Origin of the sequence: Natronococcus jeotgali DSM 18795, from assembly GCF_000337695.1 — an archaeon.
GTDB lineage: Archaea > Halobacteriota > Halobacteria > Halobacteriales > Natrialbaceae > Natronococcus > Natronococcus jeotgali.
The window spans coordinates 1-108967 of the sequence record NZ_AOIA01000024.1; the positions used below are offsets into that span (position 1 = coordinate 1).

Genomic DNA, 108967 nt, shown 5'->3' on the forward strand with positions numbered 1-108967 from the left:
GGCGACGGCGACGTCGGTCGGCCGAAGGTCGACAGCGCGGCCGACTACGTCGCGGCGCTGAACCCCGACGTCGACGTCGAGACCTACGAGACCCGCATCACCGCCGAGAACGTCGACGAGCTGGTCGACGGGTACGACGTCGTCCTCGACGCCAGCGACAACTTCGGCACCCGGTACCTGCTCAACGACCACTGCGTGCTCGCCGAGACGCCGCTCTCTCACGGCGCGATCTACCGCTTCGAGGGACAGGTGACGACGTTCACGAACGACCGCGGCGGCGACGAGGACCCGCCGTGTTACCGCTGTATCTTCCCCGAGGCGCCCGAACCCGGAACCGTCCCCGACTGCGCCACGACGGGCGTGCTGGGCGTGTTGCCGGGGACCGTGGGCTGCATCCAGGCGACGGAGGTCGTCAAGTACCTGCTCGGTGCGGGCGACCTGCTCGAGGGGCGCCTGCTGATGTACGACGCGATGGGGATGACCTTCGACTCCGTCGACGTTCGCGCGAACCCCGAGTGTCCGGTCTGCGGCGACGACCCGGAGATCGACTCCGTCGAGGACGTCGCCTACGAGGGGAGCTGCTCGGTCTCGGCGGACTGATCGGTCCCGAGCGCCTCGAGTCGGCGACCGCGCTCAGTCGGGGCCGTCCGAGCCGTTCAGCCGGCGGTAGGCGGCCCGTCCCGCGAGACCGACCGTAGCCAGCAGCCCCGTTCCGGCGGCGATCGAGGGACCGTTGCTCCGGATCGTCGAGGCGACGCCATCCTCGTCGGCGCTCGCCCGGCGATCCGTCCCCGAGTCGTCGCCGTTCGGGGCGGTCCCCGACGCGTTCTCCGCGTCCGACTCTCCCCCCGAGTCGTCGCCCGCCGCGGTCTCGCCGTCGCCTTCGGGCGTCTCCGCGGGGCCGACGCCGAAATCCGACAGCGCCTCGCGGAGGGTGACGATCTCGAGGTCGCGGGCTTTCGCCGCGCGGATCGCGAAGCGAACCCGTTCGGCGGTCGTCTCCTCGAACTGGCTGTGACCGACGACGATTCCGAGGGAGTCGCCGGCGGCGACCTCGTCGTAGAACGCCTCGATGTCGGACTCGCTCGAGGATCGGCCGTCGATGCTGGTCCGGCCGAGCTCGTACGGGTCGAGGTCCCCGATCTCGTTCGGTCCGTTCCCCTCGCGGTTCGCGAAGCTGGCGTAGTGCTCCTCGACGAGCTCCTCGACGAGCCCCTCGCTGCGGCCAAAGGGGGAAACGAAGGAGTCGACGTCGACGCCCATCTCCTCGAGTGCGTCCTTCGAGCCGACGACCTCCTCGCGGATTCGCTCGTCGGCGACGCGGACGAACGTCTCCCCGGCCGCGAACGCTTCGCCGACCGGATCCTCGAGCTCGAGGAAGAAGCCGTCGTCGTCCTCGCCGCCGCCGGCGACGACGTTCTCGACGGTCCCCTCGTCGGTTCCGACGGCGATCGGTTCGCCGTCGTGGTCGGCCAGAAAGCTCCCGTTCACCCGGAGGCGCTCGTCGTCCGGCGCCGCGGGGGCGGTCAGGTAGAGGTTGCCGACGACGATGTGGCTCGCGGTGTGGGACATGATCTCCCAGCCCGCCGACTCCATCTCCCGGAGGTGTTCCGGGAGCAGCCCCCAGCTCGTGCCGACGTACTCGGCGACCGCGGCACAGCAGGCGGGGACGTCCTCCTCCCGGTGGACCGGGAACGTCTGCTCCCAGTCCGCGCGCCGGCTGTCGTCGTAGACGAACACGACCCGTCCGTTCGTCCCGTCGTCGGTCTCGCCGCTCGCGGCGCCCGTCCCGGCGCCGACCAGCGCGAGCATCCCCCCGGCGCCGAGTCCCAGGAGTCCGCGCCGACTGGTTACTCCAATTCGTTGACGATTGCCCATACCGCACCGACGCTCCCGCCCGGGATAATTATCGTTTTTCTAACGGCTTCGCGAAGCGAGAAACGACTGCATAACCTAGGGGTTCGGTGCTATCGCGCCCGGTTCGCCGCCGTCCGCGGATCCGGAGCCCCCTCGAGGCCGTCCGAACGGGTCCGACCTCGGTCGGGGATTAGAAGAACTTGAACAGGTCGTCCCGGTTGTGCTCGTGGAGGTGCTCGCGGACGGCCTCGTTCAGGGGGCCGATCCGCCCCTTCTTGGCGGTGATCGGCGCGATCGTCTCCTGCCACTGCTTCCAGGGCGGGAGCAGCCCCAGCCGATCACAGAGTTCGTTCAGGCGCTCGTCGCGGTCGTCGACCTTGTCCATCTTGTTGACCGCGACGACCGTCGGGATCCCGAGGTCGCGCAGGAAGTGGAACATCTCGACGTCGTAGGGGATCTCGTCGGGCCCCGAGTGACGATCGATGATGTCGATGACGCTCTTTCCGTCGACGACGAGGATTCCGACGAGGACGTTGTCAGCGTACTCCTCGAGGTAGCGGACGATATCCGTCTTGATCCGCTCGCGGCGGTCCTCGTCGACGCCGCTCATGAAGCCGAAGCCGGGCAGGTCGGTGACGACGAAGTCCTCGGCGGCCCAGTCGAAGTGGTTCGGTTCGCGGGTAACCCCCGGTTTGCCCCCGGTGTCGAAGCTGTGGCCAGTGATCTCGCGCATGAGCGTGGACTTGCCCACGTTCGAGCGACCGACGAGGGCGACCTCCGCCTCGCGGTCGGGACGCGTGTCGAACATGTGTAGCCGTAGTCGCGCCCCGGGATATAAGCACCGCGAGCGCGACGCCGCGACCTACGCCCGCTCGAAGAGCCGTCCGGGAGCCTCGACTGTCGCGTCGGCCGCGCGGCAGACGTCCCACAGCGTCGCCCCGTTGCTCGTGACGACCGGCGCGCCGAGCTCGGCCTCGAGTTCCGGCACCGCCGCGAGCGACCGGTAGTTCGTACACGAGAGGAAGACGGCGTCGACGTCCTCGAGGACGCCCGCGGCGGCGAGTTCGAGCACCTGCCGGCGCGCGTCCGCGGGCTCGAGCGCGCCGATCTCGGTGTTGGCCGCGATCCCCCGGCCGTCGATCGTCGCGACCTCGAACCCTGCCGCCTCGAGGAACGACCGTTCTTTCTCGTCGAGGACGGCGGTGTAGGGGGTCGCGACGGCGATCCGATCGGCCGAGAGCGCCTCGAGCGCCCGGACCACCGAACGGGCCGTCGCGACGGCGGGGACGCCCGCCGCGGACTCCAGGTCGGCCTCGAGTTCGGCGTCGAACCCCGGGCCGTGAATCAGGCTGCCCGTCGTGCAGGCGTACGCGACCGCGTCGACGTCGGCGTGGGCGAGCAGTTCGGCCGCCCGAACCGCGTCGTCGCTCATCGCGTCGAGTTCGTCGACGGTGACCGACTCGAGGGGCATCCGCGACGCGTGGACGGTCGTCCCGTCGGGACCGAACCGACGGAACTCGGGTTCCGCGGCGGTGTTCGACGAGGGGACGATCAGCCCCAGCCGAACCGCTCGATCGCCCGCTCGATCACTCATCGGCGCCGTCCTCGGTGAGCTTTCCGTCGGCGCGGTCCGCCTCGAGCGCGTCGGCGTCGCGCTCGTCGGGATCGCCGTGACCGCCCCCGCCAGGGGTCCGGACCGTCACCGTGGTCCCGGGCTCGACGTCGACGGTCGTCTTCGCGGGCACCGACTCGCCGTCGATCAGGTTCTCGCCGCGGGCGCCGTCCTCGCCGCCCGCGACGCCGCCGGGGGCGTGACGACGGCGCTCGGTCAGCAGGGAGACGGTCGCCTCGGTCTCGACGGTGAGCGCCCGCTCGAGGCCGAGTCCGCCCCGCTGTCGGCCGCGGCCGCCGCTGTCGGGCCGCAGCGCGTAGCGCTCCACCCGGAGCGGGTACTCCGTCTCGATGGACTCGACGGGCGTGTTGAGCGTGTTGGTCATCCCGACCTGGACGCCGTCCATCCCGTCCCGCTCCGCTCGAGCGCCGAACCCGCCGCCGATCGTCTCGTAGTACGTAAAGGAGCCGTCGCGGGCGCCGACGGTGAGGTTGTTCATCGTCCCCTGGCTCCCCGCGGGGACCCGATCGGGCGCCGCCTCGGCCAGCGCCGCGAAGACGACGTCGGTCACCCGCTGGCTGGTCTCGACGTTCCCGCCGACGACGGCCGCGGGCGCCTCGGGGTTCAGCAGCGACCCCTCGGGAGCCCGAACCGAGACGGGCTCGTAACAGCCCTCGTTCGGCGGGATCTCGGGGTCGGTGACGCAGCGAACGACGAAGTAGACCGCGCTCGTCGCCACGGCGAGGGGAGCGTTGAGGTTGCCCTCGAGCTGGGCCGCCGTCCCCGCGAAGTCGACCGCGATCGCCTCGCCGTCGACGGTCACCGCCACGCTGATCTCGACGTCCTCGTCGGTGATTCCGTCGCCCTCGAGGACGTCGCTCGCCTCGTAGGTGCCGTCGGGCAGCGCCCGGACCTGCTCGCGCATCCGTTCGGCGGAGTAGTCGATGACGGCGTCGAACCCCTCGAGGACCGTCTCCCGGCCGTGCTCGTCGAACAGGTCGGCGAGTCGGTCGGCGGCGCGGTCGTTGGCCGCCAGCTGGGCCCGCAGGTCGGCCCGCCGTTCGCGGGGGTTGCGGACGTTCGCGAGCACCAGCGAGCGGACGTCCTCGCGGATCTCGCCGTCGGCGACGAGCCGCGTAGGTGGGATCCGGAGCCCCTCCTGGTAGATCTCGCGGGCGCCCGCGGGCATGCTGCCGGGGACCATCCCGCCGACGTCGGCGTGGTGGGCCCGGGAGACGGCGTAGCCGACGATACTGCGGTCCTCGAGTCCGTCTTCCTCCGGCGACTCCGCGGCGGGGGCGATCGGCGACACCATCGTCACGTCCGGCAGGTGGGTGCCGCCGGCGAAGGGGTCGTTGAGGACGAACACGTCGCCGGGCTCGGGATCGCGCTCGCGGACGGCGTCGACCGCCTGGGGCATCGCGCCCAGGTGAACGGGGATGTGCTCGGCCTGAGCGATCATCCGTCCGTCGGCGTCGAACAGCGCCGTCGAGCAGTCCCGTCGCTCCTTGATGTTCGGCGAGTACGCCCCGCGGATGAGGGTCTGGCCCATCTCCTCGGCGACGCCCTCGAGCTGGTTGCGCAACACCTCGAGCGTGACCGGGTCGATACCGTCGTCGGTCGCGTCGGTACTTTCGCTCATCGGTCCGCCTCCGTTCGCGTCATCGCGAGCGTTCCGTCCTCGTGGACGTCGCCCTCCCACGCGGGCGGGACGACGGTCGTACTTTCGGCCTGTTCGAGTACCGCGGGACCCCGAACGGTCGCGCCGGGCTCCAGACGGTCGCGGTCGTAGACGGCCGTCTCCGCCGCGCCGACGTCGGGGAAGTGGGCCTCTCGCGTGCCGATTCGGGGGTCGCCGCCCCCCTCGTGGCGGACGGTCGGCGACGCGCCCGCGACGGTCGCCGACGCCCGCAGCGTGACGACCTCGACGGCCTCGTCCATCCGGTAGCCGTAGGTCCGCTCGTGGGCGTCGTGGAACCGCTCCCCGACCGCGCTCGGGTCGAACGAGTCGGCGACGGGGACCGTCAGCTCGAAGCTCTGGCCCGCGTACCGGCAGTCGGCCGCGCGATCGACCGTCGCGGCGTCGGGATCGGTGGCGTCGGCGAGGACGTCCGCGACGAGTTCGTCGTAGACACCCTCGAGCCGGTCCGGCTCGGCCTCGTCGAGCGCAGTGCGGACCGTTCGAGCCGCGTCGTAGCCCTCGTCGGCCGCGAGCAGGCCAAAGGCCGAGAGGACGCCGCCGGGACGGGGGACGACGACGCGGTCGACCTCGAGCGAGTCGGCCAGCGCCGCGGCGTGCATCGGCCCCGCGCCGCCGAAGGCGACGAGCGCGAACTCGCGGGGGTCGTGACCGCGCTCGACGGTCACCGACCGGATCGTCCGGGTCATCGTCGCGTTCGCGACCCGGTAGACCCCGCGTGCGGCCTCGAGCGCGCTCTCGAGGCCGGCCTCGTCGGCGAGGGCCGCGAGCGCTTCGCGGGCAGCGTCGACGTCTACGGTCATCTCGCCGCCCAGCGCCGTGTCGGGGCCGATGTAGCCCAGCACGACGTTGGCGTCGGTAACGGTCGGCTCCGCGCCGCCGTTCCCGTAGCAGGCGGGGCCCGGCTCTGCACCCGCGGATCGCGGCCCCACTCGAAGGGCACCGCCCGCGTCGACCCAGGCGATCGACCCACCGCCCGCGCCGACGGTATCGACGTCGACCATCGGGGTTCGGATCGGGAGGCCGTCGATCTCGGCGTCGGTCGTTCGCTCTGCCTCGCCGTCGCGGACGAGGCTCACGTCGCTCGAGGTTCCGCCCATGTCGAAGGTCACGAGCCCCTCGACGTCGGCGTCGTCGACGGTCGCCGCGGCCCCGACGACGCCCGCGGCCGGCCCCGAGAGGGTCGTCGTCACCGCGCGCTCGCGAACCGTCTCGGGGTCGGCGATCCCGCCGTTGGCTTGCATGATCCGCGGCGCCGGGATCCCCGCGTCGGCGGCCTCGTCGACGAGCCGACCGACGTAGCGGTCGATCGCGGGCCGGACGTAGGCGTCGACCGCCGTCGTTGAGGTGCGCTCGAACTCGCGGAACTCCGCGAGCACCTCGTGGGACGCGGAGACGGGAACCTCGAGTTCCTCGCGGAGGATCTCGGCGACGCGGCGTTCGTTCTCGGGGTCGGCGTAGGCGTGGAGCAGACAGATCGCGACGCTCTCGACGTCTCGCTCCCGAAGCGTCGCCGCGAGCTCCCGTACTTCCTCGGGGTCGACCGGTCGCTCGACCCCCTCGGCGGTCGTTCGCTCGTCGATCTCGAACCGTCGCCGCCGCGGAACGAGTGGAACGGGCTTTTCGGCCTCCAGATCGTACAGATCGGGGCGGTCCTGGCGGCCGATCTCGAGGACGTCGCGAAAGCCCGCGGTCGTCACGAGCGCCGTCTTCGCGCCGCCACGCTCGAGCAAGGCGTTGACCGAGACGGTCATCGCGTGGGCGAAGGCGTCGATCTCGCTCGGATCGATCCCCGTCTCGTCGCAGGCCTTCGCGATCCCCTCGAGGACGCCGACGTGCTGGTCGGGGGTCGTCGGCACCTTCGCGGTGACGAGGTCGTCGTCGACCGACAGCGCGACGTCGGTGAAGGTGCCGCCGACGTCGACGCCGATCCGGGTCTCGCTCGAGGCGGCGGGCGCTCCGCCGTCCGTAACTGCTGCGGTGGTGTTCGCCGATACCGTCCGTCTCTCCGAGGTGTCGTGTGCGTCGTTCATAGTACGAGGACGTCGTACAGCGTCTGCAGGCCGATACCGATCACGACGAGCGTGACGAGTCCGCCGAGGACGTTCTGGAGCGTGCTGTTGGTGTACTCGCCGAGCAAGTCGTCGTTGTTCATCGCGTAGATGAGGAACACCGCCAGAATCGGGAGCAGCAGACCGTTGGCCACCTGCGCGAAGACGATCACCTCGACGGGATTGTAGTCCAGCGCCGAGAAGACGATCCCGACCGCGAGGATCGTTCCCCAGATCGCGCGAAAGCGGTTCGATTGCAGATCTCGCTCCCAGCCCAGCGCCCCGGCCGTCGCGTAGGCGCCCGCAAGCGGCGCGCTCATCGAGCTCGTGAAACCGGCGGCAAAGAGCCCGATCGCGAACAGCGTCAGCGCGTAGCCGCCGAAGACGGGCTCGAGCTGGTCGGCCATCTCGCCGACGTCGGCGATCCGCGTTCCCTCGGGAAACACCGCGGCGGCGGTGACGACGATCGAGGTCGTGATGATCCCGCCGACGGCGACCATCGCGATCGTGTCGGTGCGACACTCGCCGAGATCGCTCGCGCCGTCCCAGCGCTCCTGAACCGTACTCGCGTGCAGGAACAGGTTGTAGCCGACCACGGTGGTTCCCACGAGGCCGGCGATCAGGTACGCCGACCCCTCGGGAACCGTCGGGACGAGTCCGCTCCCGAGGGCCTCGAGGTCCGGCCGAACCACGACGGCGTTGAGAACGAACGCCAGCCCCATGACGACCACGAGGCCGACGAACACCCGCTCGATCAGCTCGTAGTTTCCCGTCCAGAGCAACGCGGCGGCGACCAGGCCCATCAGCGGTCCCCAGACGTTTTCACTTACTCCGGTAATGGTCGAGAGACCGGCGGCGCCGCCGACGATATTACCCGTCTGGAACGCCGCCGTGCCGATCCCGATCGCGCTCACGACGAGCGCGACCGTCGCCCCCTTCGCGAAGGGGTGCTCGAACTCGCTCCGGAACGCCTCGCCCAACCCCTCGCCGGTGATCAGGCCGAGCCGCGCGCTCATCTCCTGGAGCACCATCGTCGCCAGAATCGAGAACGCGATCGTCCACACGAGCAGGTACGCGTACTCCGCGCCGAGGACGCTCGCGGTCGTAACGGTTCCGGGGCCGACGAACGCCGCCGCGACGAGCGCGCCCGGTCCGATCGTCTTCAACCTGTCTCCGATACCCATGGTGAGTGCACACACCCTTCGCTCTCCGAGAGCCGCATAAGGGTTGTTGAGACGCACTCATACGGCTGCACCGTCGACACCGTTCGGTATGATCGAGTATGAAGACGGATGCGCCCGCCCCACCGCGGGGCGAGCTACTCGCCGTCCGATCGCTCGGCGATGATCGTCTTCGAGACGCCCCGTTCGATCTCGAGCGCCGTCGGCAGTTCGGTCGTGCTGCGCTCGATAAAGCGGGTCATGAACCACTGGATCGCCTCCGAGGGAAAGACGACGTGGTAGACGCCGTCGGCCTCGTCGCGCACCTCGAGGAAGCCACAGAACGCGAGCCACTCGAGGAGGTCGCCGACGTCCTCGAACCGAGTTTCGTACTCCCGGGCGTGGTAGTCCGAGACGCGGTCGGCCGCCTCGACGAACGCCGGATCCGGATCCCCGCCCGCGTAGCAGTGCTCGAGGAATGCGTGCAGGAAGTCGACGTCGAGCAGGACGTGCTCGCCGGAGGAAAGCATCCGGTAATACTGTTCTAGGTTGTCGCTGGGCCGTTCGTTCGCGGCCTCGAAGTTGGCGGCGTAAAACGACAGCGCGCGCCGAACGAGTTCGCTCCGTCCCTTCCCCGTCTCGCCGGCGAGCGTCTCGAGGGCCGCGTGCGCGTCGTCGTCGAGCGAGACCGTTACCCGGTGGCTCATACGGCGCCGGACGAACGCGGGACAGGTATAGTTCACGCACCCCCTCGGAAGCGACGACCGGGACGGTCCACCCGACGAACCCGGGTCGATCCGCAGTCGAAATGTTCGAAGTTATGGGGACGGGGGTTCTGAGCTACGGAACGTGCGGCTCGTACAGCTGACGGTTCCGACGGGCAAGCGACGGACGATCCTCGAGGCGCTCGAGGATCGCGGCGTCGACTACGTGGTGACCGACGAGGAGAGCGATCGAAAGTACGCGGCGGTCGTTTACTTCCCCCTGCCGGATCCGGCCGTCGAACCGGTGCTCGACGAGCTGCAAGACGCCGGCGTCGGAGAGGACGCGTACACGGTCGTTGTCGACGCCGAAACAGTCGTCTCGAGGCGGTTCGAGGCGCTTCGCGAGGAGTACGAGGAGGGGGACGTCGAGTCCGACCGGATCTCCCGGCAGGAACTCGAGACCGAGGCGGAGTCGCTGACGCCGACGTTTGCCGTCTTCGCGACGATGACGATCATCAGCTCCCTCGTCGCGACGTCGGGACTGTTGCTGGACTCGCCCGCGGTCGTCGTCGGCTCGATGGTGATCGCGCCGCTGATCGGGCCGGCGCTGGGCGCCAGCGTCGGCTCGGTGATCGACGAGGAGGAGCTGTTCGTCGAGAGCGTGACCTACCAGATCGTCGGGATCGTCTTCGCGATCGGCGCCGCGGCCGTCTTCGCCTGGATGGTCAAGGTCACGAACATCGTTCCACCGGGTCTCGACATCTCGGAGGTCGGCGAGATCTCCGAGCGCCTCGCTCCGGACCTGCTCTCGCTGGTGGTCGCGCTCGGCGCCGGCGTCGCGGGGATCGTCAGCATCGCGACCGGGATCTCGGTCGCGCTCGTCGGGGTCATGATCGCGGCGGCGCTGATCCCGCCCGCCGCGGCCGCGGGCGTCGCGATCGCCTGGGGACAACCCACCGCCGCGATCGGGTCGACCGCGCTCGTGTTGGTCAACGTGCTCTCGGTGAACCTCGCCGGGCTGTTGACCCTGTGGTATCTCGGCTATCGACCGGAGTCGCTGTTCGAACTCGGCCAGACCGAAAAGCGGGTTCGAAAGCGCATCGTCGGCCTCGTCGTGATCGTCCTCGTGTTCGCGGTGTTTCTCGGCGCGATCACGTACTCCTCGTATCAGGCCGGAAACTTCGAGGAGGACGTCAACGAGGAGGTGACGGCCGCGCTCGAGGCCGAGGCGTACTCCCAGTACCAGCTGCTCGACATCCAGGTCGTGATGGACGAGAACTACCCGATACAGAGCCCCCAGAGGGTGGTCATCACCATCGGGGGGCCACCCGGCGAAACCGCGCCGGGGTTAGGATCGGAGATTCGCGAGCGGGTCGAGCAACACGCCGCCGACGACGATGTCGAGATCGAAATCCGGTACGTCACCATCCTCGAGGAGTGATCAGCGGCCGCGGAACCGCTCGAGGCGGGACCGAACCCCGATCCCGTCGGTCGCGTCGCCGGACTCCGTCGCGTCCTCGTTCGCTCCGTCGCCGCGGCCGAGCCGTCGGCGGATCCAGGTCCGCGGTCCGCCGATGCGGTCGACGAGGTAGCTCGGGAAGTAAAGCACGAGCAGTCCGCAGAGCAGAAAGCCCGCGCCCCAGACGTACCGCCCCGAGAACAGGTGACTGCTCCCGAGGTAAAACAGCGGCCCGGCCATCGAGAAGCCGGCCGCCGTCTGGAGCATCCAGAGGATCCCGGGCCCCTTCATTCCTCGAAAGGAAGCTCGGGCTCGTAGTCGATCGCCTCGACGGCCGCCTCGAGCACCCGTTCGACGTTCTCGCCGGTTTCGACGCTCATCGCGCGATCGTACTCGCCCTCGAGGTCGTCGGGCCAGCCCTCGGCCCGGTCGACCTTGTTCGCGATCGTGAACACGGGGACGGCCTCGAACTGCGCGGCGATGGCGTCCCGCAACTCGAGTTGGGACTCGAGGGGGTAGCCACACTCCCCGCTGGGGTCGAGGACGACGAGCATACAGTCGGCGAGGTGTTCGATCGCGCTGACCGCCTGGGACTCGATCTCGTTGCGCTCGTCGGGCTTGCGGTCGAGCAGCCCGGGCGTGTCGACGATCTGGTAACGGATGTGATCGCGCATCGCGGACCGTTCGGTCCGCTCCGATTCGGCGGACAGGTCCGCCCCCTCGAAGTGACCGAGCCCGATTCCCTTGGTCGTGAACGGATAGGAGGCCGTCTCGCCGCGGGCGTTCGTGACGTCGTTGACGAACGAGGATTTGCCGACGTTGGGGTAGCCGGCGACGACGATCGTCGGCTCCTCGGGGTCGATCTCGGGCAGGTCCCGCAGGGCGTTGCGCGCCTCGTTGATCCACAGCAGGTCGTCCTCGACCTGTTCGACGATGTCGGCCAGGCGGGCGAACGCCTGCTTGCGATGTTTGCGCGCGGTGTCGATGTCGGTCTTGCGCAGCTTCGGCTGGTACTCCTCGTGGATCTCGCGGGCCTTGCGGCTGGCCCACATCACCTCCGAGAGGCTCTGCCGGAGCGCGTCGACGCCGGAGTCGGCGTCCGCGGCGTCGGGTTTCTCGAGGATCGCGTCCGCGAGTTCGTAGTAGAACGGGTGAGCGTCGTACTCGAAGTCGGGCCAGGCCGTGACGACGTTCTCCAGGTTGTCCGAGATGATGTTCGCCGCCGTCTGGAGCATCGACTGCTGGGCCTCGAGGCCGCCCTTGGCCTTCCCAGCCCGCGCCGCCCGCGAGAACGCCTTGTCGATCAGCTCTTCCGACGTGGGCGTGGTCGGAAGGTCTTCGAAAATCATGCGTTCAGGTAGAACCCGCGATCGTAAAAGGTCGTTCGTTATCCCGCGTCGGTGTCGACGGCGTCAGATCGCGGCCGGCAGTCGCCACGCCGAGGGTTATGGCCGCGCGAGCGTACGTTCGGGTATGACAGACTGGCGCTCCGTGATCGTCGGCTTTCTCGTCATCACCGTTCTCGGAATCGTCGGCCTGACCCTTCCGGGCGTCGGCCAGCTAGCGGCGGGGCTGATCGGGGGGTTCGTCGCCGGCTACCTCGCGGGTGGCGGCCTCGGGAGCGGCTTCTGGCACGGGTTGCTCGCCGGTGCTCTCGGCGGCATCGTCGGGGGCGCGCTCCTCGCGCTCGTCGTCGGCGTCGCCGGCTTCGCCGGGGGTCCGGTCGGCGGCGCCCTCGGCGGGCTCGCCGGCGCGGGGATCTTCCTGGGCGCGCTGGCGATCTCGCTCGTGATGGCCCTCGAGAGCGCGGTCGCCGGCGCCGTCGGCGGCCTCCTCAACTCCGGGCCCTCCGAGCCCGCCGGACGGCGGTACTAGCGCTGCCTCGCCGGGTCCCGGATCACAAAAAAGGGGATCTCGATCAGGCCGACGCCATCTCGCGACAGCTCTCGGCGCACTCGGGAAGGATCTCCGCGCAGGCCTGGCAGTGGTCGTGGTCGTGGCCTTCGCACTCCTCGGCGCACTCCTCGCAGAGGTCCGCACAGAGCTCGCCAAGCTCCTGGTGATACCCCGAGTTCCGGGCCATGAAACGCGCGTGCAGCGACGCGATATCGGCCACGTCCCGACAGAGGCGGATGCAGCGAGCCATCCCCTCGCCCTCGTCGGCGCAGGCGTCGGCGCACCACTCGCAGACCTGCGCGGCCTCGAGGCAGTTGTCGATGCACTCCTGCATGTGATCGTCGGCGTGTTCGATCTGTTGGACTGCCATGCGGACGGAACGACGGCCGTCGGAGCAATCAACCTGGGCCGGGCACTCGCAGGCCACGGGCGTTCCGGCGCCGTCGCGGTCTCGGACTGGCGTCCGTCAGCGACGGCGTGACCGCGAGCGTTCCGCGGTTGCGCCGTGAAACCGGTACAGTGGACCGTATCAGCGCCGGGATTCGAGTTCGGCCTCGAGATCCTCGAGGTCCATCCCCTTCATCGACAGCAACACGAGCAGGTGGTAGACGATGTCGGCGGACTCGGCGGCGATCTCCTCGCGGTCGTCGTCTTTGGCCGCGAGTACGAGCTCGGTGCTCTCCTCGCCGAGTTTCTCGAGCACCGCGTTCTCCCCCTTCTCGTGGGTGAACAGCGACGCGGTGTAGGAGTCCTCGGGCAGCGTTTCCTTGCGATCCTCGATGACGGCGAACAGTGATTCGAGCGTGTCGTCCATTCAGAACTCACCGGAGACGTCGCGAATCGATTCGAGGTGCTCGAACTTCTCCCTGTCGTCTCGGCCGTCCTCGAAGACGTCCTCGGTGATCTCGATCGGAGCGTTCGTCCGGGCCGCGAGCGCGAGCGAGTCGCTCGGACGCGCGTCGATCACCGTCTCGCCGCGGGGAGTTCGGAGGTGGAGATCGGCGATGTAGGTGCCCCCACGACCGTCGGCTCCCGTCTCGATCTCGCTGACGACGACGCGCTCGATCCGGCTACCCAGCTCCTCCATCACGTCGAGCAGCAGGTCGTGGGTCAGCGGCCGACCGATGTCTTCGGCCTCGAGCCCGCGGTCGATGCTTACCGCCTCGTTGAACCCGATGAAGATCGGCACGACGTCGTCCTCGTCCTCGACCTCGAGGACGACGACGGGCACCGGCCCCTGCGGCGTTCCCGCGACGCGGACGGCGTCGATAGCTGCGTCCATAGACGGACCGACGTGTGGCAGCGGAAAAACGTGTTCGGTCGCACATGCTTGCACGAACGGGGTCGATCCGCCGCCCCACCGCGGACGGACTACGCGGAGCGCTCGAGTTCGGGCCCGATCGACGCGCCGTTTTCGAAGAAGGCGAGCCCGTGGAGGCGGCTGTCGGGGGTCAACTCGGGGTGGAAGGCCGTGGCGACCACGGGGCCGTCGCGCACCGCGACCGGGCGTCCGTCCCAGCTCGCGAGGACGTCGACCCCGCCGACGTCGTCGACGGCGGGCGCGCGGATGAACACCGCGGGGAACGGCTCCTCGAGGCCGTCTACCTCCAGGGGCGCCTCGAAGCTGTCCCGCTGGCGGCCGAAGGCGTTGCGCTCGACGGTCGCGTCGACCAGCCCGAGCGCGTCGACCCGATCGTCGTTCGGGTCCCTCGAGGCGACGATCAGCCCGGCGCAGGTCGCAAGCAGGGGTTTCTCGGCCGCGACGTGGTCGCGGATCTCCGCGTCGATCCCCTCCTCGCGGATCAGCTGTGAAATCGTCGTCGACTCCCCGCCGGGCATCGCCAACAGGTCGCAGTCGGGGACGATTCCCGACTCGCGGACCTCGCGGACGGTGACCTCGCGGCCGCGGTTCCGGGCCGCGCGTTCGATCGCGGTCGCGTGTGCGTCGACGTTGCCCTGAACGGCGACGACGCCGGCTGTCAGTGACATGGCTGTCGGGTAGTGAGCGAACCGACAAAAGCGCCGCGTCGCGGAGCCGCGCCGAACCGACGGGAGCTCCCGCGGAACGGGGCAGATCTAGGAGACGAAGGTCAGCAGCTGGACGATCACGCCGAGCATGACCCCGATCGCGATGACCGTCTTCGGATCGATTCGGATCGCGTTCGAGTCCTCTGTGTCGAAGTACCGGACGAGTCCGGCGCTGGACATCAGCCCGCCGGAGTTCTGCCCTTTATCCATACGTACACCATCGTGACGGGCTGAACTAAAGCTTTCGACGGTGAACGACTCGCCGACGCCGCCGTCGGTGTCAGCCGGCCCTCGGTCGAACGGCCCCTCGAGGCGGGGCCGATCCGGTTCGATTCGTGCGATCTCCACTCTCCCCTCGCGTCCGGATCCGCGAAAGCGGGAAACACCCCCGGGTGGGAAACCCTTATGCGCGGCGCGCGGCAAGTACCCCTGATCACATGTCCGTCACGCTCAAGGACTTTTACGCAGACTGGTGTGGCCCTTGCAAGACCCAGGACCCGATCCTCGAGGAGCTCGAGGACGACTGGGAGGGCCGTTTCGAAGTCGAGAAGGTAAACGTCGACGAGCAGCAGGACGTCGCCAACGAGTACCAGGTGCGGTCCCTGCCGACCCTGATCATCGAGAACGACGACGGCGTCGTCGAACGGTTCGTCGGCGTCACTCAGCGCGAGGACCTCGAGGGCGCCCTCGAGGACGCCGGCGCGTAAGCGACGTCCCCGACCGCGAGCTGTTCTTTTCGTCGTCTACCCGTCGAGAGAGGTGTCTCCGCGACGCGCTCTCGTCGCGCCCCCGACCCTCGAGTCGGCGGACCACACCGGGGAGGCGGATCCGGCCGTCGCCCGGGGTTGCCGTGGACGGGCCGTTCGCCCGCGCGACCGCGGGTTCGAACGTCGACGGGGACTTCAATGCCTGAAATAACAGGCACCGGCTGCATGGGGGAGGCGTTCCCAGCTACGTGTATGTCGGATGGTGTCGGCGAATTTCCAGCGTCGCTCGAGATCCTCCTCGTCGAGGACAACCCCGGCGACGTGCGGTTGACGAAGGAGGCGTTACGGATGACGCCGATCGAACACGCGCTTCACGTCGTCACCGACGGGACCGAGGCGCTCGACTTTCTCTACCAGCGCGGGGAGTTCGCCGACGCCCCTCGCCCCGATCTCGTGTTGCTCGATTTCAAACTGCCGCGGATGAACGGCGACGAGGTCGCGACCGAGGTCGAGGGCACGCCCGCCCTCGAGCGGATCCCCCTGATCGTGCTCACCGGACACCCGGCCCGGGACCGCGACCGGGTGCTCGGCCTCGACGAGCTTCCCGTCGACGACGCGCTCACGAAACCCGTCGACGCCGACGGGTTCCTCCAGACGCTGCGCTCGCTCGAGGAGCTGTCGGGAGCCGAACTCGAGGCCGAGGTCGACCCCGGCACCGAGTCGGAGCCCGCTCGCTAGCGGAACCGGACGCCGACGTCGTGGAGGTCGTCGTTGTACCGGGCGAGGTTGATGACGAGCGGCGTGACGCTCTCGACTTCGGCCGCGTTCGCCAGCGGACCGACGTCGAGCGCCCGGAGGCCCTCGATCTCCTCGGCCAGCGAGCGGACCGTTCGCTTGGCGTCCTCGTCGTCGGCGACCACGAGCGTGTCCAGATCCAGCTCGAACTCGAGGTCCGTGAGCGCGCCGGCCGCGAGGTTGTGGAAGGCGCCGACCACGGGGACGCCGTCGGGCGCGCGCTTCGCGACGAGTTCGGTGACGCTGCCGGCGCTCGGGGGATGGTAGTGCAGGCCGTCGTCGTCGCCCTGCATCCCGACCGCGGGCGTGACCACCACGGTGTCCTTATCGAGGACGTCCGCGACGGCCTCGACGGTGTCGCCGACGTAGTACGGCGGGACCGAGAGCACGACGACGTCGGCCCGATCCGCGGCCATCTCGTTGACGAAGCCCTTCACGGTCGCCTCGGCGCCGATCGCCTCGAGGACGTCCTCGTACTCCGCGACCGCCTCGCGGGCCTTCTCGGGGTCTCGAGAGCCGATGAGGATCTCGTGATCGGTGTCCCGCGCGAACCGAAGCGCGAGTCCCTCGCCGATGTCGCCCGTGCCGCCCAGTAGTGCGATTCGCATACGCATCTCTCGGGACGGTAGCGGAATAAAACGGTGGGGGGTCGGCCGATCTCGCCGGGTTCTCCGGCGGCGTCAGGGCGCGTCGTGGTCCTCGGGGTTCATCGCCTCGCCGAGGTTGCCGTCGTAGGCGTCGCGCTCCTCGATCTCCCGTAGCCGCTGATCGAGACGGTCCTCGAGGGCCTGGCGGCGCTCCTCGTCGACGTCGCCGTCGGTGCTCATCGCCTCGAGGTCCCGCTTCGCCGTCTGGAGCACGGAGATCGCCTCCTCCTGCTCGAGGTCCTCGACGCGGCCCAGGTTCCGTTCGACGTCGTCCAGCGTCGTGTCTGTCATACGCCACCGGTTCGGCCGGTAGCGTATTGAAAGGCAACCCGGCAGGCGAACCCTGAGGGCGCTGCCGTACGGTAGAGCGGTACGCAAAGCGGTGGAGTCGCTAACTACGTCCGCGAGTGAACGTCCACTATTCGCGCGTAGTGGCCCGTTACGTTAGACTCCAGACGATACCGAGAGCCATACCGAGAATCGAACCCATGAGCAGACCGATCCCGATATCGTCTATTGCGAGCCCGAGAAGAACCCTGCTGGCGGTCCGAGCGCAATCCCCATGGCCAGCTTAGTCGAGTCCATCCGACCCTTCCCTTCGTTAGACACGGCGCTCTCCTTCGGCCTCCGGTAAGATAAGCACAGGGAGCCGATACCGCACTGCCAACTACTGATAGGGTTCGCCGCCGTGGGCGTCGATATGCGCAGTCCAACCCTCATCGCCCACCGCGGCTACGCCGGCGTCGCCCCCGAGAACACGATTGCCGCGGCGGTCGACGCCGCCGAGCGCGAGGGAACCGCGATGCTCGAGATCGACGTCCAGCCAGCCGCCTGCGGAACCCCGGTCGTCTTCCACGACGAGCGCCTCGACGGAACGAGGGAGGGCCGTCCCGTAACCGAGGGCTCGGGACTGGTCCGGGAGACACCCCTCGAGACGCTCGAGTCGCTGTCGGTGCTGGGGACCGACGAGTCGATCCCGACGCTGTCGGCGCTGCTCGAGGCCGTCCCGGAGACGGTTGGGATCAACGTCGAACTGAAGAACCCAGGGGCGGCCGACCTGCGCGTCGGCGAGTCACTGCCGGCGGACGCCCGAGAGAAGCGGCGGGAGCTGTGGCGGCCGTTCGTCGAGCGCGTCCTCGAGGATTGCGAGGCCTTCGACGGCGAACTCCTCTTTTCCTCGTTCTGCGAGGGCGCGCTCGCCGCCCTTCGGGAGGCCGCCGACTACGCGGCCGCACCGCTCGTCTGGGACGACCTCGAGGCGGGCCTCGAGATCGCCCGCCGGTACGACTGCGAGGCGATCCACCCGCCGCGGAACGCGATCGCGGGCACCGCGCTCGCGAGCGAATCCGTACGACGGGCTCCCGACGGACGAACCCGAACTGAGCGTCGTCGAGGTGGCCCACGAGGAGGGCCGTGCGGTCAACGTCTGGACCGTCGATAGCTGGCTCCAGTTCGACGACCTCGCCGCGGCGGGCGTCGACGGGATCGTCGCGGATTACCCGGGACTCGAGGCGGGAGCGGGAGCAGGGACGGAAACGGGATCTGCCCGGTAGCTCATCCCTCTCGAGCGGGCAGGTCCTCGTTCGCCGGCCCCTCGAGGACCTCCCCGTCGGGATCGAACCGCGAGCCGTGACAGGGGCAGTCCCAGCTCTCCTCGGCGTCGTTCCACTCGACGAGACAGTACATGTGGGTACAGACCGCCGAGACGGCGTGGAGCTCCCCGTCCTCGTCTCTGGCGCAGGCGATCGGCTTCCCGCCCTTGCGGACGGTCTTGGCCTCGCCGGGCTCGAGCGCCGTGAGATCCGGCGTCACGAGCGTTTGGAACCAGTCGGTGACGAACTCGCTCGCGGTGTCGGCGTTCTCGGTGAGCGTCTTGCCCAGCGAGGCCTTCGGCGTCAGCCGGAGCGGGTCGAACAGATCCAGCTCGGGAACCGGTTCGCCGTCGATATCGGCCGCGAGCAGTCGCCCCGCGGCGGTGCCGTTGGTCATCCCCCAGCCCCGAAAGCCCGTGGCGACGGAGAGGTTCTCAGTTCCGGCACCGGCGCGACCGATGAAGGGGACCTTGTCGACGGGCTTGTAATCCTGGGTCGACCACCGGTAGGCGACCTCGTCGACGGGAAACCGCTCGCGGGCCCACGACTCGAGCCGTCGGTAGCGGTCGGCGGTCGAGCCGCCCTGGCCGGTCTTGTGGTTCTCGCCGCCGACCAGCAACAGCTCCTCCCCGTCGTCGCGGTAGGTGCGCACGGAGCGGTAGGGATCGCCGCTGCGATAGTACATTCCCTCCGGGGGATCGCCGTCGAGGCGAATCCCGAGCACGTAGGATCGTTTCGGGTGCATCCGGGCGAAGTAGCCCGCGCGGTCGAGGATCGGGAACCCAGTCGCAAGGACGACGTGTTTGGCCCGGACGGTTCCTGATTCCGTGCGGACGAAACAGGGCGTCCCGTCCTCGAGATCGGTCACGCGAGTCTCCTCGTGGAGGTGGGCACCGTCGTCGGCCCGGAGCTCGTCGGCGACCGCGAGCAGGTACTTCCGGGGGTGGAACCAGGCCTGGTCGTCGAACCGGACCGCCGCCTGCGCGCGCTCGAACGGCGGGACGGAGGTGACGTAACTCGCCTCGAGCCCCGCCGCGCGGGCGGCGTCGACCTCCCGCTCGATCTCGTCGGGCTCGTTGCTGTAGAGGTAGGCGGGCTGGCGCTCGAACCCGCAGTCGACCCCGAGCTCGTCGATCCGCCCCTCGACGCGGTCGATCGCCTCCTCCTGGACGGCGGCGTACCGGCTCGATTGTGCCGGGCCGAACTCCCGGCGCAGGTGGTCGTAGATCGTCCCGTGCTGGCTGGTCAGTTTCGCCGTCGTCTTCCCCGTGATCCCCGTCGCGACCCGGTCCCGCTCGAGGACGGCGACGGTCAGGTCCCGCTCGCGCAGCTCGATCGCCGTCGAGAGGCCGGCGATCCCGGCGCCGACGACGGCGACGTCGACGCTGCGGGTCCCCTCGAGCGGGTCGGGATCGGGGTCGTCCTCGCGGGTGCTCGCGAGCCAGACGGAGGTCGCCTCGCCGGGGAGGTCGTCGCTTGCGAAGTCGGACATCGGAATCTGCCCGTGCTACACCGGACGCGGGGAAAAAACGGACGGGGGGAGCTGCAGGCCGCGCGGTATCGAACGCTCCGAACCCGCTCGCTCGAGCCTACTCGAGCAGGTCGGGCAGCTCGTTGACCGACTCGAGGACGGCCGCGGCGTCCTCGCGCTCGTAGGTCCGACGGCCGTCCTCGCCGGTGAGCCCGCCCGTCAGCACGCCGATCCCGCGGTAGGTTCGAGCGGGATCGGCCTCACTCGCGTTGTTCGCCGTCCGCACGTCGTCCAGAGTGTCGCCGACGAAGACGACCGAGTCGGCGTCGAACCGTTCCGCGAGGACGGTCAGCGCCCGCGGGTGGGGCTTCCCTTCCTCCCAGTCGTCCATCGTAAAGCGGCGCTCGAGGGGAATCGCTTCCTTGAGGCCGACCCGCTCGAGGGCGATCTCGGCCTCCGCGGCGGGACGCCCGGTCAGGACGCCGACGTCGTACTCGGCGAGGAGCCGATCTCGCGTTTCGGGCTCGAGGAGGACGGGCTCGTCGTGGATGAACCCCCGCGTCTCGAGGGCGGGCTCGGCGTCCTCGAGACCCCGATAGAGTTCGCTGCCCAGGTACAGTTGCTGGAAGACGTCCCGGAGTTCCTCGCGGTCCCATCGATCGGTCACGCGCTGGGTCGCCCGCGCGCCGATCGCCTCGCGGACGACGGCCTCGGCGGCCTCGAGCCCGCCGCCCCGGTCGGCGATCGCGTCGGTAAAGTCGTCGATCGACGCGCGGTACCCCTCCCCGGTCGCGAGCACGTAGAGGGCGGCCGCGTAGGTCAGCTCCCAGTCGTTGTTGAACCCGCCCGCGTTCTTGAACGCCTGAACGTCCTCCCTGCGGATCGTGCGGTCGTGGACGCGCTCGACGGACTCGACGATCGCCCGGCGGTAGGAGTCGGCGACGTCGACGAGCACGCCGTCGATGTCGAGAACGACTGCGTCTGCGTTCATACGGGAGGAAACGGGCCCGCGGAAATAAAGCCGGACGGTTCAGATCGCCAGCGCCCCCACGAGGTAGACGGCGCCGACGAACAGCCCGACGGCGTAGAGCACGTGGGCCCACAGCCAGGAGAGGACGTTGACGACGTAGATCAGCGCGACGATCGGAACTCCGAGAAGGACGATCGGGGATCGGCGCCACTCCCGTCTAGAGCGGGCCCACAGCGTCCGGGCGTCGGTCGTACTCGGGAAGGCGGCCATCCCGACCGAGAGGCCGATCCAGCCGAGGGCGCAAGCGGCGACCGCGTACTCGAGCGGGGCCGTCCGAACGTCGCCGACGGCCGAGACGAGGACGACCGACCCGACGAACGCGGCGACCGCGACGACCGTGTTCAGCAGGAACGGGGCGACGCTGATGACGACCGATTGGCGGTACTGATCGGGGGTAGCGTGACGGACGTACCCCGGGGGATTCCCGAACCGGAAGTAGACGGCCTCGATCACCCTGACGCCGACGAGCCGACAGGCGCTCGCGTGGGCGAACTCGTGGACGACGACGCCCGGGAAGACGAACAGGTGGATCGCGATCCGCAGGAGGAACCCCAGCCCCCGCAGGACGACCGCGAGCGCGACGAGGAGTCCGAGAACGGCGAGAACGGTCGAGACGGGCGGCAGGGACTCGACGGCCATCGTTCACCCTACTCTCGCGGACCCTGGTAACTCCTTCCGTCCTCCCGCGTCGGACCGTCGAACTCCCGGGCGACGTACACCGTCCCCTCGCGGACCGTTCGCCGCTCGACCGGGACCGCGGGCTGGTCGCCCCCCAGCGTCGTAAACAGGAAATCGGCGCCGACCCGCTCGGCGACCTCGAGGGTCGGTCGGTGGAGCTCGGGGGGCAGGTTCCGGGCGTAGATCGCCTCGGCGTCCTCGTAGACCGCGAGATCGGGCTCGACGACGTCGTCGACGACGAATCCGACACCGTCGGGTACCTCCCGGCGACCGATATCGGTCGCCGTCACCGCCGTGCCCGCCTCGACGAGCGTCGCCGCCAGCTCGGTTCGGCGTCCGATCCCGACCTCGACGAGGCGGTCGTAGGCGGCGAGTCGATCCGCGAGCGTTCCGAGATTCCGGCGAGCGGTGGTCATGGCGGGACGTTTATGCTACCCGCGATCATAGCGGTTGCCATGCTCGTCGATATCGTGCCGGTCGGCAGCGTCTCCGCGGAGGTCAAGCGGGCGGCCTCCTCCGCGTTGCGATCGGTTTACGACTGCGACGTCACGGTCAACGATTCGCAGTCGGTTCCGACTGGCGCGTACGACTCCGGCCGGAACCAGTACTGCGCCGAGACGTTCATCCAACTCGCCGAGCGCGTCGGCCGCGGCGAGAAGAACATCGCCATCACCCCCCACGACCTGTTCTACCGTCGTCGCAACTACGTCTTCGGCCTGGCCTACCTCGACGGCAGCGGCAGCGTCGTCTCCACGTACCGCCTGCAGACCTCCAGCGACGGCGGATTCTCGAACAAGAGCGCGAGCGAGATCTTCGAGCACCGCGTCCGCAAGGAGATCGTCCACGAGATCGGCCACACCTACGGCCTCGAGCACTGCGACAACAACCGCTGTGTCATGAACTTCTCGCCGACCGTTCGAGAGGTCGACATCAAGGAGGAGAACCTCTGCGGAAGCTGTCAGCGACACGTTCACTGAGTTCCCGTTGTGCCCTAAACGTCCGTTCAGGGGGCCGTACACGTTCGTGGTTGCGAATTTCCGGGAACACGTTTATTTCCCTCCCGTGTCGAGTCACCGGTATGGTAAAACAGCAACTCGAACTCGCGCTCAGTCGCGCACGGTACGCAGCCATCGGCGCCGCCGTCGGCGCCGGACTCGGCGGCCTGTTCAACAGAAACGCCGCAAGCTCCGGCGCCACCCTCGGCGCGCTCGTCGGCGCGACGGTCGGCGAGAGCCGGCTGAGCGCCCAGTCGCGACTCGACGAGTTGCGAATGCGCAAGGACGAACAGCTCGGAGACGTGCTCTCGCGGTCGAGCAACGAGTAACGCCGTCGAGCCGACCTACGGCGAGTAGTAGTACTCTCCTTCCCGTTTTTGCTCGCGGTCGAGCTGTGACTCCGGCTTGTTGATCCGCGGACGCGAGGTGCGCTCGTCCCGCCGGAACGTGATCTCGAGGTTCGAGAGGAAGTCGTTCATCCCCTCCCGCATGGGCTGGGGCTCGCTGGCGCGGCCGTGCATCGCGGGCTCGCCCTCGAAGACCATCAGGCGATCGGCCAGCAGGTCGATCGTGTAGATGTCGTGGTCGATGACCATCACCGTCGCGTCCTGCTGTTCGGCGTAGCGGCGAATCGCGCTGGTGGCCTGGACCCGCTGTTCGACGTCGAGGTGGGCGGAGGGCTCGTCGAGCAGGTACAGATCCGCCGAATCGGACAGACAGGCCGCGATGGCGACCCGCTGGCGCTCCCCGCCGGAGAGATCCGAGAGGTTCTGTTCCATGATCCGCTCGAGTTGCAGCGGCTGGGCGATCTCGGTGTTCCAGTACGAGGACCCGAACTGGTCCGTGATCGAGGAGAGGAAGGCGTCGACCCGCATGTGCTGGTCGATGGTGACGTACTGGGGCTTGTAGGAGATGTCGAGGTCGAGGTCGGCGTCCCCCGCCGTGGGCTCGAGGTTCCCCGTCAGCAGCTTCGCGAACGTCGACTTCCCGATCCCGTTGGGACCGACGATGCCGAGTACCTCGTTGCGGTGGATCTCCCCGCCCTCGATCTCGAGGGTGAACTCGCCGTCGCCGTAACTCTTGGTGAGGTCGGGGTAGTCGACCAGCACGTCGCCGTGGGTCGCGGTCCGGGGGGCGTGTTCCTCGAACTCGATGGGGTCCTGTCGGATCCGCATGTTCTCGTTGTCGAGGTAGCCCGAGAGGTACTCGTTGATCCCGTTGCGGACCGACTTCGGCGAGGTGATGACGCCGTAGGCGCCGGGCTCACCGTACGCGACGTGGAGCGTGTCGGCGAGCAGGTCCAGGATCGCGAGGTCGTGCTCGACGACCAGCATCGACCGGTCCTCCTCCTCGGCGAGTTCGCGGATCAGCCGCGCCGCGGTGACGCGTTGCCCGATGTCGAGATAGGGCGTCACCTCGTCGAGGAAGTAGAAGTCCGTATCGCGGGCCAGGGTCGCCGCGAGCGCGACCCGCTGGAGCTCACCGCCCGAGAGGTCGTCGATCGCCTGGTCCATCACGGGACCGATCTCGAGGCGCTCGACCAGCGAGTCCAGGGCGTCCCGTTCGTCGGTTCGCTCGAGCAGCTCGCGGGTGTTGCCGTCGAAGCTCTCGGGGATCTGGTCGACGTACTGGGGCTTGCGGGCGACGGTGACCTCGCCGTCGCGGACGTCGGCGATGTAGTCCTGTAGTTCCGTTCCGCGGTAGGCCTCGAGGACGTCGTCCCAGTCGACGGCCTCGTCGCGGCCGAGGTTCGGTTGGAGTTCGCCCTCGAGGATGCGGACGGCCGTGGTCTTCCCGATCCCGTTCGGCCCGAGGATACCCGTTACCTGTCCCTCCTGGGGGGCCGGCAGGCCGTACAGCGAGAAGGCGTTCTCGCCGTAGCGGTGGACGGGATCGTCCTGGAGCTCCTGGGGCAGGTTGATGATCTCGATGGCGTCGAACGGGCACTTCTCGACGCAGATGCCACAGGTCTCGCCCAGACAGATCTCCTCGGAGATGTGGATCTGGTCGGGCTGGCCCTGGTCGGCCTCCTCGCCCCGGAGCGTGATACACTCCTTGCCGGTGCGGTTCGGCGGACAGTAGTTCTTGCACTCGTAGCTACACCGGTCGGGCTGACACCGGTCTAAGTCTACGACGGCGATGCTGTCGTCGGCCATCTAGGACATCCCCCCCGTGGTGAGCAGGATTCCGAACGGGACGAACCAGAAGGCAAACGTCATGAAGGCGACGTACAGGTAGTGTTTCGTCCCGAACTCGTCGTCCCCGTAGATGCCCGTGAAGTCGTAGAGGACGATCTGGACGAGAATCGCGCCGGCGACGAGCAACAGCGCCCGCGTGTCGGTCGCGGCGGCGTTCGCCGCCTCGACGGACGAGATGTCTCCCGCCATCGCCACCGAGGCGAACGCGGCGCCGACGCCAAGCAGCGCCGAGAGCGCGGTTACGCTGACCGAGCGCACGTGCTCGCGCCGGTCGCTGATCGATTCGGTCGACATGGATCGAACTCAGTCGCCGGTAGTGAAAAGGGGTTCGCATTGCGAACCGAGCCGGACACCCGCTCGACTCGAGCGGCGCCGTCGCCGCCTCACCGATTCGGGTTCGTCCACCAGCCACGCGGAGAACTGCGACGGCGAGCCCGCTCACTCGAGCGCCGAACGGTTCCGTTCGGCGGGAAGCCACCGTCGCCGGTTTCCGCCGTCGACTCTCGTCGCCCCGCACTTCGGCTGACCAATCGGTCAAATACCGAGAATATCCCGTATAGCGTTCGTACCGCTATTTTACTCGTCAATATAGTAAATATATTTTGTGGATTTCCATCCCAGTAAGGCTCAACTTTTATACTACTGGGAGCTTTCGAATCGTAATATGACTGCGACTGACGGCGAGGACCTCGAGGATCTGCCACCGAGCGCGAAACTCGTTTTCAAGGTTCTCGAGTACGACGGTCCGCTGACCCAAAAGCAGATCGTCGAGGAGTCGATGCTCTCGGCTCGGACCGTCCGGTACGCGCTCGAGCGCCTCGAGGAGATCGGGATCGTCGACGAGGACATCTACTTCGCCGACGCCCGACAGAGTCTCTACCGCCTGGAGGAGCCCGTCGCCGCCGACGGCAGCGGCGTCGAGGAGTCGCCCAAGAACGACGCCTGCTGCGCGGAGTAAGCCGAAAAGCGGCAGGGTTATGTCTCGCTGGTGACCGTTTCGGCTATGGACAAGGAGCGATTGCCGCGGTGGGGGTGGTTGCTGGTCGGACTGTTCGCCATGTCCGTTCTCGCGCAGCTTCTGAACCAGCTCGTCCTGTTCCCGGCCGGCCTCCCCGAGGCGTATCAGTCGATCACCGTCATCACGCTCATGTCGCCGGTGTTGATCTACGTCGGCGTCTGGTACGACGACGATCGCCAGCACTACTGGGAACGGTCCCGGGAGCGGATCGTCGCCGACGTCGCGTTCGTCCTCGCCGGCGCGGCGCTTGGGTCGTCGGTGGCGCTGGTCGCGATCGTCGAGTTCGGTCTGCCCCAGCTGGCCCAGGACCTCGCCGCGATGGCCGTCGGGTTCATGCTCTCGTGGGGGTTGTTCTGGTGGCGCAATCCCGAGGTCTACCGCAGCCTCGAGTAGCCCTCAGGGATCGACCGCACCCACTCCCACGCGGCCGGCGATCCCGGGCGTGCGAGGCGTTCGCCGCTTGTGTGCCGTCCGGACGCACCGCGAGACGAGCTCGCGAGCGAGGTCGGGCTCGAGCTCGAGGGCGTCGATCGCCGCCTCGAGGGAGCCGTCCTCGTCGACGAACCGCCGTAGCAGGGGATCGATGACGTCGTACGACGCCCCGAGCTCGTCGGCGTCGGTCTGGGTCGCCCAGAAGCCGGCGGTCGGCGCCTTGCTGACGATCCGGCGAGGGACGCCGAGCCGTTTCGCGAGCGCCCGTACCTCGGTCTTGTAGAGATCGCCGATCGGGTAGACGTCGGCTGCACCGTCGCCGTACTTCGTGAAGTAGCCGAGCAGGAGTTCCGAGCGGTTCGCCGTCCCGACCACGAGTCGGGAGTCGCGATTGGCGGCGTAGTACGCACAGGCCATCCGCAGCCGTGCGACCACGTTTCCGAGCGCGTAATTGCGCTCGTTCGGTCGGTCGGGCGACTCGGGTTCGAACTCGGCCGCGACCGTCTCCTCGAACGCGTCGAGCAGCGGCTGGAGCTGGATCTCCCGAAACTCCATTCCGAGCCCGTCGGCGATCGTTCGGGCCTCGTTGACCTGCGTGCGGTCGCTCTTGTGACAGGGCAGTCCGAGCCCGAGCACTCGGTCGCTGCCGACCGCTTCGACGGCCAGCGCGGCGGTTACGGTCGAGTCGATCCCGCCGCTCATCGCCACGACGACGCCGTCGGCGTCGGCGCCGGAGACGGTCCGCCGGAGGTCGTCGACGATCCGGTTCCGGACCGTCTCGAGAGCGTCCCGGTCGGTGATGAACGGTCCGCGACCGTTCTCGAGCTCGGAGTAGACGAACGTTTTCCGTTTAGCACTCATAGTTGGATTACCCCGTATTGATACACGGTTATCCAGACATTTGTATCGTATAAGTGTTTTGTGACTATACAACTAGTAATCCCAGTATGGGTTGAGATACCACGGACAGGTTCGAAGATAACTGGACGGACGACCGATCGCTCACGTCGAATCCGAATATTCGATACGACGAGACGACCGGCGAACGGCGTCGCTCGAAGAGGTCGTCGAACGGCTTTCGACGACGGAACGATCGTGACCGAATCCGTTCGATCGCTCGCTCCGTTCGCGCCCGCTCCTCGAAAGTCTCCCCGAGAGCGAAGCTCTCGCTGGTCTTTCGCTCGTCTCACTCACGAAGACACTGAAAAGCCGCTCGTTCACTAACTCACGGGCGCTGCCCGTCGTCCTTTCGCGGCGCGTCTCGGCGCTCCCGTTCGCTCGCGGACGACTACGAGGGGACGACCGTGATCGGATCCTTTCGGTCGATCGCTCGCTCGAGATCGTCCGCGATCGCGCTGCCCCGCGAGACCTGGATCTCGCCGCCGCGGCTCACCGTCGCGGTAAAGAGGTAGTCGCCGCCGGCCTGGACCTCGACGGTCTCGCCGTGGCTGCCGTCGACGGGGATCACGATGTGGCGCGAGGTGATCTCCGGTTCGACCAGTTCGCCGGTCTGGCCGCCCGACGGCGCACCGCCGCCTCCGGAGCCGCCACCGCCGCTCCCGTAGTTCGGGTTCTCGTCGTGGGTCCGGACGTCGATATCGATCCCGAGGCGGTTCTCGATGTCGGTGATTCGGCCGCCGCCCTTGCCGATCACGCTCGAGATGTCGTCGTCCTCGACGTAGGCGACCGCCTTGTCCTGGCTCTTGAGGTCGACGTCGACGTAGCCTCGTGCGACCGAGCGGATCTCGCGTTCGATCTCCTGTTTGGCGATGCGGTCGACGCCCGACTCGCTTCCGGGTCCGTCCTCGTCGTCGGTGAGCGGGACGGTGACGACCTGGCGGTTGAACGTGTAGATCTCGTAGTCGGGTTCGCCCGTCTCGAAGTCGGTGACCTGGATGACGGGTCGAGCGAGGTCCTCCTCGGTGAGCCCCGCGGGGACCTTGACCTCTGTGCGGACGTCGTAGACGGTGTCGACCTCTCCGGCCTCGATGTAGACGACGGTGTCGACGACCTGGGGGATCATCCCGAGTTCCACTCGACCGACGAGTCGCTGGAGCGCGTCGATGGGGCGGGTCGCGTGGACGACGCCGATCATCCCGACGCCGGCCAGGCGCATGTCCGCGAAGACCTCGAAGTCGTCGGTCTTGCGGACCTCGTCGTAGATCGTGTAGTCCGGTCGGACCATCAGCAGAGCGTCGGCGGTCTTCTCCATCTCGCCCGCGAGTTCGGTGTACTGGGTGATCTCCGGGCCGACCTGCAGGTCCCGCGGTTTCTCCATCGTCTTGACCGCGTAGTCGTGATCGGAGATGAAGCGGGCGACCGCCTGCGCGAACGTCGACTTCCCGGCGCCCGGCGCCCCCGAGATGAGGACGCCCCGCTGGCGCTCGAGCAGGCGATCCTTCAGCTCGTCGGCCTTCTCGTAGTCCTCGATGTCGGTCTGGGCGATCGGGCGGACGGCGGTGATCTCGATGCCGTCCGAGAACGGGGGTCGGCCGATCGCGATCCGGTAGTCCCGGAACTGGACGATCTTCATCCCCGGCTCCGAGAGCTCGATGAAGCCGTCGTGGGACTCCTTGGCGCCGTCGACGATCTCGCGTGCGTACTCGTCGATCGTCTCCTCGTCCAGGGGTTCGTCGGCGATCTCCTCGTAGCGCATCTCGCCGAGTTCGCCCCGTTTTGCCTTCGGGACGGCCCCGGCGCGCAGGTGAACGCTCATCGTCTGGTCGTCGAAGAATTCCTCGACGGTCAGGGTCCCGACCTCCCGGACCTCCGGCGAAATGTGCTCGACCTCGAGGCCCTTGGCCTGGGCGACCTCGGCCTGGACGATGTCGCTGGTGAGGAAGGTCGCCCCCAGCTCCTCGGCGAGGTCGCGGATCAGCGCGTCGATCTCGCCCTCGGAGGCGTGGCCGCGCTCGATGGCGTTGGGTCGGTCGCCGACGTACTCGAGGTCGATCCGTCCCTCGTCGGCCAGCTCCGCGAGCCGCTGGAGCTCGGAGAGGCCGTCCCAGCCGCTGTCGAGGCCGTCGTTTGCCTGCGCCTCGAGCTCCGCGACGACGGCTTCCGGTACCGAGATCGTCGCTCCCTCGAACTGCCCGTCTTCGATCGTCGCCGAGACGCGGCCGTCGATGACCACGCTCGTATCCGGCACGACATTCATACGCTATACTGGTTCCCGAACGGCAATAAGGATGTTCAAGCACACGAAAGGGACGCCAGTCGATCCCACGACTGCGGTGCAGTCAACTTCCCGGAACCGAAAGGACGAGCCATGTCGGTCACCGATCTGACCCGAGAACTCGCCGCGATCCCCAGCCACGAGGACGAGACCGCCGCGGGGGACTTCCTCGAGGCGTGGCTGCGCCGCGAGACCCCGGCCGAAGTGACTCGAGACGAGGCCGGCAACGTCTTCGCCAGGAAGGGCGCGGGCGAGGAGACGCTCGCGCTCGTCGGTCACCACGACGTCGTCGAGCCCGCCGACTCGCAGGTCGGCCCCGGCGGCGAGTACGTTCTCGAGGAGCGCGACGGCCGCCTCTACGGGCGGGGGACGGCGGACATGAAGGGCGCCGTGGCCGCGGCGGCGATCGCGTTCAGAGAGGCCGACCCGGCGGGCGAACTCGTCTTCGCGAGCTTCGTCGGCGAGGAGGTCGGCGGCGTCGGCGCGCGCCACGCCATCGACGAGGGATTCGCGCCCGACTACGCCGTCGTCGGCGAGGGGTCGACGGGGTACTCCGCGCCCGGCGTCACCGACGTCGCCGTCGCCCACAAGGGGCGGCGCGGAAGCACGATCACCGCTCGAGGCGAGCGCGCTCACGCGAGCGAGCAGGAGGCCGGCGAGAACGCGATCTACCGTGCGAGCGACGCCGTCGACGTCGTCCGCGACCTCGAGCCGCCAGCGGTCGAGGTCGCCGGCGAGACGCTCGGGGGCAGCGTCGTCGTCACCGAGATCGAGGGCGGGACGGCGATGAACGTCGTTCCCGACCGCTGCGAGCTGACGGTCGACGAACGGACCGTTCCGGGGGAACGGGCCGCCCTCGAGCGGGTCGCCGACCTCGAGGGCGTCGCGTGGACGGTCGACCAGGACCTCCCGCCGATGGAGTGTGGCGACGAGGCCTTCGCCGAAGCGGTCCGCGAGGCTGCCGACGGCGCCCAACCCGGCGCGCCGGAGCTCGTGACGAAACCGCACGCGACCGACGCCGGCTGGCTCTCGCAGGCGGGGACCGACTGCGTGATCTGTGGCGCCGCCGAGCCCGGCGAGGCCCACACCGATGCCGAGAGCGTCTCGATCGACGTCCTCGAGCGCTGCGCCGATCTCTACCGACGGACCGCGGAGTCGTGGCCGCGGTGAGCGGTTACTCCCGCTCCGACTCGTCGCCGCTCCCGGTCGAGGGGGACGCACCGTCGACGGACTCGTCGACCGCCCGCTCGGCGGACGCGTCCTCGGTAGCGTCGTCCGTTCCGTCGTCCGAGTCGGCGACCCGTCGGGTCACGCGCTCGCTTCCACACTCCGGACACGCCTGGTCCGTGTAGAACTGGTTGCCACACGCCTCGCAGACGTAGCCCGCCTCGTCGGCGGCCGCCTCCTTCGCCTCGTGCGTGAACTCCCCGACCTTCCGGCCGAGGTTCTCGAAGAAACCCATTGTGCGACGTTGTCGACCGACGCGGATAACTCTTCGTCGTCGACGGTCACACCGGCGAGTGCGAGAAGAGTGCTCGAGCCGCGAGTCCGAGATCAGGTGCCCGGAACGCCCACGGCCTCGAAGCCGGTCGCTCCGAGGAACGCGAGGACGTACAGTACGACCAGTACCGACAGCCAGGCGACGATCGTGATCGTGATCGCCTCGAACCAGCCGCCGGGGTACCGGGAGTTGATCACCGCGAGGTACGCGATGAACACCAGGATCGGTCCCAGCAGCGGGATCCACCCCAGGAAGAACCCGACGACCGACCAGACAATCGCGCCGAGGAGGGCGGTGACGAACGCGTAGGTGTAGTTCTCGACGTCGACGACGAACTTCGCGCCCAGGAAGATCCCGAGGCCGCCGATTAGCAAACTCACGACGAATACGACGAGTGATGCGACTACCATTGCGCTAGGGTACTCGCCGCTGCCGGAAAACAGTTCGTGGCTTGCAATTTCCAGATGCGTATCGTTCGCGATGCGTTCCAGCCGAATCGCCGGCTCGAGATCCCGCGAGCCGACGGCGTGCCGGAACCACGACGTTGATGACGATTCCCCAAGTAGTGTCAGCCAATGGCAACCGACCAGGCCCGGAGCGAGCACCACGGCGAGACGTACGAGCAGTTCGAAGGGCGGATCGCTCGGATCGCAAACGTCGGCAACGCGGCCGGCGTCCTCCGCTGGGACCAGGAGGTCGTCATGCCCGAATCGGGCACTCCCGCCCGCGCACAGCAGCTCTCGGCGCTGTCCTCGATCAGCCACGAGCTGTTGACCGCCGACGAAACCGGCGACCTGCTCGAGGAGCTGGAATCCGCGGCGCTCGACGACGGGCAACGGGCCGTCGTCCGCGAGATCCGGCGGCAGTACGACCGCGAGACCAGCGTTCCCCGGGAGCTCGTCGAGGAGATCTCCGAGACGACCGCCAACGCCCACCCGACCTGGAAACGCGCCAGGGAGGACGACGACTTCGAGGCGTTCGCGCCCACCCTCGAGAAGCTGGTGGAGCTCAAACGCGAGTACGCCCACCACATCGATCCCGACGCCGACCCCTACGCCGTGCTCTTCGCCGACTACGAGCCCTACATCGACCTCGAGACCGCCGAGCGCGTCCTCGAGCGCCTGCGCGAGGAGCTCGTCCCGCTGATCGACGCGATCCAGGATGCCGACGCCGACCTCGCGACGGACACCTTCGCCGGCGAGTTCGACGACGACGATCAGGAGGCGCTGGCTCGGGACGTCCTCGACGAGCTCGGCTACGACTGGGAGCGGGGCCGTCTCGACACCGCACCCCACCCGTTCTCCTCGGGAACGCAGTTCGACGCCCGCGTCACCACCCGCTTCGAGGAGGACGACCTGCTGGGCTCGCTGACCTCGACGGTCCACGAGTTCGGCCACGCCAACTACACGCTCGGGCTTCCCGACGACGAGTACGGTACCCCCCTCGGCGAAGCTCGCGATCTGTCGGTCCACGAGTCCCAGTCCCGGCTCTGGGAGAACCACGTCGGTCGCTCGCGGCCGTTCTGGGAGCGGTTCCTGCCGACCGTCGCCGACCGCTTCCCCGGGCTCGAGGGCGCCACTCCGGAGGCGGCCTACGAGGCCGCCAACCAGGTGTACGACGACAACCTGATCCGGGTCGAGGCCGACGAGCTCACCTACCACCTCCACATCGTGATCCGCTTCGAGATCGAGCGCGCCCTGATCGCGGGCGACCTCGAGGTGAGCGAGGTGCCGGACGTCTGGAACGACAAGTACGAGGAGTACCTCGGGGTCCGGCCCGAGACCGACGCGGAGGGCTGTCTGCAGGACATCCACTGGTCCCACGGCTCCTTCGGCTACTTCCCGACGTACTCGCTGGGGTCGGTCCTCTCGGCTCAGCTCTACGCGGCCGCGGAAGACGAGTTGGGCGATCTCGACGAGGATATTCGAGCGGGGGAGTTCGACGAGCTCAACGGCTGGCTCCGCGAGAACGTCCACCGCCACGGCAAGCGCTACACGACGCCCGAGCTGATCGAGCGAGCGACCGGGGAGGAGTTGGCCGCCGACTCCTTCCTCGAGTACGCGACCTCGAAGTACGGCGAGCTGTACGACCTCGAGGCGTACTGAGTCCGCGGCGTCGAGCGCGCTTGCAGAAACGCTTAGGGGCGAGCGTCCGACCCTCACCACGATGACCGACCAACTCGAGCAGCAGACGGCGATCGTCACCGGGGCGAGCTCCGGGATCGGCGCGGCGACCTGTCGAGAGCTCGCGGACGCGGGCGCGAACGTCGTCCTCGCGGCCCGCAGCGAGGGCGACCTCGAGGAGCTGGCGGACGAACTCGAGACCGACCACGGCGTCGAGACCCTCGTCGTCCCGACGAACGTCCGCGAGGAAGGCGACGTCGACGCCCTGATCGAGGAGACCGTCGAGGAGTTCGGCGGCTTCGATATCCTGGTGAACAACGCGGGGCTCTCCCGGGGGAGCGAAGTCGCCGAGATGAGCACCGAGGAGTACGAGACGATGCAGGAGACCAACGTCGACGGGGTCTTCTACGCGACCCGCGCGGCGCTTCCCCACGTCCGCGAGCGGGAGGGGCACCTGATCTTCCTGGGGAGCTTCGCCGGGTACTATCCGCGCCCCTTCAACCCGATATACGCCGCCACGAAGTGGTGGGTGCGAGGCTTCGCCAAGAGCGTCGCGGCCCAGGTCGGCGACGACGACGTCGGCGTCAGCGTGATCAACCCGGCGGAGGTCCGCTCGGAGTTCGAGACCGCCAGCGGCGAGACGTTCGCCGAGGCCTACGACGAGGACGAGGCCAGCGCGCCCGAGGAGGTCGCCGAGGCGATCCGCTTCGTCGCGAGTCAGGACCACTCGAGCGTGAGCGAGCTCGATATCAACCGGCGGGACAAGTTCGCCGACACCTTCTGAGGGGGACGGCCCCCGAAGGGATAAAAGAGGCTGGGAGTGCCGGCTCTACCCTTACCCCGGACGGGACCAACGTTCGCGTATGCGAATTTCGATCCCCGGCTTCGACGGCGTCTACTTCGACACCGACGCCGAGTCGTCTGCGCTGGCCCTCGCCTTTACCGCGGCGGGTCGCCGCGCCCCGAAACCCCACGGGTACGCCGTTCAGCTGCTGCCCCATCTGTGGTCGTTCGACGTCGACCTGCGCGAAGTCCCCAACGGACACCCGATTCAGTACCTCCACCCGGAAGGCGCCCGGAGCCTCGGCGAGCTCTCCGGCGAGGGGGGCGTCCGGCGGGCGGGCACCGAACTCGAGCGAGTGTTGCGGTTCGTCTGGGCGGTCAACCAGCAGGTCGAGTCCGCAACCGGAACGCTGATCGGCCACGAGCGGGAGGCTCACGACGGCGTCACCATCGAGATCGCCGACGGGAGCGTCGGCGTCGACGGCGACGAGCTCGAGACCGACGAGTTCGACGTCGACGACGGCGGCGAGACGACGATCGACATCGAGGACGACCCGACCGAGCAGCCCGGCGACTCGGCGGAGCCCGACCACGAGTTCGGCGACGACTCCGATCGCGACCTCGACGAGTACTGACGGCCTCCGGCCTCGGGGCGGCCGCTTTTGTCCCTGCCGTTCCTACGGCCGGTATGCGAATCGTTACGACGCTTCCCTCGGCGACCGAGCTCGTCGCCGCGCTCGGGACCGAGCCCGTCGGCGTCTCCCACGAGTGCGACTATCCGCCGAGCGTCGCGTCGCTGCCATCGATCACGCGCTCCCGTATCGACGCCGACGCCTCGAGCGAGGAGATCGACCGCCAGGTCCTCGAGATCGGCGAGACCGACGACGGCGTCTACGAGGTCGACGTCGACCTGCTCGAAGAACTCGAGCCCGACCTGATCGTCACCCAGGGGATGTGCGACGTCTGCGCGGTCGACGAGGCGGTGATCGCCGACGCGGTCGCGCGGATCGACGCGGATCCCGACGTACTGACCGTCGATCCCCACACCGTCGCGGACGTGCTGGACGACCTCGAGCGGATCGGCCGCGCGACCGATCGCGAGGAGCGAGCCCGCGAGGTGCGGGCGGAACTCGAGGCGCGGATCGACGCGGTGCGGAACCGCACCGCGGATATCGACGACGGCGATCGACCCCGCGTCGCGGTCTTCGACTGGACGGACCCCGCAATGATCGCGGGCCACTGGACGGCCGAACTCGTCGAGTGGGCAGGCGGCGAGTACGGACTGGCCGACGTCGGCCAGCGCTCGACGCCCCGCGAGTGGGAAGCAATCCTCGAGTACGATCCCGAACTCGTGGTCGTCGCCCCCTGCGGGTTCGGCCTCGAGCAGACGGCGACGAACCGAACGGATCTCACCGACCGCGAGGGCTGGGACGAGCTCGCGGCGGTCCGCGAGGACCGGGTGTGGGCGATGGACGGCCACCACTACCTCAACCGCCCCGGCCCGCGGCTCGTCGACACCCTCGAGGCGCTTTCGCCGATCGTCCACCCGGAGCGATTCGACGGGCCGCCCGAGTCGGTCGCCGTTCCGTTCGACGGGCTCGAGGAGTTCGCGTCGAACGCGTCCGGAACGACCGAGACCCGGGCCGATCAGGTGCCCTGATCGTGCTCGCCCTTCCGAAAGCGGTTCGAGCGGAAATCGTCGAACGGGCTCGAGGCGGGCGTCCGCTCGAGATCTGTGGCGTTCTCGGGGGCGAGTACGACCCGACCGGTCGGAGCGAGGTTGGGTCGCAGTACCCCGCCGAGAACGTCGCCGAGCATCCCCGCACCCGATACCGGATCGATCCCGAGGAACAGCTCGCGATCTTCGATCGCCTCGAGGCCCGCGACGAGGAGATCGTCGGCTTCTACCACTCCCACCCGCGGGGCCCGCCCCGCCCGAGCGAGACCGACGCGGCCGACGCGACCTGGTCCGACCGCTCGTACGTCATCGTCTCGCTTGAGCCCTTCGAGGTCGGCTCCTGGCGCTGGCGCGAGGACGACGGGTTCGAGCGCGAGGACGTCGCCGTCGAGTGAGCGTCGTCGTTCAGCGACACCGAACGGTTTCCGACCTCGGGTCCAGTTCCAGACGACCCCCGATCGGCAGCGGCGCGATCGGGGTCGTGTGTCCCCAGTCGAGACCCAGCAGGACGGGCGCCTCGAGATTGTACCGTCGAACCTGCTCGAGGATCTCGTCGTAGAGTCGGTCGCGGTAGCGCTCCCGCTGCTCGCGGGGCGGTTCCGCCAGGAAGCTCCGGGTCGGCGGACGCCCGACCACGACGCCGTCGAACCGCTCGAGGAGGCCGCGCTCGCCGAGACACATCAGCGTCCCGCCCACGGTCTCGGGCTCGGGAATCGATTCGGCGGTCTCGAGACACAGGATCGTCCCGTCCAGATCGGTCGGCGACGGCACGAACCGATCGGTCGCCAGGAACCACTCGACGATCGCGCGACAGCCGCCCCACGTTCGGCCCTCGACGGCGTCGGTCCCGCCAGCCCACCGTCGGCCCGGGTTCGGCTCGTACGCCGGCGGGGCGTCCATCTCGGAGGGATCGGTCCACCACGTCGAGGGCTCGTCGGTCCACTCCGGGGACGGCTCGAGCCGACCGAGGGCGTCCTCGAAGAACGCGCGCCGACAGTACCGTTCGGTGTAGGCGGACAGCTCGCCCGGGACGGCGAGTTCGTTCATCAGCTGGGCGCCATTGTACGAGACGACGCCGGCGTTCCACAGCAACAGCTGCAGGGCGGTGTTGTCGCTCATTCCGTAGAACCGGGTCGCGTTGGCCCGGAGGACGTCGGGATCGAGGTGTTTCAGGATCCGCAGCTGGTCGCTGCCGCCGATGGTCGCGACGATCCCGTCGATCTCGGGGTCGCGGAAGGCGGCGTGGACGTCCGCGGCCCTGGCACGGGGGTTGTCGGCGAGGAACGCGTTCCCCTGTCGAGCCGTCGGGTAGACGACCGGCTCGAGGCCGAACCGTTCCCGCAGTCGCTCGAGACCCAGCTCGAAGACGTGGGGTGCCTCCCGCGCGCCGCCGCTCGAGGGCGCGACGACGGCGACGCGATCCCCCCGTTCCAGCGGCGGCGGCGTGACGAACTCGGACATACCTCGGTGTCAACCCGAAATGACGTATTTCTGTCGCGGTCGGTCGGCGGGTGTGGCCCGCGAGGACGTTACGCTCCGTCGCCGTTCGCCTCGAGGTCGTCGGCCGCCTGTCGTTTCTTCGCGGCCTCCTCGCGGAACTCCGTGATCCGGTCCTGGAGCTCGCTCCCGACGAGATACGCGAAGTCGTCGGGCATCAGCCCGCGCTGGACGTCGATCGTCACCATCGTATCGCAGCCCTCGACGATCTCGGGCGCCCACTTCCCCCGGGCGAGCTTCGACTCGTCGGTGACGACCGCCTCGCCGTCCTCGACGTCGATGAAGGCGGTGACGGTGTTCCAGATTCCCGGATCGCTGGTCGTCGCCTCGTCGAATAGCCCCTCGAGCCGGCTCTCTTTGATCGGCTCGTCCCGCAGTTCGACGACCAGGTCCTCGAGGGCGTCGGCGATCGCCTCGTCCTCGGCGGCTCGCTCGCGAAGCGCTTCGGGCCCGGAGTCGTCGCGTCCGGATCGGCTCATCGGTCCCCCTCCGTCGCGATCGGTCCGTCGGTCATGGACGTGCCTACCCGCCTCGGGACCGTAAACGTACGCTTCCGGGCCGGGAGATCGGCCCGCGGGTCTCAGCCCCGATCTCGCAGGACGTCCGGCACCCACTTCCGGTTCGGATCGTCGGTTCGCTCCATCCAGTCGACCAGTCGCTCCCGCATCGCCCCGCGGACGTCGGCGTAGTCGGGGTGGTCGATCAGGTTCTGTAGCTCCGCGGGGTCGGCTGCGAGGTCGTACAGCTCGTCGATATCCGGGCCGTTGTAGACGTACTTGTACCGCGCCGTGCGGACCATCCGCTGGGTGTAGAGCCCGAACTCCTCGCCGTGGTACTGCGCGAAGACGGAGTCGGGACGCTCCTCGGGATCCTCGCCCTCGAGCAGGGAGACGAGACTCCGGGCGTCGAAGGACTCGGGCACCTCGAGGTCACCCATCTCGAGGAAGGTCGCGGCCAGGTCGTGGAGGTGGACGGGCGCCTCGCAGACGGAGCCGGGCTCGACGACGCCCGGCCAGCGAACCTGCAGCGGGATCCGGTAGGTGTCGTCGTACATCAGCGGCCCCTTATTGAACTGGCGGTGGCCGCCGACGAAGTCGCCGTGGTCCGAGGCGTGGACGACCGCGGTCTCCTCCTCGAGGCCGCGCTCTTCGAGGACCTCGAGGATTCGCTCGAGCTGGTCGTCGATCATCGTCACGAACCCGCGGTACTTCGCGATCGCCTCGGCCCAGGTCTCCCAGTCGAAGTCGGCGACGCCCCGGTAGTGCAGGAAGTTCTCGTGGACCCGCGGCTTCCCGTCGTAGGTCTCGGCGTAGCTGTCGGGCCGTTCGATCTCCGCGGGGTCGTACATCGAGGCGTAGGGCTCGGGGACGACGTAGGGGTGGTGAGGACCGTAGAAGTCGGCACGGTGGAAGAACGGCCCCTCGCGGTCGCCTTCCGCGTGGGCCTCGATCGCATCGATCGTCCGCTCGGCGAGGAAGTACGCCCGCGTGTCCTCGACGTCGACGGGCGTTTTCGCGGCGACGAAGGTTCCGTCCTCGCTCCCGCCGCGGGTGTAGAGCTCGTCCTCGAGGTCGGTCTCCTCGATCGGCGTCCCGCGCTGGCGGCGGTACTCGCGGAACGCCTCGTCGATGTCGTCGTGGTGTTTGTCGCTCCCGCCCAGATAGGAGAAGCCGAAGTCCTCGGGCGTCTGGTCGTCGCCGACGTGCCACTTGCCCGTGTAGGTCAGCTCGTAGCCCGCCTCGGCGAGCAGCCCGGAAAACGTCGGCAGCTCGGTCGGGAGGTTCGCCCGGATCGCGTCGGCCTCGTGGCTGTTGTTCAGCATGCCGTGGCCGTGGGGGAAGCGTCCGGTCAGCAGGGAGGCCCTGGCGCTCGTACAGATGCTGATCGGCGTGAACGCCCGCTCGAACCGCATCCCCTCCCTCGAGAGCCGATCCATCGTCGCCGTCTCGACGGACGGGCCGTCGGGCGCGGAGTAGTCGTACCGTTCCTGATCGGTGAGGACCAACAACACGTTCGGACGACCGTCGGCGTTTGCCATCGGCCGTCGTACGGCGGGGCCGCAGTTAACTCTTGGAGGCGACACCCCGGAGACGGCGAGCGACGGGACGGTCGGTGACCGGTACCCGCTTCACTAAGATCGATCGGAACGACCCTACGGGTAGATGACCTCGAGCGAGCTGCGGTTTCGAGACCGTCCCCCCGACCGTACGCGCTCGCTTGCGCTTGTCCTCGGGGGAGGGGTTCCCGCCTTCCGCGGCACGCGTTCCGACGTCCGCTCACGACGTCAGGACGCGCTTGTCTCGGGGTCCCGGCGAGAATCCTGCCAGGTCGAGCGGAGGGAGTTCTACCGGTGGATATCCAACAGCTCTATCTGCTCCTGATACCGGTTGCGAATCGTCACCTCGGTCACTTGCGCCACCTCGGCGACGGCTTTCTGCGTCCGTTTCTCGTTACAGAGCAGTGCGGCGGCGTAGATCGCGGCCGCGGCGAATCCGGACGGGCCGCGGCCCGATAGTAACGGATCGGCGGTCTCGTCGATGATCTCGTTCGCCTTCACTTTCACCTCCTGGGGAAGATCGAGCTTCGAACTGAATCGCGGGACGTACTGTTTCGGATCGATCGGCAGTAGCTCGAGGCCGAGTTCGTTCGAGACGTATCGGTACGTGCGGCTGATCTCGAGACGCTCGACCCGTGAAACGTCGGCGATCTCCTCCAGCGAACGCGGGATCCCCTCCCGTCGACAGCCCGCGTAGAGTGCGGCCGTGGCCACTCCCTCGATCGACCGTCCGCGGATCAGATCCTCGTCCAACGCCCGCCGGTAGATCACGCTCGCCACCTCGCGAACGTCTCGCGGAACGCCCAGCGCGCTCGCCATCCGATCGATTTCGCTGAGCGCAAACTGGAGGTTCCGCTCCCCGGCATCCTTCGTCCGGATTCGCTTCTGCCACTTCCGCAGCCGGTGCATCTGCGATCGTTTGTCGGACGATATCGCGCGACCGTACGCGTCTTTGTTCTTCCAATCGATCTCGGTGGTCAGCCCTTTGTCGTGCAGCGTGGTGGTGGTCGGCGCACCGACTCTGGACTTCTCCTGTCGCTCCTGGTGATTGAACGCCCGCCACTCCGGACCGGAATCTACGAGCTCCTCCTCGATAACGAGGCCGCACTCTTCGCAGATCCGTTCCCCGCGGCTGGACCGGTGGACGATCTCGTCCGAGTCACACCCCGGACAGGTGTCGTTCCCAGTTTCGTCCTCGGAGCGCTCCGTTTCGTGCTCTCCGTCGTCGAGCCGGGCAGACCAAACCATGGTTTTCCACAGACGGACCGCTGGAGGATAAAGTTTGAATTATCCGTTTGACACCTACCGCAGAGGGCGAGCCGCTACGCGTCGGGACGGGCGCCCATCTCGCGTTCACTCGGGAGGCCGACGAGCGGGAGCTCCAGCCGGCGTTCGCGTGGGACGCCGAGGCGGCGATCAGCTCGAACCGGAAGATCCGGAACCTCGAGCGAACGGAAGATGCCGGGTCTGCCTCGCTCACGATCGCGAGCGCTTCGAGGCGCTTCCGGAGCCGCTCGAGAGCCTCACGTGGTCTCGAAAGGACTCCCGGTGACAGGCGTCGGCTCGAAGTTCGGTTCCCCGGTGCGGATCACATAATTCAAGAGATCGTACTCGAAACTCCGCCTGTGCCAATCGCGTACTGCGAGGAGTGCGACTGGAGCCGCCGCGTCGAGGACGACGCCGACGGCGAGCTCAACGAGGCGATGATCCGCCACTACGTCGAGACCGGTCACTCGGTCGAGCAACGCGAGCTCCGGGAGTCGGATCGCGAACTCGAGTCGTAGCGGCCGCGGTCGTTCCCTTCCACTCAGCCGTCGGCCCGGGGCTCGACGTTCCCCGGGAGCCGGAACAGGTTCTCCGGATCGTACTCGGTCTTGAGCTCGACCATCCGACCGTAGTTGTCGCCGTAGCGCAGCCTCGCGGGCTCGGCCTCCAGCCCGGGGAAGTTACCGTACCGCCCCGAGGCGACCGACAGCGCCTCCGCCTTCGCGATGACTGCGCGGGCCCACTCGAGGTTCGCGTCGTCGGCGTCGGGGTCCTCCCAGTTCGCCTCGACGGTGAGCATGTGGGGTTTGTCGCGGTGCCAGAACGCCGTCGCGTCGCGGGGAACGTCGGCGACCGTCCCGTCGAGGTGCCAGAGGTCGATCGTCGACAGCGCCGACGGCGCGGACTCGGTGTGCTCGAGCATGAGATCGACGACCTCGTCGGTGTACTCCTCGAGGTAGATCGCCTTCCAGTAGTACCGGAGGCCGTCCGGGTAGTCCTCGTCGAGCATCGACTGCAGGTCGACGTACGCCATCTCCCCGCTGAGATCGACCAGCGGTTCCGCACTCTCGAGTAGCGACCCGAAGACCTCGTCGGCGTCTGCGGGGTCGCCGCGCGAGGAGCCGAGCATCCCGATCGCGGGCTCACCCCACGACTCCTCGGGGAACTCCTCGAGGTCGGGAACGTGGGCGGTAAAGGCGAGCACGCCCGCGTTTCGCGGCGCGTCGGCGATCCACTCCCGGTAGCGGGCCATCACCGCGGGCGCGTCGTCGGCGCGGAACCAGGGGAAGAAGGCGGACACCTCGGGGCCGACCTCGTGGAGTTCGTACTCGAAGGAGGTGACGATCCCGAGGGCACCCCCGCCGCCCCGCAGTCCCCAGAACAGGTCCGGGTTCCGTTCGTCGCTCGCCGTCCGAACCCGTCCGTCGGCGGTGACGACGTCGACGCTCACCAGGTTGTCCAGCGCCAGTCCGTACTCGCGGCTGAGGTGGCCGTACCCCCCGTTGAGCGTCAGCCCCGCGATCCCGGTCTGGGAGACCGCGCCGAGTGCGGTCGCGAGGCCGAACAGCTGCGTCTCGCGGTCGACGTCGCCCAGCGTCGCCCCGCCCTCGGCCCGCACCGTCCCCGCCTCGCGGTCGACTCGTACGGCGGTCATCTCCGAGAGGTCGACGACGAGCCCGCCGTCGTTGACCGCCGTCCCGGCGACGTTGTGCCCGCCGCCCCGGACGGCGACCTCGAGGCCCTCCTCGCGGGCGAAGTTCACCGCCGCGACGACGTCCGCCACGCCGGAACAGCGGGCGACGACCGCCGGGTAGCGATCGATCATCCCGTTCCAGATCTCGCGCGCGTCGTCGTACGTCGGATCGGACGGGCGAACGACCTCGCCCGCGAAATCGGCCGCGAGCGACGCGACGGCCTCCTTCGAGAGGGTCGCGAACGACTCCTCGCCAGGTGTCTTGTCAACAGTGCCCATGTTCGAACGGACGCGTCCGGTGTAGATAACGTCGTAGTCACGGGGGCGGGACGATCAGCCGAACGGGGACGTCGACTGTCGTTCGTGGTCGGCCGGGCCGTCACCGCTCCGTCGGAGAGGCCGAGGACGGGACGGTCGTCCGCGTCTCGCTATCGGGACCGCGGTCCTCGGCGACGACGTACTGCACCTCGACGGTCGGACCGTCGGCGGTCGTTCCGATCGCTTCGGAGAGTCGATCGGCCAACCCCGGAACCGGTCCCGGGTCCGAAGCGACGATCGTGACGGTGATCCGATCGACCGACTGGATCGGGTAGTTCTCGTCGAGTTCGACCGCGACGTCCCCGGCCTCGAGCTCCTCGTACTGGGGTTGCTCGAGTACCACCGAGACCTCCTCCTCGGCCGACGACTCGAGCTGGGTCGTCTGGAAGTCCAACAGGGTGATGCCCGCCAGCGGCGCGGCCAGCACCAGCAGCGCGATCCCGAAGACGGCCGCGTACCTGTAGGTCGGCCCGCGGGTCGGCGAGACCTCGAACAGCCCTTGCGGCCGGTAGCCGGCGATCCACAGCGTGGCGATCGCCGCGAGGTTGATCGACAGCAGGTTGACGGCGACGAGCACGCCCGCACCCAGGGCCGCGCCGTACATCCCCCAGGCGACCGTGATGCCGACCGCGGCGGCGGGCGGGATGAGCGCGGCGGCGATCATCACGCCGACGATCGCCTCCGAGAATCCCCGCGTGAGACTCAGGATGCCCGCGACGCCGGCACCCAGCGCCACGGCGATCGAGAACAGGTTCGGCGAGACCCGCTCCTCGAGTTCGGTGGCGACGACGATGTCGACCCCCGCGGGCTCGAGGCCGGCCAGCCGCGCGAGGGTCGCGAGGCCGATCGACGCGGCGACGACCAGTCCGACACCGACGGCCTGGTACCGGAATCCGGTCGACTTGAGGGCGTCGTCGCCGGTGACGATCCCGATACTGGCGGCGAGTGCGGGGCCGAGCAGCGGCGCGATCACCATCGAGCCGACGACGACCGCCGGGGAGTCCGCGAGCAGTCCGGACGTGGCGACGACGGCGCTGATGAGCAGCATGACCGCGTAGATCGAAAACTGCGGCGTGAACTCCTCGGCTTTGGTCCGGAGCACCTGCCTCGAGGTGCGCGAACCTCGCCGTCCGCCCCGGCCGTACTGGTCCCGGAGCGTCGTGAACTCCTCGGAGATGACCGTCTCGGCGTCGATCACCACGACCCGTGCGTCGTCGCTCACGCCCGCCCGCCGCAGGCGATCGAGCACCGGTTCGACCGCCCGCGTCGGCAGCGGGAACCGAACGACGGCCGTGTACCCCCTGCCGCTGGTCTCGTCGCTGACGACGTACTCGATCTCCTCGTCCTCGAGGATGTTCAGGACGGCCTGTCGTCGCCCCTCCGGCACCGCGATCTCGAGATAGCGCATGGGGGGACGTCCACCGAGCGACGAATAATACGGTGGGACCGTCGGCCGGGGCGCTACCGGACCGCGAAGCGACTCGAGGCCGGTACTCGTCGTCGGCAGTCGGGCGCGGATCGTCAGGCCAGCCCTCGAGCTCGCTGCCCGTCAGTGGTCGCTGCCGACGATTCCGCAGGCGATCGACTCGGGCTCGAGCAGCTCCTCGCCGTCGACGGCCTCGGGATCCAGCAGCAGTACCGCGTCGTCGGGCATCCCCTGTTCGATTCGCACCTCGCGGCCGAGTTCGGCCTCGAGGTCGTCGACGTCCTCGAGGTCGCTTTCGCGCTCGCAGAGGAGTTCGGCGTTCGCCCCCGAGAGGACGAAAACGAGCGAGCCCGGTTCCGAAACGTCGCTCTCGGCGGCCTCGAGCAGCTCCGAGAGGGAATCGGAAGTGAGCTCCTGAAACGAACGGATCGTTACGCGATCGGTGTCGGAGCCGGCGGCGTCCTCGGATTGGGTTCGGACGCGGTCGGTCAGCTCCTCGAAGTCGGTGTCCTCGTCCATAGTCGAACGCCACCGTCGACGTCCTTCACGCTGGTCCCGGCCAGTTCCGGCTCGTAAATCCGCTCGAGTCCGTATCGAGCAGCTGTGTCGCGTGCGGAACGACGATGTCTACAGGAACAGACGACCGAAACGACGATACTACTGGTACTCCGGCAACCGGTCCGAGCGGTCCGAGCCGTCGACGAACGGGAGGTCGGTTCGCACGGCCGGGACCTCCTCGCCACCGACGCGGACCGTTAGTTCGTCGGCCTCGAGCCCGAACTCGACGACCGCGAGCGCGATCGGCTCCTCGAGCAGCGGGCTCGTCTCCGCTCGGGTCACCTCGCCGACCGACGAGTCGCCGTCGAAGACCGCGGCGCCGGCGTCGGGGACGGCCTCGCCCTCGAGTGCGAGTCCGACCAGGCGCTTGCTGGGCTGGCCGCGGTTCTCGACGCGGGAGACGACCTCCTGGCCGACGTAACAGCCCTTCTCGAAGTCTAAGGCGTTTCGCAGGCCGAGCACGTTCGGAATCCGTCCCTCGAGTTCGGTCTCGAACAGCGGCGATCCCGCCTCGAGCGTGAGCGTGTCCCACGTTCGGTAGCCGAAGGGGGCGGCGTTGAGTCCCTGGTTCAACAGGACGTCGTAGACGTCCTCGGCGGCGTCGGCCGCACAGATGACCTCGTAGCTCTCCTCGCCGGTGAGCGCGTCGGTCCGGACGACGGTGACGCCGTCGTCGCCCATCGAGCCGCGGACGAACGAGTACCGTTCGTCGGGGGAGGCGGCGCCGTTGAGGACGCTGGCGATCTTCTCGGTCGCGTGGGGGCCGTGGACGCCGAAGACGGCGTAGTCGTCGGTCGCGACCCGGATCTCGACGTCCTGGATAAAGACCTTCTCGGACCACTCCTCGGCGAGATCCTCGGCGTGGGCGGGCGGGGTAAAGAGGAGCAGCCGCTCGCCGGCGTTGTAAATGTAGAGTTCGATCTCGATGCGGCCCTGGGGGCCGAGGACGAGCGCGTAACAGCCCCGGCCGTCCTCGCTCGGAACGCGGTTCGAGACGACGTTGTCGACGTACTCGAGGCGGTCCTCGCCCTCGACGACGACGACGCCGTAGGCGGCCTCGAGCAGCCCGACGCTGTTTCTGACCGCGCGGTGGGTCCGTTCGGGCCGCCCGTAGTGTTCGACGACCGTTTGGCCGGCGCGATCGCCGAACGCGGCTCCGAGATCCGCGTGAATGGACTCGATGACGCTCATGAACGCCGAAAGGGGACCGACACCCTCAGGCGTTTCGATTCAAAAGGGCAGCCGATCGCGGAGCCAGTCGCCGATCGACTGCTCGTCCTCGTCGTCGGTCGGCACCTCCGGAACGACGCGGTCGGCGGGTTTGATAACCGTCTCGCTGGCGCCGGGTTCGACGACGATCAGGTCGTCCTCCTTGAGGGCCTCGAGCGCCCGCTCGAGTTCGTCGATGTCGACTTCGGCCGCCGCACGGAGCGCGAAGACCGTCATTCCGTCGTCGGCGCGGTCGACGAGCGCGTCGAGTACCGCTACCTCGGTTTCCGCCCGATTCCGGTACTCCCGCTTTGCTCTCATCCGTGCATCCATTCGTCGACCCGGGATTTGACGTTTGTCGTTCGCTCGGGACGCTCGCGACGGCGCCGTCGAGCGTGGCGGTGGGGACGGACGGAGCCTGCCGAGACGGGAAGGGGCGCGAGTACGCCGAGCGGCGCTCGAGGCGGTCGTCCGAACGACTTCCGAGCGACGCCGTCTGCGGCTCAACCGTCGCGATAGCGGCCAGGCAACACGTTTTTGATGCCGTGCTGGGAAGGGTGGGATCATGGGTCTGCGATGTTCGCTGCTCGGTCACGACTACGGAGACGTCGACGTCGAACGCGAGCGCGAGGAGCGGGGGAGCGAGGTCGTCCTCACCGTCCGGGAGTACGAGGAGTGTACGCACTGCGGCGACCGACACGTCGTCAGCGAGAACACCGAAGTCCGGAGCATCTCGGCGTCGGCCGGCGTCGGTCCGCGATCGGCAAAGCCGCCCGCGGCGAACCCCGGGTCGACCGACGCCGGCGTGTTCGCCGAGGAGACGGGCGAAACGGACGCGGCGTTCGTCGACGCCGCGGAGGCCGGATCCGACCCGTCGTCGGTCCGCTCGAGCGGTCCCGGTCCCGACGCGCGGTCGGAAGCCACCGGAACCGAGTCCGTCGACACCGACGCCGAAACCGAGCCGTACGATCCCGGGATAGCGCCGCGCGGGGCCGACGCCGAATCGCGTCGAACCGCCGATACTCCGGCGGAGACGTCGGCGGAGACGTCGAACGGACACACCGGCGTCGGCGCCGGCATCGAGCTCCCGACGGACGAGAACGGCGACCCCGTCACCGACGACGGCGAGATCCTCGAGGACGACGGGCCGACGACCGAGGACCGCGAGTACGGCGAGTGGCCCGACTCCGACGACGTCGGCCCGCCGATCGAGACCGAGACCGACTCCGAGACCGAGACCGACGACTGGCCCGACAGGGAGTCCGAACCGCTCGAGGACGACGCGATCCTGCTCGACACCGGGACGAGCGAGGCACCCTCGAGCGAGCTCGAGTCGGCGCCGTCGTCCGAAGCGACGGCCGGCGGCCCGCCGGCCGCGGGAGACGAGGAGACGGCGGTCGACGCGGAGTCCGACGCCGACCCGGGTAGCGGAATCGAACGCGTCGACGAGGCGCCGACGCCCGGGAACGAGGGGGGGATTCCGGGCGGCAACGGCCAGGCGAAACTGCACTGTCCCCGCTGCGGGTTCACCGCGGGGAGCGACCGTAGCTCGCTTCGAACCGGAGACATCTGTCCCGACTGCCGAATGGGGTACCTCGGCGTCCAGCCCGACCGCTGACCGACGAGACGACCTCGTACCGAGCCGACTCGCAGCCGCGCCCTCCGACGCCGCTTTCGCTCGAGCCGGTCGGGAGACCCGACAGCGGCTATGAAAAGAGGTAAACACTCCCCCGTGTATCTCCAATTCATGAAGGAGTACAAGATGCGCCGCGGTGAGTATCTCGAGGAGCGAATCCCCGATATGGAGGGAACCGTCGAGGAGTACTTCGGCCCGATCACGGACACCGAGGAGTTCAAGGGAAGCGACCTGTTCCTCATCGAGGAGCCCGAAAACCCCGTCTTCGAACGGATCGTCGTCGGCACCGTCGAATACTCCGGCAAGAAGGACAAACTCGCCGTGGAGTTCCACGAGCGCGACCCGACCGAACTCGGCCCCGACGAACTCGAGGCCGCCGGCGAGGCCGTCGACGCGAAAAACGACTTCCTGCTCGAGGCGACCGGTCGGGACGCCAAGTCCCGACGCGAGTCGATGAAACGGCAGGTCGAGGACGATCCGGATCACGACTTCGACTGAGCGACCCTCTCCTCTGCGGATTCCCGCGCGTTCGGCCCTTCGCTGCGACCGCACCGAAACCGCCCGTTAGACGACGTCTCCGAGAGCCGAGCGATCGGCGACCGAACGCGAGCGAACCGACCGTCCGGATCCGAAACGGCTATCGGATCGGCGTCGAACGATACGACGAATGGAGAGCGCATCGTTTCTGCTCGCGACGGCGCTGGCGAACGTCGGGTTCGCGGTCTTCGTCGTCGCACACGGCGCCCTGACCGACCGCGAGACGGGCAACTGGCCGTACGTGACGCTCGTACTCGGACTGGCCGGCGTCGCCGGCTACTTCTTCTACGACGGGGACGACGGCGCGGCCTGACTCAGTCGTTCGTCGCGACGTCCTCGTCGCCGCCAGCCGGGGTCGGCGCGTCGGACCAGGCGCCCTCGGTGAGATCGATCGCGTCGGTCCACTTGGCGACGACCGACGAGACCGCGAGGTCCCCGGTGACGTTGTTCGTCGTCGCGATCCGACCCAGGATCGGGTCCACGCCCGCGACGAAGCCGACGATCTCGAGGGGGAGACCGATCGCGCTCAGGATGACCGTCAGCATGATCAGCCCGGCGCCGGGGACGCCCGCGGTGCCGACGCTGATGAGGATCACGGTAGCGAGCACGAGCACCTGTTCGCCAAGTCCCAGCGAGACGCCGACCAGGTTGGCGGCGAACACCGCCGTCACCGCCTGTCGGATCGCCGCCCCGTCCATGTTGATCGTCGCCCCCAGCGGCAGCGAAAAGCCGTAGACCGATTCGTCGATCCGGAGGCTCTCGTCGGCGTCGGCGACCGTCACCGGGAGGGTCCCGCTCGAGGAGCGGATCGCGAAGGCCGTCAACATGGCGTCTTTCGCACCGTTGAGAAACGCCATCGGCGACTGCCCGAGGATCCCGATCGTCATCACGCCGAGGTAGGTGACGGTCATGTGAATCACGATCCCCAGCGCGATGACTCCGACGAGCGACCCCAGTTGGACGATCGCGCCCAGCCCCTCAGTGCCGATCGAGGCGGCCATCAGCGCGAAGACGCCGACGACGCCGTACTCCATGACGCCCCAGACGATCTTGAACAGCGCCTCGGTGCCGGCGTCGACGAAGGCGAAGAAGCCGTCGATCGCGTCCGCGATCGCCTCCTCGTCGGTCGCCTCGCGAACCATCGTCAGCGCCAGCCCGAACACGATCACGAAAAAGATCGTCGCGAGGATGTCGCCCTCGGCCATCGCGCCCAGCGGGTTCTCGGGAACGATCCCCAGCAGGACCTCCGTGACCGTCGGCGGTTCGGCCTCCTGGGCCTCGCCGCCGGTGAACTCCACGCCGCGCCCGGGATCGAACAGGTTCGCGACCGCGAGCCCGATCGCGGCCGCGATCGTCGTCGTCACGACGTACAGGCCGACCGTGAGGCCGCCGACTTTCCCCAGTCTCGAGGGCGTCAGCTTGCGCATCCCGCCGAGCAGGGTGAAGACGACGATCGGGATGATCAGCATCTCGAGCAGGCGCAGGAAGAGGTCCCCGAGCGGGCTGAGAGCGCCGGCCTGCTCGCCGACGGTCGCACCCAGTGCCGTTCCGAGCGCGAACGCGACCGCGATGCGATAGATGATCGGTACCGACCGGTAGCGGCGCCACGTCCGCCACAGCGTCGACTCGTGGGTCTCGCTCATCGAGCGAACGGAGGAGCGGGAGGTATCAACCGGTGTCGATATCGGCGAAGCTACCCGTCACCCGCGACGGGCGAGCGGCTCAGGCGAGGAAGACGTGCCGCGGCCGCTCCTCGAGGACGTCCCGGCCGAACTCGACGGCGTCGGCGAAGGCGTCGCTGCGGAAGAACTGCATGGCGTCCTCGCGGGCGTCCCAGCGGCTGGCGATGAACATGTCGTTCTCGTCCTCCCGATTTACGAGCAGGTCGGTCTTGCGGTGGCCCTCCATGTCCGCCAGCAGTGCGCCGGCGTCCTCGAAGGTGTCGACGAAGTCCCCGCGGTGCTCGGGCTTGACCGCGTAGAACATCCCCATCGTTCCCCAGGAGTCCTCGTTGTTATCGCCGGCCTGCCGCACGATATCGGGCAGATCCGCGAGGAACCCAGCGGCGGTATTCGCCGCGCGCTCGGTCTCCCAGAGGCTGACGACGGCGGTCTCGCTTCCCTCGTCGGCGAGTTCGCTGGGTTCGTAGACGGCCGTCTTGACGTGGGTGTCGTAGTGATCGAAGTTCGTCCGGAGCCCGTCGACCTCCTCGTGCAGTTCCGCGGGGTCGGCCGCCGAGTAGAGCACGACCGCGTGGACGTCCTCGCCGTGGGGCTGGCCCGCGTAGACGCCCATCTCCTCGAGTTCGCTGCGGACGGACTCGTCCTCGTCGTCTCCGCCGTGGTGGCGTCCGCCGTCCCCGCCGGACTCGCCGTGGTGGTGACCGCTCGAGTCGCCGTGGTGACCGCCGCGTGCGGACTCGCCGCCGTGATGGCCGTGTTCGGTCTCGTCTTGCGGGATCGACTCTCCCGCAAGGAAGGCCTCAAGCTGTTCGGGCGGGAACCGCCGTCCGGAGAGGAACCGACCGAACTCCGCGAACCGCGAGGTCGAGGGGTCGAACCGCATCTCGTAGAGCAGGTCCTTGACGTCGGTCGGGTCGTCGGCGAACAGCGTCACGCCCCACTCGAAGTCGTCCAGGCCGATGCTGCCGGAGATGATCTGGGTGACCCGACCCGCGTACTCCTTGCCGATCTCGCCGTGGCTCGAGAGGTGGTCGGCCCGCTCGTCGAACGGCAGGTCGTACCAGTTGTCCTCGTCGCCGCGGCGCTTGTCCATCGGGTAGAAGCTGACGAACTCGCTGTCGGGGATCGACGGCTCGAGCCGGGTCTCGATGTACCGGCGCATCCCGGTGTCCTCGACCTCCGCGTCGTCCTCGAAAAATTCCTCGGACATATACCCCGAGACCTCCGTCACCGAGAGATATGAGTCCGCCCGCTCGGTGTACTCCGCGAGCGCGGTTTGCTCGAACCCTCGCTCGAGCGCGTCGATGTCGGAAAGCGTCGGCCGCAGGTGGAGCACCAGCAGGTCGGCCTTGTGGCCGAGCACCGCGAACGTCGCCGACTCGCCGTCCTCGGCGTCGACGGCGTCCTCGGCGGCCGAGAGGTAGTCGACTCCCTCCGCGAGCGCCCTCGAGCGGTGCCGTTCGGGGGCGTCCCGCCAGGCGTCCCAGTCGATCGACCGGAAGTCGTGGAGCACGTACCAACCCTCTTCGGTCTGTGGCGGTCGTCGTCGTTCCATACGCGCGGGTTAGGGCGGCGGCGTCAAGAAGGACCGGGTTTCGCTCGAGAGCGATCGCGCACCCTTCGAGCCCTCGTGAACGGGGTGACCGAAACCCTTTACGTACGTCCGTTAAAACCTCGACTCACATGCGGAAGAGCGGACCGCCGAAGGGAGTGATCGCGTATCTCGTCCTCGAGTTGCTCGAGGAGAAACCCCGGTACGGGTACGAAATTCTCAAGGAGATCCGCGAGATCAGCGGCGGCCACTGGGAACCGTCCTACGGCTCGGTCTACCCCATCCTCTACAAGTTCGAGGAGAAGGGGTGGGCCGAGCGGATCGAACGCGAGGACGAACCCGACCGAAAGTACTTCGAGCTGACCGAGGACGGCCACGCGGAGCTTACCGACCGCCGGGAGTCGAGCGCCGAGAAGGCCCGGGACTTCGCCGACGTCATCCTCGGGTTCTTCCACGTCTACGCGGCGTTTGCGACCGACGAGCGGTTCGAAGTTCCGGAAACCGACGACGAGTGGCGATTCGACGAGACGTTCAGCGCCTGGATCGTCGAGCAGGTCGTTCGCCACCACGAGCACTACTTCGATACCGACTTCGAGCGTATCGAGGACACCCCCGAGGAGTTCTACGAGCGCCACGGAATCGACGAGGCGGAGTAGCTGGCGGCCCCCGAGCGCACGGTCCGTTCAGGTCAACAGCTGGGGCCCGAACAGCATCACCACGAAGCTGGCGAGCATCGTCAGCCCGACCGTGGTCGTCACCGTTCGGACCATCCCTCGCGTGGCCTCGAACGGCAGCCGCGAAACGACCGCCTCCGTACTGGTTCGGAGGATGTGCCCGCCGTCGAGCGGGAACGCCGGGATGCAGTTGAAAAAGCCCAGTTGCACGTTGATCCACCCGGTCCAGAACAGCAGGTTGGCGGCTGCGAAGACCGCCCGGTCGCCGAACACCGAGAGCGCGCCCTCGACCTGGTAGAAGTTCTCGATCCCGCCGGTAAAGCCCGCGAAGTTGAACGGGAGGATCTCGAGAAAGCCCGCGAGCGGCAAGAAGAGTGCGAAGCCGATCTTTCCGAGGAACGAGTCCGCGAGCGGGCTGATCCCGGTGTCCCCGCCGCCCCCGAGGACCGTGAGATACGCCTCGGCGGGGTAGTGTTGAACGCCGAGCGCTTCGCTGGAGACGCCGGAGATGCCGGATATCGGCTGGTATCCGGCCGTCCCGCCCCCGGTTACCTGGCTTCGCTCGCCGAGGGTGATCTCGTACTCGACGCGCTCGCCGTCGAGGTAGCCAGCGACCGCGACCTCGTCGCCGGGATCGGTGTCGCCGAGCCGATCCTGGAGCGCCGACGCCGAGTGGATCCGCTCGCCCTCGAGTTCGGTGACGACCAGCCGTCCCCCGGCCGGAGCGCCGGCGTCGGCCAGCGGCCCGTCCTCGGCGACTCCGACGGCCGCGCCGATCGGGACCTCCCGCTGGTCGGTCTCGCCGTCCTCGCCGACGGTCAGCGTGACGACCTCGTCGTCGCCGACGGCCTCGAGCAGTTCGCCCTCGGTCGCGACCGGGTCGCCGTCGACGGCGAAGATCGACTCGCCGGTATCGACGCCGGCGGGGTTCCCGTCGACGGCCGCGGTGACGACCAGCGACCGCTGGACGGTTACCGTCTCCCCGTCGTTGCGCTCGAGTTCGACGGTCTCGCCGTCGGTAGCCTCGAGCAACTCGAGAAGCTGCGCTCGATCCTCGACGGCCTCGCCGTCGAGCGCGGTGATTCGGTCGTTGGGCTCGAGGCCGGCCTCAGCGGCGGGCGATCCCGAGGCGACGCCGCCGACGGGGGCGCCGGGGGCGACGGCGATCGAGCCGACGACCGGTCCGAACAGCAGCCCGAACACGAGGATCGTAACCGCGAAGTTGTTCGTGACGCCGGCGGCGAACATCCGGGTCTGGGCGCCGCGGGAGGCCGACTTGCTGCTCTCCTGATCGGGTTCGACGAAGGCGCCGATCGGGAGGATCGCGAGCATCGCGACCCCCATCGATTCGATGTCGATGTCCTCGACGCGACAGAGCAGGCCGTGACCGCCCTCGTGGACCACGAGCCCGACGAGCAACCCGAAGACGATCCCGGGCGTCGCCGACAGCGGGAGGAAGTCGTTGACGCCAGGAATGATCAACACGTTCCGGGGTTGCTGGACCGACGACGTCGGCTGGGGCGACGACAGCGCCGCGACCGCCGCGAACAGCAGGAAGCCGAACATCGCGACCATGACGACGATCGCGACGCCGATGCCCGCGTTGGCCCACGCCCGCCAGAACCGCTTCGGGCCGGCGAGCCAGTCCAGAAACGCCCGGCCTCGTTTGGTGTGAAACGTCGTGATCGGACCCTGCGTCCCGACGTACTCGGGCAGCAATCCGGCGTTGCGAAGCGAGAGGATCACCAGCCAGTAGGCGAGGAGTCCGACGAGCACCCACGTCAGAACCGTCGAACCGAAAAGTTCCGGAACAGAGACGAAAGCGGGAGCGCCGTGTTGCATCTGTCGTAGTTCGGGGTGGCACTCTCAAATGGTTTGTGTTGGCCGGAGCTCGCCGGGCGACGGGAGAGAACCGGTCAGCGTTCCCGGCGGAGCCGCGCGACGACGAACTCCCGGTCGAGCTTCCCGAGGAACGAGCCGAGTTTCGGCCCCTGCTCCTCGTCGAAAAAGAGCCGGTAGCCGGCCGCGAAGAAGTCGCCGACCGCGACGTCGTGGCGTTTGGCGGTCTCGTAGATCTCTCCCTGAATTTCGTCGGGTTCGTGGCCCGCCGCGACGAACTCGGCGAGCTCCTCGAGGGCGTCTTCGGTCGCCGCGTCGAACTCGTGGTCGGGGATCGCGCTGCGTTTGAGCTCGTAGTCGAACTCGTTACCGGTTCGGCGGGCCCAGTTTCGCGCCCGCTCGACGCGCTCGAGGGCGTCCTCGACGGCCCACTCGGGTGCGTCCTCGGGAACGTGGCCCTCCTTGCGGGCGACCTCCTCGCGCAGCTCGGGATCGTCGAACATGCCAAGCACCGCGGCGAAGGTGTAGGGGAGTCGAATCCGTTCTTCCCTCGGCTCCTCGACGACGAGGGGGTAGACCCGTTCGGCGAACGCCCGCTCGTCCTCGCCGGCCTCGACCTCCCCGAAGTAGGTCGCCTCGAAGCGGTCGAACTCGTCGACCAGCTGGTCGAGGCGTTCGATGCTGAAATCGCGCGCCTTCGAGGGATCCTTCGCGAAGAAGTAACGAAGCACCTCGGGCTCGAGCAACTCGAGGACGTCCGAGACGAGGATGACGTTGCCCTCCGAGGAGGAGAACGGTTCGCCCTCGAGGGTGAACCACTCGTAGACCATCGGCACCGGGGGATCGATCTCGAGGACGTTGCGCGCGACGTCCTGGCCGCTGGGCCAGGAGCCCTCGGCGTGGTCCTTGCCGAAGGGTTCGAAGTCCACGCCCAGCGCCTGCCACTGGCCGGGCCACTCGAAGCGCCAGGGCATCTTCCCCTCGCGGATCGTCGCCGTTCCCTCGTGGCCGCAGCCCTCGATGGGTCGGTCGCCGGCGTCCATGTCGGTACAGCGGTACTCGACCGTCGCCGGGTCGCTCTCTAGATCGACGCCCGTCACCGTCTCGGTGATCTTCCCGCAGTTCTCGCAGATCGGGTTGAACGGGACGTAGTCGTCGTCGACCTTGTCCTGGTACTGCGAGAGCACCTCGCGGGCCCGGTCCCGGTTGGCCAGAACGTGGCGCGTCACGTCGTCGAACTCGCCGCCGGTGTAGAGCTCGGTCGTCGACACCATCTCGATCGGGACGTCGACGGCGTCGGCGCTGTCCCGAATGATCTGCGAGAAGTGCGCGCCGTAGGAGTCACAGCAGCCGAAGGGGTCCGGAATGTCGGTGTACGGCGAGCCGAGGTTCCGGCCGAGCGCGCCCGCGTCGACCTCGCCGAGGTCGACGAGGGTTCCCTCGAGATCGCAGAGGGTTCGGGGGAGCTTCCGGAGCGGGTCCCGGTCGTCGGCGGTGAAGACCTGGCGGACCTCGCGGCCGCGCTCGCGGAGTACCTCGGCGACGTAGTAGCCCCGCATCACCTCGTTGACGTTCCCGAGGTGAGGGACGCCCGACGGCGAGATGCCGCCCTTGATTACGATCGGGTCCTCGGGATCGCGCTGTTCGACCCGATCCGCGACCGCGTCGGCCCAGAAGACGTGGCGCGCGTCGCCGTCCTCGCGCTGGAGGGTGTAGGGGCTCTCGGCGCCGAGCCCGCCGCCGTCGGTCCCGTCGTCCCCGTCCGCGCTCATCGTTCCTCGCTCGCCCAGTAGGTCGGTTCCTCGCCGACGCCGTCGGGGACGACGTCGGTTCCCTCGTGGTCGCCGTGGCGGACCGCCCGCGCGATGCGGTCGGGATCGGTGCCGTCGAGGACGATCGTCCGCATCCCCGAGCGCTCGATGATCTTGGCCGCGAGCAGGTCGACCGGCGCCGAGGCGCCGGCGTTCATCTCGAGGCCGGCGATGACGTCAACCAGCTCCGCCGCCGAGAGGGCGTCGTACTTCGTCGCGTCGTCGACCTCGTTGGGGTCGTCGCTGTAGACGCCGGGGACGCTGGTCGCGTAGACGAGCAGGTCGGCGTCGACGTACTCCGCGAACGCGGCGCCGACGGCGTCGGTCGTCTGGGCCGGCGCGACCCCGCCCATCACCGAGACGTCGCCGCGGCGCAGCGCCTCGCCGGCCTCCTCGTAGTCCTCGGCGGGCGCGGTCACCGCGTCCTCGCCGAGCGCGGCGATGAGCAGGCGCGCGTTGAGTCGGGTGACGTCGATCCCCAGCTTGTCGAGTTCGATCTCGTTGGCCCCCAGCTCGCGGGCGGCGCCGATGTACTCGCGGGCGACGCCGCCGCCCCCGACGACGGTCCCGACCCGGCAGCCGTCCTCGATCAGGTCCTCGATAACCGCGGCGTGCTCGGCGACCCGATCGGCCCCGGGCTCGGGGACGAGTACACTCCCGCCGATAGAAACGACCACTTTCATCCTAACGCGGTGTAACGGGGTCGCTATCTTAAGGATTGCCAACTGCGAGGCGGCTGTGACGGGCTCCCGTGAGGTACACTCGAACGCGCTCGGCAGTCGATCACTCCTCGAGCGAGAGGACCAGCGCGGCCCCGTCGCGTTCGAAGGCGGTTCCGAACGGGGCCGACAGCTCCCGCATCCGTTCGCGGGACCGGTCGGCGGCATCGGGGTTCGCCTCGTGGACCGCACAGTCCTCGATCTCGGTCGGGTGGAGGCGAAGTTCGAGCAACGCTCCGTCGTCGGCTCTCTGCAACACGAACAGGAAGCTCCGGTCGTTGCGAAGCGCCGGATCGACCGCGTAGTCGTCGACGAAATCGCCCGCGTCGTAGAGGATCGGACGCCCCTCGTGGACCTCGATTCCCTGGAAGACGTGAGCGCTGTGACCGTGGACGACGTCGACGCCCACCTCGATCAGCCAGCGGCCGAACTCCCGGAACGAGTCGGGTGGCTCCGTGACCATGTTCGGCCCCCAGTGCAGGGAGGCGACCAGCAGGTCGGGATCGGTCCCGCGAGCGCGCTCGAGAGCCTCGCGGACGCGGCGTCTCGTCTCCGGGTTCTCGCGGTCGATCTCGATCCAGGCGGTCCCGGGCGAGGACTCGTCGGCCGCGTACTCGGGCGTGTTGTCGGTGAACGCGACGATCGCGACCTCGAGGCCGTCGACCGAAACGACCGCGGGCTCGAGGGCCTCCCCGATCGTCCCGCCCGCGCCGGCCCGGGCGAGTTCCGCCTCGTCCAGGCGCTCGAGGGTGTCCCGCAGCGCCGCCTCCTCGTAGTCGAGCACGTGGTTGTTCGCCAGCGCGCAGACGTCGACGCCCGCCCGCTCGAGAGCGGGGACGGCCCAGTCGGGATCCGCACGGAAGTGAAACGGGCGGTGCGTGCGCCGCCACTTCGTCCCGCCGTTCGAGAGGACGCACTCGAGGTTGCACACCAGGCCGTCGAGACCGCGAAGGCGCTCGAGGGCGGTCCCCCACACCGCCTCGACGGGGCGGCGCCGCTGGCGGTCGTCGACGACCCGACCGAGCATCACGTCGCCGGTGAAACCGATTCGGGTGGCCATACGCGCTCGTTCGCGCCGCAGACACAAAGACCGCCCCCGCGACGGCGACAGCTACAAACCGGAACCGGCCCAATCCTCCGACATGTACGTACTCGGCTGTCTGAACCGCGGGACGAGCGACGAGGCCCTCGAGCGGGTCGTCGACCGGGTCGTCGATCGGCTCTCCCGGGAGGGACGGGTCGGCGTCGTCCGGTACGACGCGACGATCGCCGACGGCACCCAGGAGTCGCTGACGATCGGCGGCGACGTCACCTACGGGCTCGGCGCCGACGGCGACTGGACCGCCTCGGGAACCGGGATGTCGGTCGCCGACGCGCTCGAGGCGCTTTCGACCGACTGCGAGTACGCCGTCGTCGTCGGCGTCCCTCGGTTACGGTACCCGACACTCGTCGTCGGCGACCCCTCGGAGACCGACGAGAACGTCCTCGCGACCGTCTCCGGGCCCGCCGACCTCGAGGAGGATTCGCTGGTCGAGGCTCTCGAGGCCGAAGAGCCCTACGAGACCCTCGAGTCGCTCGTCGCGCGGGTCAAGCGGTCTCCGCGAGCCGACCGCGCGGGCGCGATCGCGACCTTTACCGGGCGGGTGCGGGCGAGGGACGATCCCGACGACGCGCGCACCGAGTACCTCGAGTTCGAGAAGTACGAGGGGGTCGCCGAGGAGCGGATGGCCGCCCTCGAACGCGACCTCGAGGCCAGAGAGGGCGTGTTCGACGTCGAGCTCTACCACCGCACCGGCGTCGTCGGAGACGGGGAGGACATCGTCTTCGTCGTCGTCCTCGCGGGTCACCGCGAGGAGGCGTTCCGAACGGTCGAGGACGGGATCAACCGCCTGAAGGACGAGGTGCCGCTGTTCAAGAAGGAAGTGACCGTCGAGGACGAGTTCTGGGTACACGAGCGAACCTGATCGCGTCGATCGATCCGGACCGATCGATACGGGGGGCAGCTAATGGGCCTGCCATAGCAAGTAAATTCAAAATAGTCAACTAATACTATAATTAATTAATTCCTTATAGAGTAGTGCGGAATAATAAGTTAGAGAGGGTTATAAATTGTCTAAGCTATTATTAACCGCTTGTAAACGGTTTCAAAAAAGACTCCATCGGCCACATTATTTCACGCTACTTTGAACGCAATTGAAATCTCGCTAATCGTCCTTCCTTTATAACATATACCGGTTGAAACTGAGTGATGTCGATGAGCACGACAGCCCAACCCTCCACGGAAAGCAAAGAACGGCGGCTGAAAAACTACCTGCGCGAGCGAGCCGAAGACGGGGAACTGTACTTCAAGGGGAAGTTCATCGCGGACGATGTCGACATGTCCCCGAAGGAGATCGGCGCGTTGATGGTCAAACTCGCCGACTCCGCGACCGATCTCGAGGTCGAGAAGTGGTCGTACACGAGCGCGACGACCTGGCGCGTGGAAGCCGTCTGAGCTGTCGGCTCTCGACGGAACCGATCCCTCCCGCGCCGGCACGACTGGGGTCGTCCGGCGCGGCACCCCCCTGATCACACGATTGCGACTGCGTCCGCGTTCCGTCGACTGTCTCGGGACGCGGGGTCACTCACTTCTTTCGAGACGGATCGCGGGAGGGAAGCCGATTTATACGAGCAGCCGCTGACTTCGGACGATGGACGACGCCGATCCGTCCGGCGATGGGACGGCGAGCGGCCGAACCGCTACCCTCGACGACGGACCGCCGCTCGAGCGAATCGAGTCCGTGTTTGCGGTCTACGAAACCCGACGAGAGGACGATCAGCTCGTCTACTACGGCGATCCGCTGGTCGCCCCCGAGCCGCTGATGCGGGAGCTGTGGCCGGTCTTTCGAGAGGGCGGTTACGACCTCGAGCTGACCAGACGCCACGGCGAGTACGCCCTCGTCGCCGAGCCGCGGACCGTCGGGATCGACGGAATCCCCTGGACGAACGTCCTCCTATTGCTCGCGACGGTGGGTTCGACGCTGTTCGCCGGATCGATGTGGTATCACATCGACCCGTTCGCGGATCCGCTGGCGATGGTGGATGCCTGGCCGTTCATGGTCGCGATCCTGAGCGTTCTCGGGGTTCACGAGATGGGACACTACGTGTTGAGTCGTTACCACGGAGTCGACGCTTCCCTTCCCTACTTCATCCCGGTACCGACGCTCATCGGGACGATGGGCGCCGTGATCAAGATGAAAGGGCGAATGCCCGATCGGAAGGCGCTGTTCGACATCGGCGTCGCCGGACCGCTAGCGGGGCTGGTTGCGACGGTCGTCGTCACGGTCGTCGGGCTCCATTTGCCGCCGGTCACCGCACCCGAATCCGTCGTCGCGGATCCGAACGCGATCCGGATCGATCTCGGCTACCCGCCGTTGCTCGAGTGGCTCGCGGTCGCTTTCGACCAGCCGCTGTACAGGGACGATCCGGCGACGGCCGTCAACCCCGTCGTCATCGGGGGCTGGGTCGGGATGTTCGTCACCTTCCTCAACCTGATCCCGGTCGGGCAGCTCGACGGCGGGCACATCCTCCGGGCGATGGCGGGTCGCCTCCAGGAGACGATCGCGGCGCTGGTGCCGGGCGCGCTGTTCGGCCTCGCCGCCTACCTCTACTACGTGGGCGACCACAGCGGCAACACGGTGTTCATCTGGGTGTTCTGGGGGATCTTCACCGCGGTGCTTGCCTCGGTCGGGCCGGCGAGCCCGATCAGGGACGAGCGCCTCGACCCCGGCCGGTTCCTGCTCGGCGTCGTCACGTTCGGCCTCGGCGCGCTGTGTTTCATGCCGGTTCCCGTCGCCATCGTTCAGTGATTAGTCCTCGCCGTGAGTGTACCCTCGGTCCGCGAGCGCCTCGTCGTCGACGGTGATGCCGTCGTCGGACTCGACGACGGTCCCGACCCGCGAGAGGGGGACGTCGACGGCCTCCCGAACCGCCTCGAGCTCCGCTTCGGGAAGCGTGGCGACGAGTTCGAAGTCCTCGCCGAACGTCGTCGCGCGCTCGAGCGCTTCTGCCTCGCTCTCCGAGACCGATCGCACGGCGTCGTCGATCGGCACGTCCGCGGCGTCGACCGCGAATCCGCAGTCGCTCGCTTCCGCGAGCTGGTGGAGCGACCGCGCGAGCCCGTCGCTCGAGTCCATCATCGCGGTCGCGTGCGGGGCCAGCGCCCGCCCCGCCGCGATCCGAGGCTCGAACCGGAACAGCTCGTTGGCGCGCTCGCGGGCGTCCGGGTCGTCCTCGCGGGCACCTCGTCGAAACAGCTCGAGGGCGGCCGCGCTCCGTCCGAGCGTTCCGGTGACACAGACCGCGTCGCCCGGGCGGGCGCCGCTTCGCGGAACGGGGTCGTCGGTCCGGCCGATCGCGGTCGTCGCGACGGTGAACTCGTCGTGGCCGTCGAGGTCGCCGCCGACGTACTCGCCGTCGACCCCCTTGCAGACGTCCCGCGCGCCGCGAACGAACGCGAGCAGCTCTTCCTCGCGGAACTCGGGGGCTGCGTAGGCGGCGACCGCGGCCGTCGCCGAAGCCCCCATCGCGGCGACGTCCGACAGCGAGGCGCCGACCGACCGCCAGCCGGCCGTGTAGCGGGTCGTCCCCGACGGAAAGTCCGTTCGCTCGTGGAGCATATCCGTGGTCACGACCAGCCCGTCGACGACCGCCGCGTCGTCGCCGGCCGGGTGGAGTTCCCCCTCCAACAGCGCCAGTGCGGCGCGCTCGTCCATACCCGGCGTTTCGGGGCCAGAACGAAAAACGGTCCGGACCGCGTCCGGCGGCGAGGACGGCGCTCGGGGTCGAGCTCGGGGAAAGACGATGGTCTTAAATGCCGCGGCGGGGAACCCAACGCCAATGGCTACGATGTACGACGTTCCGGCGGACGACCTCATCGAGGCGCTCGCCGAGGACCTCGAGGACCGACTCGACGAACCCGACTGGGGCCAGTTCGCCAAAACCGGCGTCGACCGCGAACTGCCGCCCGAACAGGAGGACTTCTGGGCAACTCGCGCCGCGAGCCTCCTGCGAAAGGTCGCCGATCGCGGCCCGATCGGCGTCGAGCGCCTCTCGACGGAGTACGGCGGCACCAAAGGCGGCACGAACCGCTACCGCGTCGCGCCCGACCGTCGCACCGACGGCTCGAAGAACGTGATCCGAACGATCCTCCAGCAGCTCGAGGAGGAGGACCTCGTCGAGACCGCCGAGGGAGAGGGGCGCCGCATCACCGCCGACGGCCGGAGCCTGCTCGACGACACCGCCGGCCAGGTTCTCGAGGAGCTCGACCGCCCGGAGCTCGAGCGCTACGCGTAGAGCCGAGTTCGACGGACCGTTTTCGCGCCGTTGGCCGACCAGCGACGGCGCTCGCACGGAGCGTCCGTAATCATTTTCCGCGTTCCCGAGCAACGGTCTACCATAGCTATGAGCGGCTCACCAGACGACGAGAAACTCGAGGAGCTCCGACAGAAGAAGATGGAACAGCTTCAGGACCGCGCCGAGGGCGGCGAGGCCGACCAGGCCAACCGGGAGGCCGCCCAGCAGCAGGCCGAAGCCCAGAAGCAGGCGCTGCTCCGCCAGCACCTGACCGACGACGCTCGCAAGCGGCTCAACACGGTCAAGATGAGCAAGGAGCAGTTCGGCGAACAGGTCGAACAGCAGGTGATCGCGCTGGCCCGCAGCGGACGCATCCAGGGGAAGATCGACGACGAGAAGATGAAACAGCTCCTCCAGGAGCTCAAACCCGACTCGAAGAGCTTCGACATCAAGCGCCGGTGATGGAGCTCGGACTGCTCTACAGCGGGGGGAAGGATTCGACGCTCGCGGCACTGGTCCTCGATGAGTTTTACGACGTGACGCTCGTGACGGTCAGTTTCGGCGTCAGCGACGACTGGAAACACGCCCGCGAGACCGCCGCGAGCGCCGGCTTCGAGTTCGAACGGCTCGAGCTCGAGCGCGACGTCGCCCGCGAGGCTGTCGATCGGATCCGCGAGGACGGCTTTCCCCGCAACGGGATTCAACATGTCCACCAGCAGGCCCTCGAGTCCCTCGCCGAGGACCGGTTCGACGCGGTCGCCGACGGCACCCGTCGGGACGACCGCGTGCCGACCGTCTCGCGGGCCCAGGCCCAGAGCCTCGAGGACCGCCACGGCGTCGACTACGTGGCGCCGCTGTCGGGGTTCGGCCGCACCGCGGTCGACCGGCTCGTCGAGGACCGCCTCGAGGTGACCGCGGGTCCGAGCGAGTCGATCGACCGCGCGGACTACGAGGGGGAGCTGCGCGCGCTCATCGCCGCGGAGGACGGTCCCGGGGCGATCGAAGAGCTGTTTCCGGACCACGAACAGACGTACGTGACGGGCGTCAGATGAGCGAGTCCCCGCGTCACCGATCGCGGTTGCGTTTCCAGAGCCCGTAGTTCAGCGCCGTCGCGAACGCGACCCAGCACAGGTACGGTACCAGCAACAGCGCCGCCCGGCGATCGATGCGAGCGAACGCGACGATCGTCGCAGCGATCGCTGGCCCGAGCAACGCGACGACGACGAGCCCGCCGAGGATCGACCGTCGACCGAAGAAGACGAGCGACCAGAGGGCGTTCAACGCGAGCTGCAGGAGGAACGTCCGCTCGGCGCGTCGTTTTCGCCTCGGGCTCGCGGTTCGCTCCCGACGGATCAGGTGCCACGCGACCCCCATCGTCGCGAACAGTGCGGTCCAGACGGGCGGAAACACCCAGCCAGGCGGCGTTCGCGGCGGCTTCTCGAGGGTCGGATACCACTCGTTCACGTCCTCGGCGGTCAACAGCCCGGGGACGACGCCGACGAGTTCGCAGAAGCCGACGGCAAGACCAAGCTCCCGCCACTCGCCGTCGCCGAGCGTCTCGGAGGGAGTCCGATCGATCCGTGGAGGCATACGACGCCTTCACCGTCGCGGTATAAATGGCTCCGCCCGCTCGGCGGACGATCGCGCGCGTCTCGACGGCGGTTTCGAGCTCGAGCGGTCGGGCGCCCAAACGAAAGGTTAGAAGGTCGCCGTCGCCGAACGATGGGGTATGTACGACGGCATCAAGGGGTTTCGTGACTTCTATCCCGGCGAGATGGCCGCCAGGCGGGCGACCACCGACACGATCGAGGACGCCGCCCGCCGGTACGGCTTCCGCGAGATCGGCACGCCCGCGCTCGAGCGCGCGGCGATGTGGACCGACAAGAGCGGCGACGAGATCGTCGAGGAACTGTACGCATTCGAGGACCAGGGCGGGCGCCACGTCGCGTTGACCCCCGAGTTGACCCCGACGGTCGCGCGGATGGTCGTCGCCAAACAACAGGAACTGTCGAAGCCGATCAAGTGGTTCTCGACGCGCCCGTTCTGGCGCTACGAGCAGGTCCAGCAGGGTCGCCAGCGGGAGTTCTACCAGACCAACGTCGACATCTTCGGCTCCTCGGAGCCCGAGGCCGACGCCGAGATCCTCGCGTGGGCCGCCGACGCCCTGACCGACCTCGGACTCACCGAGGAGCACTTCGAGTTCCGGATCTCCCACCGCGACATCCTCGGCGGCGTCCTCGAGAGCTACGAGGCCGACGTCGAGACGACCGAGGCGATCCGGGCGGTCGACAAGTCCGGCAAGATCTCGACCGCCGAGTACCACGACCTGCTCGCGGAAGCGGGGCTGACCTACGACCAGGCCGCCGAGTTCGACGACCTGATCGCGGGGGGCGACCTCGAGGCCGTCGAATCGTTCGCCGACACCGAGCGCGTGACGGCGGCCGTCGAGAACCTCCGGAACGTCCTCTCGGCGGCCGAGGACTTCGGCGCCCGAGAGCACTGTACGATCTCGCTCGAGACGGCCCGTGGTCTAGACTACTATACGGGCGTCGTCTTCGAGTGCTTCGACTCGACGGGCGAGGTCTCCCGGTCGATCTTCGGCGGGGGCCGTTACGACGACCTCATCGAGAGTTTCGGGGGCCAGCCCACGCCCGCGGTCGGGGTCGCGCCCGGCCACGCGACGCTGTCGCTACTCTGTCAGCGTGCCGGCGTCTGGCCCGAGGAGGCGGTGACCACCGACTACTACGTGTTGCAGGTCGGCGACACCCGCGCCGAGGCCGCCCGCATCACCCGCGAACTGCGCGATCGAGGTCACGTCGTCGAGACCGACGTCGCCGGCCGTTCGTTCGGCGCGCAGCTCGACTACGCGGACTCGATCAACGCCGAGACGGTCGTTATCGTCGGCGAGCAGGATCTGGCGAACGACGAGGTGACGATCAAGGACATGGAGACCGGCGACCAGCTTCAGACCCCCGTCGAGGAGTTCCCGGGCGACCTCGAGCGCCCGACGCTCGAGGACTTCGCGTAGCGGTTCCAGTTTTCAGCTCGCTTCGGCGTCGGGACGGTACCGCCGGCTGACGGCCTTCCAGCGCCCGCGCCGGAACAGCCAGTAGTTGATCCCGCCCGGTACGTACGTCTCGAGCAGGAACGCGAGGTAGAGCCCCCCGACCCCGAACGGGGTGACGAGCCCGAGCGCTGCCGCGGGTAGCGCGAAGACGTACCGACCGATCAGCGAGGCGACCAGCGGGAGCCGGGTGTCGCCCGCGCCGAGCAACGCGCCCGCCGCGGCGCCGTCGACGCCGAGGCCGATCGCGCTGACGGCGCCGACGGCGACGAACGTCGCGGCCAGCGAGACTTCGGCGGGCTCGCTCACGAACAGCCCCGCGATCGGGTCGGCGAACGCGACGACGGCGCCGGCGATCCCGACGTAACAGACCACCGAGAGCCGGACGATCCCCTCGCCGTAGGCGCCGGCCTCCTCTTCGTCGTTTGCGCCGAGGTGTTGACCGACCAGCGAACTCGAGGCCAGTCCCATGCCCCAGTTGACGCTGTTGATCAGGCTGCGGACGCGGCGGCCGACCTCCAGGGCGGTGACGACGACCGGGCCGAACGAGGCCGCGATCCACAACAGCGGGAAGACGACGACCCCCTGGGCGAGTCGGCGTCCGATCTCGGGGATGGAGATCTCGACGAGGTCGCGGATCACGCCGACCTCGAGCCAGGGCCCCTCGAGGGCGATCGGGACGGGGCTGGGCTCCATCCCGAGAACGCCGTAGGAGCGCCCGATCATCCCCCACGCGAGGACGACCGTGACGAACCCCGTCGAGATCGTGGTGCCGAGCGCGGCCCCGGCGGCCTCCATCTCGAGTCCGAAGATGAAGACCGCGCTGAGGACGACGTTGAGGACCGCGCCGCCCGCTCGAGCTACCATCTCCGTGAAGGTGTCGCCGACGCCGGTGTAGGTTCGGCTGGCGATCAGGTTCAGCATCTCGAAGAGGGCGGCCGGCGCGACGTAGACGAGGTAGGTGCTGCCGTGGACGAGCGCCTCGGGGCCGGCGTCGAACAGCCCGATCAGCCGATCCGGGACGAGGAGGAACGCGACCGCCAGCGGCGCGGAGAGCGCGGCGGCGAGCACGACGCTCTGCGTGACGACCAGGGACGCCCGCTCGCTCTCCTCGCCGCCGTAGTTCTGGGAGACGAGGCTGACGGTGCCGCCCGCCAGCCCGAGTCCGAGCATGGCCACGATCTCCCAGTAGGCCAGCGCGAAGGCCAGACCGGCGGTTCCGGCGGTGCCGACGGCGATCCCGACCATCGCGAGGTCGGCCGTCTGCTTGGACATGATCGCGGCACCGGTGACGATTCGGGGCCAGGCCAGCGAGACGGTCGGGCGCAGTCGCTCGGCGTCGATGACCCCCAGTCGCTCGAGCGCGCTCGCGACGAGTGCGGCGATGGCTGCCAGCCGTCCGGTCATCGATCGAGTGTTTCGTGACGAGGGGCTTCGGTTCGTCGCCTGCGGTTCCGGGAGACCACGCTCGAGCGACGCCTCGCGGGAGTCACGGTCGCAGCCGCGAGAACATCGCCTTCAGGTGGGTCGGCGAGACCAGCGACGTCGGCCGATCCATGTGGACGCCGATCTCTCCCGACAGCGCGCTCAGTCCCAGGCGCTGGACGGGTTCGGGCAGGGAGTACGCTCGGCGGATCCAGTGGCCCAGGCGCTGGTCGCGTTCTAAGTCCTCGCGCCAGGCGCGCTCGTAGGCCGCGAGGCTGGTCGGCCGGTCGGGATCGATCTCGCGGGCCGCGTGGTCGGCTGCGGTCGTCCCGTAGAGGATCCCGCCGCCGGTGAACGGTTTGGTCTGGGCCGCGGCGTCGCCGATCAGGAAGGCCCGGCGGCTCGTCACCCGATCCGCGGGGCCGATCGGGATCGCGCCCGAACACCGGCGGGCGACGTCGATCTCGTAGCCGTCGATCAGCTCCTCGAAGTGTTTGGTCACCTCGACGCCCGGCGGGGCCGCGAGGCCGTACTCGACGCCGGCCTCGCCGCGGGGGATCCGCCAGGCGAAGAACGTCGGCGGCGTGAGGTGGACGTCGACGAAGTCCTGGTGGTCCGCCTCTTCCGAGAAGGCCAGCACCCCGTGGAGGAGTTCGTCGGGTTCGGGGAGGTTCAGCTCCTGGCGGACCCTCGAGCGCGGGCCGTCACAGCCCGCGACCATCTTCGCCTCGTGGGTGACGGGACCGTCGGGACCGCTCGCGACGACCTCGACGCGGTCGCGGTGTTCGGTGACGCTCGTGACCGAGCGCTGTTCCCGGACGTCGGCCCCGGCCTCGCGAGCGAGATCGGCGAGGTGGCGATCCAGCCCGACGCGGTCGATGACGTTCGAGGCGACCTCGCGCTTGTAGAACGGGTAGGCGTCGCTGCGGGGACCGCCGACGTGAAAGCGCGCGCCGTAGATCTCGTTCTGGAGCAACTCCTCGCGGGCGCCCTCGCCCGTCACGCTCCAGACATCCGTACTGACGTGGCCCGAGCAGGCAAGCGGCGTGCCGATCGTCCCCTGCTCGAGGGCGAGGACGTCGTGGCCCCGCTCGGCCGCCCGGCGAGCGAACCGCGCCCCGGCGGGACCGACGCCGACGACGACGAAATCGTACATGTTCCCTACGTCTCACTCGGACGGTAAGAAGGTCTCGAGTGTCGCTCGCCGGGCGGGGCGACGGCCGCGTCCGCGTCCTCGATCTCCGACGGCAAGAGTTATTTTATCCGATAGTACCGCGAGGTGCGCAAGCCGGACGCGCGGTCGACGAACGGATGCTCGAGCGCGAGCGCCGGCTGCTGGCCGTTCTCGCGGGCACGTCGGCGCTCCTGTTCTCCGAGACGACGTACGTCTTCGGGGCGCTGGGGTTCGGGGTGGCGACGCTGTACTACGCCTGGCAGGCTCGAGGCGATTCGGGCCGACGGGAGCCGTCCGAAACCGATACCGCCTGCGAGCGGACCCGGTTCTCCGCGTCGAAGCGCAACCGAGCGTCCTACGGCCTGTAGGCGATCTCCTCGACGGCGACGACTAGCCGGTAGAACAAAAACAGAACGAAGGCGGAAATCCCGACGGTACCCGCGACGAACAGCCCCAGGAAGACCTGGCCGGTCAACAGGGTGTACGCGAGGGTCACGAGGAGACCGACGACGAGAGCGGCGCTAACGGCGGTCGGGAATTCGGGGTGTACGGTCGCGGACGGCATACGCGGTGGCTGTCCCCACCGCTACAAGTGCTTTCTGTAGGACCTCGGCTCTCGAGGCCGCCCGTCGGTTCGGCCTACTCCTCGAGCAGCTCCCAGAACCGCTCCTGGTCGCCCTCGAATCGCTCGAGCAGGGCCCGGGCCTCCGCACGCAGTTCGTCGTCGACGACGACGTGGACCATCCCCTCGTCGGGCTGGCCGTAGACGACGCTGGCGCCGTCGGGCGCGACGACGATCGCCGGGAGCACGACCAGGTCCTCCTCGCCGTCGACCAGCACCGTCGTCGGCTCCTCGCGCTCGAGGCTCTCCCGGAGCGTCTCGACGACGTCGGCGGTGAGCTCGGCGGGCGGGTTCCGTGCCTCGACGCTGACCCGCTCGGTGACGGTCTCGCGGATCTCCGCCTCGACGAGTTCGCGTTTGGTCCGCTCGTCGACGAGCGCGACGTCGGGCTCCCGGCCGGCGCGGACGAGGTGGTAGGTGACGACGTCGCCGACGGCGATCAGCGGCCCCGATACCGCCTCGAGGAGGACGTCGGCGTCGGTCTCGATCGGCCCCATCGGCTCCTTGAGTTCGTGGCGCAACTCGTCGGGCAAAACCAGTAGCTGATCGTCCGCGCGGGCGTCGTCGCCGTCGTCGTCGCGAGCCACGTTACCGGACCTTCAGCGCGTACGCGCCGGGTTCGGTGACCTGCATCTCCGTGGCGATCTCGCTGTCCTCGGGGTGGGCGATGACGACGTAGCCCGCCCAGTCCTCGGTCAGCGAGGAGGAGTTACAGGAATCGCAGGTGTCGCTGTCGGGATCGTTGACCCGGTGGCACTCGCGACAGACGAGTCGATCGGATGCCATCGTTACTCACCCGTGGCCGCTTCGCGCTTCTCGTGGTCCTCCTCGAGCCAGCCGTGCTTGCCGAGTCCGGGCTGTTTCGCGGTGAGACCGATCTTCGAGTCCCGGGGGTTGCGCTCGTCGATGCTCTTGGTGACGATGCGCGCTCGAACGGCGTCGTCGACTCCCAGCGTGCGGTTGGACTCGTTCGAAGCGAGTTGCTGGTTCTCGCCGTCGAAGGCGAGGTACTCGTCGGAGATCTGCGAGACGTGCAACAGGCCGTCGACGGGGCCGATCCCGACGAAGGCGCCGAACTCGACGACCTCGACGATCGTGCCGTCGACGACCTCCTGCATGTCCGGATCGAAGGTGACGGCGTCGAACTCGGCCTCGTAGTAGACCCCCGGCTGGTTCGGGAGCACGGCCCCCTCGCCGATGTCGTGGACCTCCGTGATCGAGACGACGCTGCCGACCTCCTCGTCCATGCGCCCCTCGAGTTTGTCCTGCAGCAGTTGCTTGACCAGCTTCGGCGAGACGTCACCGAGCGCCTTCGGCGGTACTTCGACCGTATCCGTTAGTCTGACCCGTTTGTACATCTATGGTTGAGTGATTGCCAGCTTGTTTCTCCCGCGTAATGCAAGTACCGGTATGCTCGCCTCGAGCACCCGGTCGCGCAGCGGGCGATCGTTCGTGACGACGTAGTCGACGCTTCCCTCGCGGGCCAGCTCGACCAGGGCGTCGTCGGCGTACGATTCCTCCGTGTCGATGACGAGACAGCGTTCGGTCGCCAGGTCGTGACCGACCGAGGCGGCGGTCCCCTCGGTGCCGCCTTTCTCCGAGAGCCGCCGGAGCTCCTCGATGACGGGCTGGGGCGCCACCAGTTCGGCGGCCCCGATCACCCGCTCGAGTTCGTCGAACAGGCGGACGTCGAGTTCGACCGGCATCATCAACGCGCTCGTGTCGAGGGCGACCCGGGTGCTCATACTCGCTGTCGTGTTACTCCCGAAGCGTTCCCAGTCCGATCAGGCGCCAGCGGGCGCCGATCCGACGATTGATCGCGATCTTCGAGCCCGGCTCGGCCGAGACGGGGCGTTTGAGTTTGACCTCGCACTCCCCGCTGCGGGCGCTGGTGACCGCGCCGACGGTCGTCGCCGTTCCGACGGTCATCATCAGGGGCTCGCCGGTGCTGATCTCGTCGACGGCCGCGGCGTCGCCCTCCTGGCTCGCGTCCTCGACGTTGCCGACGACGCGGTCGAGCAGGTCGACGTCCATCGTGAACTGCTCCCAGATCGGCGGCAGCGATCCCGGCGGGCCCGCGATCTGTCCGGCGAGGGCGTCGCCTTTCGTCAGCGACGGGTCCAGCCCGGTTCCGACTCCGAGCAGTCCGCCGGGGGTGACCCGCTCGGCGTCGGCGCCGCCGGCCTGGAGCGAGCGGACCGTCGTCTGGATCGGCACGTACTCGGTCTGACCGCCCTCCTCGACCTCCCGTCCCGGACGGATCTCGAGGTCGTCGCCGACCTCGAGTTCGCCCCGGATGAGGCTCCCGCCGAGGACGCCGCCGGCGAGGTTCTCGGCGGTCGTTCCGGGCTTGTTGATGTCGAAACTCCGGGCGACGTGCATCCGAGGATCGGTCTCGGGATCCCGCTCGGGCGTGGGAATCTCCTCCTCGATCGCCTGGATCAGCAGGTCGAGGTTGACCTCCTGGCCCGCCGAGACGGGGACGACGGGAGCGTCCTCGGCGACGGTGCCGCTGACGAACTCCTGGATCTCCTCGTAGTTCCGTCGGGCCTGCTCGGCGTCGACGAGGTCGACCTTGTTCTGGGCGATGACGATGTTGTCGATCCCGATGATGTCCAGCGCCATCAGGTGCTCCTCGGTCTGGGGCTGGGGGACGGGTTCGTTTGCGCTGACGACCAGCACCGCGCCGTCCATCAGCGAAGCCCCCGAGAGCATCGTCGCCATCAGGGTCTCGTGGCCGGGCGCGTCGACGAACGAGACGGTACGCAGCGGCTCGCTCGGCGACCCGTCCGCACACTCCTGCTCGACGGTGTAGCGCTCGGGTTCGTCCAGATCGGGACAGTGCCGGAACGTCGCGTCGGCGTACCCCAGTCGGATCGAGATGCCGCGTTTCATCTCCTCGCTGTGCTGGTCGGTCCACGATCCGCTGAGTGCCTGCACCAGCGTCGTCTTGCCGTGATCGACGTGGCCGACGAGTCCGATGTTCACCTCCGGTTGTTGAGTTCCTGCCATAAGACGATGAGTAATCTTAGGTAGGAGTTCCCCCGTGCGACTGATAAACCTACTGTTCTCGGGGCGTATCACGCCGCCGAAGCGTCCCGAGCGGTCGGACCGTTTCCGTCTCGAGGACGGCGCCGTCGATCCCCGCCGTCTTCGATCGCGGCAAGCGGCGCCGACGCCGCGCTCGAACCGGGCTGCTCACCCCGCGTCGTCGGTCGACGCCGATCCCCCGTCGACGTGCGGTTCGTTCGACAGCCCCGAACCCTCGTCGCTCTCTACGAGTTCGAACTCCGTCGAGCCACACCGACAGCTCTCGCTGCCGATCGCCTTGATCGTTCCGTCCGGCCACTGCCTGGCCGCGTAAACGGCGCCACAGTCCGAACACTCCGCGAGTTCTCTGGAAACGTCGTCCCGGTTCGCCATTCCTCACCGGGAGGTTGTGGCGTTCGTAAATCAGCGTTTCGCTCGCGGTGGGCCGCGAACTGCGGGCGCTCGGAGTAACGAGACTGCGGAGCGACGATCAGAACTCGTAGTGTGCGATCTCCCCGGAGCCGCAGCCGGAACACGCCTCGGCGTCGGCGGTCAGCTCCCGTCCGCAGTTTCGGCACTCGTAGCGCGTCGTTTCGCCGCGGCCTCGAACACCCAGTGCATCGAGTACCCCCATACACCGCCCGGCTTCGATCCGGAGGGTGATTAATCCTGTTGTTTGGAGTGACACTGTGTCGCACCGAACCGACCCCTTTTCTTTCCGTCGGCCGTCGGTGTGTCCGTGAGCGAGTTCGCGTTCGAACTCGAGCTGTGTGCCGCCCTCGAGGCCCGGAGCGATCGGCTCTACGCCCGCCAGCTCGGCGCGGGCGTCGCCGATCCGGGCGGTCGCGTCCTCGACGTCGTCGGCGTCGAGCCCCGCCCCGCCTTCGCGGATCGAGCGGGGATCACGGCCGAGTCGATCCCGGTGGCGGCGATCGACTCCCGCGTCGGCTCCGGCCGCGCGCGGTACTGGAAGGACGCCTTCGACTGCCACCCGAAGCGGGCCCGGCGAGCGACCGACCGCGCGCTCGAGGTCGGCTTCTTCGAGCGCGAGCGCCGAAACGGTCGGGACTACGTCCGGCAAGTCGCCCGGTATCCCGACTGGTACGGTCGCCTCCTCGGGATCGAGAACAAGCCCGATCTCGGGCGGCCGGGGGATCTCGAGAGCCAGCTGCGAACCGACGTCAGCCTCGGCGTCGTCGACGAGGTCGTGCTGGCGACGGAGAGCTACGTGACCGGCGCCCACCGCAATCGGATCCCCGAGGAGGTCGGTATCTGGCGCGTTCACCGCGAGGCCGGAGCGGTCCGCGAGATCGACGTGCTCCGGGAACCGACGCCGCTGGCGGTCGCCGACCCCGGCGTGGAGCCCCTCGAGACCTACCCCGGCCGAACCGACGTCGCGGTCGCCTCGCCCGAGGCGAAGGCCCGCACCCGTCGCCGGATGGCCGAACGGGCCTACGGCAAGGGGTGGCGAACCTACGGGCTGCCCGGCTGTGCGCGCTGTCGAGCCGACGACTCGAGCGGCGCGACGCTGCCGTACTGCGAGTGGGCGGATCGGGTCGTCGACGCCGGGAGCGACTGCGGGGCCGGCTGTCCCGGCTACGACCCCGCGCCGGCATCCGACGTCGACCTCGAGGCCGAACGGGATCAGCGGACCGACTGGATCGCCGATCCGGACGGGAAACGTCGAGCGCAATCGGGGTTAGAGCGATTCAGCTAAGCGAAAACCCTGCGCTCACAAACCCCTCAGTTTCGGGTTTTCGGGCGCTGTTCCCATGGTGGACTGGAAGCTGAAACGCTGGCCCTTTTCCGTTCGGAGTCGCTATATTCGGTTGAATTCGCAGTACTATCTCTGTAGGTTGATCGAACCGCCCGCAGATAACGACGGGAGATCTAATTCATGGGTACAACTGAAAGCGTTACGAGGAGAATCGGACAGGAAATATCGGAGGCGGTGAGCGAATACGGGCTGGCGTTCGTCATGGTCGCCAGTTACTTCGGCTCGGGCTCGGTGTACATCGCGAGCCAGGCCGGCCTCATGCACGGGTACACGCTGCTGTGGGCCGTCGTCGGCGCGGTGTTGCTCGGCGTGATGGCCCAGGACATGAGCGCGCGACTCGGCATTCACGGCGAGCCGCTCATGATATTCGTCCGCGAGAAAGTCGGAACGAAACTCGCGACGCTGATCGCCGTCTTCCTCTCGATCGGCTGTGTCGCCTGGACGCTCGGGCTCGTCGCCGCCGTCGGCGCAGGGGTCTCCTTCGTCACGGGCGGAGCCATCGCCTGGCAGCCCGTCGCCGTCGTCGCGACCCTGGCCGCCATCGGCGTCGGCCTGCTGAACTACCAGAAGATCGAACAGCTGATGATCGCGATGATGCTTTCGGTGATGGTGCTGTACCTCGTCGTCGCCGGTCCGAGCAATCCCGACCTCGGCGCCGTCGCGCTCGGATTCGTTCCGACGGCGGATTCCCTGGGCGCGCTCGCGATCGCGGCCGGCCTGCTCGGCACGACCGCGCTGTGGCCCAACTTCTTCCTCGAGTCGATCCTCGTCGAGGAGAAGGGCTGGACCGAGGAGAGCGACGTCTCCGACGCGCGAAGAGACCTGATCGTCGGCTTTACCGTCGGCGGAATCACCACGATCGCGATCCTGGTCGTCTCGGCAGCGGTGTTACAGCCGCTGGGATTCACCGAACTCGAATCCTTTATTACGCCCGGTGAAGCTCTCGTCGAGGTACTCGGCACCTGGGCGATGGTGCTGTTCATCGCCGGCGTCACCGCCGCGGCGTTCAACAGCATCATCCCGATCATGTGGACGCCGGCGTACATCATCCCGCAGGCGATGGACATCGACGTCGATCAGGGCAGTCGCCTGTTCAAGCTCGTCTTCGTCGGACTGACCGCCACGGGATTCGCGTCGCCGATCGTCAGCAGCGTCCTCAATCTGTCGGTCGTCGACATGGTCATCCTCTTCCCGACGTACAACGGAATCTTCGGGCTCCCGCTGGCCGCGCTGTTGTTGTTTTGGGCCGTCAACGACCGCGAGACGATGGGCGAGTACCGCAACACGACCCTGCTGAACGTGGTCAACGCCACTCTCGTGTTACTGGCGCTCGGGCTGGCGCTCTCGTCGGTACGAGACTTCCTCGGCCTGTTCTTCGGCGGCGGGTTCTAGCCTCGCCCGCTCACCCGAGGTAGTCCGACGCGGCCGCGACCAGGATGCGAGCCACGTCGACGACCTCGTCGGCGTAGACGAACTCGCCGGCCCCGTGGACGTTCTCCCCGTCCGGGCCGAGGATCACCGTCGGCAGCCCCGCGCGGTGGCCGAGGTAGTTGAAATCGCCGACGCTCGAGAAGTAGCCGATCGCGGGGCTCGTTCCGGTAACCGACTCCGCGCCCGCCTCGAGCGATCCGACGAGCGGGTGGTCCGCGTCGGTGAGGTACGGCCCGTAGTAGACGTCCGACGCGGGCGCCTCGCGGAAGCCGATCTCCACCGCCGAATCGAGCCCGAGCCCGTCGGCGACGCGCTCGGCGTCCTCGAGGACGTCGTCGGGTCCCTCGCCCGGGACGACGTGGCGGTCGACGAGCAGGCGACACGCATCGGGAACCGACAGCGTCTCGCCCCCGCCTTCGATCGACAGCGGGCAGACCGATCCCGCGCCGAGCTTCGGGTGGGTGCCGACGTCCATCTCCGCCAGCGCGGCCGCCAGCCGCCCGGCGTCGACGACGGCGTTCGTTCCCTCGTGGGGCTTCGAGCCGTGGGCGGCCCGTCCGCGGACGCCGATGTCGTAGAGGAATCGTCCGCGAGCGCCGAGCAGGAGCGCCGGGTTCTCGAGGTCGGACTGGGCCAGGACGGGACCGGGCTCGGTGACGATCGCGGCGTCGCAGTCGCCGACCACCCCGTCCCGGAGCAACTGGTTCGTGCCGAGCCCGTAGGGGCCTTCCTCGTCGACGACCGCCGTAAACAGCACGTCGCCCCGCAGGTCGGCGTCGGCCAGCGCCCGGACGGCGACCATCGCGGCCGCGAGCCCGCCTTTCATGTCACAGGCGCCCTGTCCGTAGCACCTGCCGTCCTCGAGGCGCCCCGACAGCGGATCCTCGTCCCAGCCGTCGACGATCTCGACCGTGTCGACGTGGGCGTTCACCAGCAGCGTCGGCGCGTCCGGATCGGTCCCTTCGAGGCGCGCGAGGACGTTGTTCCCCTCGTAACCGGTGAGTTCCGGCTCCGAGACGGGGTGGTACTCGGGCTCGAGGCCCGCCTCGGCGAGCCAGTTGTAGACGAACGCGACGATCTCGTCCTCCTCGAAGTAGGGGCTCTCGATTCGGACCAGTTCCTGGAGCAGTTCGATCGTCGCGTCGGGGTCGATTGCGTCGGGTGTTCCGGTCATGGTTAGTCGTCCGCCGGCTCGCGGCCGTCGGGAACGGTCGACTCGTCGGCAGCGCCGTGCCCGCCGCGGATGTTCGGGTCGTACTCGTCGGTGGGGACCCCGGGCAGGGTGTCGAGGATCGATCCGACGTCGGTGTCGGCCCGTCGGCCGAGGAACCAGTAGAGGCCGAAGATCCCGAGGCCGACGGCGAGCCATGGAAGGAAGATCGGCAGCGACTCGACGTAGGCCTGGGAGAGCAAGACGAGACAGCCCCCGAGCCCGAGCAGCCCTGGGACGAACAGCAGCGCACCCGGATCGAACGCCGCCTTCGAGCGCAGCGTCGGCTTTCTGAGGTAGACGTACATCGCGGTCAGCGACGTCGCGCCGTAGGCGATCAGGTAGCTGAACGTCGAGATCGCGATCACCTGGTCGAGCCCGCTCGTCCAGAAGGTGAGCCCCGTCGAGACCACGAGCAGCGTCAGCAGCGACCAGTGGGGCGTCCGCCAGCGGTCGTTGACCGCCGAGAACCGCGCCGGAAACACCTCGTCCCATCCCCAGCAGTAGGGGAGCTTGATTCCCGCGGCCATCACGGCGTGGACGCTCGAGGCGGTCGCGAGCAACCCGCCGAAGCCGACGACGGCGGTCGCGTTCAGCGGCAGGAACGTCTCGGCGGCGGTCGACAGCGGGCGCTCGGAGTTCGCGAGGACGGTGTAGTCGCCGACGACGCCGTAGATGACCGCGGCGGTCCACATGTACAGCGCGATCAGGATCAGCGTCCCGCCGACCATCGCCAGCGGGAGGTTCCGGGAGGGATTTTTCACCTCCGCGCCGATCTCGCCGGCGACGGCGATTCCGATGTAGGCGTAGAACAGCGGCACCGTGGCGGCGAGCGCGCCGTCGAACCCGCCCGTGAAGAAGGGCGTGTAGTTTGTCGCTTCGACGGTGAACGAGCCCGGCACCACGAGCACCAGGATCGAGACGAGAAGCAGGACGAAGATCGCGTTCTGCGAGACGCTGTACCGGCGAATGCCGAGCATGTTGACCAGAAACAACACCGCGATCAGCCCGGCGCCCGCGACGCGCGGATCGACCCCGGCGTAGAACACCTGCAGGTAGTTTCCGAAGCCGATGGCCAACACGGCGACCGCGGCCATGTACCCCAGCCACAGCGACCACGTCGCGACGAACCCGCCCAGGCGGTTCCTGAAAGCCCGCGAGACGTACGAGTACGTCGATCCCGCCGCGGGGAAGATCGTCGCGAGCCAGCTGTAGTTGATCGCGATAGCCATCGCGACCAGCCCCGAGAGCGCGATCAGGAGGATCACGCTCGGCCCGGTCGTCGAACTGGCCGTGCCGATCGTCACGAACAGCCCGGCGCCGAGCGTCCCCGCGACGACGGTCGCGATCGCGGCGAACGGGCCGACGTCGCGCGAAAGGCTCCGTTCGGACTTCGAGTCGTCGCCTGTCATGCTACAGAATGGCACGGAGTTCGGCTTATGCCCCCTCCCTAGATACTGCGGGTCGCCGCGCCTACCGCGGCGGGGCGACGGCTCACTCGGGGGGATCGAGCAGCTTCGCCTCCGCCTTCCGGAGGTGTTCTAAGAACGTCGACTCCGCGACGCCCAGCTCCGCGGCGAGTTCCGCGGCCGTCACCTCTCGGGGCCAGCGGTAGTAGTGGCGCCGTCGCGCGAGTTCGAACACTTCCCGCTGGCGCTCCGAGAGCCGATCGGTCCGGAACATCCCGTCGGCGACGTCGTCGCGAAGCGTCGTCATCGACTCGACGACGACGTCCGCCGACTCCGCCTCGCGGACCTCGTCCAACCGCTCCGCGACCGTCGCCCGGTCCTCGTAGGTGACGACCGTCCAGTGCTCGCGTCCGTCGGCGATGCGGACGGGTTCGTCGGGGATGAACCCTCGCGAGACCAGCGCGTCGTTGATGCTGTTCGCGAGGTCGTACTGGACGATGAGCCCCGTCGTCGCGTTCGCTCGACCGGGCGTGGCCGCCTCGGTCGCGTGGTGTCGATCCACCGTCCAGACCGCGTCGACGAGCGGGGAGGCGTCGATCGCCGCGAGCAACTCCTCGAGTTCGGCGGTCGACCGGGCGTAGGCCGTGAACCGACCGGTCGCGGTCTCGTCGATTCGGTGGACGCCGTGACCGAGCAGCCCGCCGGATTCGGCCCCCGTGACCTCGAGCGTCCAGCACTCGGGGTGCCAGATGTCGAGCTGTAGCCGCGAGCCGACGTCGGCGTCGGAGCGCTCGGTGGTGTCCGGTGACGGCAATATACTCCCGTCGTTGGCGCGCGAGCGGGATAAACCTGCCCCGGCGTCTAGAGGACGTACGCCTCGCCGTCTACCGCCAGGGGTTCCTCGAACGCCTCGTCGGCGGGGTAGTAGTGCGCGAGGTGGACGAGCCGAGTTCGGTCGGCCTCGAGTTCGTCGGCCAGCGCCAGCGCCCCCTCGCGGGTCATGTGTTTCGAGCCGAAGGTGTAGGGGGTCCCGTCGGGCCCCTCGTGGCGTCCGCCGGCGGGGTGGGACGCACAGAGATGCGCGGGGACGATCGCATCGGCCAGCAGAAGGTCCGGATCGGCGAGGATCTCCCGGGAGCGCTCGGGAACGGCGTAGTTCGTATCGCCCGTGAGCGACAGTTTCGCCCCCGTCTCGGGATCCTCGATCGCGAGGCCGTAACAGACCAGCGGCGGGTGATCGACCGGGACGAGCGTCACGTCGAGCCCGCAGATCCGGATCGGCTCGAGCGGCGTCGTCGGCCGAACCGAGATCGTGTTCAGGTAGTGGTAGTCGTCGGCGACGGTCTCCGCGACGCTCTTTCCGGTCCGCGGGTCGGTCTCGTCGGCCGCGTACACATCGAGCGAGTCGAACACCCGGAAGGCGTTGCCCAGGCCGTCGAGGTGGTCGAAGTGGACGTGAGTGACGATTCCGGCGTCGGGCAGCGGCACCTCCTCGCGGAGGAACTGGGTGCGAAAGTCCGGGCTGAAGTCGACCAGCAGCGACTCGTCGGTGCGCTCGTTCTCGACGTGGACCGAAAAGCGAGTGCGCTCGAGGCCGCGCTCCCGGGCGAGCCGGCAGGTCTCGCAGTCACAGCCCACGGTCGGCGTCCCGGTCGTGTCGCCGGTGCCGAGCAGGGTGACGCGCATCCCTACCGCACCTCCCCGGTCGCGGTGCCGGTACGGTCGCGGCCCGCGCCCGGATCGGGTCTTCGCGGCCTACACATACACCTCCCCTTCGGCGAACGCCCGCTCGACGAACTCGTGGTCCCGGCGCTCCTCGTAGCGCTCGGCCGGCAGCACGTGCACCTCGAGGACGGTGCCGTGCTCGAGGCCGACCTCGCGGGCCAGCGCCTCGAGTTCGCGTTCGGGTTCGAGATCCTCGAGTACCAGTAGCAGTTCCGCCTCGCCGTGGACGCCCCGCTCGTCGCCGCGGACGGCGCTGCCGAACGCGACGAGGTGACGGATCGACTCGCCGTACTCGGCCTGCGCCCGCCGGGCGAACGCGTCGGCGGCGTCCGTCCGATTCGATCCATCGGTCATCTACCGGCCATTCGGAGCCGTCGTATAAAGGGCGTTCCCCGACCCGTCGCCAGTTCGGTCGGTTCCTCGAGCCGTTTCGCTCCCGTCGGAATCCGGCGTGCGTGTTCTCTCCGAGTGCGTATGGTCCGTCCGGCCTCGAGTCTGCACCTCTGACTGACCACCAATGGGCGGGACTGAAAGGGGCTGGCCCGCTCGGGGGAGCGAGGCGACGTAAGCACCGACCGAGCGGAGCGAGGGAGGCGCACAGCGAGCCGCAGCCCTCGAGCGGGCCAGGGGCTTTCGTGGTAATATCTCGGGGATTGGGTCCTGCTCGCACGAACACAGGGGATCGCCACGCCCTCCCCAACCGATTCGCTCGGTCGCATCGCTCCCTCGCTCATCCCTCGCACAGCGTCGTCGACCGTCTTCACTGATGTTCAGCCGGTCGACAGCGCGCGCCACTGCAGGGGAGGATGGTCAGAACAAAGCGATACGTCATTCGCCTGTACGCAACGGGTTCTCGAGCGAGTTTCGAGCGAATTTTCACTCGAAAACAAGGAGACAGTGGAGACCGTGTTGCCGATCAGTTCGCCGACCCGGGGACCGAGCCGGAACTCGAGCCCGACGGGTCGTCGTCCCGCGGGTCGTACTCGTGTTCGCGGAGCAGATCCGGCTCGACGTCCCGGAGGACGGCCTCGTGGGTCGCCTCGAGCACCACCGGGGGCGCACAGTTTTCCTCCTCGGCCTCGAGCCAGCGCCCCAGGCAGAGACACCAGCGGTCGCCGGGCTCGAGCCCGGGAAACTCGAGTTCGGGACGAGGCGTCGTGAGATCGTTGCCGCGGGCCTTGCTGAACTGTAAGAACTCCTCGGTGAGGACGGCACAGAGTTCGTGACGGCCCCGGTCGCCCTCGACGCGCCGACAGCAGCCGTCCCGCAGGAAGCCGGTGGTCGGGTCGGTGCTACAGGGCTCGAGCTCGGTGCCGAACACGTTCCGGTCGGTCATGTCGAACTCGTCGGACGGCGAGCGGAAAAGCGTGGTGTCGCCGACTCGAGCCCGGTTACTCCGCGTGGGGCTCCAGGCTCGGCGGGCTCACCGGCTCGAGGTCCCGCTCGGTCAGGAACTCCTCGAGGAACGCCGCTCGCTCACCGATCTCGTCCGGGGCGTGGGAATCGGTGCCAAGCGTCACGGCAACGTCGTACTCCCGCAGCGACTCGAGGAACTCCGGATCGGGGTGGACGAGCGGGTCCTCGCGGGTCGCCCGCCCGGCGTTGATCTCGGGGACCGTCCGGGAGTCGGCGAAGGCCCGCGCGACCCGCTCGTAGTGGTCGGTCGTCGTCCGTCCCCGTAGCGGGGGCGTGCGCTCGATCAGGTCGAGGTGGGCCGCGACGTCGAACAGCTCCGAGTCGATCAGCGCCACGAGTCGATCGATGTAGTCGTCGACGACGTCGTCCCGTCCGGATTCGGACAGCTCCTCGAAATTCGAGGCCACCTGGACGTTCTCGTCCTCGACGGCGTGGACGCTGCCGATCGTATACTGGAAGTTCGCTTCTTCGAGGAAGGCCGCGATCTCGGGCTCGTCGCGGGGGTCGTAGTCCATCTCGACGGCGTCGTAGACGTCGATGTCGGCGCGTGCGCGGACCTGCTCGATCGCGTCGCGTCGGCGCTCGTAGGTCAGATCGAGGTTGAACCCGTAGCGGTTGCGAGTGGCGCTTGCCGCCTCCCGTGAGCTGATCGAACAGTGGTCGGTCAGTCCGATCCCCTCGAGTCCCGCCTCCTCGGCGGCTCGGACCATCCCCGGCAGAAAGGAGCCGTCGGAGTAGTTCGTGTGGGCGTGGAAGTCGTACACACCGGCTCGAGGCCGCCCGAACAGTTGGCCGTTGCGCTCTCGGTCGGGTCAGTGGTCGTGGTCGTGATCGTGACCGTCGCCGCCGCCGACGTCGCCGCCCGCGACGAGGGCGTCGTGGTCGCCGTCGATCATGTCCATGTTCTTCAGGTTGTCCCGCTCCTCGAACTCCTCGACGGCGTTGAGCAGGTCGTCCTGGGTCAGTGCTGTCCGGTCTTCGGTCAACGCCTCGAGGACGGCCTCCCGGAGCACCATCCGGAGGTCGCTGCCGGTCATTCCCTCGGTAACCTCGGCGACGAGTTCGGGGTCGAACTCGTCGATTCGCATCTGTCGGGTGATCACCCGCAGGATGTCGGCCCGCATGTCGTAGTCGGGCTTGGGGAAGTTGACGATCTCGTCGAACCGACGCCAGGCCGCGGCGTCTAACTGGTCGGGGTGGTTCGTCGCCCCGATCAGGAGCACGTCGTCCTGGATCAGCGAGATGTTGTCGATGCTTTTGAGCAGGGTATTCACTGCGCGCTTCAGGGCGGCGTGTTCGTCGCTGCGGCGGGTCTTGGCGACGAAGTCGAACTCGTCGATGAAGAGGATACACGGCGAGAGTCGCTTCGCGACCTCGAAGGTCTTGTCGACGTTTTTGGCCGTCTCGCCGAGGTACTGGGAGGTGATCATCGAGAGTTTGACCTCGACGAAGGGGAGATCCATATCCTGGGCCAGCGCCTGTGCGGTCGAGGTCTTGCCCGTCCCCGGCGGGCCGACGAACAGCAGCTTCCCGATCTCGCGCAGGCCGATCTCCGCGAGGTAGTCGCGGTGTTCGATCGCCTTCGCGATCTTGTCGATCTCGGCCTCCTGGTCGGCGGTCAACACGAGGTCGTCGAGGGTGACGTCGACCTCCTCGGGCGCTCGGACGTCGACGAGATCGAGCATCTCCTCGTCTTCCTCCTCGTCGAAGTACTCCTCGAGCAGGCCGTCGATCCAGACCCGATCGGCCTGGATCGGCCGGTTTCGCTCGCGGGCCTCCTCGTGGGTGGCGTCGACGTCGTGCTCGTCGGCCTCGGCGAAGTGTTTCGCGAGCGTCGGGTTCTCGAGCAGGCGCTCGTCGTCGACCCGTTCGAGGTACCACTGCTCGGCCATCCCCTCCTCGGTGAGGCTGATCGTCCCGGAGAACTCGTCGCGGTCGGTAAACATCAGCTCGGAGACCGCCTCCCAGGGGCGGTCGACTCCCGTCGCCTCGCGTGCGGTGCTGTTCGTCGCCGAGAGGGGCCGAGTGATCCCCCCGCGGGTACGGTCGTCCTCGTCGTCGCCGTCGTCGCTCCCGCCCGTCCAGAACACCCGTCGGTACGACGGCGGGAGATCGTTCTCGTCCAGCGTCCTGTCGTCGGAGTAGACGCTCGTCGTGAGCACGAACTCGACGACATCGAGCGCTGCGTCACTCATTCGGTCAACGTATTCTCCACGCGCCCTTAACGTCGTCGTCACGCGGCCGGCGTCCGGGGCGCGAAGCGGGCGGCACAACGGTTTTCGTCCACTAGCTCACACACGTAGCCATGAACGTGTTGCTGGGTCTCGCCGGAAGCGACGAATCGATCACGGCGCTGCGCCGCACTATCGACAGAACGAGCGAGATCGGCGACGATCTCACCGTCGCCGTCCTCGAGAAGGCCGATACGGAGCGCTCCCAGGAGGAGATGTACCGCCAGGCCGAGAAGCTGCTCTCGGAAGCCGAGGTCGACGCCGAGCTCGAACGGCTCCAGGGCGATCCGGGCGCCTCGCTGGTCGACTACGCCGAACAGGGCGAGTTCGACCAGCTGGTCATCGGCGGGGGCACGATCAGCCCGATGGGGAAGATCCAGCTCGGATCGCTCACCGAGTTCGTCCTGCTGAACGCTCCGACGACGGTCAAGCTGGTGCGATAACGATGCCCGATCGAGTGTATCCCGACGGGACGTCGGGACCGTTCCCCGCCCCGCCGACGACCGACACCGACCAGTCGGGTCGGGAGATCGAGTACCGGGTCGTCGAGAAGTTCGCCGGCGAGGCCCTCGAGGACACCGTCGAGATGTACGTCGAGTTCGATCCGACCGATCGCGCCCAGGGGATCCCGCCGACGGGCGAGGAACGGATCCGCAACTGGCTCGAGGCGATCGCCGAGAGCAGCGTCAACGTCGTCGCTCGCCACGGCGAGGACGTCGTCGGCCACGCCGTGCTCGTCCCCGACGTCGACGATCCCGCCGCGGTCGGCGACGTCGGCGAGATCGAGTGGGAGCTGGCGATCTTCGTCCTGCAGGCCTACCAGGAGTCCGGCATCGGCACCCAGCTACTCAAACACCTGCTGGGCCACGCCGACGAGCTGGGCATCCGGCACGTCTGGCTGACCGTCGAGCGCTGGAACACGCCGGCGATCGCGCTGTACGAACGGGTCGGGTTCGAGCCCACCGGGACGGAGAGCTTCGAGCAGGAGATGGGAATCCTGCTCGAGTAGCCGGCTGCAACCGCGCGGAGCTACACCGAGAGAACGGGCTGGCTCGCGTAGGAAAGGACGTACTCCGCGGCCTTCTCGAGTACTTCCGCCGGCGCGCCGGTCACGGGTTCGCGGGGCAGCACGATGAAATCGGCGTTGACGGCGTCGGCGGTGTCGAGGACGACGTTTCCGGGATGACGGGTCTTTCGCGTCGTCGAGAACCCGTGGTCGACCGACGTCGACAGCGAAACGTCGGCGTCCGCGGCGATCCGACCGACGTCGTCGAGAAACTCCTGCGTGCTGTCGGCGACCTCGTCCTCCTCGACGGTGCCGGCGTCGAGCCCGCGGACGACGCCCCGCCCGAGCACGAACACCGCGTGCACGGATGCGTCGTACCGGTCGGCGACGGCGACGGCGTACTCGACGGCGGTCGCAGATTCCTCGCTCCCGTCGACCGGCGCGAGAACCGTGTCGACGGTAAACGACTCGCTGGCGTCCATACGCTCGAGTGTGTGTTCCGGCGTCAAAAAGACTCCCCCACCGATCCCGACGCCGACGGCGACCTCGCCGAGCTCACCCCGGGTCCGGTCGCCCCGTCGAGCGAACCCGAGCGTGCCGCGCCAACGGGAGCGTTTAAGCCGCGGCGACCGTACGTGGGGGTATGTTCGAGACGGTCGTCATCGCCACGGACGGCTCCGACAGCGTCAACCGCGCGGTCGACGTCGCGCTCGACCTCACCGAGAAGTTCGACGCCGAGATCCACGTCCTCTCGGTGATCGACGCCAGCGAGGTCGACGCCTCGCCCGAACAGCTCCGCGAGGAGCTGCGCACCGCCCTCGAGACGACCGCCGACGCCGCGATCGCGTCCGTCGAGGATCGTACCGACGACGACGTGACGACCGCCGTCAGGGAGGGCCGACCCGCCGCGGAGATCTGCGAGTACGCCCGGGCGGTCGACGCCGACGTCATCGCTACCGGAACCCGCGGTCGCCACGGCGAGAACCGCCTGCTGCTCGGCAGCGTCGCCGAACGCGTCGTCCGCCGCTCGCCGGCGCCCGTGATGACGGTCCGCCAGCTCGAGACGACCGACGACGCCGCGGCGAGCTGATCGGGGTCGACGATCGGCGGTTACTTCCCGCCAGCCCGTCCAGTGGTGGGTATGTACGACGAGCTCATCGACAGCGCCGACTTGCCGACCGCTCGCAAGTCGGTGCTTCCCGGAACCGGCTTCTTCCTCCCTGACGACCTCGAGGAGGATCTGGAGGACGAGCAGACCAAAGCGGCCCTCGAGGGCGCCGAGGTCGCGGTCGTCGCCGATCCGGACGCCGACGGGCTAGCCTGTGTCGCCCTGCTCCGGGAGGCCTACGGCGACGTTCGGAACGTTCCCGAGCGCGACGGGACGGCGGACGAGGAGGGCGCCGACGCCGCCGACGACGCCAACGAGGAGAACCTCGCGCTCGCCGCGGGGGAGGCCGAGGACCCGCTCGAGGAGCCCGAACCCACGCCCCACTCCGTCGCGCTCGTTCCCGCCAGCCCCCACGACGTCGAGGACGCGCTGGCGCGGGTCGCCGAGTACGGCGACGAGGGGATCGACCTGTTCGTCTGTGACCTCTGTCCCGACAAGTACGACTACGTCGAGGACGAGCTCGCGGCGGCGCTCGAGACGGCCGAACGGGTCTCGTGGTACGACCACCACCAGTGGGGCGACGAGGTCGCTGCGGCGGTTCGGGACGCGGGGGTCGACCTCGTCGTCGGGGACTCCGACGAGGAGTGTTCGGCCGACGTCGTCTTCCGCTCGCTCGAGTACGACTTCTCCCCGATGTACGAGGAGCTGGCGGCCGTCACGCGGGACCACGACCTCTGGCTGCGCGAGGATCCCCGCAGCGACGATCTGGCGGACTACGCCTACTGGACCGACCCCGCCGAGTACGTCGAGGTCGTCCGGGAGTACGGCGTCGACCTGCCCGAGTGGGTCGGGGACTTTCTGACCGAGCGTCGCGTCGAGAAGGGGGCGCTGATCGAGCAGGCCGTCGGGCGCGCGGAGTTCCGCGAAATCTGCGGCTACACGGTCGGGATCACCTACGGGCGCTGCTCGCAAAACGAGGTCGCCGAGGCGATGCGCGAACGGGGCGCCGACGCCTCGATCGTCGTCAAACCCGCGGGGTCGGCGTCGATCCGGGGGACCGACGAGTTCGAGCGCTGCCACGAGGTGGCGGGGCAAGTCAACGGCGGGGGCCACCCGAAGGCCGCGGGCTGTAAGCCGGACATCTACGACGACATGCTCGACTACGCGATGCACTGGACCTCGCGGGGCGCGGTCGCGAAGCAGGTGTTGCTTGACGCGTTCCGCGACGTCGCCGAATCGACGGAAGAAGCGCCAGAGACGACCGACGACGCGGACGAGGAGTCGGCGTAGGGAAGGGCAGATCGTCGTCGGCTCGAGCCGCCTCGATTCGCTTCTACTGCTGTGAGAGGACGTAGGCCCGAACGAGCTGCAGGACGTGGACGAACACCCCGGCGACGGCGACGTAGACGCCGATCGTCTGTAGGCCGACCGAGGCGTTGCGGTTGTCTCGAACCTGCCAGATCTCGTAGCCGAGTCGGAGGATAAAGCCGAGGAATATCAGGACGAAACCGACCAGCAACAGTTCCGAGAGGACGAAGCTGCCGACGAGGATCGCGACGATCCCGCCGAGGAACCCGTAGGTGGAGAACCGCCCCCAGTGTTCGAACGTGATCGAGCGGGCGTAGACGTACGTCGAGACCAGCGCCAGCAGGACCGCGGTGACGATCGCCGTCGCGCCGAGGATCGTGACCCGCGTCTCCGCGGGCAGGAACGCGATGACGCCGGCGCCGAAGGCCGCGAACGCGACCTGAAGGATCGCCATTCCGACGAACGCCGTGCCCGTACTCCCGTTCTCGACGCCGCGCTCGGCGATCAGATCGCCGATCGTGATCGCCGCGCCGTAGACGAGGACGCCGACGATCGGCACGGAAAACACGAGCTGGTTTACCTCCGCTATCGGCGTCGTCGCGAAGGCGTACATCAGCGCGACCGTGATCGCCATCAGGCCGCTCGCGCCGCCGACGACCGCCACCTCGCGGCGCGACAGTCCGAAGCCCCGGTCGGTCTCACGGCGGGTCTCGTAGGAACTCATCGGGCTCGAGTAGTCGGGCCGTCAGCAAAAGGCTGCTCCCCGCTCGGCGCCTACGAGTCCTCGACGTTCCAGCGGTCCGAGTAGGCCGTCCCGCAGGAACACTGCGCGTAGGCGTGGACGACCGCGCCCTCGGCGTAGATCCCGCCCACGTCCTCGTTCTGTTCCTCCGCGAAGGCGAACACGAACTGCGGCTCGTGATCGCCGTCCGCGTCGGCGTCGGGACACTCCCCGCTGGTGAGGTCGTCGCCGATCTCGCTTTCGCGTTGCATCGCGGTCTTGGCGAAGCTCATCGCGTCGGTGTCGGTCGCGGCCTTGAAGGCGTTGCGGCCGCTCTCGCCGTCGACGATCATCACGATGCCGTCCTCGACGGGATCGCCGAACTTCTCGAGGCGGTCGTCCGCGACGTAGGAATCCGCCAGGAACAGCGCGACGTCGTCGGGGCGCTCCCCGGCCAGGAACTCCTCGCGTGGATCACTCATACCGCGCCATCGTCGCTCGAGCGGGAAAAAGGACGCGTCATCCCCTCGAGTCGAGGTCGGCGTGCTCGAGCATCAGCCCCAGGGTCTCCTCGGGGGAGCGGTCGCCGTCCAGCCGAGTGGCGTACCAGGTCACCAGCTCCGCGAACACCTCGCGAACGTCGCTCGAGGCCGCGCGGTGGCGCGCGAGTTCGCCGTCGACCTTCAGGGCGACCTCGACCGCGTGGGGCTCGGGGGCGTCGGCGATGCCCTCGCCGACCGACGGCCTCGAGCGATCGGTTCCGCCGCGGCCGTCGGGTAGCGTCGTTCCCGACCGCTCGCCGTCGTCCTCCGAGCGCACCAGAAAGCGGTTCTCGCCCAGCTCGTCGACCGAGTCGTGCTCGAGCGAGAGTTCCTCGGGGGCGAGCACGCCCTCGTCGCGCGGGAGGTCCTCGGTCATACGGTTAGTTGCTCCGGTTCTCGAGGCCGTCGTCGGTCGTGTTGGCGGTCCCGTTCGCGGCGGTCTCGTTGCCGACCGCCTCGACGTCGTCCTCGTAGACCTTGGTGTTCATGATGTTGCTCCAGAGGGTCACCCGATTCATGTCGATCCCCTGCCCGCTCTCGTTGCCGACCGTTCCGTTATCCGCGCTGGCGTTCGCCGTTTCGTTCGCGACCGACCCGTCGCTCGCGGTCTCGTTGCCCTCGGCGTCGAACCGCGTGACCCACTCGGTGTCGATCCCCCAGCCCAGCGCCTGGCCGTCGAAGGGGTTCGCGACCTCGCTGTAGAGAAAGTCGATCTCCGAACCCCGCCGGATCAACGCCCGCTTGTACACCTCGTAGATCACCATGATCTCCTCGTCCGAGGCCTCGACGTCCTCGGCCTCGGACTCGTAGGTCAGGTACAGTTCGTTCTCCTCGCGGGCGAGTTCCTCGACCGCGATCCCGTTGTCCTCGAGAAAGTAGTAGAACTCTTCGGGAGAGCCCGCTCGAGGCTCGCTCGGCTCCTCCGGCTGAATCTGTCCGGACTGGCCGAGCAGCGACCCGAGACAGCCCGCGGTTCCGACGGTGGCGGTCGCTGCGGCTGTAGCTAGCAGGCGGCGTCTCGAGGTGGCGTCGTCGATCATACTCTCAGTGGTTAGTATACCTGTAAAAATCTCTGGGCGATATCGAGCGGTGAGTTCTGAGGGACAGATCGCACCGTTGTACCAATCTGTAGCTATAATCACCCTCTCGGGTTTCAGTGGTTCCGTCTTTTGAGTAGTTCCGTAGTATACTCGATCGCTTCCAAAATATGGAAGGGGCTGTTGAGCCGCGATTAGACGTTAGCGACGGTCTGATCGTCGCTAACAGTCTGAGGCATCGTCACGCCGTAGCTGAACTGCGCACCGGACTGATCGATAAGCTCAACCGTCGCGCTGTCGCCAGGTTGTAGGGCTCCGGCAGCAGTCGAACTGAGATCGATCGTCATCTCGACTCGGTCGCTAGTAGCTGTCAGCGATTCACCGTCAGGTTCAACCGCACCGTTACTAGTAGCGAGGGTGATCGAATTATCCGAATCGGTGTACTGGATCGTCATCGAATCCAGATCGATGACGTCAGATCCGGCAGACTTCTTCACTATCAGGTTGAGGTCTTCGAATCCAGTGGTCGTATCACCATCAGAATCCTCTGCATAGGCGTGGACGACTTCGATCTGGTTTGCCACTGCCTGCTGGGTTTCTGTGCCGGTGTCGGAAGCTTGACTCTGGAGCGAACCAGCCGTGTTAATCAGAACGCCGGCCGCGATCGCTGCAACCAGCACCATCGCGATGAACACGATGAGCGTCCCGATGCCGACCTGACCGCGATCGTTATCGTTTGCGATTGTTTCGAACATGGATTAGACCTCCACGACGCTACCTTCGAAGGTTGCCGGCACAGTTACGCCGTACGAGAACTGCGCTCCGGACTGATCGACGAGTTCGATCGTTGCGCTATCTCCAGCCTCGAGGGTTTCACCATCTAGATTTTCAGCAATACTTATGGATATTTCAATGCGGTCGCCGGTGTCGGTGAGCGCCGTAGCATCTGCCGTATCTGCTAGTGCGGTCGTTCCGAAATCGCCGACAGAATCGGCAGTCCCAGCATACTGAAGCGATTCCGACGTAGTTTCGCTCGTGTACTGGAGGGTCATCGATTCCATATCGATAACGTCCGAACCGGCAGATTTCTTCACGACGAAGTGGAGGTCGGTGACTCCATTCGTACCGTTGGTGTCACCGTACGCATGAACGACTTCGATCTGGTTCGCCACTGCCTGTTGGGTCTCTGTACCTGTGTCGGAAGCCTGGCTCTGGAGCGAGCCGGCCGTGTTGATCAGAACGCCGGCCGCGATCGCCGCGACTAGGACCATCGCGATGAACACGATGAGCGTTCCAATACCGACCTGACCGCGATCGTTTTCGGAGTTTGAGTTCTGTGTGTTAATCATTGTATCACGTTAGACGGATACGACTGGTTGTTCTGCTGGGTGGTCGACAGTCTGGGGCATCGTTACACCGTAAGTGTACTCAGCACCGGACTGATCGACAAGTTGAATCGAGACGCTGTCACCGGGTTCGAGAGCGGTGGGTTGGTTCTGCTGGTCAGTCCAGCCGGTACCGCCAATACCGCCGTCCGAAGTTTCGTCGCCGATCAGCGGAATAATGACGTCGACGCGATCTTCGGTTTCGGTAAGCGATGTTTCTACAGTGCTACGATCGGCAGCATCTGTCGTAACAAAGAACGGTTCTAGACCCTCATTAGTCCCCAGGCTAGACGTATTTCCAATATTATCTACCTGACTCTCGTGTGAGAGCGTGTGGGATTCCTCACCGCTCGTATACTGGACGGTCGTTGACGAGAGATCGATGACATCAGACCCGGCCGACTGTTTAACCGACAGCCGAAGCTCGTTGTAGGTCTTTTCGTTGTTGATCTGGTACTCTGCAGCGTCCTCTACGTTCTCACCGGGAATAGAGACGGGATTAACCTGTGTCTCGTTGGATAGATCTCCTGGAGGATCAGTTACAGAGGCGTCCCATTCGAACTGATTTTCAGCGACAGCGTGGCTGACTTCGATCTGGTTCGCAACTGCTTGCTGCGTCTCAGACCCAGTGTCGGAGGCCTGGCTCTGGAGCGAGCCGGCCGTGTTGATCAGGACACCAGCTGCAATCGCTGCGACCAAAACCATCGCGATGAACACGATCAGCGTACCGATACCGACCTGACCGCGCTCATCTTCGGAGTGTATTCGCTCGAACATGGTTAGACCTCCACCACGTCCTTATCGACGAAGCTCGGCGGCGTCGTGATGCCGTAAGTGTACTGCGCACCGGACTGATCGGTCAACGCAACCGTCGCACTGTCTCCGGATTCGAGAGTATAGTTGCCCTCAACCGCATCGACGTCGATTCGGACAAGAACGCGATCGTCGGTTTCGGTCAGTGCAGTTCCACTTTCGGCAACGTTGACAGCGTCTTCGTCCGTGTTCTGCCCAGCTTCGATCGTTGCGAACGTATCATCGTTTTCGGCACCGACGAATCCATCTAGCGAGTTATCGCCTCCTGCATCTGTGCCATCGATACCGTGCGTATCGTTGTACTCGAGCGTCGCATCTGCCGATGCGCTCGTGTACTGGACGGTCGTCGACGTGAGGTCGATAACTTCGGATCCAGCCGACTTCTTGACGATTAGGTCAACGTATCCGACTGCATCGTCACCTTCTTCGAGATTAGTTCGAGTATTGACCGTATCGTCATTAGCTGTATATCCAACCGCATGGGTTACCTCAATTTGGTTCGCCACCGCCTGCTGGGTTTCGGTACCCGTATCGGAAGCCTGGCTCTGGAGCGAGCCGGCCGTGTTGATGAGGACGCCGGCTGCGATCGCGGCAACCAGCACCATCGCGATGAACACGATCAGCGTGCCGATACCCACCTGACCGCGTTCGTTGTTGTCTGTAATTCGTTCGAACATTGGTTGTGTTAGTGTCTCCGCGTGCCACGCGATTCCGAGCACCCCCGTACGAACGCCCACCCACCGCTGGATGGACGTCCGCGCGGGCGTGCGAGCCACCGGAGGCGGCCGCCGTCTCGAGCGTCACCCCGTTCCCACACCGTGTGACAGCGGGCTGAGAGCTGCACCGTGGATCGAGGCCGGCTCGGGCGAGCGCGGCGGCGACGCGGTTGCAGGGGTTCGTCCCCGGTCCAATTTCAAACGAGTTGATTATCAAGGTAGTTGTCAACTCACGGTTCGACTCAGGGTTCGAAACGAGGGCTGAACTCGAGGGGAGAGTTTTGACGGTGGTGTCACAAGGGGCGAGTATGTCCGAACGCAACATTGCGCGAAAAATACCGTCCGGGAGGGGTGCTCCCGGATCGACGGAGAGGCGATAGCGGATGGTCTGGAACTGGCTGCGCGGGCTGTTCGGCCGCGGGCACAGCGAGCCGGAGGCCGACCCCGCCGACGAGTGGGACGAGGAGCCGGAGCTCGAGCGAATCGACGAGGGGCCGGCGAACGACCGCCCCGAGGACGGGGAGCTCGAGGAGCCGGACGCCGACGGGGAGGCGGTCGACGCCGAGGACCCGGAGGACGAGCCCGACGACGAGTTCGCGGCCCCCGAGCCCGCACCGCTGGAGGACCCAGACGACGGACCCGAAGAGCCCGACCTCAGTTGGGCGAGTTCGTTCGCGCAGTCGGACGGTCCCGAAGCGGAGGTCGACGGCGGTGAGGAGAGCCCGGACGCCGAGGCGATCGACGATCTCTACTACCGAACCGAGGAGGTCGAGGACTCGCTCGAGGACACCGAGATGCGCTTGGACGCGATCCAGGACTCCCAGGAGCGGGTCGTCTCGCAGGTCGACGAGCTCAACGACCGCGTGCGACGGCTGCTCGGGGTCTACGATCGGGTGACCGACGACGTCAATCCCTTCACCGGCGACGGCGAGGCCGAGGGCGGCTTCGAGGTCTTCGGCGGAGACGACGCCGAGGGAACGGTCTCGTTCGACGACCTGGAAGCGGACGGGGCGGTCGAACCCGCCGACGACGCCGACGAGCCGGAACCCGTGCCCGAGTCGGATCTCGAGCCCGCCCCGGAACCGACGCCCGACCCGCAGCCGATCGACGGCGAGGAGACGGACGTCCCGACGCTCCGGGAGCTGCCCGACACCTACGCGACCGACGTCGTCGTCTTCGAGTGGCTCGCGGACCTGCTCGAGTCCGGCGGCCCGCGGGCGACCCTCGAGGCGCTGTCGTACTACGTCGAGCTCGGCTGGATCGGCGAGGACGTGCGGGCCCACCTCGAGAGCGTCCTCGCGGGGCCCGGGCTCGAGCCCGACGTCGCCGACCCCGAGCGCGGGGCGGAGCTGACCGCCGAGGACCACGCCGACAGCTACGCCTACGTCGTCCAGCTCCGGGAGATCGGCGAGATCAGACGAACGGTCGAACCCTGACCGACGGGTGATCGAGCATGGGATTCAGCACGAGCGGTGCAACGGCGATCCTTCTCGTCGGCGTCCTCGTCGCGGTCAGCGTGGCCTATCCCGTCCTACAGTCGGCACAAGACTTACGCCGGGATGCGATCGAGAACCGGGATAACCGTGCCCTCGAGGTCCAGAACGCGGCGATCGAACTCGACGCCGTCGAGCACGCCAACGGCGAGCTGACGGTGACGGCGAGCAACGACGGCGCGTCCTCGCTGTCGGCCGCGGATACGACGGTGCTGGTCGACGGCGAGATCCCCGCGGATCGCGACGTCGAGGTCGACGGGGTGTCCGGCCGAGAGCTGTGGCTCCCCGAGGAGGCGCTGACCGTCACCGTCGCGGACGCGGACCTGCCGGACGGAGATCCCGAGCGCGTCAAGCTCGTCACCGAGTACGGCGTCGCGATCACGGAGACCATCTAACATGTCGAGCACCTCGATATCGAGCCTGATCCTGTTCATCGCCGCGATGGTCGTCGCCGCGGGCGTCGCCGGGACGCTCGTCACCGCGGTAACCGACGTCAGCAGCTCGGTGAGTACCCAGACGGGCGACACCGCGGAGACGATCGACACCGACATCGAGATCATCAGCGACGCGGGCAGCGACGCGGTCTACGACGCGGAGAACGACACCGTCACCCTGTACGTTAAAAACACCGGCGAGAACACCCTCCCCGGCGACGGGACCGGGCTCGACGTGGTCCTCGACGGCGAGTACGTCTCGAGCGAAGCGTACCTCCCCGGCGACGGGACCGGGCTCGACGTGGTCCTCGACGGCGAGTACGTCTCGAGCGAAGCGTACCTCCCCGGCGACGGCTCCGGTATCGAGATCCACGGTGACGACCACTGGCGACCCGGCGCCGTCGCCGAGCTCGAGATCGACCGCGCCCTCGAGGCCGGCGCGGAACACCGTGCGGTCGTCACGATCAACAGCAGTCGTGCAGTGTTCGAATTTCGTACGTAACTCCAACCATGACCGACCACTACTCTATCGGATTGACGGATCGAGACCGGGTGAACAACGCCGTCGGCGACGGCATCCCGACCGGAAGTATCGTCCTGATCGAGGGCGAGGACGGCGCCGGCAAGAGCGCGCTCTCCCAGCGGTTCGCCTACGGGATGGCGACCGAAGGGACGGACGTCACCTACGTCTCCAGCGAGCTCGAGGCCGGCGAGTTCGTCGACCAGATGCACTCGCTGTCCTACGACGTCGTCGATCTCCTGCTCTCCGAGCGGCTCCTGTTCCTGCACGCGAACGTCGACACTCGCGACGCGGGGCCGACTCGACAGCTGCTGGCCCGGCTGGTCGACGCCGAGCGGCTCTGGCGGGCCGACGTCGTCTACGTCGACACCCTCTCGGCGCTGTTGCGACACGACCCCGACTACGAGGCCGGCGGCGAGGCCGACGAGGAGGATCGGGTGATCCAGCGGCTGGTCACGTTCCTCCGGCGGATGACCAGGGGTGGAAAATCGATCGTGCTGACGGTCGATCCCGGAGGGATCGACGCGGATGCGTTGCACCCGCTGCGAAGCGTCGCCGACGTCTACCTCGACATCGAGACGACCGCCGTCGGCCAGGAGGTCAGACGCAGCATCCGCGTCCGGCGGTTCCAGAACATGAACGCTCCCGTCGACGACACGATCGGGTTCAGCGTCCAGCAGGGGCGGGGCGTCTCGATCATCAGCCGGACGGTCGCCTGACATGTCCGACTTCGGAACGCCGCGGCTCGAGGACGACCTCGCCGCCCTGGCCGACGACCACCCCCACCTGCGCGAGCACCTCGAGTCCTTTTCCGCCGAGTACGGCGAGTACCCGATCCTGATCGACGAGCCCGATCGGGAGTGGGAGTCGCCCCGACCGAACGTCGTCTACACCCCAGAGGAACCGATCTTCTGCCACGTCCACGGCGATATGGGTATCTCGACGACGTACTACTGCATCGAACCGGTCCTCGACGACGGCGACGGTGAGCTGTACGGCAGGATCCGTCGGCGGATCCTCGACAAGAGCGTCACGCGGCCGGCGCCAACCGACAGCGAGGAGTTCGAGGAACACATCGACGCGCTGCTGGACGAGGTCGTCGAGGTCGGCGCCGGGAAGACCGAGGAGTCGACCGGACTGTTCGGCGCCTTCGGGACCAGCACGATCGCGGTCACCGAGGAGCAGTTCTCCCGGCTTCGCTACCAGCTCCAGCGCGACATCGTCGGACTCGGTCCGCTGGAGCCGGTGATGACCGATCCGGCGAACGAGGACATCCACGTCATCGGGCCCGACCAGTGTTATCTGGACCACGGCACCTACGGGATGATCGAGGCGACCGTCGACTTCGGCGCGCCCGCGGAATTCGAGCAGTGGCTGCGCAATATGGGCGAGCGAATGGACCACCCGGTTAGCGACTCCGATCCGGTGATCGACGCGACCCTGCCCGACGGCTCCCGCATAAATATCATCTACTCCGACGACGTCTCGGTGCAGGGACCGTCGCTGACGATCCGCCAGGGCGAGGAGATCCCGCTGTCGATCCTCCAGATCACGAAGTGGGGGACGCTCAGTCCGGAGCTGGCGGCCTATCTCTGGCTCTGTCTCGAGAACGAACAGACGGTGTTCGTCGTCGACGAGACCGCCTCGGGGAAGACGACGACGCTGAACGCCTCGCTCTCGTTTATCCCGCGGGACGCGAAGATCTACACCGCCGAGGACACCGCGGAAGTCGTCCCGCCCCACGACACCTGGCAGCAGCTCCTGACCCGGGAGGGATCGGGCGACGAGAGCGCCGACGGCGACATGTTCGATCTGGTCGCGGCCGCGCTTCGCTCGCGGCCGGACTACATCGTCGTGGGCGAGGTCCGGGGCGCGGAGGGGCAGATGGCGTTCCAGGCCGCTCAGACCGGCCACCCCGTCATGCTGACCTTCCACGCCAGCGACATCGTCTCGATGATCCAGCGCTTTACCGGGAGTCCGATAAACGTCCCGGAGACGTTCATGGATAACTGCGACGTCGCCCTGTTCCAGAACCGGGTCAAGCAGGGCGACGACGTCCTCCGGCGGGTCACCTCGGTCCAGGAGATCGAGGGCTACTCCGACTACGAGGGCGGGGTCGTCACCCGGCAGGCCTTTCGCTGGGATCCCAGGGACGACGTCGTCTCGTTTACGGGCCGGAACAACTCCTACGTCCTCGAGGAACAGATCGCGACGCTGCTGGGCTACCAGGACACCCGCCGGATCTACGACGAACTCGACCGCCGCGCGGAGATCGTCCGCCAGCTGATCGACGCCGACGTGCTTGGCTACCACGAGGTCAACCGCGCGATCGCGGACTTCCAGCGCGACGGCCTTCAGGGACTGCCGATCCGGATCAGGGGGCTCGATCAGTTCGCGTAGCATGTCCTCGGAGACCCGCTCGTCGCCGGAGCTGACCGCCCGTTCCGCGCTTCGCGAGCTCGGAACCGCCTACGAGCGAATGGAGATGCCGACCGACCGGTATCTCCTGTTCGTCGTCGGCCCCGCGGTCGGGTTCCTCGCGACGCCCCTGCTCGCGCTACTGGCGGGTCTCCCGTCGCTGCTTGCCGCTCCGCTCGTCCTGATCGGACTGCTCGCGGTCGTCGTCGCGGTCAGCTACCCGAAGCTGCTCCAGGATCGCAAGCGAAAGCGAATCCGCCAGCGGTTCCACCTCTTTCTAACGCACATCACGGTGTTGTCGATGACGAACGTCAACCGCGTCGAGATCTTTCGCATCCTCGCCGCCGAGGAGGAGTACGACGCCCTGGCCGACGAGATGGGCCACCTCGTCGCGATGGTCGACACCTGGAACATGAGCCTCGACGACGCCTGCCGGATGCGGGCCAAACAGACCGCGAGCCCGCTGCTGTCGGACTTCCTCGAGCGCCTCGCGTACACGGTCGGGGGCGGCCAGCGAATTAGCGAGTTCCTGATCGACGAGCAGGACACGATCATCCAGCAGTTCGTCACCCGCTACGAGGCCGACCTGGCGAAACTCGACGTGATGAAGGAGCTGTACATGTCGATGATGCTGTCGGTCGCGTTCGTTCTCGTGTTCGCGATCGTGCTGCCGATCCTCGTCGGCGCGAACCCGACGCTGCTGATCGCCGGCACGATCGTTATGTTCCTGATCGTCCAGCTCGGGTTCGTCTACGCGATCCACCTCATCGCCCCCGCCGATCCGGTCTGGTACATCGAGGACACCGCGGGCGCGGGACCGACGAGCGGGATGCGAGCCGCGCTGGCGATCGGCTGCGGACTCAGCGTCGCGCTGGTGCTCGCCGTCGCCGTTTCCCTGCTCGGGTTCGTCCCGGTGCCGAACGCGGACGTTCCGCTGTCGATCCTGCTCGCGGTTCCGGTGACGCCCCTGCTGTACCCCGGCTGGAAGATGCGCCGCGAGGAACGGAAGGTGAAGACCCGGGACGGGGAGTTCCCGAGCTTCGTGCGGACGCTCGGCGCCGTCGAGAGCGTCAAACAGACCTCGACGAGCAGCGTCCTCTCGAGCCTGCGACACAAGGACTTCGGCGCGCTGACGGAGAACATTCACGCGCTGTACAAGCGTCTCAATATGCGAATCGACGGGATCCGTTCCTGGCGGCTGTTCGCCGCGGAGACCGGGTCGTACCTGATCCAGAAGTTCGGCGATATGTACGTCGTCGGCCGGCAGATGGGGGGCGACCCGAAGCTGCTCGGCCAGATCATCAGCACGAACTACAATCAGGTGCTGAAGGTCCGCGAGCAGCGACAGCAGGCGACGCTGACGCTTATCGGCGTGCTGTACGGGATCACCGCGGCCAGCGTCTTCGCCTTCTTCATCGGGCTCGAGGTCGTCGACATCATGATGGATATCACGGCGGAGATGGAGCTCGGAAACACCGCCGACGCCGGCAGCGACGTCGCCGGCGGCCCCGCACCCGGCGACTTCACCGACGGGCTGCTCCACACCGAACAGTACGATATCCGCGCCATCGAGTACCTGTTGACTGGGACGATCCTGCTGAACGCGGCGCTGTCGGCGGCGATCGTTCGGCTTACCGACCGAGGTCACCCCGTCAGCGGACTGGTGCACTTCGTCCTGCTGACCTGGCTCGGCGCGGTCGTCGCCGCCGCGACCCAGTACCTCGTCGAGTTCGTCGTCGCCGTCTGAGGATTCATCGTTCGTAACGGGACGAACATTCATGCGAACTTAGGTTCGAAAACCGATAGATACTGATGACAGACTCGACTCCTCACCTCGAGACGCTCGATCGTTCGACCGACCGAACGGACGCGACGATCCGGTGGGTCCGGTTTCTCACCGATCGGTTCGGGACCACGGGCGCGCTCAACTGTCTCCGTTACTACGAGGAACTGGGTTGGATCGGTCCGCAGGTCCGCGAACGACTCGTCTCCTATGTCCGGGGGATGTCACACGACGGCGGAGAACTCCGGGCGGCCGACGCGCCGTCGGCGCTCGAGTCCCTCGGCGGAACGGTCTTCGACGCTCACGCGCGAAGCCTCGCCTACGTCGCGCGGATCGACGGCGAGAGCCTGGCCGACGAGGCGCTGGTCGGGCGGATGGCGAACCAGCGGATCGAACGCCGATTCGACGGCGCCGAGCGGCCGAACGAGCTCGCCGGTCTCGCCGAAGAACCGTAGTGCCGATTCCGCCTGGCATCCGAACCGATCCCGTTCGGCGTACGTTCACGAAAACGTAGCTGTTCGCGCGCCCAGAACTCAGCCATTTCGTTAGACCGGAGTACTTCCCCGAATAACTGAGTTACACGCCATATCTCGGTTTCGTTCCTCCTACTAGTATTAATTCTTGATTGTAAAGTATCCTGGTATTTATTATGCTTCGATACTAGGGAATAGTAGTCGGATGGGTTACGCACCGGTCGACCGACGCGAACGGAAGCGTCGCCACGGCGACCGCTCCTCGCGGATGACGCCGTCGGCTGGCGCGCGCGCCGGCGCGGTCGACGCCGACCCAGCCGCGACACCACGGTGACTGCAAATGAGTAAACACGATCCCTCCATCGCAGCCGCGTTCGACGACCGCTCGAGAACCGACGCCGGAAGCGTTCGTCCTCTCGAAGCCGTCGACGCGGAGCCGACCGAACACGAACTCGAGGAACTGCTCGAACGGGTACCCGACGCGCTCGCGACCGAGGAGGTCGCGTTCGACGAGTCGCTGATCAAGGGGAACCTCGAGGAGCTGCTGTTGGTCCTCGTCTCCGCTCGCGGGTCGACACACGGGAAGGAGCTGCTCGCGGACCTGAGCGATCTGTTCGACGCGCAGCTCAGCCCGGGAACGGTGTATCCGTGCCTCCACGACCTCGAGGACCGGGACGTCCTCGAGATGCACGCGAAGGTCCGGACCAAGGAGTACGCCGTCGTCGACGAGGCGTACGTCCGCGCGACCCTCGAGCGGACGATGCGACAGCACCTGGCGTTCGGGCTGTTACTGGAGCAATTTCTCTCCGAACGACCGGAGTCCTAGCGGTCGGGCCGCCCGACCGTCACTCCGGGTCCAGCCCGCTCGCGATGTCGCTCAGGCTGTCGCTTGGCGGCTCGCGGGCGTCGTAGAAGTTCGTCTCGCCGGGTTCGCGGAGCCCGTAGAGAAAGTCGGATTCGACGACGTCGATCAGCACCGATCCCCCCGAGCGGATGCTGTGGTCGTCGATCCACTCCTCGAGGCGATCGGTACCCTCGCCCGGGTTCCGGGCGAGCTCCGGGGTATCGTAGACGCCGGGAACGGAGAGTTCCTCGCCCGTGAGCGCGCGCTCGACGCGGGCGAACCGTTCGGTGCCGCCGAGGACGATCCGGACGACCTCGTCGGGGAAGAACGCGTCGCGGTCCTCGGCCGGAACCTCGAGTTTGCTTCCCGTCGCGGTCTCCGTACGCGTCGAGCGGACGGTCCGAACCGACGGATGGTCGCTCGAGACTCTGTCTGCCATCGGTGAGTAGAGAAAACCGCGGGGTCGTTACTCGTCGTCGCTGCCCAGCAGCTCGTCGATATCGCTGCTACCGGACTCGACGACGGAGGCGTTGATCTGTGCGACGGCGTCGGAGACCTCGCTGCCGCGAACGGTGACGCGTCGACGCTCGCCGTCCCGGGTGGGCTTGTAGCCGACCTGGCGGCCCTTCATCAGGACCTCCTCGAGGTTCGGCCCGGCGATGTCGGGGTTGAGCGGTCGGCCGGCCTCGTCGGAACCGCCGGTGATCTCGAGGGTGTAGCCGTCGAGACCGACGGCGCCGCCGTCGACTTCCTCGCCGATCGACTTGCCGATGAACCGGTTCGCGTCCTGATCGTCCGCTTCGAGCTGGTAGGTCGACCCGGAGTCCGGATCGCCAACGACGACTGTGAAACTCGCCATGCCCGGTGAAAAACGGCGCGCGCTCAAAAACACATCGAAACACGGCCTCGGGCGAGCGCCCGACCGGAGCCGTCGCCGTTTAACGGCTCCGGCGCGTACGTCCCCCCGTGAGCGTCGATCCCGACCGACTCGAAGGTCGCCTGCGCGAGGCGTTCGGCGGTACGAGCGGCGGCGCTCGCGTCGTCGCCCGCCAGGCCGCCGACCTCGCTGACGACGGGCGCTACCGGGACGACACCGGCATCGCGCTAACCGACGACGTCGTCGTCGACGAACTCGCGGACGCGCCCGACGGTGGCCCGCCCGAGCGGTGGAACTGGTGGATGGGGGCGCTCGAAATCGCCTTCGGCGGCTACGAGCCCTTCGGGGTGCGACGGTACCGTCCGTAGCGGCGTCGAACCGAAACCCCCTTTGCCGGTGCTGACTAACTAGTCAGTTAGTGACCGATCCGGACGTTCGCGCATCGATCATGCGCGCGACCTACGAGGCGCTGTGCGAACACGGCTACACCGCGCTGACGGCCCAGGATATCGCCGACGGGACCGACAAAAGCAAGTCGCTGCTGTTCTACCACTACGACTCCAAGGAGGACCTGTTGGCGGATTTCCTCGAGTACCTCTCCGAGCAGTTCGACGAGCGGGTTGCCGAGACGCGAGCGCTCCCGCCGGTCGAACGGCTGGCGGCGTTCGTCGACTGGTTCCTCTACGGCCCCGGCGAAGACGATCGGCAGTCGTTTCACGTCGCGATGCTCGAGTTGCGCACGCAGGCGCCGTACAACGACCGGTTCCGCGAGAAGCTCCGCAAGAGCGACGACCAGCTCCGCGAGACCCTCGAGGAGATCCTCCGGGACGGCCTCGAGGCCGGCGAGTTCCGGGAGCACGATCCCGAGGAGACCGCGGCGCTGTTGATCGCGGCCTTCGACGGAGCGCGGATCCGCCAGCTAACGAGCGGGCGCGACGCGTACTTACGGCAGGTCCGCGCGGCGACCGCGACGTGGGTGTTTGACGACCTCCTCGCGGAGGGCGCGTCGTTCCCGGCCGATCGCGACCCGAGCACGCTGCCAGGGGTCGACCAGCAACACCGACTCGCCGGCGATCTCGGCGACGACGACCGACCCGACGGCGAAACCGACGCCGACGAGAGCGATCGCGGGTAAGCGATCCGCTCCCGTATACGGTGTGGTAACACGATCTTCCTCCACGCTGAACTATCACCGATGGACGATCGCACTCGACCGATCCGGCCGGTGTCCCTCCTCACGGGACTCGTCGCCGGCCACACCCGGGTAGCGCCCACGTCCTGGTTAGCGACGGCAAGACCCGACTGCTGTACACCGCGACTTCCACACCGAAGACCAGCAGTTAGTGTCCGCTACGACCGCCCGCCCCGATGCCGACGTGGTGATCTGCGAGAGTACGTACTCGGACGTCGAACGCGGGGACCGATCCGCCACCGCGGACCGTAACGACGAGCGGGATGCTCCACGGCGGCCCCGCGATGACCTACGTTCCCGCCGTCCGCTCCCATCCGACCAACAAGATCGTCCTGACGGGCTACCAGGTCGAGGGAACGCCCGGCCGCGAGCTCTACGAGACCGGGAGCGCGGTCATCGACGGGCGCTCGATGCGGGTCAGCGCGCAGGTCGAGCAGTACGACTTCTCCGCGCACGCGGATCGGGCGGGACTCCTCGAGTTCCTCGAGGAGTACGCCGACGCCCGGGTGCTCGTCGATCACGGCGATCGCTGCGAGGCCTTCGCCGCCGAACTCCGCGAGGACGGGTTCGACGCGACAGCCCCGACCCTCGGCGATCGGATCGCGCTCTGAGCGGAGACCGGGCTGGACCTTTGATAGGACTGGGCGTGGGAGGTCGCGTATGTTCGTTCGCACTGATCGGGGTGGCCGCTGATGGCGCGGGCGCTCGTCTGCTACGGGACCAGCGAGGGCCAGACCGCGGCCGTCGCCGAGCGCGTGGCCGACGTCCTCGAGAGGGCGGGTCACGACCCGACGCTGGTCCACCTCGCCCACCCGCCGGCCGACCTGGAACCCGACGCCTACGACGGGATCGTCGTCGGCGCCTCGATCCACCGCGGCAGCCATCAGGCGTACGTCGGGACGTTCGTCCGGGAGCACCGCGAGACCCTGAACCGTCGCCCCTCGGCCTTTTTCTCGGTCAGTCTGACGGCGGCCCACGACGACCCCGAGGACCGCGCGCCCGCGGCGGCCCTGCTCGAGGCGTTCCTCGAGGAGACGGGGTGGAACCCCGACGGGACCCTCGCCGTCGCGGGCGCGCTCAAGTACAGCGAGTACGGCCTGCTCGAGCGGTTCGTGATGCGCCGGATCGCCGGACGAGCGGGCGGAGATACCGACACCTCGCGGGACTACGAGTACACCGACTGGGAGGCCGTCGAGTCGTTCGCCCGGGAGTTCGCCGCGTTGCTTCGAAGCGACGTCTAAGGGGCTCTCGGCGATGTCCTCGAGGGGCGACGCGCCTCGAGGGTCGACGGTCGTCGACGCCGAGGGCGCGACGATCGGAACCGGCGCGGTAGCCCGGAGCGGGTTCCGAAACCGGCACCCGTTGCCGTTCCTGAAACGGCTTTTCCGCTCGTCGCCGTCGGGACGACGAATGAGTCCCGACTCCGATCCGGACGACCTCGAGTTGAGCGACCTCGAGGAGGACGCCCTGCACGACCTCCAGCTCGGTATCGAGTACGTCCATCGGGCGTACGGCGATCTCCTCCGGTTCCACCACGAGCTGGGCCACGCGATGGACCGCCTCGGCGACGCCGAGGACCGGTTGCGCGAGGCCGGCCACGGGGAGTGGGCAGACCGCCTGCGCGACGAGCACCTGCCGGCGGGGGCGGTCAGCGACCGCTGGACCTACGAGCTCGTCGAGGAGTTCTCGACGGACTTCCTCGAGGACGTCGACGCCTTCGAGGACGAGGTCCGCGACGGGCTGGCCGACGGCCTGGGCCACGTGGCGGAACGCCGCCAGCAGCGTCGGATCCGCGAGCGCGCCCGCCGGGAGTAGCGTTTTCGTACCCCTCTCCGTAGACGCCCCCATGAGCGATCGGTACGACGCCGTCGTCCTCGGGGTGGGCGGGGTCGGCAGCGCCGCGACCGCCCACCTCGCGGCCCGCGGAGCCGACGTGCTGGGTCTCGAGCGGTACGACATCCCGCACGGCTACGGCTCCTCGCACGGCCGCTCCAGGATGTTTCGGCTCGCCTACGCCGAGGACCCCGCTTACGTCCCCCTCGCGAAACGCGCCGCCGAACTGTGGACCGATCTCGAGGAAGGGAGCGGGCGCCAGCTGTTCTACCGGACGGGGTCAGTCGACGCCGGACCCGCGGACGGCGAGGTCGTGACGGGGTCGCGACGTTCCTGCGAGGACCACGGGCTCGCCTACGAGGAACTCACGAGCGCCGAGCTGACAGAGCGCTACCCCGGCTATCGGCTACCGGAGGGGTACGAGGCGGTCTACCAGCCCGACGGGGGCTTCCTCGAGCCTGAGGCCTGTACCGTCGCCCACGTCGAGCGCGCCCACCGCGAAGGGGCGACGATCCGCGCCCGCGAGCGAGTCGTCGACTGGCGGCCGACCGACGACGGCGTCCGCGTCGAGACCGACCACGACGGCTACGAGGCCGACCGCCTCGTCGTCACCGCGGGCGCGTGGACCGGGCGGTTCGTCGACGTCCTCGAGTCGGTGCTGGTCCCCGAACGACAGGTGCTGGCGTGGTTCCAGCCGACCGAACCCGACTACTTCGAGCGCGAGCGGTTCCCGGTCTGGAACATCGAGGTCCCGGAAGGGCGGTACTACGGGTTCCCGGTCCACGACGTCCCGGGGATCAAGCTCGGGCGGTACAACCACCGCGAGGAGGTCGTCGACCCCGACGCCTTCGAGCGCGAGCCGACCCAGACCGACGAGCGACTCCTCCGGGAGTTCGCCGAACGGTACGTTCCCGACGGCGCGGGGCCGACGGTGGGACTCCGGACCTGCCTCTTTACCAACACGCCCGACGACGACTTCGTCCTCGATACGCTCTCCGAGCGCCCGCGGGTCGTCGTCGGCGCCGGCTTCTCCGGCCACGGCTTCAAGTTCGCGAGCGTCCTCGGCGAGATCCTCGCCGACCTCGCGCTCGAGGGCGAGACCGATCACCCGATCGAACCGTTCGCGATCGACCGCTTCTGACGGCGTCGCCGGCCCTTTCGTCCCGAGCCGTCACGGTTCGCCCGCGGTTGCAGCCACCGGAAGCACGCTTATCAGTCCCGTCGTGTGACGGTTTCCATGGGCAGGGATAGCACGCAGTGTTCTGCGGCCGGGGTCGCGAGGCGCGTCAGGGACGGCGAACGCTCTCCCGTCGATGTCGTCGACGACCACCTCGAGCGGATCCGCGAGCGAAACGAACGGACGAACGCGTTCGTGACCGTCGCCGAGGAGTCCGCTCGCGAGGCGGCCCGCGAGGCCGAGCGCGCGATCGACGAGGGCGAACCGCTCGGCCCGCTTCACGGCGTTCCCGTCGCCGTCAAGGACATCGACGACGTCGCGGGGATCGAGACGACGTCCGGCTCGCTGCTGCTCGAGGATCGGGTCGCCGACGCCGATACGGCGTACGTCGCCCGCCTGAAGGCGGCGGGTGCGATCGTCGTCGGCAAGACCAACGCGCCCGAGTTCGGCGTGGGGACGACGACGGACAACCGCGTCGTCGGCCCGACGAGTACGCCCTTCGACCTCGAGCGCACCGCCGGCGGCTCCTCGGGCGGGGCGGGGGCGGCGCTTGCCGATCGCCTCGTCCCGCTGGCGCCCGGGTCGGACACCGGCGGTTCGATTCGCATCCCGGCCAGCGCCTGCGGCGTCTACGGGCTCAAGCCCACGTACGGGCTGGTGCCGAACGTCGATCGCCCCAACGCCTTCGCGAGCCACACGCCGTTTTACCACGTCGGGCCGATGACCCGCACCGTCGAGGACGCCGCGCTCGCGCTTTCGGCGATGGCCGGGACCCACCGCGACGACCCCCACTCCGTACCCGCGACCGACGACTACCTCGCGGCCGTCGGCCGCCCGATCGACGACCTGCGGATCGCCTACAGCCCCGACCTGGGGGTCTACCCGCTCGAGCCCGCGGTTCGAGAGACGATCGACGACGCCGTCGACAGCCTCGAGCGGGCCGGCGCGACCGTCGAGGAGGTCGACCCGGAGTTCGGTCACGACCGCGAGGAGATCCTCGAGGCGTTCTACGCGATGGCGACCGTCCGGTGGCAGGCGACCCTCGACGAACTCGAGGCGGCGGGATACGATCCGCGCGGCGAGGACCGCGACCGACTCCACGACGCCTTCGTCGAGACCGTCGTGGACGCGACGCCGCCGACCGTCCGGAAGCTCACGCGAGCCGACGTCGTCCGATCGCGGCTCTTCGACGGCCTGCAGGACCGCTTCGAGGAGTTCGATCTGATCGCGTCGGCGACGCTGGCCACGACGCCGTTTCCCCACGGCGAGGCACCGACGACGATCGACGGCGTCGACGTCAGTCCGCGTCGGGGCTGGGTGCTCACCCAGCCGTACAACCTCACCGGCCACCCCGCCGCGTCGGTCCCCGCGGGGTTCGTCGACGGCCTGCCCGTCGGACTCCAACTCGCCGGGGCACGGTTCGGCGACGCCGACGTCCTCGCAGCCAGCGCCGCCCTCGAGCGACGGCGGCCGTGGCGCGATCGGTATCCCGCGTGAGCGTCCGGAGCCGTCGACGACGGCTTACAGCTTGTGGATAATCTCGTCGGCGAACCGCTCGAACGCTCGCTCCCTGTCCTCGTTCTGCAGCCCGACGATCGCGTGATCGAGGCCGTAGGACTCGAGCCGACGGAAGTAGTCGCGGTACCACTCGACGCCGGCCCGGTAGCCCAGGTGCAGTGGCTCGGGTTCTGCCGTCGGATCGTCGGCGAGTTCGACCCGGACTGCGATCGCGAACGGTTTGTCCGTAGTCGCCTCGCGCCACTGTGCAATGTAGTTCTCGAGTGTCGACTCCGGCAGGTGATAGAACAGCCATCCGTCGCCGTGTGCGGCGATCCACTCGTCGGTCTGTCGGGCGTTCCCGGTCGGCAGCAGGGGGATCGTCCCCGCGGTCGGTTTCGGAACCACGTCGAGCTCGCCCTCGAGGCTGCCCCACCGGCCCTCGAGCTCGGGGTAGTCCGCCGTCCAGACCGTTCGCAGGGCCTCGACGCTCTCGCGGAACAGCTCGCCCCGTTCCTCGCGGTCGACGTCGAAGGCGGGGTACTCGGGATCCCGGTCGCCCGAAGCGATCCCCATCACGAGCCGGCCGTCGGAGAGGCGATCGACCGTCGCGGCCGACTTCGCGACGTGTAACGGGTGACGGAGCGGGAGGACGACGCTCGAGGTGCCGAGCGCGATCCCGTCGGTGTGGGCGGCGACGTGGGAGAGCCACGGCCAGGTGTCGAACGTCTGGCCCGCGTCGCCGAACTTCGGCCAGAACGTGGGGACGTCCCGCGCCCAGAGCCCGTCGAACCCCAGCTCCTCGGCGAGGGTCGCGAGTTCGATCTCCGCCTCGTGATCGGGCATCGAGCGGTTCGCCCCGGTCAGGGGAAAGCCCGCACCGAAAGTCAGCCCCTCGCGGTCGAACAGCCGTCGGTAGCCTGCGTTCGCGTGCTCGGCGGACATTCGCTCGAGCTATCGGCCGCGGCCACAAGACGCTGTTCGTTCTCGAGCGTCGCCCGGACGTCCGTCACTCGAGCGTGACGCGGGACTCTCGGCCGGTTCGTCGGCGAAAAAACTGAAGATCGAAGCGTCGATTGCGATCAGTCGTCGGCGGGCGCGGCGCCGCCGTCCTCGGCCTGGTCGCGGGTCCAGGAGAGCTTGCCGCCGGCCGCGAGGATCGAGCGCTCGCGCTCGGAGGCGTCGAGCGTCGCGGTGTACTCCTCGCCGTTGACGCGGACGGAGAACTCCTCCTGGCCGCTCGTGACGGCCTCGTAGACGTCGTCGACGATCTCGATCTCGTCGCCCTGATCGATCGACTCGTAGGTGTCCTCGTCGATCGTCAGCGGGACGATCCCGAAGTTGAAGAGGTTCGCGCGGTGGATCCGGGCGAAGCTCTGTGCAAGGACGCCCTCGATGCCCAGGTACATCGGACAGAGGGCGGCGTGCTCGCGCGAGGAGCCCTGACCGTAGTTCTCGCCGGCGACGAGGAAGCCGCCGTCGGCCTCGAGCGCGCGCTCGGCGAACGTGTCGTCGACGCGCGAGAGGGTGAACTCGGAGAGCTTGGGGACGTTCGACCGGTACATCAGGATGTCCTGGGTCGCGGGGATGATGTGGTCGGTCGTGATGTTGTCCTCCATCTTGAGCAGGGCCTCACCGGAGATGTCCGTGCCGAGCTCGTCGCGGATCGGGACGTCGCCGATGTTCGGACCCTTGATGAGCTCGTCGTCGACGGCCTCGTCGGGGCTGATGAGGTCCGTCTTGGAGCCGTCGTACTCGTCGGGGAGCTCGACGCCGGGAGCCTCGACGTCGTCGAGGTTGCGCGGGTCGGTGATCTCGCCTTCCAGCGCCGCGGCGGCGGCGACCTCCGGCGAGCAGAGGTAAACGTTGTCGTCCTCGATACCCGAGCGGCCCTCGAAGTTGCGGTTGAACGTGCGCAGCGAGACCGAATCGGAGGCGGGTACGTGACCGATGCCGATACAGGCACCGCAGGTCGCCTCGGAGAAGTTGACGCCGGCGGCCATCATCTCCGCGACCCAGCCCTCGCGGGCGAGCATCTCGGAGGCCTGCTTGGAGCCGGGCGCGACGATCGTCTCGGTCTCCATCGAGGTCTGCTGTCCCTCGAGCATCTTCGCGACGGGGAGGATGTCCTCGTAGCCGCCGTTCGTACAGGAGCCGACGATGACCTGCTCGACGGACTCGCCCTCGACCTCGCTGACGGGGACGACGTTGTCCGGCATCGACGGCGTGGCGATCAGCGGCTCGAGGTCGGAGAGGTCGACGACGATCTCGTCGTCGTACTCGGCGTCGTCGTCGGGCTGGAGCTCGGTGTACTCGTCGCCGCGGCCGACGCGCTCGAGGTAGTCCTCGGTCTGCTCGTCGGTCGGGAAGATCGACGTCGTCGCGCCGAGTTCGGTTCCCATGTTGGTGATCGTCATCCGCTCGGGCGCGGTGAGCGTCTCGACGCCCGGCCCGGTGTACTCGAGGATCTTGCCGACGCCGCCTTTCACGGAGAGGCGACGGAGCAACTCGAGGATGACGTCCTTCGCGGTGGCCCACTCGGGGAGCTCGCCCTCGAGGCGGACGTTGACGACCTCGGGCATCTCGATGTAGTAGGGCGCGCCCCCCATCGCGACGGTGACGTCGATCCCGCCGGCGCCGATCGCGAGCTCGCCGAGGCCGCCGGGCGTCGGCGTGTGGCTGTCGGAGCCAAGCAGCGTCTTGCCGGGGGCCGCGAAGTTCTCGCGGTGGACGTTGTGGCAGATACCGTTACCGGGTCGAGAGAAGTGAGCGCCATATTTACCGGCCGCAGAGCGCAGGAATCGGTGGTCGTCCGTGTTCTTAAAGTCGAACTGGTAGGTCTGGTGATCGCAGTACTGCGCGGCGATCTCGGTCTGGACCTCGTCCAGCCCCATCGCCTCGAACTGCAGCCACACCATCGTCCCGGTCGTGTCCTGGGTGAGCACCTGGTCGATCTCGATCCCGATCTCCTCGCCGGTCTCGAGCTCGCCCTCGACGAGGTGGTCGTCGAGAATCTTTTCGGTGAGAGTCTGTCCCATAGCATCCGGATTTCGGCTTTCCGGCTTGATAAATCCAGCGTGTTTCTATCGGGAACGACCGTGTCATTTCCGGGCATTCGACGGGGTTTCGCGTAAGTATTGCCTCACCACTGAACGTTCGTCAGTTCGCGAGCGTCGCCGGAGAGCTCGCCGTCGCGTTCGCCCCACAGCCCCGCGCGCGTGCCCCGTAACGCCCTGGCACGGCCGGTTCGAACGGATACCCTTTTTTCAGCTCCGGAGCGTACCGACGCTATGTTCCGCTCCGGCGCCTTCGTCGCGGAGTACGTCTCCCCGACGACCGACGACCAGATCCAGCCAAACGGCGTCGATCTCACCCTCGACGTCGTCTTCGAACAGCTCGAGCCCGGCCGAATCGGCCGGGACGGCAAACAGATCGGCGACCGCGTCGCCCGGCCGCTCGAGGAGCTCGAACAGAAGGCGCCCGACACCTACTACCTCCCCGAGGGCGCCTACGTCGCCCGCTACGGCGAGCGCATCGAGATCCCGGAGGGCCACGTCGGTTTCGTCTATCCGCGCTCGTCGCTGCTGCGCAACTCCTGTATGCTCAACACCGCCGTCTGGGACGCCGGCTACGAGGGACGCGGCGAGGGACTGTTACAGGTCCACCACGACGTCGAGATCGCACGCGACGCCCGCATCGCCCAGCTCGTCTTCGCCGAGGCCGACCACGAGGGCGCCTACGACGGCAGCTACCAGGGCGAGAACCTCGAGTAGTCGCGACGCGCCCGCGGCTTCCCCGAGGACGGATCCCGGTCGCGGGGTCGGACTCGCGGTCCCGCGCGGTTCCGTCCTCGAGCGCCGTCGTCGGGGTTCCGGAGCCGCTCGAACCATCCGCAAGTCGGAACGCTGATACCATCCCTCGCTAACCCATCGGTATGGTCGATGTGTTCCTCGCCCAGACGACGCATCTCGTCTTCGCCGCGCTCTGGGCCGGCAGCGTCTTCTACGTCGCGTTCGTCGTTTTGCCGCTGGCTCGGGACGGCGCGTTCAACTCGACGAAGCCGCTCGAGGCCGTCTCGAGCAGGCTGAAGCTCATCTCCCGCGTGAGCGCGCTGGCGCTTTTCGTCTCCGGCAGCCACCTCGCGGGTACCCAGTACACCGCCGAGGGACTGTTCAACACG

At 67.9% G+C, this 108967-nt stretch carries 125 protein-coding genes and 2 pseudogenes (1 of these 127 cut by a window edge); 53 read left to right on the plus strand and 74 right to left on the minus strand.

Annotation, left to right across the window (positions count from 1 at the left end; genetic code table 11):
* On the plus strand, window positions 1–600 hold a 600-nt coding region (locus C492_RS03120; protein WP_008420418.1), incomplete at its 5' end, for a HesA/MoeB/ThiF family protein.
* 33 nt (window positions 601–633) lie between these two features.
* Here the strand turns inward: C492_RS03120 and C492_RS03125 are convergent.
* The 7 genes from C492_RS03125 to C492_RS03155 all read right to left on the minus strand — a co-directional run bounded on the left by C492_RS03125 (window position 634) and on the right by C492_RS03155 (window position 9086).
* A complete protein-coding gene (locus tag C492_RS03125; protein ID WP_008420419.1) occupies window positions 634–1812 on the minus strand; it encodes a polysaccharide deacetylase family protein in 1179 nt (392 codons plus the stop codon).
* Window positions 1813–2047: 235 nt separating this feature from the next.
* Complete coding sequence (gene engB, locus C492_RS03130) at window positions 2048–2665, minus strand: GTP-binding protein EngB (protein ID WP_008420420.1); 618 nt, start codon at window positions 2663–2665, stop codon at window positions 2048–2050.
* Window positions 2666–2719: 54 nt separating this feature from the next.
* The gene (locus tag C492_RS03135; protein WP_008420421.1) at window positions 2720–3451 is read right to left on the minus strand and encodes a maleate cis-trans isomerase family protein; all 732 of its coding nucleotides are present in this window, start codon (window positions 3449–3451) and stop codon (window positions 2720–2722) included.
* Window positions 3444–5111 carry a hydantoinase B/oxoprolinase family protein gene (locus tag C492_RS03140; RefSeq protein WP_008420422.1) on the minus strand — a complete coding sequence of 556 codons (1668 nt, stop codon included), beginning with the start codon at window positions 5109–5111 and terminating at the stop codon, window positions 3444–3446. Before C492_RS03140 ends, C492_RS03135 begins: the two co-directional genes overlap by 8 nt.
* The gene (locus C492_RS03145) at window positions 5108–7201 is read right to left on the minus strand and encodes a hydantoinase/oxoprolinase family protein (RefSeq protein ID WP_008420423.1); all 2094 of its coding nucleotides are present in this window, start codon (window positions 7199–7201) and stop codon (window positions 5108–5110) included. Before C492_RS03145 ends, C492_RS03140 begins: the two co-directional genes overlap by 4 nt.
* Complete coding sequence (locus C492_RS03150; RefSeq protein ID WP_008420424.1) at window positions 7198–8403, minus strand: Nramp family divalent metal transporter; 1206 nt, start codon at window positions 8401–8403, stop codon at window positions 7198–7200. Before C492_RS03150 ends, C492_RS03145 begins: the two co-directional genes overlap by 4 nt.
* Window positions 8404–8537: 134 nt before the next feature.
* Entirely contained in the window at window positions 8538–9086 is a 549-nt protein-coding gene (locus C492_RS03155; protein WP_008420427.1) for a ribbon-helix-helix protein, CopG family, read from the minus strand.
* Window positions 9087–9228: 142 nt separating this feature from the next.
* On the opposite strand from C492_RS03155, the gene C492_RS03160 reads away from it, so the two are divergent.
* On the plus strand, window positions 9229–10524 hold the full coding sequence (locus C492_RS03160; protein WP_008420435.1) for a TIGR00341 family protein: 1296 nt from the start codon (window positions 9229–9231) through the stop codon (window positions 10522–10524).
* Here C492_RS03160 and C492_RS03165 read toward each other — a convergent pair whose 3' ends face one another.
* Entirely contained in the window at window positions 10525–10833 is a 309-nt protein-coding gene (locus tag C492_RS03165; RefSeq protein WP_008420436.1) for a hypothetical protein, read from the minus strand.
* Complete coding sequence (locus tag C492_RS03170) at window positions 10830–11891, minus strand: NOG1 family protein (protein ID WP_008420437.1); 1062 nt, start codon at window positions 11889–11891, stop codon at window positions 10830–10832. The genes C492_RS03165 and C492_RS03170 overlap by 4 nt, the downstream gene beginning before the upstream one ends.
* A gap of 124 nt (window positions 11892–12015) precedes the next feature.
* Here C492_RS03170 and C492_RS03175 point away from each other — a divergent pair, with 124 nt between their 5' ends.
* A complete protein-coding gene (locus C492_RS03175) occupies window positions 12016–12417 on the plus strand; it encodes a DUF5518 domain-containing protein (RefSeq protein WP_008420438.1) in 402 nt (133 codons plus the stop codon).
* A 43-nt stretch (window positions 12418–12460) separates the two neighbouring features.
* Here the strand turns inward: C492_RS03175 and C492_RS03180 are convergent, their stop codons facing one another.
* The 5 genes from C492_RS03180 to C492_RS03200 form a co-directional block, all read right to left on the minus strand.
* On the minus strand, window positions 12461–12808 hold the full coding sequence (locus tag C492_RS03180; RefSeq protein WP_008420439.1) for a four-helix bundle copper-binding protein: 348 nt from the start codon (window positions 12806–12808) through the stop codon (window positions 12461–12463).
* Between the two features lie 159 nt (window positions 12809–12967).
* The gene (gene hisE, locus C492_RS03185; protein WP_008420440.1) at window positions 12968–13252 is read right to left on the minus strand and encodes a phosphoribosyl-ATP diphosphatase; all 285 of its coding nucleotides are present in this window, start codon (window positions 13250–13252) and stop codon (window positions 12968–12970) included.
* Entirely contained in the window at window positions 13253–13720 is a 468-nt protein-coding gene (locus C492_RS03190; protein ID WP_008420441.1) for a bifunctional nuclease family protein, read from the minus strand. It lies immediately after the preceding gene.
* A gap of 89 nt (window positions 13721–13809) precedes the next feature.
* Entirely contained in the window at window positions 13810–14427 is a 618-nt protein-coding gene (gene pdxT / locus C492_RS03195; RefSeq protein ID WP_008420442.1) for a pyridoxal 5'-phosphate synthase glutaminase subunit PdxT, read from the minus strand.
* Between the two features lie 87 nt (window positions 14428–14514).
* Window positions 14515–14676 (minus strand): preprotein translocase subunit Sec61beta, encoded by a 162-nt coding sequence (locus tag C492_RS03200; RefSeq protein WP_008420443.1) that lies wholly within the window; start codon window positions 14674–14676, stop codon window positions 14515–14517.
* Window positions 14677–14903: 227 nt separating this feature from the next.
* Here C492_RS03200 and C492_RS03205 point away from each other — a divergent pair, with 227 nt between their 5' ends.
* Window positions 14904–15173: a thioredoxin family protein gene (locus tag C492_RS03205; RefSeq protein ID WP_008420444.1), complete on the plus strand. Its 270-nt coding sequence runs from the start codon at window positions 14904–14906 to the stop codon at window positions 15171–15173.
* 252 nt (window positions 15174–15425) lie between these two features.
* Window positions 15426–15911 carry a response regulator gene (locus C492_RS03210; protein WP_008420445.1) on the plus strand — a complete coding sequence of 162 codons (486 nt, stop codon included), beginning with the start codon at window positions 15426–15428 and terminating at the stop codon, window positions 15909–15911.
* Here C492_RS03210 and npdG read toward each other — a convergent pair.
* Both npdG and C492_RS03220 read right to left on the minus strand, forming a co-directional pair.
* Window positions 15908–16576 (minus strand): NADPH-dependent F420 reductase, encoded by a 669-nt coding sequence (gene npdG / locus C492_RS03215; RefSeq protein ID WP_008420446.1) that lies wholly within the window; start codon window positions 16574–16576, stop codon window positions 15908–15910. The two genes, C492_RS03210 and npdG, sit on opposite strands and share 4 nt — an antisense overlap.
* 72 nt (window positions 16577–16648) lie before the next feature.
* Complete coding sequence (locus C492_RS03220; protein ID WP_008420447.1) at window positions 16649–16906, minus strand: hypothetical protein; 258 nt, start codon at window positions 16904–16906, stop codon at window positions 16649–16651.
* A 409-nt stretch (window positions 16907–17315) separates the two neighbouring features.
* On the opposite strand from C492_RS03220, the pseudogene C492_RS03225 reads away from it, so the two are divergent.
* Window positions 17316–18168 (plus strand): annotated as a pseudogene (locus C492_RS03225) (glycerophosphodiester phosphodiesterase).
* A gap of 1 nt (window position 18169) precedes the next feature.
* On the opposite strand, the gene C492_RS03230 reads toward C492_RS03225, so the two are convergent.
* The 4 genes from C492_RS03230 to C492_RS03245 form a co-directional block, all read right to left on the minus strand.
* On the minus strand, window positions 18170–19699 hold the full coding sequence (locus C492_RS03230; protein WP_008420448.1) for an FAD-dependent oxidoreductase: 1530 nt from the start codon (window positions 19697–19699) through the stop codon (window positions 18170–18172).
* A 97-nt stretch (window positions 19700–19796) separates the two neighbouring features.
* Window positions 19797–20669: a TIGR01548 family HAD-type hydrolase gene (locus C492_RS03235; RefSeq protein ID WP_008420449.1), complete on the minus strand. Its 873-nt coding sequence runs from the start codon at window positions 20667–20669 to the stop codon at window positions 19797–19799.
* A gap of 39 nt (window positions 20670–20708) precedes the next feature.
* Window positions 20709–21347 (minus strand): DUF3267 domain-containing protein, encoded by a 639-nt coding sequence (locus C492_RS03240; RefSeq protein WP_008420450.1) that lies wholly within the window; start codon window positions 21345–21347, stop codon window positions 20709–20711.
* Window positions 21348–21355: 8 nt separating this feature from the next.
* On the minus strand, window positions 21356–21802 hold the full coding sequence (locus tag C492_RS03245) for a UPF0146 family protein (protein WP_008420451.1): 447 nt from the start codon (window positions 21800–21802) through the stop codon (window positions 21356–21358).
* Between the two features lie 39 nt (window positions 21803–21841).
* Here C492_RS03245 and C492_RS03250 point away from each other — a divergent pair, with 39 nt between their 5' ends.
* Complete coding sequence (locus C492_RS03250) at window positions 21842–22363, plus strand: archaemetzincin family Zn-dependent metalloprotease (protein ID WP_008420452.1); 522 nt, start codon at window positions 21842–21844, stop codon at window positions 22361–22363.
* A 101-nt stretch (window positions 22364–22464) separates the two neighbouring features.
* Entirely contained in the window at window positions 22465–22710 is a 246-nt protein-coding gene (locus C492_RS03255; protein ID WP_008420453.1) for a YMGG-like glycine zipper-containing protein, read from the plus strand.
* A gap of 15 nt (window positions 22711–22725) precedes the next feature.
* Here the strand turns inward: C492_RS03255 and C492_RS03260 are convergent, their stop codons facing one another.
* Together C492_RS03260 and C492_RS03265 are read right to left on the minus strand one after the other, a co-directional pair.
* On the minus strand, window positions 22726–24537 hold the full coding sequence (locus C492_RS03260) for a ribosome biogenesis/translation initiation ATPase RLI (RefSeq protein WP_008420454.1): 1812 nt from the start codon (window positions 24535–24537) through the stop codon (window positions 22726–22728).
* Window positions 24538–24873: an EMC6-like membrane protein gene (locus C492_RS03265; RefSeq protein ID WP_008420455.1), complete on the minus strand. Its 336-nt coding sequence runs from the start codon at window positions 24871–24873 to the stop codon at window positions 24538–24540.
* A 370-nt stretch (window positions 24874–25243) separates the two neighbouring features.
* Here C492_RS03265 and C492_RS03270 point away from each other — a divergent pair, with 370 nt between their 5' ends.
* Both C492_RS03270 and C492_RS03275 read left to right on the plus strand, forming a co-directional pair.
* The gene (locus C492_RS03270; RefSeq protein ID WP_008420456.1) at window positions 25244–25537 is read left to right on the plus strand and encodes a winged helix-turn-helix domain-containing protein; all 294 of its coding nucleotides are present in this window, start codon (window positions 25244–25246) and stop codon (window positions 25535–25537) included.
* Window positions 25538–25582: 45 nt separating this feature from the next.
* Entirely contained in the window at window positions 25583–25990 is a 408-nt protein-coding gene (locus tag C492_RS03275; protein WP_008420457.1) for a hypothetical protein, read from the plus strand.
* Between the two features lie 3 nt (window positions 25991–25993).
* Here the strand turns inward: C492_RS03275 and C492_RS03280 are convergent, their stop codons facing one another.
* On the minus strand, window positions 25994–26890 hold the full coding sequence (locus C492_RS03280) for an NAD+ synthase (RefSeq protein ID WP_008420458.1): 897 nt from the start codon (window positions 26888–26890) through the stop codon (window positions 25994–25996).
* Window positions 26891–27317: 427 nt separating this feature from the next.
* A complete protein-coding gene (locus tag C492_RS03285; RefSeq protein WP_008420459.1) occupies window positions 27318–29186 on the minus strand; it encodes a PINc/VapC family ATPase in 1869 nt (622 codons plus the stop codon).
* A gap of 111 nt (window positions 29187–29297) precedes the next feature.
* Here C492_RS03285 and C492_RS03290 point away from each other — a divergent pair, with 111 nt between their 5' ends.
* Window positions 29298–30374: a M20 family metallopeptidase gene (locus tag C492_RS03290; protein WP_008420460.1), complete on the plus strand. Its 1077-nt coding sequence runs from the start codon at window positions 29298–29300 to the stop codon at window positions 30372–30374.
* 4 nt (window positions 30375–30378) lie between these two features.
* Here the strand turns inward: C492_RS03290 and C492_RS03295 are convergent, their stop codons facing one another.
* Together C492_RS03295 and C492_RS03300 are read right to left on the minus strand one after the other, a co-directional pair.
* Entirely contained in the window at window positions 30379–30666 is a 288-nt protein-coding gene (locus tag C492_RS03295; RefSeq protein ID WP_008420461.1) for an FmdB family zinc ribbon protein, read from the minus strand.
* A gap of 92 nt (window positions 30667–30758) precedes the next feature.
* Window positions 30759–31115, minus strand: coding sequence for a hypothetical protein (locus tag C492_RS03300; RefSeq protein ID WP_049892659.1), 357 nt, complete (start codon window positions 31113–31115; stop codon window positions 30759–30761).
* Window positions 31116–31280: 165 nt separating this feature from the next.
* Between C492_RS03300 and C492_RS03305 the strand changes: the two genes are divergently transcribed.
* From C492_RS03305 to C492_RS03325, 5 genes are all read left to right on the plus strand, one after another.
* The gene (locus C492_RS03305; RefSeq protein ID WP_008420463.1) at window positions 31281–32810 is read left to right on the plus strand and encodes a carboxypeptidase M32; all 1530 of its coding nucleotides are present in this window, start codon (window positions 31281–31283) and stop codon (window positions 32808–32810) included.
* A 61-nt stretch (window positions 32811–32871) separates the two neighbouring features.
* The gene (locus C492_RS03310; RefSeq protein ID WP_008420464.1) at window positions 32872–33612 is read left to right on the plus strand and encodes an SDR family oxidoreductase; all 741 of its coding nucleotides are present in this window, start codon (window positions 32872–32874) and stop codon (window positions 33610–33612) included.
* Between the two features lie 79 nt (window positions 33613–33691).
* The gene (locus tag C492_RS03315; RefSeq protein ID WP_008420465.1) at window positions 33692–34246 is read left to right on the plus strand and encodes a hypothetical protein; all 555 of its coding nucleotides are present in this window, start codon (window positions 33692–33694) and stop codon (window positions 34244–34246) included.
* Between the two features lie 53 nt (window positions 34247–34299).
* On the plus strand, window positions 34300–35271 hold the full coding sequence (locus tag C492_RS03320) for a cobalamin-binding protein (protein WP_008420466.1): 972 nt from the start codon (window positions 34300–34302) through the stop codon (window positions 35269–35271).
* A gap of 2 nt (window positions 35272–35273) precedes the next feature.
* Window positions 35274–35684: a desampylase gene (locus C492_RS03325; RefSeq protein ID WP_008420467.1), complete on the plus strand. Its 411-nt coding sequence runs from the start codon at window positions 35274–35276 to the stop codon at window positions 35682–35684.
* A 10-nt stretch (window positions 35685–35694) separates the two neighbouring features.
* Here the strand turns inward: C492_RS03325 and C492_RS03330 are convergent, their stop codons facing one another.
* The 4 genes from C492_RS03330 to C492_RS03345 form a co-directional block, all read right to left on the minus strand.
* Window positions 35695–36750, minus strand: coding sequence for a S66 family peptidase (locus C492_RS03330; protein WP_008420468.1), 1056 nt, complete (start codon window positions 36748–36750; stop codon window positions 35695–35697).
* 68 nt (window positions 36751–36818) lie between these two features.
* Entirely contained in the window at window positions 36819–37265 is a 447-nt protein-coding gene (locus C492_RS03335) for a hypothetical protein (protein ID WP_008420469.1), read from the minus strand.
* 101 nt (window positions 37266–37366) lie between these two features.
* On the minus strand, window positions 37367–38824 hold the full coding sequence (locus C492_RS03340) for a sulfatase-like hydrolase/transferase (RefSeq protein ID WP_008420470.1): 1458 nt from the start codon (window positions 38822–38824) through the stop codon (window positions 37367–37369).
* A 306-nt stretch (window positions 38825–39130) separates the two neighbouring features.
* Complete coding sequence (locus tag C492_RS03345; RefSeq protein ID WP_008420471.1) at window positions 39131–40090, minus strand: transcription initiation factor IIB; 960 nt, start codon at window positions 40088–40090, stop codon at window positions 39131–39133.
* 377 nt (window positions 40091–40467) lie between these two features.
* Here C492_RS03345 and C492_RS24100 point away from each other — a divergent pair, with 377 nt between their 5' ends.
* Window positions 40468–40626 (plus strand): hypothetical protein, encoded by a 159-nt coding sequence (locus C492_RS24100; protein ID WP_160166961.1) that lies wholly within the window; start codon window positions 40468–40470, stop codon window positions 40624–40626.
* A 23-nt stretch (window positions 40627–40649) separates the two neighbouring features.
* Here the strand turns inward: C492_RS24100 and C492_RS03350 are convergent, their stop codons facing one another.
* The 5 genes from C492_RS03350 to C492_RS03370 form a co-directional block, all read right to left on the minus strand.
* Window positions 40650–42080 carry an FAD-binding oxidoreductase gene (locus C492_RS03350; RefSeq protein ID WP_008420472.1) on the minus strand — a complete coding sequence of 477 codons (1431 nt, stop codon included), beginning with the start codon at window positions 42078–42080 and terminating at the stop codon, window positions 40650–40652.
* A gap of 100 nt (window positions 42081–42180) precedes the next feature.
* Entirely contained in the window at window positions 42181–43527 is a 1347-nt protein-coding gene (locus C492_RS03355) for a TIGR00341 family protein (protein ID WP_008420473.1), read from the minus strand.
* Between the two features lie 141 nt (window positions 43528–43668).
* The gene (locus tag C492_RS03360; RefSeq protein ID WP_008420474.1) at window positions 43669–44064 is read right to left on the minus strand and encodes a hypothetical protein; all 396 of its coding nucleotides are present in this window, start codon (window positions 44062–44064) and stop codon (window positions 43669–43671) included.
* A 138-nt stretch (window positions 44065–44202) separates the two neighbouring features.
* Entirely contained in the window at window positions 44203–45294 is a 1092-nt protein-coding gene (gene ygfZ, locus C492_RS03365) for a CAF17-like 4Fe-4S cluster assembly/insertion protein YgfZ (protein ID WP_008420475.1), read from the minus strand.
* A gap of 39 nt (window positions 45295–45333) precedes the next feature.
* Complete coding sequence (locus C492_RS03370; protein WP_008420476.1) at window positions 45334–45633, minus strand: DUF6432 family protein; 300 nt, start codon at window positions 45631–45633, stop codon at window positions 45334–45336.
* A 244-nt stretch (window positions 45634–45877) separates the two neighbouring features.
* On the opposite strand from C492_RS03370, the gene C492_RS03375 reads away from it, so the two are divergent.
* The 3 genes from C492_RS03375 to C492_RS03385 all read left to right on the plus strand — a co-directional run bounded on the left by C492_RS03375 (window position 45878) and on the right by C492_RS03385 (window position 47798).
* A complete protein-coding gene (locus C492_RS03375) occupies window positions 45878–46930 on the plus strand; it encodes a DUF7093 family protein (protein ID WP_008420478.1) in 1053 nt (350 codons plus the stop codon).
* 129 nt (window positions 46931–47059) lie between these two features.
* Complete coding sequence (locus tag C492_RS03380) at window positions 47060–47446, plus strand: DUF5611 family protein (protein WP_008420480.1); 387 nt, start codon at window positions 47060–47062, stop codon at window positions 47444–47446.
* A 169-nt stretch (window positions 47447–47615) separates the two neighbouring features.
* Window positions 47616–47798 carry a hypothetical protein gene (locus C492_RS03385; protein ID WP_008420481.1) on the plus strand — a complete coding sequence of 61 codons (183 nt, stop codon included), beginning with the start codon at window positions 47616–47618 and terminating at the stop codon, window positions 47796–47798.
* Window position 47799: 1 nt separating this feature from the next.
* Here C492_RS03385 and C492_RS03390 read toward each other — a convergent pair whose 3' ends face one another.
* On the minus strand, window positions 47800–49128 hold the full coding sequence (locus tag C492_RS03390) for a dicarboxylate/amino acid:cation symporter (protein WP_008420484.1): 1329 nt from the start codon (window positions 49126–49128) through the stop codon (window positions 47800–47802).
* A 79-nt stretch (window positions 49129–49207) separates the two neighbouring features.
* The gene (locus tag C492_RS03395; RefSeq protein ID WP_008420486.1) at window positions 49208–50722 is read right to left on the minus strand and encodes a heme-binding protein; all 1515 of its coding nucleotides are present in this window, start codon (window positions 50720–50722) and stop codon (window positions 49208–49210) included.
* A 128-nt stretch (window positions 50723–50850) separates the two neighbouring features.
* Here C492_RS03395 and C492_RS03400 point away from each other — a divergent pair, with 128 nt between their 5' ends.
* Complete coding sequence (locus tag C492_RS03400; protein WP_008420487.1) at window positions 50851–51375, plus strand: PadR family transcriptional regulator; 525 nt, start codon at window positions 50851–50853, stop codon at window positions 51373–51375.
* Between the two features lie 27 nt (window positions 51376–51402).
* Here C492_RS03400 and C492_RS03405 read toward each other — a convergent pair whose 3' ends face one another.
* The 4 genes from C492_RS03405 to C492_RS03420 all read right to left on the minus strand — a co-directional run bounded on the left by C492_RS03405 (window position 51403) and on the right by C492_RS03420 (window position 56822).
* A complete protein-coding gene (locus tag C492_RS03405; protein WP_008420489.1) occupies window positions 51403–53235 on the minus strand; it encodes a site-2 protease family protein in 1833 nt (610 codons plus the stop codon).
* 74 nt (window positions 53236–53309) lie between these two features.
* The gene (gene lysS, locus C492_RS03410; protein WP_008420491.1) at window positions 53310–55004 is read right to left on the minus strand and encodes a lysine--tRNA ligase; all 1695 of its coding nucleotides are present in this window, start codon (window positions 55002–55004) and stop codon (window positions 53310–53312) included.
* Entirely contained in the window at window positions 55001–55726 is a 726-nt protein-coding gene (gene pyrH, locus C492_RS03415) for a UMP kinase (protein ID WP_008420492.1), read from the minus strand. The genes lysS and pyrH overlap by 4 nt, the downstream gene beginning before the upstream one ends.
* 100 nt (window positions 55727–55826) lie before the next feature.
* Complete coding sequence (locus tag C492_RS03420; RefSeq protein WP_008420494.1) at window positions 55827–56822, minus strand: CapA family protein; 996 nt, start codon at window positions 56820–56822, stop codon at window positions 55827–55829.
* Between the two features lie 82 nt (window positions 56823–56904).
* Here C492_RS03420 and C492_RS03425 point away from each other — a divergent pair, with 82 nt between their 5' ends.
* From C492_RS03425 to C492_RS03435, 3 genes are all read left to right on the plus strand, one after another.
* The gene (locus tag C492_RS03425; RefSeq protein WP_008420496.1) at window positions 56905–57726 is read left to right on the plus strand and encodes a molybdopterin synthase; all 822 of its coding nucleotides are present in this window, start codon (window positions 56905–56907) and stop codon (window positions 57724–57726) included.
* 284 nt (window positions 57727–58010) lie between these two features.
* Complete coding sequence (locus tag C492_RS03430) at window positions 58011–58256, plus strand: DUF7123 family protein (RefSeq protein WP_008420498.1); 246 nt, start codon at window positions 58011–58013, stop codon at window positions 58254–58256.
* Window positions 58257–58452: 196 nt separating this feature from the next.
* Window positions 58453–59610, plus strand: a complete 1158-nt coding sequence (locus C492_RS03435; RefSeq protein ID WP_008420499.1) for a site-2 protease family protein — start codon at window positions 58453–58455, stop codon at window positions 59608–59610.
* Here the strand turns inward: C492_RS03435 and thiL are convergent, their stop codons facing one another.
* Window positions 59611–60516: a thiamine-phosphate kinase gene (thiL, locus tag C492_RS03440; RefSeq protein WP_008420501.1), complete on the minus strand. Its 906-nt coding sequence runs from the start codon at window positions 60514–60516 to the stop codon at window positions 59611–59613.
* 124 nt (window positions 60517–60640) lie between these two features.
* Between thiL and C492_RS03445 the strand changes: the two genes are divergently transcribed.
* From C492_RS03445 to C492_RS03455, 3 genes are all read left to right on the plus strand, one after another.
* Window positions 60641–61096: a 30S ribosomal protein S19e gene (locus C492_RS03445; RefSeq protein ID WP_008420503.1), complete on the plus strand. Its 456-nt coding sequence runs from the start codon at window positions 60641–60643 to the stop codon at window positions 61094–61096.
* A gap of 108 nt (window positions 61097–61204) precedes the next feature.
* A complete protein-coding gene (locus C492_RS03450; RefSeq protein ID WP_008420505.1) occupies window positions 61205–61558 on the plus strand; it encodes a DNA-binding protein in 354 nt (117 codons plus the stop codon).
* Complete coding sequence (locus C492_RS03455; protein WP_008420506.1) at window positions 61558–62148, plus strand: DUF7411 family protein; 591 nt, start codon at window positions 61558–61560, stop codon at window positions 62146–62148. Before C492_RS03450 ends, C492_RS03455 begins: the two co-directional genes overlap by 1 nt.
* 13 nt (window positions 62149–62161) lie before the next feature.
* Here the strand turns inward: C492_RS03455 and C492_RS03460 are convergent, their stop codons facing one another.
* The gene (locus tag C492_RS03460; protein WP_008420509.1) at window positions 62162–62686 is read right to left on the minus strand and encodes a TspO/MBR family protein; all 525 of its coding nucleotides are present in this window, start codon (window positions 62684–62686) and stop codon (window positions 62162–62164) included.
* A gap of 139 nt (window positions 62687–62825) precedes the next feature.
* Here C492_RS03460 and hisS point away from each other — a divergent pair, with 139 nt between their 5' ends.
* A complete protein-coding gene (hisS, locus tag C492_RS03465) occupies window positions 62826–64124 on the plus strand; it encodes a histidine--tRNA ligase (protein ID WP_008420511.1) in 1299 nt (432 codons plus the stop codon).
* Window positions 64125–64136: 12 nt separating this feature from the next.
* On the opposite strand, the gene C492_RS03470 is transcribed toward hisS, so the two are convergent.
* A complete protein-coding gene (locus C492_RS03470; protein ID WP_008420512.1) occupies window positions 64137–65567 on the minus strand; it encodes an MATE family efflux transporter in 1431 nt (476 codons plus the stop codon).
* Window positions 65568–65649: 82 nt separating this feature from the next.
* Window positions 65650–66741: a geranylgeranyl reductase family protein gene (locus tag C492_RS03475; protein WP_008420514.1), complete on the minus strand. Its 1092-nt coding sequence runs from the start codon at window positions 66739–66741 to the stop codon at window positions 65650–65652.
* A 38-nt stretch (window positions 66742–66779) separates the two neighbouring features.
* Between C492_RS03475 and C492_RS03480 the strand changes: the two genes are divergently transcribed.
* Complete coding sequence (locus C492_RS03480) at window positions 66780–67127, plus strand: hypothetical protein (RefSeq protein ID WP_152424792.1); 348 nt, start codon at window positions 66780–66782, stop codon at window positions 67125–67127.
* Here the strand turns inward: C492_RS03480 and C492_RS03485 are convergent.
* The 8 genes from C492_RS03485 to C492_RS24435 form a co-directional block, all read right to left on the minus strand.
* Window positions 67115–67324 (minus strand): hypothetical protein, encoded by a 210-nt coding sequence (locus tag C492_RS03485; protein WP_008420518.1) that lies wholly within the window; start codon window positions 67322–67324, stop codon window positions 67115–67117. The genes C492_RS03480 and C492_RS03485 overlap by 13 nt on opposite strands.
* Window positions 67325–67398: 74 nt before the next feature.
* Window positions 67399–67968: a GTP-dependent dephospho-CoA kinase family protein gene (locus C492_RS03490; RefSeq protein ID WP_008420519.1), complete on the minus strand. Its 570-nt coding sequence runs from the start codon at window positions 67966–67968 to the stop codon at window positions 67399–67401.
* Between the two features lies 1 nt (window position 67969).
* Window positions 67970–68167, minus strand: coding sequence for a transcription elongation factor subunit Spt4 (gene spt4 / locus C492_RS03495; RefSeq protein ID WP_008420521.1), 198 nt, complete (start codon window positions 68165–68167; stop codon window positions 67970–67972).
* Window positions 68168–68169: 2 nt separating this feature from the next.
* Complete coding sequence (locus tag C492_RS03500; protein ID WP_008420522.1) at window positions 68170–68739, minus strand: DNA-directed RNA polymerase; 570 nt, start codon at window positions 68737–68739, stop codon at window positions 68170–68172.
* On the minus strand, window positions 68740–69126 hold the full coding sequence (locus tag C492_RS03505) for a PIN domain-containing protein (RefSeq protein WP_008420524.1): 387 nt from the start codon (window positions 69124–69126) through the stop codon (window positions 68740–68742).
* Window positions 69127–69139: 13 nt separating this feature from the next.
* Window positions 69140–70393 carry a translation initiation factor IF-2 subunit gamma gene (locus C492_RS03510; protein WP_008420525.1) on the minus strand — a complete coding sequence of 418 codons (1254 nt, stop codon included), beginning with the start codon at window positions 70391–70393 and terminating at the stop codon, window positions 69140–69142.
* Window positions 70394–70579: 186 nt separating this feature from the next.
* Window positions 70580–70804, minus strand: coding sequence for a hypothetical protein (locus C492_RS03515; protein ID WP_008420526.1), 225 nt, complete (start codon window positions 70802–70804; stop codon window positions 70580–70582).
* Window positions 70805–70901: 97 nt separating this feature from the next.
* Window positions 70902–71045 (minus strand): hypothetical protein, encoded by a 144-nt coding sequence (locus C492_RS24435; protein ID WP_008420527.1) that lies wholly within the window; start codon window positions 71043–71045, stop codon window positions 70902–70904.
* Window positions 71046–71144: 99 nt separating this feature from the next.
* Between C492_RS24435 and C492_RS03520 the strand changes: the two genes are divergently transcribed.
* Together C492_RS03520 and C492_RS03525 are read left to right on the plus strand one after the other, a co-directional pair.
* Complete coding sequence (locus C492_RS03520) at window positions 71145–72128, plus strand: DUF5787 family protein (protein ID WP_008420528.1); 984 nt, start codon at window positions 71145–71147, stop codon at window positions 72126–72128.
* Between the two features lie 180 nt (window positions 72129–72308).
* Window positions 72309–73580, plus strand: coding sequence for a divalent metal cation transporter (locus C492_RS03525; protein WP_049892661.1), 1272 nt, complete (start codon window positions 72309–72311; stop codon window positions 73578–73580).
* Window positions 73581–73590: 10 nt separating this feature from the next.
* Here the strand turns inward: C492_RS03525 and C492_RS03530 are convergent, their stop codons facing one another.
* From C492_RS03530 to C492_RS03565, 8 genes are all read right to left on the minus strand, one after another.
* On the minus strand, window positions 73591–74793 hold the full coding sequence (locus C492_RS03530; protein ID WP_008420530.1) for a M20 family metallopeptidase: 1203 nt from the start codon (window positions 74791–74793) through the stop codon (window positions 73591–73593).
* A 2-nt stretch (window positions 74794–74795) separates the two neighbouring features.
* On the minus strand, window positions 74796–76241 hold the full coding sequence (locus tag C492_RS03535) for an APC family permease (protein ID WP_008420531.1): 1446 nt from the start codon (window positions 76239–76241) through the stop codon (window positions 74796–74798).
* An 82-nt stretch (window positions 76242–76323) separates the two neighbouring features.
* On the minus strand, window positions 76324–77052 hold the full coding sequence (locus C492_RS03540) for a helix-turn-helix domain-containing protein (protein ID WP_008420532.1): 729 nt from the start codon (window positions 77050–77052) through the stop codon (window positions 76324–76326).
* Between the two features lie 47 nt (window positions 77053–77099).
* Window positions 77100–77924: an MBL fold metallo-hydrolase gene (locus C492_RS03545; RefSeq protein WP_008420533.1), complete on the minus strand. Its 825-nt coding sequence runs from the start codon at window positions 77922–77924 to the stop codon at window positions 77100–77102.
* 69 nt (window positions 77925–77993) lie between these two features.
* On the minus strand, window positions 77994–78317 hold the full coding sequence (locus C492_RS03550; protein WP_008420535.1) for a hypothetical protein: 324 nt from the start codon (window positions 78315–78317) through the stop codon (window positions 77994–77996).
* 562 nt (window positions 78318–78879) lie between these two features.
* A complete protein-coding gene (locus C492_RS03555; RefSeq protein ID WP_008420537.1) occupies window positions 78880–79299 on the minus strand; it encodes a DUF2237 family protein in 420 nt (139 codons plus the stop codon).
* Window positions 79300–79354: 55 nt separating this feature from the next.
* Window positions 79355–80143 carry a PHP domain-containing protein gene (locus C492_RS03560; protein ID WP_008420538.1) on the minus strand — a complete coding sequence of 263 codons (789 nt, stop codon included), beginning with the start codon at window positions 80141–80143 and terminating at the stop codon, window positions 79355–79357.
* Window positions 80144–80191: 48 nt separating this feature from the next.
* The gene (locus tag C492_RS03565) at window positions 80192–81574 is read right to left on the minus strand and encodes an ATP-binding protein (protein WP_008420539.1); all 1383 of its coding nucleotides are present in this window, start codon (window positions 81572–81574) and stop codon (window positions 80192–80194) included.
* 110 nt (window positions 81575–81684) lie between these two features.
* On the opposite strand from C492_RS03565, the gene C492_RS03570 reads away from it, so the two are divergent.
* Both C492_RS03570 and C492_RS03575 read left to right on the plus strand, forming a co-directional pair.
* Window positions 81685–82053 (plus strand): universal stress protein, encoded by a 369-nt coding sequence (locus C492_RS03570; protein ID WP_008420540.1) that lies wholly within the window; start codon window positions 81685–81687, stop codon window positions 82051–82053.
* A gap of 2 nt (window positions 82054–82055) precedes the next feature.
* Entirely contained in the window at window positions 82056–82619 is a 564-nt protein-coding gene (locus C492_RS03575) for a GNAT family N-acetyltransferase (RefSeq protein ID WP_049892663.1), read from the plus strand.
* Between the two features lie 20 nt (window positions 82620–82639).
* Here the strand turns inward: C492_RS03575 and C492_RS03580 are convergent, their stop codons facing one another.
* Window positions 82640–83098: a universal stress protein gene (locus tag C492_RS03580; RefSeq protein WP_008420543.1), complete on the minus strand. Its 459-nt coding sequence runs from the start codon at window positions 83096–83098 to the stop codon at window positions 82640–82642.
* Window positions 83099–83259: 161 nt separating this feature from the next.
* On the opposite strand from C492_RS03580, the gene C492_RS03585 reads away from it, so the two are divergent.
* A complete protein-coding gene (locus C492_RS03585; protein WP_008420545.1) occupies window positions 83260–83706 on the plus strand; it encodes a universal stress protein in 447 nt (148 codons plus the stop codon).
* Window positions 83707–83757: 51 nt separating this feature from the next.
* The gene (locus C492_RS03590; protein ID WP_008420546.1) at window positions 83758–85014 is read left to right on the plus strand and encodes a DHH family phosphoesterase; all 1257 of its coding nucleotides are present in this window, start codon (window positions 83758–83760) and stop codon (window positions 85012–85014) included.
* A gap of 43 nt (window positions 85015–85057) precedes the next feature.
* Here the strand turns inward: C492_RS03590 and C492_RS03595 are convergent, their stop codons facing one another.
* The 8 genes from C492_RS03595 to C492_RS03630 form a co-directional block, all read right to left on the minus strand.
* Window positions 85058–85756, minus strand: coding sequence for a Bax inhibitor 1 family protein (locus C492_RS03595; protein ID WP_008420547.1), 699 nt, complete (start codon window positions 85754–85756; stop codon window positions 85058–85060).
* Window positions 85757–85806: 50 nt separating this feature from the next.
* On the minus strand, window positions 85807–86235 hold the full coding sequence (locus tag C492_RS03600) for a DUF5807 family protein (RefSeq protein ID WP_008420549.1): 429 nt from the start codon (window positions 86233–86235) through the stop codon (window positions 85807–85809).
* A 37-nt stretch (window positions 86236–86272) separates the two neighbouring features.
* Window positions 86273–86671 carry a DUF7500 family protein gene (locus C492_RS03605; RefSeq protein WP_008420551.1) on the minus strand — a complete coding sequence of 133 codons (399 nt, stop codon included), beginning with the start codon at window positions 86669–86671 and terminating at the stop codon, window positions 86273–86275.
* 4 nt (window positions 86672–86675) lie between these two features.
* Window positions 86676–87335 carry a hypothetical protein gene (locus C492_RS03610; protein ID WP_008420552.1) on the minus strand — a complete coding sequence of 220 codons (660 nt, stop codon included), beginning with the start codon at window positions 87333–87335 and terminating at the stop codon, window positions 86676–86678.
* Between the two features lie 191 nt (window positions 87336–87526).
* Entirely contained in the window at window positions 87527–88087 is a 561-nt protein-coding gene (locus C492_RS03615) for an archaellin/type IV pilin N-terminal domain-containing protein (RefSeq protein WP_008420553.1), read from the minus strand.
* Between the two features lie 3 nt (window positions 88088–88090).
* Window positions 88091–88681, minus strand: a complete 591-nt coding sequence (locus C492_RS03620; RefSeq protein ID WP_008420554.1) for an archaellin/type IV pilin N-terminal domain-containing protein — start codon at window positions 88679–88681, stop codon at window positions 88091–88093.
* Between the two features lie 9 nt (window positions 88682–88690).
* Window positions 88691–89494 (minus strand): archaellin/type IV pilin N-terminal domain-containing protein, encoded by an 804-nt coding sequence (locus C492_RS03625; RefSeq protein ID WP_008420555.1) that lies wholly within the window; start codon window positions 89492–89494, stop codon window positions 88691–88693.
* A 2-nt stretch (window positions 89495–89496) separates the two neighbouring features.
* A complete protein-coding gene (locus C492_RS03630) occupies window positions 89497–90207 on the minus strand; it encodes an archaellin/type IV pilin N-terminal domain-containing protein (protein WP_049892666.1) in 711 nt (236 codons plus the stop codon).
* A 422-nt stretch (window positions 90208–90629) separates the two neighbouring features.
* Here C492_RS03630 and C492_RS03635 point away from each other — a divergent pair, with 422 nt between their 5' ends.
* The 9 genes from C492_RS03635 (at window position 90630) to C492_RS03670 (ending at window position 98193) form a co-directional block, all read left to right on the plus strand.
* Window positions 90630–91682 carry a FlaD/FlaE family flagellar protein gene (locus C492_RS03635; protein WP_008420557.1) on the plus strand — a complete coding sequence of 351 codons (1053 nt, stop codon included), beginning with the start codon at window positions 90630–90632 and terminating at the stop codon, window positions 91680–91682.
* Between the two features lie 17 nt (window positions 91683–91699).
* Window positions 91700–92134 carry a flagellin gene (locus tag C492_RS03640; RefSeq protein WP_008420558.1) on the plus strand — a complete coding sequence of 145 codons (435 nt, stop codon included), beginning with the start codon at window positions 91700–91702 and terminating at the stop codon, window positions 92132–92134.
* Between the two features lies 1 nt (window position 92135).
* The gene (locus C492_RS03645) at window positions 92136–92675 is read left to right on the plus strand and encodes a flagellin (RefSeq protein ID WP_008420559.1); all 540 of its coding nucleotides are present in this window, start codon (window positions 92136–92138) and stop codon (window positions 92673–92675) included.
* A gap of 8 nt (window positions 92676–92683) precedes the next feature.
* Window positions 92684–93412, plus strand: coding sequence for an ATPase domain-containing protein (locus C492_RS03650; RefSeq protein WP_008420561.1), 729 nt, complete (start codon window positions 92684–92686; stop codon window positions 93410–93412).
* Between the two features lies 1 nt (window position 93413).
* Entirely contained in the window at window positions 93414–95093 is a 1680-nt protein-coding gene (locus tag C492_RS03655; protein WP_008420562.1) for a type II/IV secretion system ATPase subunit, read from the plus strand.
* 1 nt (window position 95094) lies between these two features.
* Window positions 95095–96858, plus strand: a complete 1764-nt coding sequence (flaJ, locus tag C492_RS03660; RefSeq protein ID WP_008420563.1) for an archaellar assembly protein FlaJ — start codon at window positions 95095–95097, stop codon at window positions 96856–96858.
* Window positions 96859–96923: 65 nt separating this feature from the next.
* The gene (locus C492_RS03665; protein WP_008420564.1) at window positions 96924–97349 is read left to right on the plus strand and encodes a FlaD/FlaE family flagellar protein; all 426 of its coding nucleotides are present in this window, start codon (window positions 96924–96926) and stop codon (window positions 97347–97349) included.
* A 223-nt stretch (window positions 97350–97572) separates the two neighbouring features.
* On the plus strand, window positions 97573–97701 hold the full coding sequence (locus C492_RS25500; RefSeq protein WP_275040319.1) for a hypothetical protein: 129 nt from the start codon (window positions 97573–97575) through the stop codon (window positions 97699–97701).
* 6 nt (window positions 97702–97707) lie between these two features.
* Entirely contained in the window at window positions 97708–98193 is a 486-nt protein-coding gene (locus C492_RS03670; RefSeq protein ID WP_008420565.1) for a helix-turn-helix transcriptional regulator, read from the plus strand.
* Window positions 98194–98212: 19 nt separating this feature from the next.
* On the opposite strand, the gene C492_RS03675 is transcribed toward C492_RS03670, so the two are convergent.
* On the minus strand, window positions 98213–98650 hold the full coding sequence (locus C492_RS03675; RefSeq protein WP_008420566.1) for a DUF7112 family protein: 438 nt from the start codon (window positions 98648–98650) through the stop codon (window positions 98213–98215).
* A gap of 27 nt (window positions 98651–98677) precedes the next feature.
* Window positions 98678–99070, minus strand: a complete 393-nt coding sequence (locus tag C492_RS03680; RefSeq protein ID WP_008420568.1) for a 30S ribosomal protein S6e — start codon at window positions 99068–99070, stop codon at window positions 98678–98680.
* 107 nt (window positions 99071–99177) lie between these two features.
* On the opposite strand from C492_RS03680, the gene C492_RS03685 reads away from it, so the two are divergent.
* The 7 genes and pseudogenes from C492_RS03685 (at window position 99178) to C492_RS03715 (ending at window position 104787) form a co-directional block, all read left to right on the plus strand.
* Window positions 99178–99456 (plus strand): hypothetical protein, encoded by a 279-nt coding sequence (locus C492_RS03685; RefSeq protein ID WP_008420570.1) that lies wholly within the window; start codon window positions 99178–99180, stop codon window positions 99454–99456.
* A gap of 50 nt (window positions 99457–99506) precedes the next feature.
* On the plus strand, window positions 99507–100223 hold the full coding sequence (locus tag C492_RS03690) for a TetR/AcrR family transcriptional regulator (RefSeq protein WP_049892670.1): 717 nt from the start codon (window positions 99507–99509) through the stop codon (window positions 100221–100223).
* 125 nt (window positions 100224–100348) lie between these two features.
* A pseudogene (locus C492_RS22070) lies at window positions 100349–100891 on the plus strand (MBL fold metallo-hydrolase RNA specificity domain-containing protein); the annotation flags it as partial.
* 81 nt (window positions 100892–100972) lie between these two features.
* The gene (locus tag C492_RS03700; RefSeq protein ID WP_008420576.1) at window positions 100973–101521 is read left to right on the plus strand and encodes a flavodoxin domain-containing protein; all 549 of its coding nucleotides are present in this window, start codon (window positions 100973–100975) and stop codon (window positions 101519–101521) included.
* A gap of 169 nt (window positions 101522–101690) precedes the next feature.
* Window positions 101691–102095, plus strand: a complete 405-nt coding sequence (locus C492_RS03705; RefSeq protein WP_152424793.1) for a hypothetical protein — start codon at window positions 101691–101693, stop codon at window positions 102093–102095.
* A gap of 31 nt (window positions 102096–102126) precedes the next feature.
* Window positions 102127–103254 carry an N-methyl-L-tryptophan oxidase gene (gene solA, locus C492_RS03710; protein ID WP_008420579.1) on the plus strand — a complete coding sequence of 376 codons (1128 nt, stop codon included), beginning with the start codon at window positions 102127–102129 and terminating at the stop codon, window positions 103252–103254.
* A 96-nt stretch (window positions 103255–103350) separates the two neighbouring features.
* On the plus strand, window positions 103351–104787 hold the full coding sequence (locus C492_RS03715; RefSeq protein ID WP_008420580.1) for an amidase: 1437 nt from the start codon (window positions 103351–103353) through the stop codon (window positions 104785–104787).
* A gap of 24 nt (window positions 104788–104811) precedes the next feature.
* On the opposite strand, the gene C492_RS03720 is transcribed toward C492_RS03715, so the two are convergent.
* Both C492_RS03720 and C492_RS03725 read right to left on the minus strand, forming a co-directional pair.
* Window positions 104812–105732 carry an LLM class oxidoreductase gene (locus C492_RS03720; protein ID WP_008420581.1) on the minus strand — a complete coding sequence of 307 codons (921 nt, stop codon included), beginning with the start codon at window positions 105730–105732 and terminating at the stop codon, window positions 104812–104814.
* Between the two features lie 137 nt (window positions 105733–105869).
* On the minus strand, window positions 105870–107825 hold the full coding sequence (locus C492_RS03725; RefSeq protein ID WP_008420582.1) for an aconitate hydratase: 1956 nt from the start codon (window positions 107823–107825) through the stop codon (window positions 105870–105872).
* A gap of 195 nt (window positions 107826–108020) precedes the next feature.
* On the opposite strand from C492_RS03725, the gene C492_RS03730 reads away from it, so the two are divergent.
* Window positions 108021–108560, plus strand: a complete 540-nt coding sequence (locus C492_RS03730) for a deoxyuridine 5'-triphosphate nucleotidohydrolase (RefSeq protein ID WP_275040320.1) — start codon at window positions 108021–108023, stop codon at window positions 108558–108560.
* A 161-nt stretch (window positions 108561–108721) separates the two neighbouring features.
* Window positions 108722–108967, plus strand: partial view of a hypothetical protein gene (locus C492_RS03735; protein WP_008420584.1) — the 5' portion only. Its footprint extends 219 nt past the window's final position; the window shows 246 of its 465 coding nt (coding positions 1–246); the start codon lies at window positions 108722–108724; its stop codon lies beyond the right edge, outside the window.

Bases quoted from the DNA above. Each gene is read 5' to 3' on its own strand.
- C492_RS03125 (WP_008420419.1), bottom strand. From the start codon at position 1,812: ATGCTCGCGCTGGTCGGCGCCGGGACGGGCGCCGCGAGCGGCGAGACC.
- engB (WP_008420420.1), bottom strand. From the start codon at position 2,665: ATGTTCGACACGCGTCCCGACCGCGAGGCGGAGGTCGCCCTCGTCGGT.
- C492_RS03135 (WP_008420421.1), bottom strand. From the start codon at position 3,451: ATGAGTGATCGAGCGGGCGATCGAGCGGTTCGGCTGGGGCTGATCGTC.
- C492_RS03140 (WP_008420422.1), bottom strand. From the start codon at position 5,111: ATGAGCGAAAGTACCGACGCGACCGACGACGGTATCGACCCGGTCACG.
- C492_RS03145 (WP_008420423.1), bottom strand. From the start codon at position 7,201: ATGAACGACGCACACGACACCTCGGAGAGACGGACGGTATCGGCGAAC.
- C492_RS03150 (WP_008420424.1), bottom strand. From the start codon at position 8,403: ATGGGTATCGGAGACAGGTTGAAGACGATCGGACCGGGCGCGCTCGTC.
- C492_RS03155 (WP_008420427.1), bottom strand. From the start codon at position 9,086: ATGAGCCACCGGGTAACGGTCTCGCTCGACGACGACGCGCACGCGGCC.
- C492_RS03165 (WP_008420436.1), bottom strand. From the start codon at position 10,833: ATGAAGGGGCCCGGGATCCTCTGGATGCTCCAGACGGCGGCCGGCTTC.
- C492_RS03170 (WP_008420437.1), bottom strand. From the start codon at position 11,891: ATGATTTTCGAAGACCTTCCGACCACGCCCACGTCGGAAGAGCTGATC.
- C492_RS03175 (WP_008420438.1), top strand. From the start codon at position 12,016: ATGACAGACTGGCGCTCCGTGATCGTCGGCTTTCTCGTCATCACCGTT.
- C492_RS03180 (WP_008420439.1), bottom strand. From the start codon at position 12,808: ATGGCAGTCCAACAGATCGAACACGCCGACGATCACATGCAGGAGTGC.
- hisE (WP_008420440.1), bottom strand. From the start codon at position 13,252: ATGGACGACACGCTCGAATCACTGTTCGCCGTCATCGAGGATCGCAAG.
- C492_RS03190 (WP_008420441.1), bottom strand. From the start codon at position 13,720: ATGGACGCAGCTATCGACGCCGTCCGCGTCGCGGGAACGCCGCAGGGG.
- pdxT (WP_008420442.1), bottom strand. From the start codon at position 14,427: ATGTCACTGACAGCCGGCGTCGTCGCCGTTCAGGGCAACGTCGACGCA.
- C492_RS03200 (WP_008420443.1), bottom strand. From the start codon at position 14,676: ATGGATAAAGGGCAGAACTCCGGCGGGCTGATGTCCAGCGCCGGACTC.
- C492_RS03205 (WP_008420444.1), top strand. From the start codon at position 14,904: ATGTCCGTCACGCTCAAGGACTTTTACGCAGACTGGTGTGGCCCTTGC.
- C492_RS03210 (WP_008420445.1), top strand. From the start codon at position 15,426: ATGTCGGATGGTGTCGGCGAATTTCCAGCGTCGCTCGAGATCCTCCTC.
- npdG (WP_008420446.1), bottom strand. From the start codon at position 16,576: ATGCGAATCGCACTACTGGGCGGCACGGGCGACATCGGCGAGGGACTC.
- C492_RS03220 (WP_008420447.1), bottom strand. From the start codon at position 16,906: ATGACAGACACGACGCTGGACGACGTCGAACGGAACCTGGGCCGCGTC.
- C492_RS03230 (WP_008420448.1), bottom strand. From the start codon at position 19,699: ATGTCCGACTTCGCAAGCGACGACCTCCCCGGCGAGGCGACCTCCGTC.
- C492_RS03235 (WP_008420449.1), bottom strand. From the start codon at position 20,669: ATGAACGCAGACGCAGTCGTTCTCGACATCGACGGCGTGCTCGTCGAC.
- C492_RS03240 (WP_008420450.1), bottom strand. From the start codon at position 21,347: ATGGCCGTCGAGTCCCTGCCGCCCGTCTCGACCGTTCTCGCCGTTCTC.
- C492_RS03245 (WP_008420451.1), bottom strand. From the start codon at position 21,802: ATGACCACCGCTCGCCGGAATCTCGGAACGCTCGCGGATCGACTCGCC.
- C492_RS03250 (WP_008420452.1), top strand. From the start codon at position 21,842: ATGCTCGTCGATATCGTGCCGGTCGGCAGCGTCTCCGCGGAGGTCAAG.
- C492_RS03255 (WP_008420453.1), top strand. From the start codon at position 22,465: ATGGTAAAACAGCAACTCGAACTCGCGCTCAGTCGCGCACGGTACGCA.
- C492_RS03260 (WP_008420454.1), bottom strand. From the start codon at position 24,537: ATGGCCGACGACAGCATCGCCGTCGTAGACTTAGACCGGTGTCAGCCC.
- C492_RS03265 (WP_008420455.1), bottom strand. From the start codon at position 24,873: ATGTCGACCGAATCGATCAGCGACCGGCGCGAGCACGTGCGCTCGGTC.
- C492_RS03270 (WP_008420456.1), top strand. From the start codon at position 25,244: ATGACTGCGACTGACGGCGAGGACCTCGAGGATCTGCCACCGAGCGCG.
- C492_RS03275 (WP_008420457.1), top strand. From the start codon at position 25,583: ATGGACAAGGAGCGATTGCCGCGGTGGGGGTGGTTGCTGGTCGGACTG.
- C492_RS03280 (WP_008420458.1), bottom strand. From the start codon at position 26,890: ATGAGTGCTAAACGGAAAACGTTCGTCTACTCCGAGCTCGAGAACGGT.
- C492_RS03285 (WP_008420459.1), bottom strand. From the start codon at position 29,186: ATGAATGTCGTGCCGGATACGAGCGTGGTCATCGACGGCCGCGTCTCG.
- C492_RS03290 (WP_008420460.1), top strand. From the start codon at position 29,298: ATGTCGGTCACCGATCTGACCCGAGAACTCGCCGCGATCCCCAGCCAC.
- C492_RS03295 (WP_008420461.1), bottom strand. From the start codon at position 30,666: ATGGGTTTCTTCGAGAACCTCGGCCGGAAGGTCGGGGAGTTCACGCAC.
- C492_RS03300 (WP_049892659.1), bottom strand. From the start codon at position 31,115: ATGGTAGTCGCATCACTCGTCGTATTCGTCGTGAGTTTGCTAATCGGC.
- C492_RS03305 (WP_008420463.1), top strand. From the start codon at position 31,281: ATGGCAACCGACCAGGCCCGGAGCGAGCACCACGGCGAGACGTACGAG.
- C492_RS03310 (WP_008420464.1), top strand. From the start codon at position 32,872: ATGACCGACCAACTCGAGCAGCAGACGGCGATCGTCACCGGGGCGAGC.
- C492_RS03315 (WP_008420465.1), top strand. From the start codon at position 33,692: ATGCGAATTTCGATCCCCGGCTTCGACGGCGTCTACTTCGACACCGAC.
- C492_RS03320 (WP_008420466.1), top strand. From the start codon at position 34,300: ATGCGAATCGTTACGACGCTTCCCTCGGCGACCGAGCTCGTCGCCGCG.
- C492_RS03330 (WP_008420468.1), bottom strand. From the start codon at position 36,750: ATGTCCGAGTTCGTCACGCCGCCGCCGCTGGAACGGGGGGATCGCGTC.
- C492_RS03335 (WP_008420469.1), bottom strand. From the start codon at position 37,265: ATGAGCCGATCCGGACGCGACGACTCCGGGCCCGAAGCGCTTCGCGAG.
- C492_RS03340 (WP_008420470.1), bottom strand. From the start codon at position 38,824: ATGGCAAACGCCGACGGTCGTCCGAACGTGTTGTTGGTCCTCACCGAT.
- C492_RS03345 (WP_008420471.1), bottom strand. From the start codon at position 40,090: ATGGTTTGGTCTGCCCGGCTCGACGACGGAGAGCACGAAACGGAGCGC.
- C492_RS03350 (WP_008420472.1), bottom strand. From the start codon at position 42,080: ATGGGCACTGTTGACAAGACACCTGGCGAGGAGTCGTTCGCGACCCTC.
- C492_RS03355 (WP_008420473.1), bottom strand. From the start codon at position 43,527: ATGCGCTATCTCGAGATCGCGGTGCCGGAGGGGCGACGACAGGCCGTC.
- C492_RS03360 (WP_008420474.1), bottom strand. From the start codon at position 44,064: ATGGACGAGGACACCGACTTCGAGGAGCTGACCGACCGCGTCCGAACC.
- ygfZ (WP_008420475.1), bottom strand. From the start codon at position 45,294: ATGAGCGTCATCGAGTCCATTCACGCGGATCTCGGAGCCGCGTTCGGC.
- C492_RS03370 (WP_008420476.1), bottom strand. From the start codon at position 45,633: ATGAGAGCAAAGCGGGAGTACCGGAATCGGGCGGAAACCGAGGTAGCG.
- C492_RS03375 (WP_008420478.1), top strand. From the start codon at position 45,878: ATGGGTCTGCGATGTTCGCTGCTCGGTCACGACTACGGAGACGTCGAC.
- C492_RS03380 (WP_008420480.1), top strand. From the start codon at position 47,060: ATGAAGGAGTACAAGATGCGCCGCGGTGAGTATCTCGAGGAGCGAATC.
- C492_RS03385 (WP_008420481.1), top strand. From the start codon at position 47,616: ATGGAGAGCGCATCGTTTCTGCTCGCGACGGCGCTGGCGAACGTCGGG.
- C492_RS03390 (WP_008420484.1), bottom strand. From the start codon at position 49,128: ATGAGCGAGACCCACGAGTCGACGCTGTGGCGGACGTGGCGCCGCTAC.
- C492_RS03395 (WP_008420486.1), bottom strand. From the start codon at position 50,722: ATGGAACGACGACGACCGCCACAGACCGAAGAGGGTTGGTACGTGCTC.
- C492_RS03400 (WP_008420487.1), top strand. From the start codon at position 50,851: ATGCGGAAGAGCGGACCGCCGAAGGGAGTGATCGCGTATCTCGTCCTC.
- C492_RS03405 (WP_008420489.1), bottom strand. From the start codon at position 53,235: ATGCAACACGGCGCTCCCGCTTTCGTCTCTGTTCCGGAACTTTTCGGT.
- lysS (WP_008420491.1), bottom strand. From the start codon at position 55,004: ATGAGCGCGGACGGGGACGACGGGACCGACGGCGGCGGGCTCGGCGCC.
- pyrH (WP_008420492.1), bottom strand. From the start codon at position 55,726: ATGAAAGTGGTCGTTTCTATCGGCGGGAGTGTACTCGTCCCCGAGCCC.
- C492_RS03420 (WP_008420494.1), bottom strand. From the start codon at position 56,822: ATGGCCACCCGAATCGGTTTCACCGGCGACGTGATGCTCGGTCGGGTC.
- C492_RS03425 (WP_008420496.1), top strand. From the start codon at position 56,905: ATGTACGTACTCGGCTGTCTGAACCGCGGGACGAGCGACGAGGCCCTC.
- C492_RS03430 (WP_008420498.1), top strand. From the start codon at position 58,011: ATGTCGATGAGCACGACAGCCCAACCCTCCACGGAAAGCAAAGAACGG.
- C492_RS03435 (WP_008420499.1), top strand. From the start codon at position 58,453: ATGGACGACGCCGATCCGTCCGGCGATGGGACGGCGAGCGGCCGAACC.
- thiL (WP_008420501.1), bottom strand. From the start codon at position 60,516: ATGGACGAGCGCGCCGCACTGGCGCTGTTGGAGGGGGAACTCCACCCG.
- C492_RS03445 (WP_008420503.1), top strand. From the start codon at position 60,641: ATGGCTACGATGTACGACGTTCCGGCGGACGACCTCATCGAGGCGCTC.
- C492_RS03450 (WP_008420505.1), top strand. From the start codon at position 61,205: ATGAGCGGCTCACCAGACGACGAGAAACTCGAGGAGCTCCGACAGAAG.
- C492_RS03455 (WP_008420506.1), top strand. From the start codon at position 61,558: ATGGAGCTCGGACTGCTCTACAGCGGGGGGAAGGATTCGACGCTCGCG.
- C492_RS03460 (WP_008420509.1), bottom strand. From the start codon at position 62,686: ATGCCTCCACGGATCGATCGGACTCCCTCCGAGACGCTCGGCGACGGC.
- hisS (WP_008420511.1), top strand. From the start codon at position 62,826: ATGTACGACGGCATCAAGGGGTTTCGTGACTTCTATCCCGGCGAGATG.
- C492_RS03470 (WP_008420512.1), bottom strand. From the start codon at position 65,567: ATGACCGGACGGCTGGCAGCCATCGCCGCACTCGTCGCGAGCGCGCTC.
- C492_RS03475 (WP_008420514.1), bottom strand. From the start codon at position 66,741: ATGTACGATTTCGTCGTCGTCGGCGTCGGTCCCGCCGGGGCGCGGTTC.
- C492_RS03485 (WP_008420518.1), bottom strand. From the start codon at position 67,324: ATGCCGTCCGCGACCGTACACCCCGAATTCCCGACCGCCGTTAGCGCC.
- spt4 (WP_008420521.1), bottom strand. From the start codon at position 68,167: ATGGCATCCGATCGACTCGTCTGTCGCGAGTGCCACCGGGTCAACGAT.
- C492_RS03500 (WP_008420522.1), bottom strand. From the start codon at position 68,739: ATGTACAAACGGGTCAGACTAACGGATACGGTCGAAGTACCGCCGAAG.
- C492_RS03505 (WP_008420524.1), bottom strand. From the start codon at position 69,126: ATGAGCACCCGGGTCGCCCTCGACACGAGCGCGTTGATGATGCCGGTC.
- C492_RS03510 (WP_008420525.1), bottom strand. From the start codon at position 70,393: ATGGCAGGAACTCAACAACCGGAGGTGAACATCGGACTCGTCGGCCAC.
- C492_RS03515 (WP_008420526.1), bottom strand. From the start codon at position 70,804: ATGGCGAACCGGGACGACGTTTCCAGAGAACTCGCGGAGTGTTCGGAC.
- C492_RS24435 (WP_008420527.1), bottom strand. From the start codon at position 71,045: ATGGGGGTACTCGATGCACTGGGTGTTCGAGGCCGCGGCGAAACGACG.
- C492_RS03525 (WP_049892661.1), top strand. From the start codon at position 72,309: ATGGGTACAACTGAAAGCGTTACGAGGAGAATCGGACAGGAAATATCG.
- C492_RS03530 (WP_008420530.1), bottom strand. From the start codon at position 74,793: ATGACCGGAACACCCGACGCAATCGACCCCGACGCGACGATCGAACTG.
- C492_RS03535 (WP_008420531.1), bottom strand. From the start codon at position 76,241: ATGACAGGCGACGACTCGAAGTCCGAACGGAGCCTTTCGCGCGACGTC.
- C492_RS03545 (WP_008420533.1), bottom strand. From the start codon at position 77,924: ATGCGCGTCACCCTGCTCGGCACCGGCGACACGACCGGGACGCCGACC.
- C492_RS03550 (WP_008420535.1), bottom strand. From the start codon at position 78,317: ATGACCGATGGATCGAATCGGACGGACGCCGCCGACGCGTTCGCCCGG.
- C492_RS03555 (WP_008420537.1), bottom strand. From the start codon at position 79,299: ATGACCGACCGGAACGTGTTCGGCACCGAGCTCGAGCCCTGTAGCACC.
- C492_RS03565 (WP_008420539.1), bottom strand. From the start codon at position 81,574: ATGAGTGACGCAGCGCTCGATGTCGTCGAGTTCGTGCTCACGACGAGC.
- C492_RS03570 (WP_008420540.1), top strand. From the start codon at position 81,685: ATGAACGTGTTGCTGGGTCTCGCCGGAAGCGACGAATCGATCACGGCG.
- C492_RS03575 (WP_049892663.1), top strand. From the start codon at position 82,056: ATGCCCGATCGAGTGTATCCCGACGGGACGTCGGGACCGTTCCCCGCC.
- C492_RS03580 (WP_008420543.1), bottom strand. From the start codon at position 83,098: ATGGACGCCAGCGAGTCGTTTACCGTCGACACGGTTCTCGCGCCGGTC.
- C492_RS03585 (WP_008420545.1), top strand. From the start codon at position 83,260: ATGTTCGAGACGGTCGTCATCGCCACGGACGGCTCCGACAGCGTCAAC.
- C492_RS03590 (WP_008420546.1), top strand. From the start codon at position 83,758: ATGTACGACGAGCTCATCGACAGCGCCGACTTGCCGACCGCTCGCAAG.
- C492_RS03595 (WP_008420547.1), bottom strand. From the start codon at position 85,756: ATGAGTTCCTACGAGACCCGCCGTGAGACCGACCGGGGCTTCGGACTG.
- C492_RS03600 (WP_008420549.1), bottom strand. From the start codon at position 86,235: ATGAGTGATCCACGCGAGGAGTTCCTGGCCGGGGAGCGCCCCGACGAC.
- C492_RS03605 (WP_008420551.1), bottom strand. From the start codon at position 86,671: ATGACCGAGGACCTCCCGCGCGACGAGGGCGTGCTCGCCCCCGAGGAA.
- C492_RS03610 (WP_008420552.1), bottom strand. From the start codon at position 87,335: ATGATCGACGACGCCACCTCGAGACGCCGCCTGCTAGCTACAGCCGCA.
- C492_RS03615 (WP_008420553.1), bottom strand. From the start codon at position 88,087: ATGTTCGAAACAATCGCAAACGATAACGATCGCGGTCAGGTCGGCATC.
- C492_RS03620 (WP_008420554.1), bottom strand. From the start codon at position 88,681: ATGATTAACACACAGAACTCAAACTCCGAAAACGATCGCGGTCAGGTC.
- C492_RS03625 (WP_008420555.1), bottom strand. From the start codon at position 89,494: ATGTTCGAGCGAATACACTCCGAAGATGAGCGCGGTCAGGTCGGTATC.
- C492_RS03630 (WP_049892666.1), bottom strand. From the start codon at position 90,207: ATGTTCGAACGAATTACAGACAACAACGAACGCGGTCAGGTGGGTATC.
- C492_RS03635 (WP_008420557.1), top strand. From the start codon at position 90,630: ATGGTCTGGAACTGGCTGCGCGGGCTGTTCGGCCGCGGGCACAGCGAG.
- C492_RS03640 (WP_008420558.1), top strand. From the start codon at position 91,700: ATGGGATTCAGCACGAGCGGTGCAACGGCGATCCTTCTCGTCGGCGTC.
- C492_RS03645 (WP_008420559.1), top strand. From the start codon at position 92,136: ATGTCGAGCACCTCGATATCGAGCCTGATCCTGTTCATCGCCGCGATG.
- C492_RS03650 (WP_008420561.1), top strand. From the start codon at position 92,684: ATGACCGACCACTACTCTATCGGATTGACGGATCGAGACCGGGTGAAC.
- C492_RS03655 (WP_008420562.1), top strand. From the start codon at position 93,414: ATGTCCGACTTCGGAACGCCGCGGCTCGAGGACGACCTCGCCGCCCTG.
- flaJ (WP_008420563.1), top strand. From the start codon at position 95,095: ATGTCCTCGGAGACCCGCTCGTCGCCGGAGCTGACCGCCCGTTCCGCG.
- C492_RS03665 (WP_008420564.1), top strand. From the start codon at position 96,924: ATGACAGACTCGACTCCTCACCTCGAGACGCTCGATCGTTCGACCGAC.
- C492_RS25500 (WP_275040319.1), top strand. From the start codon at position 97,573: ATGGGTTACGCACCGGTCGACCGACGCGAACGGAAGCGTCGCCACGGC.
- C492_RS03670 (WP_008420565.1), top strand. From the start codon at position 97,708: ATGAGTAAACACGATCCCTCCATCGCAGCCGCGTTCGACGACCGCTCG.
- C492_RS03675 (WP_008420566.1), bottom strand. From the start codon at position 98,650: ATGGCAGACAGAGTCTCGAGCGACCATCCGTCGGTTCGGACCGTCCGC.
- C492_RS03680 (WP_008420568.1), bottom strand. From the start codon at position 99,070: ATGGCGAGTTTCACAGTCGTCGTTGGCGATCCGGACTCCGGGTCGACC.
- C492_RS03700 (WP_008420576.1), top strand. From the start codon at position 100,973: ATGGCGCGGGCGCTCGTCTGCTACGGGACCAGCGAGGGCCAGACCGCG.
- C492_RS03705 (WP_152424793.1), top strand. From the start codon at position 101,691: ATGAGTCCCGACTCCGATCCGGACGACCTCGAGTTGAGCGACCTCGAG.
- solA (WP_008420579.1), top strand. From the start codon at position 102,127: ATGAGCGATCGGTACGACGCCGTCGTCCTCGGGGTGGGCGGGGTCGGC.
- C492_RS03715 (WP_008420580.1), top strand. From the start codon at position 103,351: ATGGGCAGGGATAGCACGCAGTGTTCTGCGGCCGGGGTCGCGAGGCGC.
- C492_RS03720 (WP_008420581.1), bottom strand. From the start codon at position 105,732: ATGTCCGCCGAGCACGCGAACGCAGGCTACCGACGGCTGTTCGACCGC.
- C492_RS03725 (WP_008420582.1), bottom strand. From the start codon at position 107,825: ATGGGACAGACTCTCACCGAAAAGATTCTCGACGACCACCTCGTCGAG.